This window comes from Streptococcus cristatus, from assembly GCF_003944225.1.
In the GTDB taxonomy this organism is placed as follows: domain Bacteria; phylum Bacillota; class Bacilli; order Lactobacillales; family Streptococcaceae; genus Streptococcus; species Streptococcus cristatus_K.
Genome location: NZ_RJPN01000007.1, coordinates 1 through 95,835, shown reverse-complemented (window position 1 = coordinate 95,835; position 95,835 = coordinate 1). Strand labels below are relative to the sequence as shown.

88 protein-coding genes and 5 pseudogenes are annotated in these 95,835 nt (G+C 43.3%); 68 read left to right on the top strand and 25 right to left on the bottom strand.

Features of this window, described 5'->3' with window-relative positions:
* From D8797_RS10175 to D8797_RS07735, 12 genes and pseudogenes are all read left to right on the top strand, one after another.
* On the top strand, positions 1-477 hold a 477-nt coding region (locus D8797_RS10175), incomplete at its 5' end, for a hypothetical protein (RefSeq protein WP_185780859.1).
* Between the two features lie 2 nt (positions 478-479).
* Positions 480-2,285: an ATP-binding protein gene (locus D8797_RS07785; protein ID WP_125380027.1), complete on the top strand. Its 1,806-nt coding sequence runs from the start codon at positions 480-482 to the stop codon at positions 2,283-2,285.
* 31 nt (positions 2,286-2,316) lie between these two features.
* The gene (locus D8797_RS07780) at positions 2,317-3,819 is read left to right on the top strand and encodes a hypothetical protein (protein WP_185780858.1); all 1,503 of its coding nucleotides are present in this window, start codon (positions 2,317-2,319) and stop codon (positions 3,817-3,819) included.
* 12 nt (positions 3,820-3,831) lie between these two features.
* A complete protein-coding gene (locus tag D8797_RS10170; RefSeq protein WP_185780857.1) occupies positions 3,832-5,028 on the top strand; it encodes a restriction endonuclease subunit S in 1,197 nt (398 codons plus the stop codon).
* 15 nt (positions 5,029-5,043) lie between these two features.
* Positions 5,044-5,955, top strand: a pseudogene (locus D8797_RS07770) (HAD family hydrolase); the annotation flags it as partial.
* A 77-nt stretch (positions 5,956-6,032) separates the two neighbouring features.
* Positions 6,033-6,788: a hypothetical protein gene (locus tag D8797_RS07765; protein ID WP_125380023.1), complete on the top strand. Its 756-nt coding sequence runs from the start codon at positions 6,033-6,035 to the stop codon at positions 6,786-6,788.
* A gap of 43 nt (positions 6,789-6,831) precedes the next feature.
* A complete protein-coding gene (locus D8797_RS07760) occupies positions 6,832-8,433 on the top strand; it encodes a type I restriction-modification system subunit M (protein WP_125380021.1) in 1,602 nt (533 codons plus the stop codon).
* Between the two features lie 130 nt (positions 8,434-8,563).
* Positions 8,564-8,902 carry a type II toxin-antitoxin system RelE/ParE family toxin gene (locus D8797_RS07755; protein ID WP_125380019.1) on the top strand — a complete coding sequence of 113 codons (339 nt, stop codon included), beginning with the start codon at positions 8,564-8,566 and terminating at the stop codon, positions 8,900-8,902.
* Positions 8,895-9,980, top strand: a complete 1,086-nt coding sequence (locus tag D8797_RS07750) for a HigA family addiction module antitoxin (protein WP_125380017.1) — start codon at positions 8,895-8,897, stop codon at positions 9,978-9,980. The genes D8797_RS07755 and D8797_RS07750 overlap by 8 nt, the downstream gene beginning before the upstream one ends.
* A gap of 377 nt (positions 9,981-10,357) precedes the next feature.
* On the top strand, positions 10,358-12,610 hold the full coding sequence (metE, locus tag D8797_RS07745) for a 5-methyltetrahydropteroyltriglutamate--homocysteine S-methyltransferase (RefSeq protein ID WP_125380015.1): 2,253 nt from the start codon (positions 10,358-10,360) through the stop codon (positions 12,608-12,610).
* A 103-nt stretch (positions 12,611-12,713) separates the two neighbouring features.
* Positions 12,714-13,592: a methylenetetrahydrofolate reductase [NAD(P)H] gene (gene metF, locus D8797_RS07740; protein WP_045497984.1), complete on the top strand. Its 879-nt coding sequence runs from the start codon at positions 12,714-12,716 to the stop codon at positions 13,590-13,592.
* 166 nt (positions 13,593-13,758) lie between these two features.
* Positions 13,759-16,788, top strand: a complete 3,030-nt coding sequence (locus D8797_RS07735) for an ATP-binding protein (RefSeq protein WP_125380013.1) — start codon at positions 13,759-13,761, stop codon at positions 16,786-16,788.
* A 78-nt stretch (positions 16,789-16,866) separates the two neighbouring features.
* On the opposite strand, the gene hutG is transcribed toward D8797_RS07735, so the two are convergent.
* The 8 genes from hutG to hutU form a co-directional block, all read right to left on the bottom strand.
* Complete coding sequence (gene hutG / locus D8797_RS07730) at positions 16,867-17,856, bottom strand: formimidoylglutamase (RefSeq protein ID WP_048764757.1); 990 nt, start codon at positions 17,854-17,856, stop codon at positions 16,867-16,869.
* A 141-nt stretch (positions 17,857-17,997) separates the two neighbouring features.
* Positions 17,998-19,539, bottom strand: coding sequence for a histidine ammonia-lyase (hutH, locus tag D8797_RS07725; RefSeq protein ID WP_185780855.1), 1,542 nt, complete (start codon positions 19,537-19,539; stop codon positions 17,998-18,000).
* A 5-nt stretch (positions 19,540-19,544) separates the two neighbouring features.
* Positions 19,545-20,897 (bottom strand): APC family permease, encoded by a 1,353-nt coding sequence (locus D8797_RS07720; protein ID WP_048764755.1) that lies wholly within the window; start codon positions 20,895-20,897, stop codon positions 19,545-19,547.
* A gap of 75 nt (positions 20,898-20,972) precedes the next feature.
* Entirely contained in the window at positions 20,973-21,572 is a 600-nt protein-coding gene (locus D8797_RS07715) for a HutD/Ves family protein (protein WP_125380008.1), read from the bottom strand.
* Positions 21,573-21,584: 12 nt separating this feature from the next.
* Positions 21,585-23,258 (bottom strand): formate--tetrahydrofolate ligase, encoded by a 1,674-nt coding sequence (locus D8797_RS07710; RefSeq protein WP_125380006.1) that lies wholly within the window; start codon positions 23,256-23,258, stop codon positions 21,585-21,587.
* Positions 23,259-23,324: 66 nt separating this feature from the next.
* Entirely contained in the window at positions 23,325-23,951 is a 627-nt protein-coding gene (locus D8797_RS07705) for a cyclodeaminase/cyclohydrolase family protein (RefSeq protein ID WP_125380004.1), read from the bottom strand.
* 14 nt (positions 23,952-23,965) lie between these two features.
* Positions 23,966-24,865, bottom strand: coding sequence for a glutamate formimidoyltransferase (gene ftcD / locus D8797_RS07700; RefSeq protein WP_002903832.1), 900 nt, complete (start codon positions 24,863-24,865; stop codon positions 23,966-23,968).
* 115 nt (positions 24,866-24,980) lie between these two features.
* Positions 24,981-27,011, bottom strand: coding sequence for a urocanate hydratase (gene hutU / locus D8797_RS07695; RefSeq protein WP_125380002.1), 2,031 nt, complete (start codon positions 27,009-27,011; stop codon positions 24,981-24,983).
* A gap of 196 nt (positions 27,012-27,207) precedes the next feature.
* On the opposite strand from hutU, the gene hutI reads away from it, so the two are divergent.
* A complete protein-coding gene (hutI, locus tag D8797_RS07690) occupies positions 27,208-28,473 on the top strand; it encodes an imidazolonepropionase (protein WP_125379999.1) in 1,266 nt (421 codons plus the stop codon).
* Between the two features lie 136 nt (positions 28,474-28,609).
* Here the strand turns inward: hutI and D8797_RS07685 are convergent, their stop codons facing one another.
* From D8797_RS07685 to sstT, 4 genes and pseudogenes are all read right to left on the bottom strand, one after another.
* On the bottom strand, positions 28,610-29,029 hold the full coding sequence (locus D8797_RS07685) for a hypothetical protein (protein ID WP_125379997.1): 420 nt from the start codon (positions 29,027-29,029) through the stop codon (positions 28,610-28,612).
* Entirely contained in the window at positions 29,010-29,918 is a 909-nt protein-coding gene (locus tag D8797_RS07680) for a phosphodiester glycosidase family protein (protein WP_125379995.1), read from the bottom strand. The genes D8797_RS07685 and D8797_RS07680 overlap by 20 nt, the downstream gene beginning before the upstream one ends.
* Positions 29,915-30,964 (bottom strand): bifunctional glycosyltransferase family 2/GtrA family protein, encoded by a 1,050-nt coding sequence (locus D8797_RS07675; RefSeq protein ID WP_125379993.1) that lies wholly within the window; start codon positions 30,962-30,964, stop codon positions 29,915-29,917. The genes D8797_RS07680 and D8797_RS07675 overlap by 4 nt, the downstream gene beginning before the upstream one ends.
* Positions 30,965-31,287: 323 nt before the next feature.
* Positions 31,288-32,505 (bottom strand): annotated as a pseudogene (gene sstT / locus D8797_RS07665) (serine/threonine transporter SstT).
* A 163-nt stretch (positions 32,506-32,668) separates the two neighbouring features.
* Between sstT and D8797_RS07660 the strand changes: the two are divergent.
* The 10 genes from D8797_RS07660 to D8797_RS07615 all read left to right on the top strand — a co-directional run bounded on the left by D8797_RS07660 (position 32,669) and on the right by D8797_RS07615 (position 42,388).
* Entirely contained in the window at positions 32,669-33,541 is an 873-nt protein-coding gene (locus D8797_RS07660) for a mechanosensitive ion channel family protein (protein ID WP_125379990.1), read from the top strand.
* A 181-nt stretch (positions 33,542-33,722) separates the two neighbouring features.
* Positions 33,723-34,622 carry a helix-turn-helix transcriptional regulator gene (locus D8797_RS07655; protein ID WP_125379987.1) on the top strand — a complete coding sequence of 300 codons (900 nt, stop codon included), beginning with the start codon at positions 33,723-33,725 and terminating at the stop codon, positions 34,620-34,622.
* 60 nt (positions 34,623-34,682) lie between these two features.
* Positions 34,683-35,297 (top strand): GyrI-like domain-containing protein, encoded by a 615-nt coding sequence (locus tag D8797_RS07650; protein WP_125379985.1) that lies wholly within the window; start codon positions 34,683-34,685, stop codon positions 35,295-35,297.
* A gap of 12 nt (positions 35,298-35,309) precedes the next feature.
* Positions 35,310-35,861, top strand: coding sequence for a ClbS/DfsB family four-helix bundle protein (locus D8797_RS07645; RefSeq protein WP_125379982.1), 552 nt, complete (start codon positions 35,310-35,312; stop codon positions 35,859-35,861).
* 193 nt (positions 35,862-36,054) lie between these two features.
* Positions 36,055-37,089, top strand: a complete 1,035-nt coding sequence (gene hrcA, locus D8797_RS07640; RefSeq protein ID WP_125379979.1) for a heat-inducible transcriptional repressor HrcA — start codon at positions 36,055-36,057, stop codon at positions 37,087-37,089.
* A gap of 38 nt (positions 37,090-37,127) precedes the next feature.
* On the top strand, positions 37,128-37,694 hold the full coding sequence (gene grpE / locus D8797_RS07635) for a nucleotide exchange factor GrpE (protein ID WP_125379977.1): 567 nt from the start codon (positions 37,128-37,130) through the stop codon (positions 37,692-37,694).
* A 367-nt stretch (positions 37,695-38,061) separates the two neighbouring features.
* The gene (dnaK, locus tag D8797_RS07630; RefSeq protein ID WP_125379974.1) at positions 38,062-39,885 is read left to right on the top strand and encodes a molecular chaperone DnaK; all 1,824 of its coding nucleotides are present in this window, start codon (positions 38,062-38,064) and stop codon (positions 39,883-39,885) included.
* Positions 39,885-40,523, top strand: coding sequence for a hypothetical protein (locus tag D8797_RS07625; protein ID WP_125379971.1), 639 nt, complete (start codon positions 39,885-39,887; stop codon positions 40,521-40,523). The genes dnaK and D8797_RS07625 overlap by 1 nt, the downstream gene beginning before the upstream one ends.
* Positions 40,524-40,800: 277 nt before the next feature.
* Positions 40,801-41,934 (top strand): molecular chaperone DnaJ, encoded by a 1,134-nt coding sequence (dnaJ, locus tag D8797_RS07620; protein ID WP_045497925.1) that lies wholly within the window; start codon positions 40,801-40,803, stop codon positions 41,932-41,934.
* Positions 41,935-41,983: 49 nt separating this feature from the next.
* On the top strand, positions 41,984-42,388 hold the full coding sequence (locus D8797_RS07615) for a GNAT family N-acetyltransferase (RefSeq protein WP_125379969.1): 405 nt from the start codon (positions 41,984-41,986) through the stop codon (positions 42,386-42,388).
* 87 nt (positions 42,389-42,475) lie between these two features.
* Here D8797_RS07615 and rnjA read toward each other — a convergent pair whose 3' ends face one another.
* Complete coding sequence (gene rnjA, locus D8797_RS07610; protein ID WP_048765385.1) at positions 42,476-44,158, bottom strand: ribonuclease J1; 1,683 nt, start codon at positions 44,156-44,158, stop codon at positions 42,476-42,478.
* Positions 44,159-44,161: 3 nt separating this feature from the next.
* Positions 44,162-44,392, bottom strand: a complete 231-nt coding sequence (gene rpoY / locus D8797_RS07605; protein WP_125379967.1) for a DNA-directed RNA polymerase subunit epsilon — start codon at positions 44,390-44,392, stop codon at positions 44,162-44,164.
* 287 nt (positions 44,393-44,679) lie between these two features.
* Here rpoY and tsaB point away from each other — a divergent pair, with 287 nt between their 5' ends.
* From tsaB to D8797_RS10550, 14 genes and pseudogenes are all read left to right on the top strand, one after another.
* Positions 44,680-45,366, top strand: a complete 687-nt coding sequence (tsaB, locus tag D8797_RS07600) for a tRNA (adenosine(37)-N6)-threonylcarbamoyltransferase complex dimerization subunit type 1 TsaB (protein WP_125380033.1) — start codon at positions 44,680-44,682, stop codon at positions 45,364-45,366.
* On the top strand, positions 45,363-45,815 hold the full coding sequence (rimI, locus tag D8797_RS07595) for a ribosomal protein S18-alanine N-acetyltransferase (protein WP_125380031.1): 453 nt from the start codon (positions 45,363-45,365) through the stop codon (positions 45,813-45,815). The genes tsaB and rimI overlap by 4 nt, the downstream gene beginning before the upstream one ends.
* The gene (gene tsaD / locus D8797_RS07590) at positions 45,805-46,815 is read left to right on the top strand and encodes a tRNA (adenosine(37)-N6)-threonylcarbamoyltransferase complex transferase subunit TsaD (RefSeq protein ID WP_125379965.1); all 1,011 of its coding nucleotides are present in this window, start codon (positions 45,805-45,807) and stop codon (positions 46,813-46,815) included. The genes rimI and tsaD overlap by 11 nt, the downstream gene beginning before the upstream one ends.
* A 9-nt stretch (positions 46,816-46,824) precedes the next feature.
* Entirely contained in the window at positions 46,825-47,520 is a 696-nt protein-coding gene (locus D8797_RS07585) for an AzlC family ABC transporter permease (RefSeq protein ID WP_125379963.1), read from the top strand.
* Positions 47,510-47,833 (top strand): branched-chain amino acid transport AzlD family protein, encoded by a 324-nt coding sequence (locus D8797_RS07580; protein WP_125379961.1) that lies wholly within the window; start codon positions 47,510-47,512, stop codon positions 47,831-47,833. Before D8797_RS07585 ends, D8797_RS07580 begins: the two co-directional genes overlap by 11 nt.
* 112 nt (positions 47,834-47,945) lie before the next feature.
* Entirely contained in the window at positions 47,946-48,662 is a 717-nt protein-coding gene (locus D8797_RS07575) for a hypothetical protein (RefSeq protein WP_260471221.1), read from the top strand.
* Between the two features lie 106 nt (positions 48,663-48,768).
* Complete coding sequence (locus D8797_RS07570) at positions 48,769-49,509, top strand: MerR family transcriptional regulator (RefSeq protein ID WP_125379959.1); 741 nt, start codon at positions 48,769-48,771, stop codon at positions 49,507-49,509.
* 193 nt (positions 49,510-49,702) lie between these two features.
* On the top strand, positions 49,703-50,146 hold the full coding sequence (locus D8797_RS07565) for a hypothetical protein (protein WP_125371589.1): 444 nt from the start codon (positions 49,703-49,705) through the stop codon (positions 50,144-50,146).
* 267 nt (positions 50,147-50,413) lie between these two features.
* Complete coding sequence (locus tag D8797_RS07555) at positions 50,414-50,857, top strand: hypothetical protein (protein ID WP_125379957.1); 444 nt, start codon at positions 50,414-50,416, stop codon at positions 50,855-50,857.
* A complete protein-coding gene (locus D8797_RS07550; protein WP_260471220.1) occupies positions 50,841-52,568 on the top strand; it encodes a hypothetical protein in 1,728 nt (575 codons plus the stop codon). The genes D8797_RS07555 and D8797_RS07550 overlap by 17 nt, the downstream gene beginning before the upstream one ends.
* Before the next feature lie 38 nt (positions 52,569-52,606).
* Complete coding sequence (locus tag D8797_RS07545) at positions 52,607-52,888, top strand: hypothetical protein (protein WP_125371588.1); 282 nt, start codon at positions 52,607-52,609, stop codon at positions 52,886-52,888.
* A gap of 15 nt (positions 52,889-52,903) precedes the next feature.
* Positions 52,904-53,233, top strand: coding sequence for a hypothetical protein (locus tag D8797_RS07540; protein WP_125371587.1), 330 nt, complete (start codon positions 52,904-52,906; stop codon positions 53,231-53,233).
* A gap of 20 nt (positions 53,234-53,253) precedes the next feature.
* Positions 53,254-53,513: pseudogene (locus tag D8797_RS10555) on the top strand (helix-turn-helix domain-containing protein); the annotation flags it as partial.
* Positions 53,508-53,819: pseudogene (locus D8797_RS10550) on the top strand (TipAS antibiotic-recognition domain-containing protein); the annotation flags it as partial. The pseudogenes D8797_RS10555 and D8797_RS10550, both read left to right, overlap by 6 nt.
* 182 nt (positions 53,820-54,001) lie before the next feature.
* Here the strand turns inward: D8797_RS10550 and D8797_RS07525 are convergent.
* The 4 genes from D8797_RS07525 to D8797_RS07510 form a co-directional block, all read right to left on the bottom strand.
* Positions 54,002-54,457, bottom strand: a complete 456-nt coding sequence (locus tag D8797_RS07525; protein ID WP_125379953.1) for an 8-oxo-dGTP diphosphatase — start codon at positions 54,455-54,457, stop codon at positions 54,002-54,004.
* A 9-nt stretch (positions 54,458-54,466) separates the two neighbouring features.
* Positions 54,467-54,988 carry a DUF1697 domain-containing protein gene (locus D8797_RS07520; protein WP_125379951.1) on the bottom strand — a complete coding sequence of 174 codons (522 nt, stop codon included), beginning with the start codon at positions 54,986-54,988 and terminating at the stop codon, positions 54,467-54,469.
* A 13-nt stretch (positions 54,989-55,001) separates the two neighbouring features.
* On the bottom strand, positions 55,002-56,183 hold the full coding sequence (gene aao / locus D8797_RS07515) for an aminoacetone oxidase (protein ID WP_125379949.1): 1,182 nt from the start codon (positions 56,181-56,183) through the stop codon (positions 55,002-55,004).
* Positions 56,184-56,345: 162 nt separating this feature from the next.
* Positions 56,346-57,272 carry an aldo/keto reductase gene (locus D8797_RS07510; protein WP_125379947.1) on the bottom strand — a complete coding sequence of 309 codons (927 nt, stop codon included), beginning with the start codon at positions 57,270-57,272 and terminating at the stop codon, positions 56,346-56,348.
* 274 nt (positions 57,273-57,546) lie between these two features.
* On the opposite strand from D8797_RS07510, the gene rpsO reads away from it, so the two are divergent.
* From rpsO to D8797_RS07450, 10 genes are all read left to right on the top strand, one after another.
* A complete protein-coding gene (rpsO, locus tag D8797_RS07500; protein ID WP_001018251.1) occupies positions 57,547-57,816 on the top strand; it encodes a 30S ribosomal protein S15 in 270 nt (89 codons plus the stop codon).
* 585 nt (positions 57,817-58,401) lie between these two features.
* Positions 58,402-58,815: a YjdF family protein gene (locus D8797_RS07495; RefSeq protein WP_125379945.1), complete on the top strand. Its 414-nt coding sequence runs from the start codon at positions 58,402-58,404 to the stop codon at positions 58,813-58,815.
* Positions 58,816-59,036: 221 nt separating this feature from the next.
* On the top strand, positions 59,037-60,848 hold the full coding sequence (gene glmS / locus D8797_RS07490) for a glutamine--fructose-6-phosphate transaminase (isomerizing) (RefSeq protein WP_125379943.1): 1,812 nt from the start codon (positions 59,037-59,039) through the stop codon (positions 60,846-60,848).
* A gap of 212 nt (positions 60,849-61,060) precedes the next feature.
* Positions 61,061-62,110, top strand: a complete 1,050-nt coding sequence (locus tag D8797_RS07485) for an LLM class flavin-dependent oxidoreductase (RefSeq protein ID WP_125379942.1) — start codon at positions 61,061-61,063, stop codon at positions 62,108-62,110.
* 251 nt (positions 62,111-62,361) lie between these two features.
* A complete protein-coding gene (locus D8797_RS07475; protein ID WP_125379940.1) occupies positions 62,362-63,360 on the top strand; it encodes a uroporphyrinogen decarboxylase family protein in 999 nt (332 codons plus the stop codon).
* Positions 63,361-63,375: 15 nt separating this feature from the next.
* On the top strand, positions 63,376-64,260 hold the full coding sequence (locus D8797_RS07470; RefSeq protein ID WP_125379939.1) for a transporter substrate-binding domain-containing protein: 885 nt from the start codon (positions 63,376-63,378) through the stop codon (positions 64,258-64,260).
* A gap of 21 nt (positions 64,261-64,281) precedes the next feature.
* Positions 64,282-64,974 (top strand): amino acid ABC transporter permease, encoded by a 693-nt coding sequence (locus D8797_RS07465; protein ID WP_125379938.1) that lies wholly within the window; start codon positions 64,282-64,284, stop codon positions 64,972-64,974.
* Between the two features lie 3 nt (positions 64,975-64,977).
* Positions 64,978-65,664: an amino acid ABC transporter permease gene (locus D8797_RS07460; protein ID WP_125379937.1), complete on the top strand. Its 687-nt coding sequence runs from the start codon at positions 64,978-64,980 to the stop codon at positions 65,662-65,664.
* A gap of 12 nt (positions 65,665-65,676) precedes the next feature.
* On the top strand, positions 65,677-66,441 hold the full coding sequence (locus D8797_RS07455) for an amino acid ABC transporter ATP-binding protein (protein WP_125379936.1): 765 nt from the start codon (positions 65,677-65,679) through the stop codon (positions 66,439-66,441).
* Positions 66,442-66,879: 438 nt separating this feature from the next.
* Positions 66,880-68,991, top strand: coding sequence for an ATP-dependent Clp protease ATP-binding subunit (locus D8797_RS07450; RefSeq protein ID WP_125379934.1), 2,112 nt, complete (start codon positions 66,880-66,882; stop codon positions 68,989-68,991).
* A gap of 109 nt (positions 68,992-69,100) precedes the next feature.
* Here D8797_RS07450 and D8797_RS07445 read toward each other — a convergent pair whose 3' ends face one another.
* Positions 69,101-69,973 carry an AraC family transcriptional regulator gene (locus D8797_RS07445; protein ID WP_125379931.1) on the bottom strand — a complete coding sequence of 291 codons (873 nt, stop codon included), beginning with the start codon at positions 69,971-69,973 and terminating at the stop codon, positions 69,101-69,103.
* 264 nt (positions 69,974-70,237) lie between these two features.
* Complete coding sequence (locus D8797_RS07440) at positions 70,238-70,588, bottom strand: hypothetical protein (protein ID WP_045497846.1); 351 nt, start codon at positions 70,586-70,588, stop codon at positions 70,238-70,240.
* A 288-nt stretch (positions 70,589-70,876) separates the two neighbouring features.
* Here D8797_RS07440 and D8797_RS07435 point away from each other — a divergent pair, with 288 nt between their 5' ends.
* From D8797_RS07435 to D8797_RS07395, 9 genes are all read left to right on the top strand, one after another.
* Complete coding sequence (locus D8797_RS07435) at positions 70,877-71,335, top strand: CtsR family transcriptional regulator (RefSeq protein WP_125379928.1); 459 nt, start codon at positions 70,877-70,879, stop codon at positions 71,333-71,335.
* Positions 71,336-71,339: 4 nt separating this feature from the next.
* Positions 71,340-73,769, top strand: coding sequence for an ATP-dependent Clp protease ATP-binding subunit (locus D8797_RS07430; protein ID WP_125379926.1), 2,430 nt, complete (start codon positions 71,340-71,342; stop codon positions 73,767-73,769).
* A 14-nt stretch (positions 73,770-73,783) separates the two neighbouring features.
* Positions 73,784-74,224: a GNAT family N-acetyltransferase gene (locus D8797_RS07425; protein ID WP_005591148.1), complete on the top strand. Its 441-nt coding sequence runs from the start codon at positions 73,784-73,786 to the stop codon at positions 74,222-74,224.
* 84 nt (positions 74,225-74,308) lie between these two features.
* Positions 74,309-74,791 carry an ECF transporter S component gene (locus D8797_RS07420; RefSeq protein ID WP_125379923.1) on the top strand — a complete coding sequence of 161 codons (483 nt, stop codon included), beginning with the start codon at positions 74,309-74,311 and terminating at the stop codon, positions 74,789-74,791.
* On the top strand, positions 74,775-75,176 hold the full coding sequence (locus tag D8797_RS07415) for a DUF4430 domain-containing protein (protein ID WP_125379921.1): 402 nt from the start codon (positions 74,775-74,777) through the stop codon (positions 75,174-75,176). The genes D8797_RS07420 and D8797_RS07415 overlap by 17 nt, the downstream gene beginning before the upstream one ends.
* Positions 75,177-75,361: 185 nt before the next feature.
* Positions 75,362-76,420, top strand: coding sequence for an AAA family ATPase (locus D8797_RS07410; protein WP_125379918.1), 1,059 nt, complete (start codon positions 75,362-75,364; stop codon positions 76,418-76,420).
* Between the two features lie 21 nt (positions 76,421-76,441).
* On the top strand, positions 76,442-77,257 hold the full coding sequence (pnuC, locus tag D8797_RS07405) for a nicotinamide riboside transporter PnuC (RefSeq protein WP_005591144.1): 816 nt from the start codon (positions 76,442-76,444) through the stop codon (positions 77,255-77,257).
* 54 nt (positions 77,258-77,311) lie between these two features.
* The gene (locus D8797_RS07400; RefSeq protein WP_125379915.1) at positions 77,312-78,100 is read left to right on the top strand and encodes an NUDIX domain-containing protein; all 789 of its coding nucleotides are present in this window, start codon (positions 77,312-77,314) and stop codon (positions 78,098-78,100) included.
* Positions 78,101-78,335: 235 nt separating this feature from the next.
* On the top strand, positions 78,336-79,097 hold the full coding sequence (locus D8797_RS07395; protein WP_125379912.1) for a hypothetical protein: 762 nt from the start codon (positions 78,336-78,338) through the stop codon (positions 79,095-79,097).
* Between the two features lie 54 nt (positions 79,098-79,151).
* Here the strand turns inward: D8797_RS07395 and dusB are convergent, their stop codons facing one another.
* Both dusB and hslO read right to left on the bottom strand, forming a co-directional pair.
* Positions 79,152-80,129 carry a tRNA dihydrouridine synthase DusB gene (dusB, locus tag D8797_RS07390; RefSeq protein WP_125379909.1) on the bottom strand — a complete coding sequence of 326 codons (978 nt, stop codon included), beginning with the start codon at positions 80,127-80,129 and terminating at the stop codon, positions 79,152-79,154.
* Positions 80,116-80,988 carry an Hsp33 family molecular chaperone HslO gene (hslO, locus tag D8797_RS07385; RefSeq protein ID WP_125379906.1) on the bottom strand — a complete coding sequence of 291 codons (873 nt, stop codon included), beginning with the start codon at positions 80,986-80,988 and terminating at the stop codon, positions 80,116-80,118. The genes dusB and hslO overlap by 14 nt, the downstream gene beginning before the upstream one ends.
* A 226-nt stretch (positions 80,989-81,214) precedes the next feature.
* Between hslO and D8797_RS07380 the strand changes: the two genes are divergently transcribed.
* Entirely contained in the window at positions 81,215-81,436 is a 222-nt protein-coding gene (locus tag D8797_RS07380) for a DUF4649 family protein (protein WP_125379903.1), read from the top strand.
* 14 nt (positions 81,437-81,450) lie between these two features.
* Positions 81,451-81,765: a thioredoxin gene (gene trxA / locus D8797_RS07375; protein ID WP_061452791.1), complete on the top strand. Its 315-nt coding sequence runs from the start codon at positions 81,451-81,453 to the stop codon at positions 81,763-81,765.
* Between the two features lie 93 nt (positions 81,766-81,858).
* Here the strand turns inward: trxA and D8797_RS07370 are convergent, their stop codons facing one another.
* On the bottom strand, positions 81,859-82,527 hold the full coding sequence (locus D8797_RS07370; RefSeq protein ID WP_125379901.1) for an MIP/aquaporin family protein: 669 nt from the start codon (positions 82,525-82,527) through the stop codon (positions 81,859-81,861).
* A 221-nt stretch (positions 82,528-82,748) separates the two neighbouring features.
* Here D8797_RS07370 and D8797_RS10430 point away from each other — a divergent pair, with 221 nt between their 5' ends.
* The gene (locus tag D8797_RS10430; protein ID WP_045497799.1) at positions 82,749-83,093 is read left to right on the top strand and encodes a hypothetical protein; all 345 of its coding nucleotides are present in this window, start codon (positions 82,749-82,751) and stop codon (positions 83,091-83,093) included.
* An 87-nt stretch (positions 83,094-83,180) separates the two neighbouring features.
* Here the strand turns inward: D8797_RS10430 and pepF are convergent, their stop codons facing one another.
* Entirely contained in the window at positions 83,181-84,977 is a 1,797-nt protein-coding gene (pepF, locus tag D8797_RS07360) for an oligoendopeptidase F (protein ID WP_125379899.1), read from the bottom strand.
* Between the two features lie 366 nt (positions 84,978-85,343).
* Between pepF and pnp the strand changes: the two genes are divergently transcribed.
* The 7 genes from pnp to kimA all read left to right on the top strand — a co-directional run bounded on the left by pnp (position 85,344) and on the right by kimA (position 93,551).
* Complete coding sequence (gene pnp, locus D8797_RS07355) at positions 85,344-87,542, top strand: polyribonucleotide nucleotidyltransferase (protein WP_125379897.1); 2,199 nt, start codon at positions 85,344-85,346, stop codon at positions 87,540-87,542.
* Positions 87,543-87,631: 89 nt separating this feature from the next.
* A complete protein-coding gene (gene cysE / locus D8797_RS07350) occupies positions 87,632-88,249 on the top strand; it encodes a serine O-acetyltransferase (protein ID WP_005591130.1) in 618 nt (205 codons plus the stop codon).
* Between the two features lie 185 nt (positions 88,250-88,434).
* The gene (locus tag D8797_RS07345) at positions 88,435-89,139 is read left to right on the top strand and encodes a nucleoside phosphorylase (RefSeq protein WP_260471219.1); all 705 of its coding nucleotides are present in this window, start codon (positions 88,435-88,437) and stop codon (positions 89,137-89,139) included.
* Between the two features lie 8 nt (positions 89,140-89,147).
* Positions 89,148-89,669 carry a dihydrofolate reductase family protein gene (locus tag D8797_RS07340; RefSeq protein WP_125379895.1) on the top strand — a complete coding sequence of 174 codons (522 nt, stop codon included), beginning with the start codon at positions 89,148-89,150 and terminating at the stop codon, positions 89,667-89,669.
* 17 nt (positions 89,670-89,686) lie between these two features.
* Entirely contained in the window at positions 89,687-91,030 is a 1,344-nt protein-coding gene (cysS, locus tag D8797_RS07335) for a cysteine--tRNA ligase (RefSeq protein WP_125379893.1), read from the top strand.
* Positions 91,023-91,415: a Mini-ribonuclease 3 gene (locus D8797_RS07330; protein WP_125379891.1), complete on the top strand. Its 393-nt coding sequence runs from the start codon at positions 91,023-91,025 to the stop codon at positions 91,413-91,415. Before cysS ends, D8797_RS07330 begins: the two co-directional genes overlap by 8 nt.
* Before the next feature lie 288 nt (positions 91,416-91,703).
* Positions 91,704-93,551 (top strand): potassium transporter KimA, encoded by a 1,848-nt coding sequence (gene kimA, locus D8797_RS07325; RefSeq protein ID WP_125379889.1) that lies wholly within the window; start codon positions 91,704-91,706, stop codon positions 93,549-93,551.
* 79 nt (positions 93,552-93,630) lie between these two features.
* Here kimA and D8797_RS07320 read toward each other — a convergent pair whose 3' ends face one another.
* Positions 93,631-94,596 (bottom strand): aromatic acid exporter family protein, encoded by a 966-nt coding sequence (locus D8797_RS07320; RefSeq protein WP_125379887.1) that lies wholly within the window; start codon positions 94,594-94,596, stop codon positions 93,631-93,633.
* 259 nt (positions 94,597-94,855) lie between these two features.
* Here D8797_RS07320 and rpoE point away from each other — a divergent pair, with 259 nt between their 5' ends.
* Positions 94,856-95,446 carry a DNA-directed RNA polymerase subunit delta gene (gene rpoE / locus D8797_RS07315; protein ID WP_015604416.1) on the top strand — a complete coding sequence of 197 codons (591 nt, stop codon included), beginning with the start codon at positions 94,856-94,858 and terminating at the stop codon, positions 95,444-95,446.
* Between the two features lie 188 nt (positions 95,447-95,634).
* Positions 95,635-95,835: pseudogene (locus D8797_RS07310) on the top strand (sigma-70 family RNA polymerase sigma factor); the annotation flags it as partial.

The window sequence follows — 95,835 nt, the reverse complement described above, 5'->3', positions numbered from 1 at the left end:
ATATTTGTTATGCCTAATGATCATAATACTGTTGATTTGATAATAGGTTTAGCTCAAAATTTTGTATATCAAGGTAGAAATGCTGATAATAGAACGCCTCTCTTTGTTGTTGAAAATATAGATGGTTTAAAACCAAAGTTGATTTCTGAAATTGAAAAAAGAAACCTTGAGATGTTTTATAATGATGGTTATGAGGACATCAAGTTTTTTATAAAAAAATTCAAGCAAAGTAATATAGAAGTACTAAGTGTAAGCCGAAAGAAAATTAACACTGTTTCAAATTTTAATTTTCGGTTGATTTCAAAAGATACATTTATAAAATATCAGGATGAAATAAGAACGATTTTAAGTAATCAAGTTATATTTTATTTGGATAATTTAGTTATCAGTAACAGTTTATCTATTCCAAATAGGGAATTTTTAATTCCTAATAATGTAAACAATACAGTTATTTTACAAATTTTTTCAGGAGATTGAATATGTCAGAGGATTATAATAACAAGGATAATCAATTAAGGGTTAAAAGTTTTGAACCTAATTTAGTTCAAATTGAGATTGTTGATTTTAAAAAATGGAAAGAGGAGAATAGTGAAGAATCAATAAAAATTGGTTCTGTTTTAAAAATTGAAGACGGTAATAATAATAATATTCTGTGTATTGTTAAAAGTTTTAAAATGATTGAAAAGTTTGATGATGATGTCTCTAAATTATCCGATAACGTATATGAAGGGAATTTTATAATAAATACACAACCTATTGGAAGATTACAAGATGGTACATTCAAAAAAGGTATAAATGATATTAGTATTCCACCTAATGGAGTTAGTGTTGCCTCCATGGAAGAATTAGAGAAAATATATTCCATGGAGAAAATGCAAGATTCCAAAGATAATATTCTAGAATTTGCAAAACATAATTTATATTCTAATATTGGTATAAAGTGTGATGGAGATAAGTTGTTTTCGAAACATCTGGCCATTGTTGGTTCTACTGGATCAGGAAAATCTTGTGCTGTTGCAACTGTTGTTCAAACATTGAACGTCGAAATTGAAAAAAAGAATAATACTCATGTTTTGATTTTTGATATTCATGGCGAGTATAAAAAAGCTTTTCCTAATTCAAATCATTTAGCTCTTCAGGATAATAGTCTGAAAATTCCTTATTGGTTGATGACATCTGATGAACTGGAGGATTTGTTTATTGAATCGTCAGATTTAAACGCATATAATCAAATTTCTCAGTTTAAATTTGCAGTTACTCAAAATAAGATTAAGTATAACTCTGACTTAGATAATATTGATTATAATTCACCTGTGTATTTTAGTATTAACGAAGTAAGAAATTATCTTTACAATAAAAACAAAGAAACACATTATGTTGAGGATGGTGAGGAGTATTTAGCTGTATTAAATGCAAAAGGTAAAGACGAAAAACTTGTATCGTCGGAAATAAATCACTTTTGGGAAGCCTTGAATTTTGAAATTTCAACAGGGAATTCAAAACACAAAGTGTTCAATCAAAAAGTGGCTAAAGCTGGAGGCTTTACAGGTGAGTTCGAACGTTTTATTTCTAGAATTGATACTAAGTTAAAGGATAAACGTCTTTCTTTTATTTTACAGGAATCAGAGTTTGAAGAAGACTCAAATAGTTTTAATATGTATATAGAAGAAATAAAAAGAATGATAGGATACTCTAAAAAAAACAATGTAACTGTAATTGACTTAAGTACAGTTCCCTTCGAGATTGTATCAATTATCGTTTCTGTTGTTTCTAGAATTTTATTTGATTTTGCATTTCTCAAAACTAAAATTAAAAATGAAAATGATACTCCCTATATGGTTGTGTTTGAAGAAGCCCACAAATATATTCCAAGAAATAATTCAGCTAGATATAGCAATTCTAGGCTGTCAGTTGAGCGGATAGCAAAAGAAGGACGAAAGTATGGCCTGTCAGCAATGATTGTTAGTCAAAGACCATCTGAACTATCTAGCACAGTGTTTTCTCAATGCAATAATTTTATAGTGATGCGACTGACCAATCCAGAAGATCAAGGTTTTGTAAAAAGTTTATTACCGGAAGCTTCGATTAGTTTTGGCGATGAAATTGCAAATCTGGAGCAGAGAGAAGCATTGTTAGTAGGGGATGCATTTACATTACCCATGATTGCAAGAATGCACGATGCGAATCCAACACCGAAGTCTGATGATGTAAATTTTTATAGTTGTTGGCAAGAAGACTGGAAAGATGTGAAATTTGATTTTATAAATACTGAATCAAGAAAATAATATTATAACAAAAAGAATAAAAGGAGAATTAATGAAAGTTGGTTTTTTATTTGGAGCAGGGGCAGAACTGTCATATGATATGCCAAATGGTGGAAAATTTGCGTTGGATATTTTTAGAAGAGATACTTCTTTAGCTAAAGAAGAGTTTAAGAAAAATAGATCTAGAATAGACCTGGGTTCTAATTATGCAACTTCTTGGCTTCCAGAGGATTTTGAGACGAAAAATATTGGTTCATTTGGTGAAAGTGTATTTAATCATATTATAAGTGATACTATTACTAATAATAGATCATATATTGTTGCTAGAATTAATGGATTAGACAGAGTTGCTGAATCTATTATAAATAATACTCATGTTACCTATAGACAAAAAGTTTCAGATGATTTAAACAAGAATTTTAGTGATATAAATATTAGACATCTTCTTTCTTATAATGAATGGTTTTCGGAGGGGAATTCTTTGTTTAACAGTCGTTATTTTGCATTACTTCTTGTTTACTATAATGAATACACTGGATTTAGTGATTCTGATAAAGAATCTTTAGGTGAAATAATAAAGTCTATTTTTCAATTGCATATTGGTGCATTAAGTGAAAAATTATCAAGGAATATTCAAGAGAATATTTTTTCAAAAGATGAAATGAATTTGGATATATTTGATGATTTAGGTAGCAGTCTGTCAATAAATTATCATTCGGCCGGTGTTAAGGGGTTAGAACTACTTTCAAAGGTTAAAATTAAGGATATGCATTGGATTGTAGAATTTGGATTTGAACTAATTGAAAAGATATACGCTGATGTACTTGATTACAAATCTGTTATTGATAGTTACTGGCATTATTTATATTTTCCGTCAACAGAATGGGCAAAATTTTGCAAGATTTCAGTTTTCTTACATTCAGTGCGAGAGTATATTGCTAATGAATGTCCATACGATAAAGATAAAACAGGATATTATGATGATTTAGCTTCACAAAATAGATTTACTGTGAGCACAATTGCTACTTCAAACTATGTAAATTCTTTAATTGGTGAAAAGTTAAAGGAATTTAACGATAAACTAATATATTTAAATGGAAGTATCAATGACTATTATGATCCTTATATGAATACCATAATATCATATGAAGATTTTGAATCTTATAAACATTTTGCTGTCCCTCTTATTTTTACTCAGAGCGGAACAAAGCCAATGACATCCATTGATATGTCGATTAAATATGTAGAATACTATAATGATTTGAAATCATCAGATGCTATTTGTTCTATAGGATTTGGTTTCAATCCAGATGATGAGCATATTAATGGGATAATAAGGTCCTTGGTAGATAGAGATAATAAAACACTAATAATTGTTGATGTAGTAAATGATAAGTCTGAAAGCGAAAGAATCGACGAGTTAGCACAAAAATTAAAAATCACTAACGACCAAAATATAAAATTAGTCATTGTTGATTATGAGAGAACATGTGAAAGTTTACCTTGGATAGATAAAGTATATGAGTTGATTTCTAATCCTGTTAATAATATATAGAGAGTTGATAGAATGGCAGTGTTATTCATACCATATATCAGATTTAATAAATTTGATAATAAGTGGTTTTCTAAAAAATTAGACCTTGTGTCAAAAGTAACAATGGGTCAATCACCTGACAGTAAAAACTATACTGATAATCCAAATGATTATATATTGGTACAAGGTAATGCAGATATGCAGAATGGTAGGGTTGTCCCAAGAGTCTGGACAACACAGATTACAAAGTTAGCCGAAAAAGGTGACCTAATTTTAAGTGTTCGAGCACCCGTTGGTGATATAGGTAAGACAGACTACAATGTTGTTTTAGGTCGTGGTGTGGCAGCAATAAAAGGAAATGAATTTTTGTTTCAACTATTAACAAAAATGAAACAATCTCACTATTGGGCAAAATTCTCTACGGGATCAACATTTGAGAGTATTAATTCAAATGATATAAAATCAGCTGAAATTTATTTGCCTAGTCCAGAAGAACAATCCGCCATCGGCTCCCTCTTCCGTACCCTCGATGACCTTCTGGTGAACTATAAAGATAATCTCGCGAACTACCAATCCCTCAAGGTGACAATGCTCTCCAAGGTGTTTCCCAAAGCTGGACACACTGTTCCTGAGATTCGTTTGGATGGATTTGAAGGCGAGTGGGAGATAAATAAACTTAATAAATATTTGACTGTTTCAAAGAAGAAAAATACTAAACAACAATTTGGTAAAGAGGATGTTTTATCTGTATCTGGGGAGGTTGGAATTGTAAATCAAATACAATTTCAAGGACGATCTTTTGCAGGTGTATCTGTAGAAATGTATTCAATTGTTGAAACAGGAAATATTGTATATACAAAAAGTCCTTTAAAAGCTAATCCGTACGGAATCATAAAAACTAATTATGGAATTCCAGGGATAGTTTCGACTTTGTATGCTGTTTATTTACCTAACGAAAATGTATTTCCAGGATTTGTGGAGAGATATTTTGAAAATGACTTGAGACTAAATTCATATTTAAAACCATTAGTTAATAAAGGTGCTAAGAATGATATGAAAGTTTCTGACGAAAATGCATTATTAGGAAATGTTATTTTCCCTAAACTAGAGGAACAAATAGCTATTTCAGATTATTTTACAAATCTTGATAAATTTATTCAATCACACAAGGATAAAATTTCACAGCTTGAGACTCTGAAAAAGAAACTCTTGCAGGATATGTTTATATAAAAGGAGTGCAGTAAAATGTCAAAAGTAAAATCAGAAACTCTAAAGAAAGAAGAAAAACCTGTAGTAGCTATTTGCTATGATTTTGATAAAACGCTGTCTCCTGATGATATGCAAGCCCAAGGATTTATACAGAAGCTCGGGTATGAAATCAGTGAATTTTGGAAGAAATCTAATGGTTTTGCCAAGGCTAACAATATGGACAAGAACCTTGCCTATATGTTTACGATGAAAACAGAATCTGCAGGAAAGGTTTTATTTACAAAGACAGAGTTAGCCAAGTTTGGTTCAGAGGTAGAACTATTCCCAGGAGTCGAAGACTGGTTCGAACGCATTCAAAAATATGGTGAAGAAAACGGAGTTATTGTTGAGCATTATATCATTTCATCTGGTTTGAAAGAAATGATAGAGGGGACTTCAATAGCTAAAAATGGTGCTTTTAAGAAAATTTATGCAACTTCTTTTTATTGTGATGAAAATGGTGTTGCAGTCTGGCCTGCTCAAGTTGTTAACTACACCAATAAGACTCAATTTCTTTTTAGAATTACCAAAGGTATTTTAGATGTCAATGACGATGCAGTGAACGATTTTTTTGCTGAAAGTGATTTACGAGTTCCTTTTAGAAATATGGTTTACTTAGGGGATAGTGATACAGATATTCCATGTATGAAGTTAGTCAAAACAAGAGGTGGCTACTCTATCGGTGTATTCAATCCAAAAACCAATGACAGAAAGAAAGTTCACAAAATGACTCAGGATAATCGTATTGATTATTTTGTTCCAGCTGACTACTCAGAAAATACAGAACTTGATAAACTAATCAAGACGATTATTAAAAAGACGGCTTATAATGAATTGTTAGAAAACAAGAAAAATGCTGATAAACTTGAATCAAGCTTAAGAAAGCGAAAAAGAAATCCAAAACGAAGGTAATTGTTTGCTAAATTAAAAGAATACCGATTAAGATTTATCGATGCTAGTATATTTATATACTTAAAGGAGTTACCATGGTATCTGTAACACAACGTATAAAAGAAATTAACCAACCTCGTGGTGGTTATCTGCCCATCAAGTTATTTTCAGTAGAGCAGTTCGAAGATCACAGAGTTCTGCATCCAGTAGAATCTGTATCTCCTAGTTTAGTGGGGATTTGTGTGGACTACTTGACACGCTTTATGAAAGGGGCAGAAGCCCGTGATGCTTTCAGAATTTCTCTCAAGGGAGCTCAGATGGTGGAAATGGGAGACCTAGCAGAAGCACTTCTTGATTTGGTTACAGGATTGGATGAGGTATCGATAGAAAGTGCTTGTCGTCTAGCATCCTTTGATGTCGTTTTTCGTGCAGGAATTAAGTATTATAAGCCTTTTGAGGAAATTATAGTAGATGCAGAAACGGTAGAGAATATTTGCATCATGGTGGAGCGAAGTCTTTGCTTCTTCGATCTCTATGGTCCTTTGGTAAAAGATAGCTTTCATTTTCTTGGAGGCTATACAGATACGATTGACAAGGGTGATGGAGATTTTCTTACCAAGGATACACTGTGGGATTTTAAGGTGACTAAAACAGCTCCTAATAAAGACCATACACTACAAGTCCTTGTATACTATATCATGGGGCTACATTCCTTTGACCCCGATTTCCTTTCTATCCAAAATCTTGGATTTTATAACCCGCGAAAAAACATCGTTTATCAACTTCCAGTCTCTTCTATTCCTTTAGATTTGATTCGAACGATTGAAAATGAAGTGATTTGTTATAAATGAAAGCTTGTTTAAAAATAAATTGCAAAACCTAGAAAGAAACATTATGGAAACAACACAAACTTCCCAGTCGCTCTACCAAGCTCTGTGGAACTCAGCGGATGTTCTCCGATCTAAGATGGATGCTAATGACTACAAGTCCTATCTTTTGGGCATGGTCTTTTATAAGTATCTGTCAGACAAGATGCTCTTTTTCGTGGCGGAGACCATGGAGGAGAGGACGGATAGTCTTGAGGCTGCCCTTGATGTCTATCGCAACTACTACGAGGATGCGGATACCCATGAGGATCTGGTCTCTGTCATGAATGATGAGCTTAACTATATCATCAAGCCAGACTTAACCTTTACGGCTCTGGTAGCACGTGTCAATGAGGGGACTTTCCAGCTGGAAGACTTGGCTCAAGGTTTTCGTGACATCGAGCAGAGTGACGATCTCTATGAAAATCTCTTTGAAGATATCGACCTCTACTCTAAAAAGCTAGGAGCAACTCCGCAAAAGCAAAACCAAACGGTGGCAGCAGTCATGAAAGAGTTGGCTGTGCTAGATGTAGCTGGTCATGCTGGAGATATGCTGGGGGATGCCTATGAATATCTGATCGGTCAGTTTGCGACTGATTCGGGTAAGAAGGCAGGTGAGTTTTATACGCCTCAGCCTGTTGCCAAGCTCATGACTCAGATTGCCTTTTTGGGTCGTGAGGACCAGCTAGGCTTTACCATCTATGACGCGACTATGGGCTCTGGCTCTCTCTTGCTCAATGCTAAGAAATATTCTCGCAAACCCCAGACAGTCGTCTACTTTGGTCAGGAGCTCAATACTTCGACCTATAATCTGGCTCGGATGAACATGATCCTACATGGTGTTCCAGTTGAGAATCAATTTCTACACAATGCCGATACACTAGACGAAGACTGGCCGACTCAAGAACCGACCAACTTTGACGGTGTTCTCATGAACCCTCCATACTCAGCCAAGTGGTCTGCTAGTTCTGGATTCATGAATGATCCCCGTTTCTCTCCATTTGGAAAACTTGCGCCTCAGTCCAAGGCTGACTTTGCCTTCCTCTTGCATGGATATTACCACCTCAAGCAGGATAATGGGGTTATGGCTATCGTCCTTCCCCACGGTGTTCTTTTCCGTGGCAATGCGGAGGGAACCATTCGCAAAGCCTTGTTAGAAGAAGGAGCCATTGACACTGTTATCGGTCTTCCTGCCAATATCTTTTTCAATACAAGCATTCCGACCACGGTTATCATTCTCAAAAAGAACCGCATCAATCGTGATGTCTACTTTATCGATGCCTCTAGGGAGTTTGATAAGGGGAAAAATCAAAATATCATGACGGATGTCCATATCGAGAAGATTCTGGAAGCCTACAAGTCTCGTGAGGAGATTGATAAGTTTGCCCACCTAGCAAGCTATGAAGAAATCGTCGAAAATGACTACAATCTCAATATCCCTCGCTATGTAGATACCTTTGAGGAAGAAGAAGTCGAGCCACTGACAGACATCGTCAGCAAGATTAACGAGACAAATAAAGCAATTGAAAGCCAAACAGCTTCTCTACTTAAAATGCTGAACCAACTCCACGGAACCACACCAGAAGCAGATGCTGAGCTCAAACAGTTTCTGAAGGAGTTCAAAGGGTGATGGGAAAGTAGTGAGATACGTCAACCCGACTTAAAATCCCAGCCAAATTAACTTTTGGCTGGTTTTTATTGTCTAAAGATGCTATAATTAAATTACCCAAAAGGTAATTTAATTTAACAGAAAGGGACTTATGAAGCTTATCTATACAAACAAAACTGTTAAAAAGCAGTGCACAGAGCTGAGGCAGGCGAAAAAGGATTTTTCGGATAAGCTTGCTGTAAAGTTGCATCAGTTGATCAACTTTTTGGAAGCGGCGGATTCTTTGGCTAGTGTGACAGCTTTTCCTAAATATCACTTTCACCAACTCAAGGGAAAGAGACAGGGACAGTTTGCTTTGGATATAGATGGTCGAAGGAGTTCCTATCGGTTGATTGTAGAATTTCGTGATGAGGATCTAGAAAAGGTATTTCCTAGTCCCGTTGAAATCGAAATTCTAAAAATAGAGGAGGTCAGCAATCACTATGAGTAATAAAATTGTTGAATACAAAGACCTGATTGCTTTTCATCCAGGTCAGTATGTTGAGGAGTTGATTGAAGATTATAATGTAACGCAAAAAGAATTTGCGGAGCGTTTGGGAGTTTCTGCAAAGACTGTCAGCAAACTCGTCAATGCTGAGGAATCCATTAGTAAGGAAACTGCTCATAAGTTAGCTAAGCTAAGCGGAGTTTCCATGCAAACCTGGCTCAATCTTCAGAATACTTACGATGTAAAGGTTGCAGAGATTGCAGAACAAAGAGAGCTAGAAGAAGGTAGCGAGAAAGAAATCTGTGAGATGATTGATTTCAAGTATTTTAAGGAAGAAGGCTACGTTCCAGACAAACGCTATACCTTGAAAGAAAAGATTGTCGAGCTTCGCAAGATTTTAGGTGTGGCGAATTTAAAAAACCTCACGACTTTCAACCATCTAGTTAGCTACCGTAATACACGTGAGTTTACGCCTAAAAGTATAGTAAACTCCAATATCATGCTGGAGTTGGCATCTAAAAAAGCGCGTGATAAAACGACTACCAAGCTCAATCGTAGAAAGTTAGAGAGAAGCCTACCTGCTTTGAGAAAGTTGACCAGACAAGATCCAGAGGTCTTTCCTCAACGCTTGTCTGACATCTTGCTAGACTGTGGTGTTGTTCTAGTCGGTCTACCTGCTTTGGCAAATGCTAATCTGAATGGCGCTACAAAAAAATTTAGCAATGGTAGTGCCTTGCTATTATTGACAGACCGAAACAAGGCATCCGATATTTTCTGGTTCTCACTTTTCCATGAGATTGGACACATTTTACAGAACGATTTTTCATCTGAAGACGGAAACAGTGACTCATACCGACGTTCTGAGGAACAGGCAGACCAGTTTGCAAAAGATTTCTTGATTAGACCTGAAGACTATCAAACTTTTGTAGAAAAAGGAAACTTTGATAAGTCAGACATCCTTCAATTTGCTGAGGAAATAGATACTCACCCGAGTATTGTTCTAGGAAGATTACAAAACGAGGGCATTCTCAGTTTTGATCGTTTCCGAGAACTAAAAACCAATTATTATTTTGTTTCTTGATTGTTTTGGAAGTCCTAGAAGATGAAAAGATGCTTAAAGTTTAGTATAGTTAGCAGTGGACTCCAATTGATTCGCTCATTTTATTAAAAAGCGATAAGAGAAATCAAAAATATCAAAATTTAGATAACCTATAGTCTTTTCTAATAACAAGTCATAGTTGTTTATAAGAATTAGCGATAGCCTGTTTTAATCTATAAACTAGTATGTAACTTAAAAACAAGCAAAAAAAGGGATTTGAGACATGTGTCTCAAATCTTTTTCTTTTGTATATAATAGTGATATAGTTTTAAACTATATCAAACTCTGGGAAATTCCAATTATACAGAGGGCGGATTTTCTGTTAAGATAGTTTCAACAACAATTTTTGGAGGACGTTTATGTCAACGACTATCATTGGTTTCCCTCGTTTGGGTGAATTCCGCGAATTAAAATTTACAACTGAAAAATACTTTAGAAATGAAATCTCAGCAGACGAACTCTTGGCAGCGGCGAAAGACTTGCGTGCCAAGCACTGGAACATTGTCAAAGAAAAGGGCATCACTGAAATTCCATCAAATGACTTTTCTCACTATGACAACTTCCTTGATGCAGCTTTCCTCTTCAACGTGGTACCTGCTTCAGTTCAAAGCTTGGACTTGACTGACCTTGAGCGCTACTTTGCTTTGGCGCGTGGTTACCAAGGAGAAAAAGGGGACGTTCGTGCCCTTCCAATGAAGAAATGGTTCAACACCAACTACCACTACATCGTGCCTAAGTTTGAAAAAGATACTCAAGTCAAACTTGCAGGTCACAAGATCTTTGACGAATTCCAAGAAGCAAAAGAACTTGGATTGAACACTCGTCCTGTTCTTGTAGGTCCATTTACTTTCCTTCAATTGTCAGACTTTGAAGAAGGCGTGAAAGCAGAAGACTTCGTAGACAGCTTTGTGGCTGCTTACCAAGAAGTTTTTGCAAAATTGGCTGAACTTGGTGCAACTCGTATCCAACTGGATGAAGCGGCTCTTGTCAAAGACTTGACTGCTGAAGAAAAAGCTCTCTTCTTGAATCTCTACAACAAACTCTTGGCTGACAAAAAAGGTCTTGAAGTTTTGCTTCAAACTTATTTTGGTGACGTTCGTGACGTTTATACTGACCTTGTGAACTTGCCAGTAGATGCCATCGGTTTGGACTTCGTTGAAGGTAAGAAAACTCTTGAATTGGTTAAAGGTGGATTCCCAGCTGACAAGACTCTTTATGCAGGTATTGTCAATGGTAAGAATATCTGGCGTAACAACTATGAAAAGAGCTTGGCTGTTCTTGAGCAAATCCCAGCTGAAAACATCGTTTTGACAAGCTCATGCTCACTTCTTCATGTGCCATTTACAACAGCTAACGAAGAATTTGAGCCAGCAATCTTGAACCACTTTGCCTTTGCGGTTGAAAAATTGGAAGAACTTCGTGACTTGGATGCCATCCGTAACGGTCAAGGTGCAGAAGCACTTGCAGCAAATAAAGAACTTTTTGCGACTGAACGTGTTGGTGAAAATGCGGAACTTCGTGCTCGCATCGCTGGATTGACAGACGCAGACTACACTCGTTTGCCAGCCTTTGCAGAACGTGAAGCGATCCAAGAAGATGCCTTCAAACTTCCAGCTCTTCCAACAACAACCATCGGTTCATTCCCTCAAACTAAGGAAGTTCGTGCCAAACGCTTGGCCTTCCGTAAGGGTGAATTGTCACAAGAAGAATACGATGCCTTTCTTGCTGAAACCATCGACGAATGGATTAAATGGCAAGAAGAAGTTGGATTTGACGTGCTTGTACACGGTGAGTTCGAGCGTAATGACATGGTTGAGTACTTCGGTCAAAACTTATCAGGTTACCTCTTCTCTAAGAATGGTTGGGTACAATCATACGGTATGCGTGGGGTGAAACCACCAATCATCTGGGGTGATGTCACTCGTCTTAACCCAATCACTGTCAAATGGTCTAGCTATGCTCAAAGCCGTACTGACAAACCTGTTAAAGGTATGTTGACTGGACCGGTTACCATCCTCAACTGGTCATTCCCACGTGAAGACATTTCTATCAAGGACTCAACTCTTCAAATCGCTCTTGCCATTAAGGATGAAGTTCTTGACCTTGAAGCTGCTGGTGTGAAAATCATCCAAATCGACGAGGCTGCTCTTCGTGAGAAATTGCCACTTCGTCGTAGCGACTGGTATGAAGACTACCTTGACTGGGCAATTCCTGCCTTCCGCTTGGTACACTCAACAGTAGCGCCAGATACTCAAATCCACACTCACATGTGTTACTCAGAATTTACAGATATCATCCCAGCTATCGACAACATGGATGCGGACGTTATTTCCTTTGAAGCAAGCCGTTCAAACCTTGAAATCTTGGATGAACTCAAAGCGAAAAACTTCCAAACAGAAGTGGGACCTGGGGTTTACGATATCCACTCACCTCGTGTGCCAAATGAAGGAGAAATCGACCACACCATCGAAGCTATCCTTGCCAAAGTACCAAGCAAGAAAGTTTGGATCAACCCTGACTGTGGTTTGAAAACACGTGGTATCCCAGAAACAAAAGAAAGCTTGATCCGCCTTGTAGAAGCGGCTAAAGCAGCTAGACAAAAACTGAATTAATATTATTTCTACATTTAAACTCAGCTCTGATAAACCTGCAACAAAGCTGTTTGCAGATTTGTTATAGGCTGCTAGTTAGTAGATTGAAAGGAATTTTATCTCTATGGTGAATCGCCAAACTCCTAGTCTCTCATTTGAAGTATTTCCTCCTAATCCGGCAGTAGGCAATGATAAGATTTTTCAGGCGTTGAGGGAGATGCAAGATCTGGCTCCTCACTTTATCAGTGTGACTGCCAGCAATAATAAATTTGATATTGAGGAGACAACGGTTCGTTTGGCTGAGTTCATCTCCAATGACCTTGAGATTCCAACGATTGCCCATTTGCCAGCTGTTTATCTAACCAAGGAAATGGTATCCAATATCTTGCAGGCTTTGGATCGGGTTGGGGTCAATCAGATTTTGGCTTTGCGGGGCGATATTTTTCCAGATGTGGCTCCCAAGGATGATTTTAGATATGCGACTGACTTGATTGAGTATATCAAGACAGAGGCACCACATTTTGACATCATCGGTGCTTGCTATCCAGAAGGTCACCCAGACTCACCAAACCAGATCTCAGATATTCAGAATCTCAAGAAGAAAGTGGATGCAGGCTGCTCTAGTCTTGTCACTCAGCTCTTCTTTGACAATGAACGTTTCTATGATTTCCAAGATAAGTGTACCTTGGCAGGAATTGATGTTCCGATTCATGCAGGTATCATGCCTATTCTTAACCGAAACCAAGCGCTTCGCCTTTTGAAAACGTGTGAGAACATTCATCTTCCGCGCAAATTCAAGGCTATTCTGGATAAGTATGAACATGATCCAGAATCCCTGCGGACAGCTGGTTTAGCCTATGCGGTGGATCAAATTGTCGATTTGGTGACCCATGATGTAGCAGGGATCCATCTCTATACGATGAATAACGCGGCAACAGCTTACCATATCTATAAGGCGACCCATGCGCTCTTTAACCATACCCCATCCGTTCAATCTTTTTAAGATGAATGAAGAAACCACTAATCAGATTCATTTGCTGTTTAGTGGTTTTTGTTTATAGATTTTGATCATTTAGAAGCTGATAAATGATAGAGTCGTTCTTTTCTTGCTTGCTAAAATGTCTTATTTTGTTTATATTAGTTTTATAAGCTTTCTTGGAGGCGTTTACATGACCGAAGATCGTTTGAAGTTGAAATTGCTGGGAAGTCCGAGTGTCTTTCTCAATCAAGAGGAGGTCTTTTTTCCTTTTGCCAAAATCAATGCTCTGCTCTATTATCTCCATATCAATGGAGCAGTCAATCGGGAGGAGATTGCAGGAATCCTCTGGGAAAACAAGGATAATCAGACTGCCAAAAAGAATCTGCGCAACACAATTTATCAAGCCAATAAGTTACTAGGTGGAGAATGGGTTGTTGCTCCCAACCGGACTGTGCTGTCGCTTAATCCCGAGTGTGCGATTGAAAGTGATGTAGAAATTTTCACGGACCATCCAGCGGAGCATCTGTCGCTCTATCAGGGTGATTTTCTGCAGGGCTTCTATCTCAAGGACAGTGAAGCCTTTGACTATTGGGTGTCCAAGATGCGGACGCGATATGAGCAGATCTATACCCAGGCTTGCTATCAAAAGTTGGAAAAAGATCCGTCAAATTTGGAGGAATCAGAGCGGAATCTGCGCCGTATGATCAGTATCGATGAGTTTGATGAAAAGAATTATCATTTGCTGATGAAGCTTTATCAGGAAAATGATCGACCTGGTAAGGTGATTGAGACTTATTATAAATTGGTCAATCTCTTGGACAAGGAATTGGGGATTAGTCCGAATGAAGCAATCCAACAGCTGTATCATGAAGTGATGGCCAAGGATCGCAGTGAACGTAAAATCAAGCAATTTTTACGTAATACAGACCACTTTTTTGGCCGAGTGGATGAAATCAAGCGTTTGGAATCTTATTTTTCTAAGATTATAGAGAGGCAAGAACCTCGTGCGCTGCTCTTAGTCGGTGGTACTGGCATCGGCAAACGGACAGTAACCCGACAGGTACTGGCTAATCAGACCAAGTATTTCCAGATTGTTATGGCAGAGTGCTTCAAGGAAGAAATGACGGTTGGATTGCAGCCTTGGCGCAGTCTGCTAGATGGATTGGGAGACTTAGTCATTCAGCATCAGATCCTTTCGACCAGCCAGTGGCAGGTTATTTTGGATAGTTATTTTCCGATGATGGCAGGTGAGGCTTCGGATCTTGAGCTGAATACGGATCATCTGGCTCGGTTTGTGCTGGATATTTTGCAAAAGATTTCTAAGAAAAAGGCTTTGGTGATCTTGGTTGAGGACTGTCACTGGATGGATGAGCCTAGTGTGGCTGTTTTAGAGCAGGTTATGAACCATTTGAGGGATTATCCAGTAGCCTTTGTGTTGACCAAGCATCTGAGTACGCCACCTTATCTTGGACGCTTTTTCAATCACTTATTGCTTCGTAGTCAGCTAGACTGCATTGAACTGCAGCCGCTGGATTTTAAGGCAAGTGTGGCTTATTTACAGGCCCAGACGGGACAGTTAGTCATATCTGAAGAACGGCTTGAGGCTATTTATCGGGTCAGTCAGGGCATTCCTTTCTTTCTGTCGGAGTATGCGGAGCAGCTTTTGCGAGGTGAAAAATTCCAGCCATTGACCTCAGCTATTAAAGCAAAACTATCTCTGAAATTAGGCTATTTGAGCAGCCAGGAGGAGGAATTGGTTGATTATCTGGCTTGCTTTAGTTCCCCTGCGTCGGTAGCGCTCTTAGCTCAGTTGTTAGGCCTATCTGTGGAAGAAGTGGTTGAAATTGCGGAAGGATTTGGGCAAAAACAGCTTTTAATAGAAGAGGAGCAGGAGGAATTGGTTTTACGATTCAGCCAAGAGCTTTTGCGGATTTATGCTTATGAGCGCTTGCCGCTTGCCAAGAAGCGAATGCTACATCATCAGATTGCCCAAGGCATGGAAGACCAGCTGGGAGCCTCTCTTTATCATGCTCAGCTGCTCAATGACATTGCCTATCATTATAAGCTGTCCAAGCAGCCGATTAAGTCTTTGGAGTATGAGCTGCATTATCTCGAGGCCACCTTGCAGTTTCATCATGAGCTCTTTCCGATTTATTCGCGGGAGTTTGGCTTTATTGAAAAGACGGATGATACTGATCAGTCAGCGGTTTTGGACCAGTTTGATCGTATCCGCCGGGAGGTAGAGGACTTAGAGAGAAAACACCAGAATCACAAAGATTTTCAGCTATTGGTTCTCCGCTTCCTCTATCTGGAAGGGCGCTATGCTATCCGGACGGGGAATTACCAGCAGGGAATGGACAACATCCAGCAGGTGATTGCTTCTGCTAAAGAGCTGCAGCAGATGGATTTTCTCCTAGAAGGCTATCGGCAGATGATCTACTATTGCATCCAGACGGAGAATATTCCTGAGATGCGCTATTATACGGAGTTGGCTCTGGATGCTTCAGTTCAGGCCAATAATCACGAAGCTATTGCAATGAATCTTCGACTTAAGGGGCTTTATCATCTCATGATTGGAGATGAGGAGCAGTCGCTTCGTCATCTCTACCAGTCTATCGATTGCTTTAGTTTGACGGCTTCGTTGCGCTCAAAGTATTCGATTCAGATTGCGGCAGCTCTAGATTATCTGGCAGAGATTGAGCAGATTCGTGGGAATTTCCAGACAGCGCTGGCTCATCAGAAAGAGGCGATTGAGCTGACGGAAAATAAAACAGCAGAGCCTTCGATTTTTGCTTTCTATATAGGCTTGGGGCTGACTTATTATCAGCTAAAAGATTATGAACAGGCAGAGCGGATCTTGCTGAAAGCGAAAGTAGCCCTAAAGTCGCTCAGCTTTCCTTGGAAGGAGACCCAGTTGGAAGTTTATTTGGCCTTGATTGGCTGCGAGAAGGGGGATTACCAGCCGGTGCTTGATCTGCTGCGGAAAAAGGATAGTCTCATTAGTCGCTATGGCAATCCGCGGGACAAGGGCTTGATCTACTATCTGATGGCTGTGATCAAGTATCGCCAGCTGGCTGGCAGTTTGCAAGAAGCTGGTTTTGAAAATTTACTAGATCAGGACTTTGAAACCTACTATGAAACAGCCAAAAGCCAGCTCAATCCCTACCGGGATCGTCATCAACTAAAGGAATTAGAAAACTTACGTCGAACCTTGTCTTAAGAATTGAACACAAATAAAAGAGGATGAAAGTTATATTCATCCTCTTTTGATGTTTCTAATGAGGTTTTTAAATCCCCATTAGTCATGTACTTGTGCCCAGATTTGGGTTAGGTAAAAGACAAAACTGGCGGCTAGGTTGGCCGTGTGGTTATCTATATCGTGAGGTGGAGAGACTTCGACGATGTCAAAGCCAATCAGTTTGCCTGACGCGGCGATGTGCTGGAAGACCAGCACAGCCAGATTGGGATCCACACCTAGCGACTGGATGGCACTGACACCAGGAGCGGCGCCAGCTGCAAAGCAGTCAATATCAATGGTTAAATAGACCTGCTCTTTATCGGCTAGAAAAGCATCAACTACCTTGCAGACTTCCTTGTGACCCATTTGGTAAATGTCCATTCCAGTCAGGAACTGGATAGCCTTAGATTTGGCTACAAAGTCAAAGAGAAAGAGATTGTTATTATGCTCCTGAATCCCTAGGATGAGATAGTTAAAGATCTGTTTCTGAGCTAAGGTGTCATCAAACATTTGACGAAAACCGGTACCGGAGTTGGGACCCGTCTGATCGTAGGGGCGTAGGTCAAAATGGGCATCCATATTGATCACAGCTAAGTTTTGGTCAGGATTTAGTGACGACTTGAGACCTAGATAGTTGCCGTAGGCTGTTTCGTGACCGCCGCCTAGAACGATGGGTCGGAGATTAAGCTCTCGCAGGCGTTTGACTGCTCGCGCCAAGCTTTGCTGCAGTTGTTCCAGAGAGCGGTTAGGACCGTCGATATCGCCAACGTCAAAGACGCGAACGTTTCTACCTAGATGCCAAGGAAGCTTGGCCAGCTGAGTTCGGATGGCTTGAGGGCCCTCAACTGCGCCCACTCGGCCGTTATTGATATAGACACCCTTGTCGCTCTTGAAGCCAATCAAGGCAAAGTTTACCCCTTCAAAAGGGGTTAGGCTAGGATCATTTAAGTCCAGAAACTCAATGACCATGCCCCACTTAGCAGTATATAGATTGTCCTCTGGACCTCGCTGATAGTAACGGTTGTCTAGCTGATAGTAATCTTCTAACATAATTTTGTCCTTTTCCATAACGATAGTTGCGACTTTATTATAAGAGTTTCCGCTAAGCCTGTCAATGGCTTTTGGCGGGAAAAGAAGCCCAGCTGCATGAGAGCGGGCTTCTTAGGTTAACTTTTTACAGAGTCATCAGCTTTAGAACTGAATGCTCAAGTCCACAGCCTTTTCAACGGCTGCTAGAAATTCATCGCTTTCAATCAGCTCAGAAGCCTTGTTGAGCTCTTCGTAGATTTCGATATCCTTATCAAACTCAATAAAGCGGACATGCTGACGGAAGAGGTCGTAGGCTGGCTTAGTTCCTTTGCCCAGTTCATGGTTTTCTGGTTTCAGATCCAGAGCTTGGCAGGCTGCCATGATTTCTGTTGCCACGATGCGGCGAGAATTCTTGAGAATTTCAGCTGCCTTGCGTGCTGCAGTAGTTCCCATGCTGACAAAGTCTTCTTGGTTTTCACAAGATGGGATAGAGTCTACGCTGGCAGGATGAGCTAGAACCTTGTTTTCAGAAGCAAGCGAAGCACAAGCATACTGAGTAATCATAAAGCCAGAGTTGAGGCCTGGGTGTTTGACCAAGAAGGATGGGAGCTTGCTCAGTTGGCTGTTGACCAGACGTTCTACACGACGCTCGGATACATTACCGATTTCAGAAATAGCGATGCCGAGGAAGTCAAATGGCTGAGCCATTGGTTCTCCGTGGAAGTTACCGCCTGAGATGACATGGCCTTCCTTGGTGATGATAGGGTTGTCTGTGACGGAGTTGATTTCAATCTCAACCTTGGTCTTGACATAAGCGATAGAGTCCTTGCTGGCACCATGAATCTGCGGGATACAACGCAGGGTATATGGGTCTTGGACCCGTTGTTGAGTGGCTACAGTCGTATTACCACTGCCTTCCAGAAGGTTGCGAATATTGCGGGCTGTAGCCAGCTGTCCGCTCTGAGGACGAATGGTATGTAAGTCTTCTTCGAAAGGACTGGTAATGCCATTGTGGACCTCCATGGAAAGCGCACCAGCGACATCTGACAGTTTAAGAAGCTGGATGGCATCGTAGGTAGCCAAAGCTCCGATACCTGTCAGGACAGTTGTACCGTTAATCAGTGCCAGCCCTTCCTTGGCTGCTAGAGCAATTTTCTCGATACCAGCCTTGTCCAAAGCTTCTTCTCCAGAGAGCAATTGGCCTTGATAGTAAGCACGGCCAAGTCCTAACATAGGCAGAACCATGTGAGCCAACGGTGCCAAGTCGCCAGAAGCTCCCAAAGAGCCCTTTTCTGGAATAAATGGCACGACGCCTTTATTGAGCAATTCCAGAAGTTTTTCGACAGTAGAGAGCCGGATACCAGAATAGCCCTTGACCAGAGAATTAATCCGAATTAACATGATAGCACGAACTGCATCTTCAGGAAGGGGATCGCCATAGCCTGAAGCATGGGTGCGAATCAAGTTTTCCTGCAGTTGAGTCGTATCTTCTGGCGAGATGCTGACATTGCAGAGGGAGCCAAATCCAGTCGTAACACCGTAGACTACCCGCTTTTCGCGGACGATGTCATCTACGATTTTACGGGAAGCTTCTACAGATTTCTTAGCTTCTTGGTTTATTTCGCAGATAGCTCCATGACGAGCTACTGCAATGACATCTTCTAAAGTAAGGTGTTCGCCATCCAAATTGATTACATGTGTCATAAGATTCATTCTCCTTTTTGTTCAAGAACTTTATTTTTACAAATCAGTACTATGTAGATATAGTAGACTGCGCTGGCGACAAGGACACCGATGAGACCATAGACATAGTTCATTGGATTTTCACCCCAAATCATGACGAGGCTGATTAGGACCGCTAAAATTGGGATGACAGGACCAAATGGAACGCGGAAGACCACTTTCTTATCTGGATATTTCTTTCTCAATACCAATACGGCTAGAGCAGTTGGGATGTATTGGAAGAAGCGGAAGACTACGCTGAGAGCCGCTAATACTTCAAATGTTCCTGTAAAGAGCAAGGCGATGGCCAAAAGTCCGGAGATAATAATGGCAATTACAGGGGCGTTTTTAGCATTGGTTTCAGCGATTTTTTTAGGTAACAAGCCTTCATCTGCAATGGCTGCACCATAACGTGGGACCATGATAGATTCCCCGATGTTAAGTCCAGCAATAGAGATCAGCGCTCCGATAGAAACAATCCATGCTCCAGCAGGGCCAATCATTTCGACAAAGGCGTCTTGCACAGAGGCATCTGTTTGCAGGATTCGGCTGCCTAACATGGCGATAGTTCCTGCGATAATCAGCATATAGAGAACAGAGACAATACTGATAGAGCCCAAAATAGCCCGAGGCACATTCTTTTCTGGATTGCGCATTTCACCAGCAACGATAGACATGGTTTCAAATCCGATGAAACCGTAGAAAATGTAGATAGCTGTACTAGAGATGGCTTTCATGATATCTACGCCAGGTTCTAGCTGAAGAAACGGAGTGAAGTTTCCTTTGTCAATTCCTCCTTTGATGAAGAAAATCGCACATAGACTGAAAGCGACAATTGGGATGAGCTTTGCTACGGTTGCGGTCAAGGTGAACATTTTGGAAGTCTTAAGACCTGATATATTCATCAGACTGAGTAGGATAATCAGGCTCACACTGAGCAGAAGTTCATAGGGGGCAAAGGATTTAAAAGTAATGACAAAAAGTCGCGCAAATCCTGCTGCCATAGCGGACCAAGCGATGATGGTAACCGCCCAGCCTAGGAAGCCAACATTAAATCCGACAAAGTCCCCAAAGGCTGCTTTGGAATATTGGAAGGCTCCGCCGTTTTTATTAAAATAACCAGCAGTTTCTGCCAAGCAGACGGCTAAGAGAATAACGAGGAGGGCAGTTCCCAGCATGACAGCTAGAGAAGCAGGACCCAGTCCTTTATAAATCTTTTGAGGCAGGAGGAAAATTCCTGAACCGATAACAGCATTGATACCATAGAGAGTAGCGCCAGAAAAGCTGAATTTCGCATTTTCTCGCTCTTGTTCTTGTGCAGTGAGTTTAGTCGCATTCATAATAATGTTTCTCCTTTAGAGATATGGGATCCTTTCCAAGTAAAGATAGAACGATGATAGGACATCCTTGTATCTTTACTTAGTAGGGATATGGGTCAAACCAGCCCATATAGCAAGGGGCGTTCCTTGTGGCTGGTTACTCGAAAACATTATTTGCAGCTCAGTTTCCTGAGCCTCTTTTTCCACTATCAGAAGTTGCCCTGTCTCTAGGTTAAGCGATGGCAGGTTTGTACCTGTCACTGTCAGATTCTCTAAGGCATAGATAAATTGAATGGCTTCATCTCGGCTAAGCTCTTGTCCATCCGAGATGGCAAGCATCTGTCCCTGATAATGGTCGCTGTAAATTAAATTAAAGTCGGTACAAGTCCCACGACTTGTGATAGAATCACTCCCTTCGAAAAAATAGGGGGTAAAGGGAGCTAGAACCGTTTCCGCCTGCCGGCTGGCATTGTGGAGATGAAGTGTATGGTCCAGGCTCATGAGAATGCGGTGAAAGCCGCTGAGGTCAGAAAACTGACTTTCAGCCAACTCCACAGTCGCTGTTGAGAGTCGATAGTCAAAGTCACGCTTGCCATAGTGGCCAGTTGGCGGGGAAAGATAAAGTTGTTTTGTCTTTCCCCCCGACCAATCGGAAACTTGAAAATCGTTTGATTTTAGAAGGGTTACATTTGTCATTTTTGGTATTTATTAGAACAAACCGCTGATATTGCCGTCTTTGTCAACATCAATCTTTTCGCTGGCTGGCATTTTAGGCAACCCTGGCATGGTCATGATCGCACCAGTCAGAGCGACGATAAAGCCTGCACCAGCAGAAACTTTGAGCTGGCTGATCGTCACGACAAAGTCTTTAGGTGCGCCCAGTTTCTTAGCATCGTCTGAGAAGGAGTACTGAGTCTTAGCCATACAGATAGGATAGTTGGAGAAGCCCAGCTCTTCCAGTTGTTTGAGCTCGCGTTTAGCAGCAGGAGTCAGGCGAACGCCCTTGCCTCCGTAGACCTTAGTAACAATTTTGTTCAGCTTGGTTTCAATAGAGTCCTCTTCATTATATACAAATTGGAAGTGATTGTCTCCTTCAGCCAGTTCAACGACTTTTTCAGCCAACTCTTTACCGCCGGCTCCGCCATTTGCCCAAACGTCGGAAATCACTACGTCAACGCCGCGTTTTTGGCAAGCGTCATAAACTGCTTGCAATTCTGCTTCGGTGTCTAGCGGGAATTTATTGATGGCAACGACTGCTGGCAATCCATAAACATCTTGAATATTTTCCAGATGTTTTTCTAAGTTTGGCAGACCATCTACAACGGCTTGGACATTTTCTTCAGCCAGGTCGCTCTTAGCCACACCACCATGCATCTTGAGAGCGCGGATGGTAGCAACCAGAACTACAGCCGCTGGACGAAGGCCAGATGTACGACACTTGATATCGATGAATTTTTCAGCACCGAGGTCAGCACCGAAACCAGCTTCTGTGACTGCATAGTCGGCATATTTGAGAGCCAGCTTGGTAGCTAGGACACTGTTACAGCCATGGGCAATGTTGGCAAAAGGTCCACCGTGAATCAAGGCTGGTGTGTGTTCCAGAGTTTGAACCAAGTTTGGATGGATAGCGTCTTTGAGCACAGCAGCCATAGCGCCACCAGCTTTCAGATCCTTGGCAGTTACTGGCTTACCTTCAAAGCTGTAACCAATGATGATTTTTTCCAAGCGGTTCTTGAGGTCAGTGATATTTTCTGACAGACAGAGAATAGCCATAACCTCAGAAGCAACTGTAATATCAAATCCATCTTCACGCGGAACACCGTTGACTTTACCTTGCAAGCCATCCACAATGTGGCGCAACTGCCGGTCATTCATATCTACTGCCCGCTTCCAAGTGATGCGGCGAGAATCAATGCCTAAGGCATTGCCATGGTGGATGTGGTTGTCAATGAGGGCCGCCAGCAGGTTGTTGGCAACACCGATAGCATGAAAGTCACCAGTGAAGTGGAGGTTGATGTCCTCCATAGGCATCACCTGAGCGTGCCCACCGCCAGCAGCACCGCCCTTGATACCAAAGACAGGTCCGAGTGAAGGTTCCCGCAGAGCGATAACGGCTTTTTTACCGATAGCAGCTAGAGCATCGACTAATCCGACAGAAGTCGTAGTCTTACCTTCTCCAGCTGGTGTCGGGGAAATAGCGGTCACGAGAATCAGTTTGCCGTCTGGCCTGTCTTTTAAAGCTTCCAGTTGGCCGGCACTGATTTTTGCCTTGTAATTTCCATAAAGAGACAAGGCGTCTTCAGCAATTCCTAGCTTTTCTGCCACTTCTTTGATGGGCTTCATTTGAACCGAATTCGCAATTTCAATATCTGATAAAACCATATTGTTACCTCTTGAGAAGAGGAAGTCCATTCACAGGAAAGAGTGAACTTCTCTTCCGTTTATCTATTAGACAACTTTCAAAATTTCTTGATAAATTTCATCTGCAAGAGCGCAGCCTTTTTGTAGGAGCTCTTCCCCCTTGCTGTGGTAGTCTGCAACAAAAGCTTCATCCTTGACACCTGACAGGTTGATGAGGACATTGAGCCAAGCCCCTTGCAGGCCAGCCTTAAGATTGAGAGCTGCTACCCCCAGGTCGCTGGCAGCATTGGTATTGGACTTGCCGACAGCCTTTTGAGTTGTTTGCAAGGCAGCCAAGATGTCTTCCATCATGCCATAAGGTGACTTGGTCGCTTCCTTGAGAGCTTGTTGCATAGCTTCTCGACGGGCAGCCTTGTCTTCCTCTGTCTCCTTAGGCATATCAAAGACAGCGGAGACTAGATTGAAGGCTTCGGTGTCCTTGTCGATAGCTGCGAGCAAGCTTTCTTGCAAGCGTGCACTTTCTGCGTGCACTTGAGCAATCTCTGCTTCAAATTCTGCGTATTTTTTCTTGCCTAGGGTTAATTCGCAGACCATCTTAGTCAGGGAAATACCGTTGGCTGCGGAAAGAGCAGCGGCAGAGCCGCCTCCCGGTGCAGGAGCATCTGAGCCTAGGACTTGGGCAAATTCTGTCAAACTTAAATCTACTAATTTCATAGGTTTCTGTCCTCCTAGCCCAGCAAATGGTTTTCCAGAACTTGCTTGCCGTAGTCAAAGTCTTCGATTTGCAGATAGTATTCTGCTGCGTCAATCAAAGCCTTGGCTGGAGCCAGACCGATGACTTCTGAGCCGAGGATTCCAACTCCGTAACGTTTGGCTTCAAAGCGAACAGTTTCAAAGACACGATAGAGTGGGAATTTTTCCAGATTGACCATGTTGATGGAAACCTGAGCAATGTTGCGGTCTTCCAGCATAACACCGATAGCTTTACAATACTTGTAGCCACCGCTTGATCCACGGATGATTTTGGCAATGTTGTTGGCAATTTCCAGATTGTCTGTATCCAAGTTGATATTGTAGGCGATGAGCGGCATTCTAGCTCCGACAGCAGTGACACCAGCAGTTGGGTGAATCTTTCTTTCACCGTAGTCAGGCGCCCAGTCAGGTTCCAAGAGTTTTTCAGGCATGCCTTCAAATTGTCCTTTACGAACTTTAGCCAAATTTTTACGCTCAGGACGAGTCGCTGCATCTTCATAGAGGAAGATAGGAATACCGAGCTCACGGTTGATTCGCTCAGATACTGTCTTCGCAATTTCGACGCATTCCTCACTTGTGATGTCCTTGATCGGTACAAAAGGCAGGACATCAGTTGCGCCCATACGAGGGTGTTCACCTTGGTGCTTGGTCAAGTCAATATTTTCAGAAGCGTATTTGACCAAACGGAAAGCAACTTCCTGAATATTTTGATCATCACCAACCAAGGTAAAGACGCTGCGGTTGTGGCTGGCATCAGAAGAGTGGTCCAAAAGTGTTACGCCTGGCACACTCTTAGCTACTTCCACTAGACCGTCAATGACCGCTTGGTTGCGGCCTTCAGAAAAGTTAGGAATACATTCAACAATTTTTGCCATAAGATATTACCTCGTGATATATGTTGTTAAAATTTACAAAGTAGATAAAGTGGAACTTCCAGCTGAGCTAGGTGTGAGGCCTAGCTCAGTTCAGAAGTTGGGGGACAAGTTTTTCCTATTCGAACAATTTCTTAACAGATTCTTTGACCAAATCTTCGTCAGTTAAGTACGGAATAGTGATGTGGTCTGTTCCTTGGTGGAGACGGTTGTACTCGATAGCTGTCTCAATAGCATGCTCATTACGTGCCCAGTTACGACGAGCAACTCCGCCGATTGTATCCCAAGCGATAGCAGATTTGATGATTTCATCAATGCGTTCGCTTCCGTCCAGTACCAAGCCAAAGCCACCGTTGATTGCTTTACCGATACCAGTTCCGCCACCGTTGTGGAGAGCTACCAGACTCATACCACGAGCGGCATTACCAGCGTAACATTGCACAGCCATGTCGCAGGTAACATTAGAACCATCCTTAATATTAGAAGTTTCACGGAATGGAGAATCAGTACCAGATACGTCGTGGTGGTCACGGCCGATCATGACAGGACCAATCTTGCCTTCGCGTACTAATTCATTGAACTTGAGGGCGATATTAACACGACCCATACAGTCTTGGTAGAGAATCCGCGCCTGGGTTCCAACAACCAACTGGTTCTTTTCTGCGTCGCGGATCCAGTTGTAGTTATCGCGGTCTTGGTAGCGGCGGTTAGGATCGATCACTTCCATAGCAGCGTGGTCAGTAGCGACCAGGTCTTCGTGCTTACCGCTCAGACATACCCAACGGAAAGGACCATAACCATAGTCAAAGAGCATTGGGCCCATGATATCTTCTACATAGGATGGCCAGATGAAGCCGTCTTTGTCGTCAAAGCCATTCTTAGAAATTTCCTTGATGCCAGAGTCATAGACTGCCTTCATAAAGGCATTACCATAGTCAAAGAAGTAGGTGCCATTGCTAGTCAAGGTCTTAATTGCCTTGAAGTGACGTTCTAAGGTTTGGTCAACCAGCTTGACAAAGGTTTCCTTATCTTCAGCCAGGAGGCGAGTCCGTTCTTCAAAGCTGATACCAGCCGGACAGTAGCCGCCGTCGTAAACATTGTGGCAAGAAGTTTGGTCAGATAGTAGGTCTACATGGATATTGTTCTCGTTGACGTATTCCAAGAGGTCTACAATGTTACCATGATAGGCAATAGAAGTGGATTCGCCAGCTTCCAGAGCTTTTTGAGCCAAGTCAATTGCTTCTTTTGGACTTTCAGCCAATTGGCTAATCCAGCCTTGGGAGTGGCGGGTTTCAATTCGAGATTGGTCTACTTCAGCTATGATTGCTACAGCTTTAGCAATTTCTGCTGCTTTCCCTTGAGCTCCACTCATGCCGCCCAGACCAGAAGAGATGAAGAGTTTGCCAGTCAGGTCTCCGTCGTCAGCTACACCCAGTTTCAAGCGCCCAGCATTGAGGAGGGTGTTGAAAGTGCCATGGACGATACCTTGAGGGCCGATGTACATCCAGCCGCCGGCTGTCATTTGACCATAGTTGGTCACGCCCATTTCTTCTGCAATTTCCCAGTCCTTCATATTGTCGTATTCACCGACCAAGAGGCCGTTGGTGATGATAACACGAGGTGCTTCTGGTTTGGACTTGAAGAGTCCGAGCGGGTGGCCAGATTCCACGACCAAGGTTTGATGGTCAGTCATGACTTCCAAGTATTTCTTGATCAGGTTGTACTGCATCCAGTTAGCGCAGACAGATCCAGTTTCTCCGTAGGTAACCAATTCATAAGGATAAAGGGCGATTTCAAAGCTCAGGTTGTTGTCAATCATGACCTGCATAGCTTTGGCTGCAGTACAGTTCCCTTTATACTCGTCAATTGGTTTGCCGTAGATGCGTTCTTTTGGACGCCAGCGGTAGCCATAAATTCGTCCGCGAGTTTTCAGTTCTTCCAAGAATTCTGGAATTACTTCCTCATGGAATCTCTTTGGAATATAGCGAAGGGCATTTTTAAGAGCAATTTCGGTTTGAGCTTGGGTCAAACGGAAGCCCCGGTCAGGTGCGCGACGGATGCCTTCTTGGAAAACCGTTTTTTCAGGTAATACATCGTCTAATTTGACGGTCATTGCTGCTGCAATATCTTGTTCGCTGTAGAATGACATGTTTATTTCCTCCTTGTAAAATAACTTAAGATTTGACCTTATTTTATAACAACGCCGTCAGTACAAAGTCAAGAAAATATTTCTAAAGATAAAAAATATCAATATATCCAATATATATTGGTTTTTGACTATAATTTGACGATAGTGTATTATGATGAAAAGCGAATAAGTTGGAAAATGAAATGGAGGAACAAGCATGACTGCTGATTTACTATTAACTCACTTTAATCAAGTCTTCTGTCCCGAGGATCTCGGTCATCCACTTTTTGGCGAGGAAATGAAGGAAGCTCAGGTTTTGGAAGACGGCTACATTGCAGTCAAAGACGGCAAAATCCTAGCAGTTGGCAGTGGAGAGCCAGATGCCAGTCTGGTTGGAACAGATACTAAGATTCAGTCTTATGAGGGCAAGATTGCGACGCCCGGCTTAATCGACTGTCACACTCACTTGGTCTACGGTGGTAGCCGAGAGCATGAATTTGCTAAGAAATTAGCCGGTGTCCCTTATCTGGAAATTCTTGCTCAAGGTGGCGGTATTCTTAGCACGGTCCGGGCGACGCGAGAAGCTTCTTTTGATACTCTCTACGATAAGTCCAAGAGACTGCTGGACTATATGCTGCTTCATGGGGTGACGACTGTTGAGGCCAAGAGTGGCTACGGTCTGGACTGGGAAACAGAGAAGCGCCAGCTGGATGTTGTTGGGGCTCTGGACCGTGACCATGATATTGATTTAGTTTCGACCTTTATGGCTGCCCACGCCGTTCCACCAGAATACAAAGGACGCTCTCAGGAATATCTGGAGCTCATCGTTGAGGAAATGCTGCCTCGGGTAAAAGCAGAAAATCTAGCTGAGTTCTGTGATATTTTCTGTGAAAAAGGCGTCTTTACAGCTGACGAGTCACGCTACTTGCTTTCTAAGGCTAAGGAAATGGGCTTCAAGCTTCGTATCCATGCTGATGAAATCGAGTCTATCGGCGGAGTAGATGTAGCAGCTGAACTTGGAGCAACGAGTGCAGAGCACTTGATGGTAGCGACCGATGAAGGTATTCGCAAGATGGCGGAAGCTAAAGTTATCGGTAATCTCCTACCAGCAACTACCTTCAGTCTGATGGAAGATACCTATGCACCAGCCCGCAAGATGTTAGAAGCTGGTATGGCTATCACTCTGACCACCGACAGCAATCCAGGCTCCTGCCCAACTGCTAACCTGCAGTTCGTTATGCAGCTGGGCTGCTTTATGATGCGTCTGACGCCAGTAGAAGTTCTCAACGCTGTAACCATCAATGCGGCCTACTCAGTTAACCGTCAAGATAAGATTGGCAGCTTTGACACTGGCAAGCAGGCGGACATTACCATCCTAGACGCTAAGAACATTGACTATCCACTTTATTTCTTTGCGACCAACCTGACCCATCAGGTTTATAAGGCAGGCAAGTTGGTTGTTGATCAGGGTAGAATCGTCTAATCTTACAAGTCAGTTCCATTTCCATGTGATAGCAAAGATTTTCTTAGAAGTTCTATTGTTGATTATAAAAAAGCAGATTTGTGTTCAAGAAAAGGTCGTGGCTTAAACACCACGACCTTTCTGTTTTTTTATGAGATTAGGATATTGAGCTGGTCTCTTTATCTACCCACACACTGCGCGTAAAGACCATGGAGAATAGTGCCAGAGCTACAAAGCCTGCTCCTACATACCAGTAGGGCATGTCCAGTGTCGTGGAGCGCCCAGATAGGTTGACAATGCCACGAAAGAGCATGCCGGCTGTCATGGTGGCTACAGCTGAGTTCCAGAGGTTGAGGCTGAGCCGAGAGAGATTGGGAATTATTTTCATGAAGAGCAGGAGGAGGCTGCCCCCAACGAGAGGAAGGGCAAAGAGATAGTGCATGTGGACAGATGTTTCCCCGAAGCTGAAGGATTCATAGATTCTGCTGAAAGCAAAGAAGAAAATCGTTAGCAGGATGTAGGAAACAGCTGTTTTTTTGAAACGTTTTTTGCTGGGATTAGTAACCGATGTAGACAATGTCGCTCACCGCCCTTTCTGAGATATTTCCGTTGGTGGTAGGTTTGTTGATGACCTGACCGTTGAAGTACATAGTGGACGAGCCACCGCCGTCAAGGTTGTAGGCAGTCTTGACGCCATAAGATTTCATGACTTCCGCCAGTTCATAGAGGGAAAGCCCCTGACTTTCTGAAGTGCGTCCGTCTGAAACGATGATGATATAGTGGTTTTCGTCAATGATACCGACAGCTGTCCGTGGATTGGAAGCCATGGACTGGCCAACTTCGGACTTGGTATTCACGACAATCTCACCATTTTCTACAAGGGCTGGGCCGAAGGCTAAGAGATTGACCACGCCGTCTTCAACCAGCTGATCGGCAGAGATTTCATTTTCGTAAATGATTTTAAAAGATCCGTCTTTGTAAATGGCCAAATCTCCATTGCTGGCGTCCTCTCGGACGGTATCACGGTAGACGACACCGTTGCGGATGACATAGCCGGTAGAATTGGCACCGTAGTAGTCGCCGTTAACCGCTAGGATGGCCTTATTATTAGCCGCTGTTTCTGAAGTCTTGGCCGTGACATTGGTTCCGTAGGTGTTATTGGCGAGGGCTGTTTTCAAGTATTCAGCGGAGCTGACGGTCACATCGGCAACGTAGACTTGAGTATTGTTGACGGTCTTTTCAGTTAGTGTGACCGAGATGTTGTCGTCTGAGTAGCTGGTATCTGTCACTGTTGCTGTTTCCGCAGCCTTGCTGGCAGCCTCGGCATTGGACGTCGAAGCGGTATTGGAGACTGTGGAAATAGTTTCAGCAATGACGAAGGTTTTCAGCATGGAGTAGCTGAAGGAAGCTGTCAGAAGCAGGCCGAAAATGGAGGCGTAGGCATAGCCTTTCTTTAAAAATTTCATAACGCAGTGTGTGTCCTTTCCTTAAAAATAAATTTCTTTTGGACCATCCAGGAGACGGTGAAGAGTAAGATGCCGACGATGATCTTAACAATCAGAAGATTGAGACCAAAGACAGCATAGAAGAGGCGAATCAGCAGTGTGTCTAAGATGAAGAGTCCCAGAGCTAGGCTGAAATAGCCAGTTCCTGTCTTGAGTATACTGTCGTCGTTCTTAAAGACCAGCTTTTTATTGGTCGAATAGTTAAAGATTGAGCTGGTCACGCGGGCAATCCCATTTGCGAGAAGAATTCTCAGGCTGGTCGGCACAGCGGCTAAAAACAAGAGAGCTAGTGCGTAGACCATGTAGTCCACGATGAAGCTGCTGAGAGAGGTCAGGGCAAATTTAAAGATATTTTTATAAATCATGAGCCCATCTCTAACAGGTCGGAAGTGGGATCCTTGATTGTCATTGATATAGACCGTCTCAATAGGCACTTCCAAAATGGGATATTCCTTGCTGGCTTCTAGGAGCATGTTCATTTCGTACTCATAGCGCTGACCTTCTACCTTTAGCATAAAGGGAATCATGTTGGTCGTAAAGGCTCGTAAACCAGTCTGCGTATCGGAGACACTCACCCCAGTCTGGAGCTTGAAGAGAGTCCGAGTCAGGCTGTTGCCAAAGCGGCTACGCAGAGGCACCTTGCCAGTAAAGGCGCGTGCTCCCAGAATCAGCTGATTGGGATTTTTAGCAGCTTTGGTTGCCACTCGGAAAATATCCCAGACCTTGTGCTGGCCATCCGCATCTGCTGTGATAACCGTTCCGTATTGACCCAGAGACTGGATGTAGGTGAAGGCAGTTTTCAATGCTTGTCCTTTGCCTTGATTGTTCTCGTGATGGAGGACAGTCGCATATTGTTCAGCCTTGTCAAAGACTGTCTGGCGCTTGGCTGAGCTACCGTCATCGATGACAATGATATGAAAATCGCTCTTGCTCTGAATTTTTTGAATCAGTTTAATCAAATTATAATCGGGCTCGTAAGCCGGAATCACTAGATAGTCCATATCCATACCTCTTTCTTAGATGATTTGTAGAAAGTATACAGACTGCGGCTTAAAGCTAGCTGATATCAGTTATCTTTAAGAAAAAGTTAAATCTTCTTTAAGGAAAGAGTGGGGAAAATGCCTCTGAGAACAAAATAAAAGACTGAGAGTGGGACAGAAATCGGTAATTCGTTAGAATTCGATTTCGTCGTCCCACCTCCGCACAGTTGAGTAGGGCTGTAAAAGCTGATGGAATCAGCGTAGTAGAGCCCACTCAACCACTGCGTCTTGCTCGACAATCCAAAGACAATTGAGAGGCTGGGACTTTTGTCCCAGCCTCAGTGCTTTGTTTAATAACGTTTTTCCTTGGGCCAGGTGCTCATTTCAGCAACAGCTGTAAAAAGCACGTCTGTGGATGAGTTGAGGGCGGTTTCGCAAGAGTCTTGGATGACACCGATGACAAAACCAACGCTGACGACTTGCATAGCCAGATCATTTGGGATACCAAAGAGGCTACAAGCTACAGGAATCAGGAGAAGTGAGCCTCCAGCCACTCCAGAAGCCCCGCAGGCAGAAATGGCTGCAACGATGCTAAGCACCAGTGCTGTTCCAAAGTCCACCTGAATGCCCAGTGTGTTGGCTGCTGCGAGGGTAAGCGTATTAATTGTCACTGCAGCCCCTGCCATATTGATAGTGGAACCGAGTGGGATAGAGACCGAGTAGGTTTCAGGATTGAGGCCTAAATCTCGACACAGTTTCATATTAACAGGGATATTGGCAGCAGAACTGCGGGTGAAAAAGGCAGTGACGCCACTGACTTTTAAGCAGCGCCAGACCAGTGGATAAGGATTTTTCCGAAGCATAATGAAGACAATCAAGGGGTTAACGACCAGCGCAACAAGAGCCATGGAACCCAGTAATAGGAGAAGGAGCATGCCGTAGCTTTTGAGTGCTTCAAATCCTTTGCCAGAAATGGTCGTGTACACCAGTCCTAAAATACCAAAGGGGGCTAGATTGATGATCCATTCGACAATCTTCGAAGTAATATCTGCCAGTGTTTTCAAGAGTTCTTTACTTTGCTGACTTGCTTCTCGCATAGCCACTCCAAAGACGACTGCCCAAGACAGAATGCCAATATAATTGGCCTTGCTCAAGGCGTTGATCGGATTATCGACAAGGTTGAGGAGGAGATTGCTCAGAACTTGGCCGATGCCTTCTGGTGGACTGACTTCCGAGCTAGCTGCGGTCAGCTCGATGGTCACAGGGAAGACATAATTAGCAAGAACAGCGACAAGAGCAGCCGCAAAAGTCCCGATTAGATAAAGGATAATGACGGTTTTCATATTGCTTTTCTGCCCCTTTTGGTGCTGAGAGAGGGCGTTGGCAACGAGAGTGAAAACGAGCAGTGGTGCGATAGCTTTTAGACCGCCGACAAAGATTTGGTCGAGGAGGCTAATGGCGCTGGCTTATGGGAAAATGAGAGCCAGCAGGGCGCCTGTGACAATCCCAATAGAAATCCGTTTGATAAGGTTGGCGCGATTCCAAGCAGAAAGAATTCGATGAAACATAGTAGATCCCTTTCTAAAATAAACTGCTTTCCATTATACGCTAGAGGTCGTATAAAATCAATGTTTTTTGGTATACTCTATACAGAATAGGGCCGCTTTGATGATTATTCGTCGCCCTTTGTGGTATAATGAGTAAGATTTTTGTATCTCATAGGAGGAAAGAATGACAGCTAATGGAAATGTTTTCACACGCTATTTCCAGCAATTCGACTGGTCAGCTATTTTGGATGACGTGTTTTCAAAATTCGTCTCCTTGGTCTTTTTGTGCTTACTATTTTGGATGGCTAAGAAAATTCTCCATCTGTTTGTAACTAGACTGATTGCGCCATCTTTGAAATTATCTCGGCAGGATGCAGCTCGGCAAAAGACCATTATGCGCTTAATTGAGAATTTACTCAATTATGTACTTTATTTTCTTTTGTTCTATTGGGTTTTATCCATTTTGGGCTTGCCAGTCTCAAGTCTTTTAGCTGGGGCAGGGATTGCTGGTGTGGCCATTGGGATGGGAGCGCAGGGCTTTCTGTCCGACCTAGTCAACGGTTTCTTTATTCTCTTAGAACGTCAGTTGGATGTAGGGGATAATGTTCGCTTGACCAATGGTGCTATCAAGATTGCAGGAACGGTTGTCAGTGTTGGAATTCGGACTACGCAGGTACGCGATGCGGACGGCACTCTTCACTTTGTGCCCAATCGAAATATCACCGTAGTCAGCAATCTTTCTCGTGGCGATATGCGGGTTTTGATTGATATTCCTATCTATGCCGAGACGGATTTGGATGAGATTTATCGGATTATCGCTGCTGTCAATCAGGAAGCTGTGCCTGAACATCCAGAAGTTTTGAAGGAACCTGATATTCTGGGACCGCAAATGACTGCGAGCGGGCAGTTTTACTTTCGGATTAGTTTAATCGTTGCAAGCGGTATGCAAGCGAGCCTGTATCATATTTTCTATAAGCTCTATCATGAAGCCCTGCTAAAAGAAGGAGTGGCTTTGCCAACATTTGCCCCTGTCACAGGAAATAGTGGCAAATCTTAGCCAGATGTGGTCAGGGGAACAAAGGCAAATAACATCTATCGGAAATAACGTTTATAATCACTAAAGAGGATGAATGCTCAGCATTTATCCTTTTCCCTTTTAGCCTATCCTAAGTCTAATCCGCCTAAATATGACATACTATGGCAAGTATTGTATAATAGGAAGAGGAGAAGGAGTAGGTATGCAGAATAATCGGCTATTTCAGATATTGTACTACATTTTGGAGAGAGGGAAAGTGACTGCAACGGAGCTAGCCGAGAAATTCGAAGTTTCGGTTCGGACCATTTATCGAGATGTGGACTCTCTTAGCAGCGCTGGGATTCCGATTTATACCACGCAAGGAAAGGGTGGCGGTATAGAAATCGCAGAGGATTTTGTCTTGCGGAAGTCCCTGCTGACAGCGGAGGAGAAAGGGCAGATCATGGCGGCCCTGCAAGGTCTGGGCAGCACCAGCCAGCTTTACCAGAGTGACCTACTTACAAAGCTTTCGGCGCTATTTCAAATCAAAAATCCCAACTGGATCGAAATTGATTTTAATCACTGGCAAAACGATAAAGCATATGAAGAAAGCTTTCGCCAATTAAAAACTGCGATTCTAGGCAAGCACCTTGTTTCTTTTTCTTACTTTGCTAGTGACGAGCGGGAGACAAGCCGTCGTGTTAAGCCTATACGTTTGTTCTTTAAAAATCAGAGTTGGTATCTTTATGCTTTTTGCCTCTTGCGACAGGAATTCAGGTATTTTAAGCTATCTCGGATGAAAAATTTGGAGCGGCTGGAGGAGAGATTTGAGGACAGCTTTGAAGATGTCGTCTTGGAAAAGGAACTGACCTATGAAAATACCATTAAACTGGCAGTCAAGTTTGATCGCAAAGTGGCCTTCAGGGTTTATGACGAATTAAGCGGAGATATTCGGACAGATGCCGAAGGAAATCTGTATACAGAAATCGACATTCCCAACGACCATCGTCTATATAGTTATATTCTGTCCTTTGGAGACGCTGTGGAGGTCTTAGATCCGCCCGAAATCCGAGTGAAAATGAAAGAAATGATTCATCAGCTGGCAGAAAAATATAAAACTTGACATAGGGTGTCAGGTATCTTCTTGTATACTAATGGTAAGAAGATAAAAGGAGGCAGCAAGATGAAATATGAATGGAGAAAAAGCGAGAAAGGGCTTTATGGAGCCAAGAAAAAGCCAGAGCTGGTAGAGGTGCCAAGTCAACAGTTCATTGTGATTGAAGGAGCGGGCGATCCCAATGAAGCGGATTTCTCTGAGCGGGTATCTGCCCTTTATTCGTTAGCTTATTCCATAAAAATGCTCTTTAAATCCATGATGAAAGATGAGGCGGAAGACAAGGTGAAGGATTTCACGGTCTATCCTTTGGAAGGAATCTGGGAAAAAGCTGCTGGGGAAGGCTTCGATAAAAGTCAGCTTCGCTATCAGCTCATGATTCAGCAGCCCAATGTCATCAATCAGGATATTTTTGCGTCAGCACTTGAGAAGGTCCGCAAGAAAAAGCCTAATTCTTTCTACGACGACATCCGTTGGCAAAGCTTGCCAGAGGAGCGGGCCATTCAGGTCTTACACATAGGAAGTTATGACAGTGAGCCGGCCTCTTTTGAGAAAATGGACGAGCTAGCAATCAGCTTGGGACTGGAAAGATGCGACCAAGTTCACAGAGAGATTTACTTGAGCAACAAAAATAGGACACCAGAAGAAAAGTTGAAAACCATCTTAAGGTATTCCGTCAGATAGGAGGAATTTGTCATGCCAAGACCTACAACAAAAAACGATTTACTGGCTGCTGCTACAGAAAATTTTGAAAAACTCAATCTGCTCATTTCGAACATGACAGCAGAAGAGTTGGAGAGGCCCTTTGATTTTTCAAAGGATGAGAAAAAGAAAGAAGCCCACTGGCAGCGCGATCGGAATCTGAGGGACGTCTTAATCCATCTTTATGAGTGGCACCAACTGCTGCTTAACTGGGTGCAGGCCAATCAAAGGGGAGAAGAGAAGCCTTTCCTACCAGCTCCCTACAATTGGAGAACGTATGGCAATATGAATGCTGCATTTTGGGAAAAGCACCAGCAGACCTCTCTTGAGGAGGCAAGTTCTTTGCTGGCTAGTTCGCATAGATCTGTCCTGGACCTAGCCGCAACCCTGACCAATGAAGAATTGTTTTCCAAGGGAGTTTATAAATGGACGGGCGGAACGACTTTGGGTTCTTATTTTGTCAGCTCTACATCCAGCCACTATGATTGGGCTATGAAAAAGCTTAAGGCTCATCAAAAGAATTGTAAAAGGAATCTTGTCCAATAAAGTTTTCTAGGACTTGAGACTGATTTTTAGCACTCTTGCAAAAAGAGTGCTATTTTTTTGAGTTTTTGTCTTGACATTCATTTTTGAGAGTGTATAATAGAATCATGACTTAGCACTCGATGCATTAGAGTGCTAAATATAAAAAATAAAATCTTGCCAGTGGCTGGAAATTTTCTAAAGAGAGGTGAGGTCCTTGGTAACAGAACGCCAAAATGAGATTTTAAATCTAATTATTGATATCTTTACCAAGACGCATGAGCCTGTCGGTTCTAAAGCCTTGCAAGAGACTATCCAGTCCTCGAGTGCCACTATTCGAAATGATATGGCAGCCTTGGAAAAGGAAGGGCTGCTAGAAAAGGCCCACACATCAAGTGGCCGCAAGCCCAGTGTAGCAGGCTTCCAGTATTTTGTCCGCCATTCCTTGACTTTTGATCAGCTGGCGGAAAATGAGCTCTACGAGGTTGTCAAAGCTTTCGACCAAGAGTTCTTCAAGCTGGAGGATATTCTGCAGCGGGCAGCGGACGTCTTGGCAGAGTTGAGTGCTTGCACGGTTGTAGCTCTTGACGTCGAGCCTAGTCGGCAACGGCTGACGGCTTTTGATATCGTTGTTATTAGCCAGCACGCAGCCTTAGCTGTCTTTACTCTGGATGAGTCCAATACCTTGACCAGTCAGTTCATGATTCCTAGGAATTTTCTCCAGGATGACCTACTGCGCTTGAGGGATATGATTCAGGAGCGCTTTTTGGGACAGACGGTCTTAGATATTCACTACAAGATTCGGACGGAGATTCCGCAGATTATCCAGCGTTACTTTACGACGACGGACAATGTTCTCGATCTCTTTGAGCATATTTTTGCTCAGATGTTTTCGGAGAAAGTAGCTGTAGCTGGCAAAGTCCAGTTGCTACGTTTTGCGGATCTTGAGGCTTATCAGTTCTTTGATGATCGTCAGAAGGTGGCTTTTGAAATCCGTGACAGTCTAGCTGAGGATCAGATGCAAAATGTCCGAGTCGCAGCAAGTCAAGAGGACTGTCTAGCCAATCTAACCTTGATTTCCAGCAAGTTTTTAATTCCCTATCGAGGATTTGGTATGCTGGCGGTGGTCGGTCCAGTCAATCTGGATTACCAAAAAGTGGTTAGTCAACTCAATGTTGTCAATCGGGTCTTGACGATGAAACTCACAGATTTCTACCGATATCTGAGTAGCAATCATTATGAGGTGAGTTGAACATGAAATTACATAAATTCCTAAAAAGGAGGCGAAAAATGTCTGAGGAAATAAAAAACGAAGAAGTAAAAGAAGAGGAAGTGGTAGAAGCTACTGAAGAAGCTGTAGAGACTGCAGAAGAAAAGGTAGAAACCGCTAAAGAAACGGATGAAACTACTCCTGAAAAATCAGAACTAGAACTAGCCAATGAGCGTGCAGAAGACTTTGAAAATAAATACCTTCGAGCTCATGCAGAAATGCAAAACATCCAACGTCGTGCGAATGAAGAACGTCAACTCTTGCAACGCTATCGTAGCCAAGATTTGGCAAAAGCGATTCTTCCTTCTTTGGACAACCTCGAGCGTGCGCTTGTCGTTGAAGGATTGACAGACGATGTCAAAAAAGGCTTGGAGATGGTACAAGAAAGCTTAATTCATGCCCTTAAAGAAGAAGGAATTGAAGAAATCGCAGCTGACGGCGAATTTGACCATAACTATCATATGGCCATCCAAACTCTCCCAGCAGACGATGAACATCCAGCAGATACCATCGCCCAAGTCTTCCAAAAAGGCTATAAACTCCATGACCGCATCCTACGCCCAGCTATGGTGGTGGTGTATAACTAGGCAATTCTGACGGTTGCTGAAGCAACTCGTCAGAAAACGGCAATCGCTATGGCGTTTGCCTAGCCTCCTTACTAACTCGTCGTCGAAATAATATCGATTTCGACTCCTCGTGTCGTAATATTCATAATAGATAACTTGTCCGAAACGACACTAAACTATGAATGAAGATAAGAGGCAAGCCAGAGGCTTGCAAAAACGATATTTTCCGCCGTGGTGAAAATTTCAGTAGCTTGTGCTACTGAAACAGGGGATTTTTGAGACTTTGGGCTCAAAAATAAGTGATGAAATCCCGTAGGGAGTTGCTCACGTCCCCACCACTTAAGGAAAATATCAAAAAAAAGAAGAAAAAACTTAAGGAGAAAAACACATGTCTAAAATTATCGGTATTGACTTAGGTACAACAAACTCAGCAGTTGCAGTTCTTGAAGGAACTGAAAGCAAAATCATCGCAAACCCAGAAGGAAACCGTACAACGCCATCTGTAGTGTCATTCAAAAACGGCGAAATCATCGTTGGTGACGCTGCAAAACGCCAAGCAGTCACAAACCCAGATACAGTTATCTCTATCAAATCTAAAATGGGAACTTCTGAAAAAGTTTCTGCAAACGGTAAAGAATACACTCCGCAAGAAATTTCAGCCATGATCCTTCAATACTTGAAAGGTTATGCTGAAGATTATCTTGGTGAAAAAGTAACTAAGGCTGTTATCACAGTTCCAGCTTACTTCAACGACGCTCAACGTCAAGCAACAAAAGATGCTGGTAAAATCGCTGGCCTTGAAGTAGAACGTATCGTCAATGAACCAACTGCAGCAGCCCTTGCTTACGGCTTGGACAAGACTGATAAAGAAGAAAAAATCTTGGTATTCGACCTTGGTGGTGGTACATTCGACGTATCTATCCTTGAATTGGGTGACGGTGTCTTCGATGTATTGGCAACTGCAGGGGACAACAAACTCGGTGGTGACGACTTTGACCAAAAAATCATCGACCACTTGGTAGCAGAATTCAAGAAAGAAAACGGTATTGACTTGTCTACTGACAAGATGGCAATGCAACGTTTGAAGGATGCAGCTGAAAAGGCTAAGAAAGACCTTTCAGGTGTAACTTCAACTCAAATCAGCTTGCCGTTCATCACTGCAGGTGAAGCTGGACCTCTTCACTTGGAAATGACTTTGACTCGTGCCAAATTTGACGATTTGACTCGTGACCTTGTTGAACGTACAAAAGTTCCAGTTCGTCAAGCTCTTTCAGACGCAGGTTTGAGCTTGTCAGATATCGACGAAGTGATCCTTGTTGGTGGTTCAACTCGTATCCCAGCCGTTGTAGAAGCTGTTAAGGCTGAAACTGGTAAAGAACCAAACAAATCAGTTAACCCTGATGAAGTAGTTGCTATGGGTGCGGCGATCCAAGGTGGTGTCATCACTGGTGATGTCAAAGACGTTGTCCTTCTTGACGTAACACCATTGTCACTTGGTATCGAAACAATGGGTGGCGTCTTCACAAAACTCATCGACCGCAATACAACGATTCCAACATCTAAATCACAAGTCTTCTCAACAGCAGCAGACAACCAACCAGCCGTTGATATCCACGTTCTTCAAGGGGAACGCCCAATGGCAGCGGACAACAAGACTCTTGGACGTTTCCAATTGACAGATATCCCAGCTGCACCTCGTGGAATTCCACAAATCGAAGTAACTTTCGACATCGACAAGAACGGTATCGTGTCTGTTAAGGCGAAAGACCTTGGAACTCAAAAAGAACAAACAATTGTCATCCAATCTAACTCAGGTTTGACTGATGAAGAAATTGACCGTATGATGAAAGATGCTGAAGCGAACGCTGAAGCAGATAAGAAACGTAAAGAAGAAGTTGACCTTCGTAACGAAGTAGACCAAGCAATCTTTGCGACTGAAAAGACAATCAAGGAAACTGAAGGCAAAGGCTTCGATGCAGAACGTGATGCTGCTCAAACTGCCCTTGATGACCTTAAGAAAGCCCAAGAAGACAACAACTTGGACGACATGAAAGCAAAACTTGAAGCGCTGAACGAAAAAGCGCAAGCTTTGGCAGTGAAACTCTACGAACAAGCCGCAGCCGCTCAACAAGCTCAAGCAGGAGCAGAAAGCGCCCAAGCAACAGGAAACGCAGGCGATGACGTCGTAGACGGAGAGTTTACTGAGAAGTAATGTCTAATTTTATTAATCTAGTTAAGAAGAAATTTATTGATGGTTTAGCCAGCTTAATAGGCTGGGGTGTGTTAGCATTTCTTGGAAGCTCTTTCATTATGTGGGGTTATGATGCTATTTTTCAACCTACCTTGTCGATAGAGAGTATAAGGATTGATATTTTGGGAGATAAGCAAAAATTATCTCCAGAAAATCGAGAAAACTATGGAAAAACAGTCACTATTCCATCTGATTCGTCAAAAGATATTATCAGTATTCCAGAATACACAGCACCTAGAGCTAAATTTATAGTTGAAAAGAATATCTTTAGCAATATGAAGTCATTGTATGCTGTTTATCGTAATATTGATGGTGTATTGTATTATCAAATTATAGATGCTACAACACTGGAAACTGTGTTAAATTATCCTAAGGATAAGAATAAGTTTATTTATTTAGTTGTTGTAGATGGAAGAGATAATTCCCAGAAAATTTGGACAATCGCAAATAGTGATTTAGCTAATAATTCAAAAATGTTTAGTGAAAAGGAAATTTTTGATAAACCTCCTTATGACTCCGAAGATGTATATTCTTTAAGTAGGGATGATTTACAAAAAGATTTTATAGAAATCCGAGGACTAAAGTTAAACGAACAATAGCCAATTTCTTATGACAGAGGTTGCAACCCAGCCTCTGTTTTTCGGTAAGAAAAGAGTTGGAACGTAAATTTTTGGTTCTTCTTTAAACTAAGTTAGAAAGGAACTGAAACTGACCTAAATTGAGGTTTCGTTCCGCAATATTAATAGAAAGGAATAAGGGTGTTCGTAATTGAACCCGAGCGGAAAGCTTGGAAATTAGATAAACCTCCTAAGAAATCAATATTTCTTGTCGGTTTCCTAAATTTCAGTCGCTTTCTGTTCGCTCTTGGTATCTTAAATGAACAATACTGAATTTTATGATCGTTTAGGTGTCTCAAAGAATGCTTCTCAGGATGAGATCAAGAGAGCCTATCGGAAATTATCTAAAAAATATCACCCAGATATCAATAAAGAGCCTGGGGCGGAAGATAAATATAAGGAAGTCCAGGAGGCTTATGAAACGCTGAGTGATGAGCAAAAGCGGGCGGCCTATGACCAATATGGCGCGGCGGGTGCCAATGGTGGCTTTGGTGGCGGTGCAGGCGGCTTCGGAGGCTTTGATGGCTCTGGTTTTGGTGGCTTCGAAGACATATTTTCTAGCTTCTTTGGCGGTGGCGCGACTCGTAATCCAAACGCTCCGCGTCAAGGAGACGATCTCCAGTATCGGGTAAATCTCCGCTTTGAAGAGGCTATTTTCGGTACAGAAAAAGAAGTTAAATACAATCGTGAAGCTAGCTGTCGGACTTGTCATGGTTCCGGTGCCAAGCCAGGAACTAGCCCAGTAACTTGTGGCCGCTGTCACGGCTCTGGTGTTATTAACGTCGATACTCAGACACCACTAGGTATGATGCGTCGTCAAGTAACCTGTGATGTCTGTCATGGTCGCGGACAAGAAATCAAAAGTCCATGTGAAACCTGCCATGGAACAGGACACGAAAAGCAAGCGCATAGCGTTCATGTAAAAATCCCCGCTGGTGTGGAAACAGGTCAACGAGTTCGCTTGGCGGGTCAAGGTGAGGCAGGCTTTAATGGCGGTCCTTACGGCGACTTGTATGTAGTGGTGAACGTTGAGCCAAGCGATAAATTTGAGCGTGACGGTTCTACCATTTACTACAAGCTCAACCTCAACTTTGTGCAAGCAGCTCTGGGCGACAGTGTGGAAATCCCAACTGTGCATGGAAATGTTGAATTGACAATCCCAGAAGGAACTCAGACTGGCAAACGTTTCCGTCTGCGTGGTAAGGGAGCACCAAATCTGCGCGATGGAAGTGTAGGTGACCAATATGTCACTGTCAATGTCGTAACGCCGACAGGCCTCAATGACCGTCAAAAGGCGGCTCTTAAGGATTTTGCGGCAGCTGGAGACATCACAGTGAGCCCTAAAAAGAAAGGCTTCTTTGATAAGATGAAAGATGTCTTTGAAGGGGAATAAAGAAGGAAAAAGCAGAGTTATTATTCTGCTTTTTCGTTAGGAGCAAGAAATGACAGAATTTCAAGACTTTATCAAGCAAGTTTTCAAGGAGCAATATGAGGCTTCTTTTGGGGCAGCTAGTCTTGAAGAACTTGAGCCAAAGGATTATTATCTGACACGGGAAGAGGAAGGGCGCTTAATCGCCTTGCTCCATGCCCATCAAGTGTTGGAAAATATCCATATCAAGGCTTTAGTGGTAGATAAGGGATACCAGAAAAAGGGCTTGGGAGCTAGCCTGCTGGCAGAATTAGAAGAAAAGGCTGAGAAAGCGGGAGTCAGCAGCACCACCTTGTCTACCAAATCTTATCAGGCCAGGGATTTTTACATCAAGCAAGGCTATGAAATCTATGCCAGTCTGGAAGATGTGCCCCAAAAAGGTGTAACCAAATATCATTTCATCAAGCGACTGAGCTGAGCCATTCTCAATAGATGGAAGTCAATTGCCAATTACCATTAAAGTTTACAAAAAAATAAGCTTTGCTAGTCTAGCAAAGCTTGTTTTTTAGTTGTCCTCATCTGGTGTAAGCACCATCGGAATGATAATTGGTTCGCGCTCGGTGCTTTCGTAAAGGAAAGGACGCAAGGCATTGACGATAGCGCCGCTGACAGATTGGACGCTGGCATCTTTATTCTTGAGTGCAATGCGAATAGCATTGAAGAGGATACGCTGGCTTTGGCGGATGAGATCACCTGATTCGCGCATGTAGATAAAGCCACGGCTGAGAATATCTGGACCGGCTAAAATCATCTTGGACTCAAAATCAACTGTTGCGACAGCAAGAACCACACCGTCCTCTGACAGGTCTTTACGGTCGCGCAGGACTGCAGCTCCGATTTCACCAATGCGGTTCCCATCAACATAAATATCTTGAGCGTTGAAGCTACCAGCAATACGAGCTGAGTCAGCTGTCAGAGCCAGCACGTCACCATTGCTCATGATGAAGATATTGTCTTTTGGTACTCCGGTATCAACGGCTAGACCTGCATGGACTTTCTGCATGCGGTATTCACCATGGACTGGCATAAAATATTTAGGCTTGATCAAGCGGAGCATGAGTTTCTGCTCTTGCTGGCCACCGTGTCCAGAGGTGTGGATGTTGTTAATCTTACCGTGAATCACTTCGACGCCAGCCTCGGAAATGATGTTAATCAGCTTGTTCACGCTGGTCGTATTTCCAGGGATTGGGCTGGATGAGAAGATGACCGTATCTCCCGGCTGCAACTGAACTTGGCGGTGGGTACCATTAGCAATCCGTGACAGGGCTGCCATGGGTTCACCCTGACTTCCTGTACACATAATCAGCACTTCGCCAGCAGGATAGTCCTTGAGTTCATTTGGCTCGATAAAGGTATCTTTGGGAACCTTGATGTAGCCCAGCTCAATCCCGTTGACAATAGCCTTTTCCATAGAGCGGCCAAAGACCGCAATTTTGCGCCCTGTCTTGACAGCAGCTTCTGCTGCCTGCTGGAGTCGGAAGATGTTTGAAGCAAAAGAGGCGAAAATAATCCGTCCATGAATTCCTTCGATAATCTTCATGATAGATTGCCCGACCACTTTTTCGGAATTGGTGAAGGTCGGAACTTCAGCATTGGTTGAGTCGGACAGGAGGCAGAGCACGCCTTCCTCGCCCAGAGCGGCCATGCGGTGCAAGTCTGCTGGTTCGCCGACTGGTGTAAAGTCAAACTTGAAGTCACCGGTACAGACAATCTTACCTTGCGGCGTATGGATGACAATCCCCAAAGGTTCTGGAATCGAGTGGGTTGTGCGGAAGAAGGTCGCCTTCAGATTTTTAAAGGTCAACTCTGTATTTTGATTGATTTCATAGAGTTTGGCATCCCGCAAAAGTCCATGCTCTTCTAGCTTGCCCCGAATGAGAGCCAGAGCCAAAGGGCCAGCATAGATGGGAACATTGGCTTGCTTGAGCAGGAAAGGAATGCCGCCGATATGGTCCTCGTGCCCGTGGGTGATGAGGACAGCTTTCACGCGATCAATATTTTCTACGATATAAGAGTAGTCGGGGATAACATAGTCGATACCCAAGAGGTCGTCTTCTGGAAATTTAATCCCAGCATCAACAATGATAATCTCATCTTGATACTCAATTCCGTAGGTGTTTTTACCGATTTCGCCCAGACCGCCGATGGCGAAAACACCAACTTCTTCTTTCTTTAAGTTATATGCCATAGGTTACAACTCCGTCAATTCGAAGGCGCCTGACTCTTTTTCGTATTCCAAATGTTTGTCAGACAAGAGCTCGATAAATTCGATATTGTAAGGAGTCTTTTCTTCAACCAATTTGCGGGCTTTGATGCGACCTTCTAATTCATCGATTGCTTCTATATCTAAGTAGAGGGCACGTGTTTGTTCACGGCGTGGGCTGCGTTCTTTTGTTTCTTGATAAAAAACTTTGTAAATCATTTTATTTCCTTCCATTTTTCACGATCAAGCTACAGAAAACGACAGCTAATCAGCTGTTTTCTTTTATTCAGTTTTATGAGTAGTAGATTGACCTTGATTCGATATAATTCTAACCAATTATATCATAAAACCAGCTTTTAGTAAAAGACATAGCCGAGAAAATCTTGTGGAGATTTTCAGAAAAACTTTTGAGGACAATCTGGGCCATTAAATGACTGCCTCTCTCTACCCTTGTCGCTGCTTTTATAGTATAATAAGAAGCAAACACTCGAGTAAGGAAGAACATGATGAAAATTTTAGCGATGGATACGTCAAATAAGGCTCTGTCTCTAGCAATTTTAGAGAATGAGGATACCTTGGGGCAGATGACGCTCAATATCAAGAAAAATCATAGCATTACCCTGATGCCGGCTATCGATTTTCTGATGAATAGTCTGGATATGAAGCCGGCTGATTTGGATCGGATCGCAGTGGCGCAGGGCCCGGGCAGCTACACAGGACTGAGAATTGCGGTGGCGACAGCCAAGACTCTAGCGCATACCCTCAAGATTGAGCTGGTCGGTGTGTCTAGTCTGCAGGCTCTGATTCCAGAGCAGGTGGAAGGCTTGGTCATTCCTGTCATGGATGCCCGCCGCAATAATGTCTATGCTGGCTTTTACCAATCTGGTCAAGCTGTGCGACCGGAGGCTCATCTGCCTTTGGTAGAGGTTTTGGAAATGGCTGGCGCTGCTAATCAACCAGTCACCTTTGTCGGAGAGACAACAGCTTTTGCGGAGCAGATTGAAGAGGCTCTTCCTCTGGCTGCCATTCAGCCGACCTTGCCAGACGCAGCAGCTATTGGTCGTCTCGGTCTAGGCTTGCCAGCCCAGTCCATTCATGATTTTGTTCCTAACTATCTCAAGCGGGTAGAAGCCGAGGAAAATTGGCTCAAGACCCATCAGGAATCCAGCGATTCTTACATTCAGCGCTTATGATTGAAATGAGAAAATGGAGCGACAGCTCGGATGTGGACGCAGCAACTCTCGCAAAAGAGCTGGAACAGCTCTTACTTGCAGTCTATGAAGTCAGCCCTTGGACCGCAGGCCAAGTGGCAGAGGTTCTGCGCTCGGATGTGAACAGTTGTATGCTAGCAGAAGATGGGGAACAGCTTGTCGGCTTTTTAGTCTGGCAGGAGACAGACTTTGAAGCAGAAGTACTGCAGATTGCTGTATTGCCTAGCTATCAGGGACAGAAAATCGCGACAGCCTTGTTTGACTTTTTGCCAGGAGGCAAAGAAATTTTCCTCGAAGTGAGGGAGTCGAACAGGTCAGCTCTGCTATTTTACAAAAAGGAAAAATTTGAAGAAATCGCGCGGCGGAAGGCTTACTACCATGCTCCGGTGGAAGACGCGATTGTTATGAAAAGAGAGATTCATGAAAGATAGATATATTTTAGCTTTTGAGACGTCTTGTGACGAGACCAGTGTGGCGGTTCTGAAGAATGAAACCGAGCTTTTGAGCAATGTCATTGCCAGCCAGATTGAGAGCCACAAGCGTTTTGGCGGAGTGGTACCGGAAGTGGCCAGCCGTCACCATGTGGAGGTCATTACGGTGTGCATTGAGGAGGCCTTGGCAGAAGCAGGGATTAGTGAGGAGCAAGTCACAGCGGTGGCCGTTACCTATGGTCCTGGTCTGGTTGGGGCGCTTCTGGTCGGCTTGGCAGCGGCCAAGTCCTTTGCTTGGGCTCATGGGATTCCCTTGATTCCGGTCAATCATATGGCCGGGCACCTGATGGCAGCCCAGAGCGTGGAGCCCTTGGAGTTTCCTTTGCTGGCTCTCTTGGTCAGCGGCGGTCATACTGAGCTAGTCTATGTCAGTCAAGCTGGTGACTATAAGATTGTGGGGGAAACTCGCGATGATGCGGTCGGTGAAGCCTATGATAAGGTCGGTCGCGTTATGGGGCTGACCTATCCAGCAGGTAGGGAGATTGATCAGCTGGCTCATGAGGGACAGGATATTTATGATTTTCCGCGGGCTATGATCAAGGAAGATAATCTGGAATTTTCTTTTTCCGGTCTCAAGTCGGCCTTTATCAACCTGCACCACAATGCCCAGCAAAAAGGAGAAGTCTTGTCTAATCAAGACCTGTCAGCAAGCTTCCAGGCGGCGGTCATGGATATTCTCATGGCCAAGACTAAGAAAGCGCTGGAAAAATATCCGGTCAAGACTCTGGTTGTGGCGGGAGGCGTTGCGGCCAATCAAGGCCTGAGAGAGCGCTTGGCAGCTGAGATTCAGGATGTTAAGGTGATCATTCCGCCTCTGCGCCTTTGCGGTGACAATGCTGGTATGATTGCCTATGCCAGTGTCAGTGAGTGGAATAAGGAGAATTTTGCCAGTTTGGATCTGAATGCTAAGCCGAGTCTGGCTTTTGAAACCATGGAGTAAAGGAGAAGAATGCGCGGACAGACATTTAAACAAGGGGCACAAGCAGCAGTGCCAACGGCTCTGGGCTATATTGGGATTGGCCTAGCCTGCGGCATCATGGCGGCGCCTCATATGAATCCCTTGGAGATGGGGCTGATGAGTATTCTGGTTTATGCGGGCAGTGCTCAGTTTGCCATGATAGGTTTGATTGCGCAAGGTGCTCCAATTTTGGCCATTGCCTTGACTGTCTTTTTGATCAATCTGCGTTTTTTCTTGCTAGGGCTACATGCCTCTAGCATTTTTAGAGACTTCAGCATGGGGCAAAATATTGCGATGGGGAGTCTCCTTACCGATGAGTCCTACGGTGTTTTGATGGGAGAGCAGATTCACTCGAAAGTGATTTTGCCACAGTGGATGCATGGAAATAATCTGCTGAGCTATGGTGCTTGGTTCCTTGGAACGGTGCTGGGAACGATTTTAGGTGGCCTCTTGCCCAATCCTGAAAGCTTTGGTCTAGATTTTGCTTTGGTTGCAATGTTTATTGGAATTTTTTCTTCTCAGTTTCTGATTATGCTCCAGCGGATTGACATGAAGAAGCTGCTGTCTGTTTTGCTGGTCGTTGGGATTTCCTATTTGGCCTTGACAATCTTGCTTCAAAATTCGCTAGCGGTGCTTTTCGCAACCTTGCTAGGCTGTACAGTGGGGGTGATTTTGGATGATAAGTAAGTATATTTTACTGGCCATTCTTTTGTCGGCTCTGGTCACTTGGATTCCGCGGATTTTGCCCTTTATCCTAGTTAAATACAAGGGACTTCCGCCTATGGTAGAGCGTTTCCTCAAATATCTGCCAGTTTCCATCATCTTTGCCCTCATCCTATCCAGCGTCACCAATGCTAAAACAGGCCAGTTGCCAAGCTTTAAATGGCTGGATTTGCTAGCCGTTTTTCCGACGACTTATGTGGCTTTTAAGTATCGAAATCTGATTGCGACCGTTATTTTCGGTGTCGTTTTGGTTGCCCTCTTGCGGCTTGTTTTTTAGAAACTACTTTATTAGAGGGAAAGTTTTAAGAGAGTGCTTTGTTAAAATGTTTCAAAAAGGTTACAAAATATTACAAAAATTCTTGATTTTTGTAATATAAAAGACTATAATAATGGCAGAAAATAGAAAAGGGGTCATTGTGATGGCTAAATCGTCCTTATCCAAGTGGATTTATTCTTCTTTACTTCTATCTTTATCTCTGTCTTTAGCTGCTTGTGGTTCACCAAAAACTGAAACAGCAAAGACTTCCTCGACTGCCAAGGTTAGTCAAACGACGAGCACTAGTAGCTCAACCAAGGCTTCTTCAAGTCAAGCCTCCTCCAGTCAAGTTGTAGCAAGTCAAGATTCATCTTCTGCTAAGGAGGAAGTGCCAAGCTCCAGTCAAGCAAGTACAGCTGATTCAAGTCAGGTAAGCGCACCAAAGCCTAGTGGCGCTGACTCTCAAACAGAGGACACCCTTATTCCAGCAGCCTTAGTCGGCGTCTGGCAAGGAAGCAGTCCTCAATCCGACTCCGTAACCTTGACCGTAAGTTCAGACGGTAGCCTGCGTGCGCAAGCCAATTTTGGCAGCTTCGAAGATATGAATGATGTCAAAGCTGTAGCAAGAGCTGTTAAAGTTAGCCAAAATCTTTATCGCTGGGAGCTGATTTCCGGTGATTATCGGGCCTTGCTACCAGGGATAACAGGGCTTGGCGGCGTTGGAAGGGCAGAAGCAGGCTTTATCCTAGAAAATGGCCAATACACATCTGTTTTATTTACCGGGCCTGTTGATCAGCCGATGGATTACTCTAACTATCATGCTTTTGGCTTTTCTTTGACCAAAAAATAATCAGGATAACTCCCTCATGATTTATCAGGGAGTTCATTTTTTTTATAAAAAAGCTTGACTCTGCCCTAAGGTCAGGGCTTATACTATAGTGGTAAGGAGGTTTTTTATGTATCATATCAAAGAAGCTGCGCAGCTTTCGGGAGTCTCTGTCAAAACCCTGCATCATTACGACAAAATCGGACTTTTAGTTCCTGCCAAATCAGAAAATGGCTATCGGACATACAGTCAAGCTGATCTAGAGAGGTTGCAGGTCATCCTTTACTATAAGTATTTGGGCTTTTCCTTGGAGAAAATAGCAGAGCTGCTGAGTCAGGACGATCAAGCCTTATTGCCGCATCTGGTGAGGCAGTTAGAGTATTTGCAGCAGGAAAGAGACCGCTTGGATACCTTGATTTCCACCTTACAAAAAACCATCCAAGAAGAAAAAGGAGAAAGAAAGATGACAATGAAAGAAAAATTCGCAGGCTTTACCTACGAAGATAATCAAAAATATCAGCAAAAAGCTGTAGAAGAATATGGTCAAGAAGTCATGGCGGAAGCACTAGCTCGTCAAAATGGACGTGAAGAAGAGTCTGCCGCCGCCTTCAATCAAGTTTTTCAAAGTCTAGCAGAGAATATGCAGCAAGGCTTGCCAGTTGACGCAGCAGAAAATCAAGAGCAGGCAGCGCGTCTCTTACAAGCCATCCGTACTTATGGATTTGACTGCTCTATTGAAGTCTTCGGCCATATCGGTAAAGGCTATGTCTATAACCCAGAGTTTAAGGAAAATATTGACAAATTTGGGGCAGGGACAGCTCAGTACACAGCAGATGTGATTGTTCAGTATGTTAAAAGTCAGAGCAAATAAAATAATCGGCAGAGTTCTTTCTGCCGATTTTTACTAGTTCTAAGTATTAGGCTTGTTCGGCAAGTGAAAAATGTTATACTTAATTCATAGAAACAGCATACGAAAAAGCTTTAAAATTAAACTCAGAAAATTTCAAATTGTTGATTTGTGGCATTAGAAAGCAAGTAGGGGATCAAAAAATCAAGGAGGAGCTATGGGTAAACGAAAGAAAATCATAATTGTAACTTTTGCATCAATCCTAGCGCTAGTAAGCCTAGGAGGATGCGCTGTAACTCAAAAAGAAAACAATAAAGAAGATAAGAAAGTCACTTCTTCAAAAAAGGATATTGCAGATGACAAGGAAGCTATCAAGCAAAAACAGCTTGCTTATCTCAAACAGCATGAACAAGAAATTATAGATTTGGTAAAAGCCCAAAATTCAAAAGTTGAATCCGTTCAGATTGATTGGGATCAGACACAATGGAGCGATGGCGGACTTACCAATCCTGAATATTATATAAATGTTTTTGGACGTATAAATAATATTAAAGACTCTGGTTGGGGAGTAGATATACCGATTAATGATGATAATACAGTAAATATAGATGATATGTATATAGGATCCGATATTAGAATTGGAGGTAGATTATTTGCCTAATTGGAATTTGAAAAGTTTTGATAATCTATATGCTTCATTAGCAGAATCAGCCTATAGAAATAGACCAAATCGGTTTCCATATGAATAACTGAGTAAAGCAAAGAAAAATCGGTTGGATTCCGGTAAATTAATGTCATGAATACAGATCTGTTGGCCATCCAATAAGGCGACAGCCAAAAGTTTAAAAAGAAAAATTTTAACTTTCTTGGTGTTGCTAGACAAAAAAATTAGCAGTATAATATTAATAAAACAATACAAGGAGTAGCTATGACTAAACGAACGAAAATCATACTTGCAACCGTCGCATCAATCGTAGCGCTAGCAGGCATAGGAGGGTGTAGCATGACTCAAAAAGAAAACAATAAACAAGATAAGAAAGTTGCTTCTTCAAAAAAGGATATCAAAGATGAAAATGAAGCCATTAAGCAAAAACAGCTTGCCTATCTCAAAGAACATGAGCAGGAAATTATAGATTATGTGAAAGCTCAAAATCCAAAGGTTGAATCAGTTCAGATTGATTGGGAAGAGACGCAATGGAGTGATGGCGGTCTTACAAATCCCGAGTATTATATTAATGTTTTTGGGCGTATAAATAATATTGAAGACTCTGGTTGGGGAGTAGATATACCAATTAATGATGATAAGTCGATTGATATGGGGGGGATGTTTATGCTCCATGGACCTACGATAGGAGGTGATCCTATTGCCTAATTGGAATTTAAAAAGTTTTGATAATCTATATGCTTCATTAGCAGAATCGGCCTACAGAGATAGGCCTACAAACTTTGCTTTTGGCCAATTGAATAGAGACCAGCAAAATAAGTTAAAAAAAAATAAATCTGTATTATTTGACTTCTCTATAGATGGAAAAGATAACAAAGGTCAAGTTACCCAAGGTGGTGGCACTGATCTCCCCAACCAAGGGAAGGTTTATCTTCAACCTGACAATGAAGGACTGCTTGAAGACAAAAAGACAGGCTACAATGCTTACTATGTCACGGATACAGATACAATCAACCCAAATACGAAACAGACCTATTTTGCTGTTCGTGGGAGTGATGGTTTTGGAATTGATATAAATAAGGTACAAAAGGATGGGTTTAAGTACTTGAAGACTTATAACCCAAGTGATTTCAATTTTCAAGACTGGGTTTACAATGATGCAGCTTTTGCTCTGACAGACGCAATTATTCCTCAAGCCAAACACGCTACTGGAGGCATGAAGGCCAAAATTGCGGAACTAAATCAATATGCAGCACCAGATGCCAAGATGGATATAACAGCTCATTCATTGGGGACGATGACTTCGATACAAGGGGCCGCAGGTCTTAATGAGAAAGAGTTGAATAAGGTTGGTCAGATTGTTCTTTTTGATGGTCCAGATCCTACAAATAGTTTTAAAAAAGCAGGCTATAGTGATGATAAAATCAAGCAATTGAGCGATAAAACGATTTATTATGTTAATCCCTTTGATCCTGTTAGTATGCTTAACCGTGAGAAACCTTGGGAACAGCAACTTGGTGATGTCAGAGTGGTAGTTCCGATTGAATATACAAATATGATGGATAAACATTCCTCCCATGACTTTGGCGCTTATCAGATAGATAGTAAGGGAAATCTCTTGGTTGTTTCTGAGGACTACCATCCTGAGTTATGGAAAGCAGGTCATAAACTTGCGGAATTAGACAAAAAGAGCATTGAAAATTTAAAAAAATATGTTCCAGAAAAAGCGATTGAAAAACTAGTAACCATGAGTCCTGAGGAGTTTAGTAAATTAGCCAAATTGTTACTTGATGGAAAGGATCAGTCTACAATTATCAAAGCGTTCCTTACTGTAAAAGATAGATTAGGACTAAGTTATAAAGATCTTGTTGATCTTTATAACAATAAAGATGAACTCTCAAAAGTATTTCAGGATTATCAAAAAGAGTATGCGAAAATCATTAAGGATGCAAAGAAGGAGTCCTTGGCTTGGGATCGAAAGAATCTCGATCTTAATAATCCGAATAATTTACACGAGAGAATCAAGCGTGCAGGCAGTTACAACGAGCGCATTTTGCTAAGGACTCAGTTGCTGTATACAGCTGTAGAATTGGCGAGCTCAGATATTGAACAAAAGATATCTGAAGTGAAAACTGCCTTGGCTGATGCCGAATCGAATCTTAAGGAATTTATCGAATCTAAGAGAAGTGCTATTGAGACTCTAGGAAGTTTGCTGTCTGCTTCTGAGATAGAGGGACTAATGTCAGAACTGGCCTTTGAAAACTTGTGGGATTCAGGGATTAACGAATTAAATATCAGTCATTTAAAAGAATTTGAAACCAAGATAACTAATTTCTCCCAAACTATGATTCAGTGTGCACAAAATCTTGAGCAAGTAGATGCTCAAAGTGCTAGAGATATTTTGGCAGCCTTGTCTTGATTGTACTCAAGTTTAAATGATATAAGTAAAGGGTAATTATGGCAGAAAAAATAAGTGAAAATATTGTAATAGAAATATTGAAAAATCAACAAAGAGCAGCTATAAGAGCAGCTGTTACAGCCTCTGTAGTGGCTGCTAAGGCCAAAAGAGAGGCACTTCAAAAAACGTTAAATACCAAAGCACAAGAACTGCAAGATTATGCTAAAAAAACTTATAACACGAATATCACGGATGGGCTAGAAGGTCAAGCTGCAAATGCAGCTAAAGACTATCTATCGCAAATGCCAAAACCAGAATTAACAAGTCCAATCAAAGGTTAGTTATAGGTGATACAGATGAATGCAGAAATTTATAGACTGGATGAACAGTTTGATAAAAAGATGAGGGAATTAAAGAAAAAAGAGGAATATTTAGAATATAATTTGTCTTATGTCCTTCATACGACAGAGCAATTAAAAGATGAAATATACCGAATAGCGGACGGAGATCTGCCTGTAGAGGTGTATACCGATATTTTTCAAATGGATACTAATGCAGAGTTGTTTCGAAAAGAGGTTCTTGAGCAAATCAATGATATCAGTGAGGAGCGCTCAAAACTTCGTTGGGATTATGAGGAGCAACTAGACGTTCTTTACAAGAAAAATGCTAGAAAGGAAAATAACTAAGTAAGTAGACTTGTTCGGTAATTAAAAAATCACCTTTTCAACGGATGCTTGATCGCCTCCACACCGCTTACCAAGAGCAACATCGAAAAGGTGGACGTCCGCGCCGTTTAAGTATGGAAGGCCAGCTTATAATGAACTTGTGCTACTTACCCTATTATCCCACTTAACGCTTGTTGGCATTTAATTTTGGTATAAGTCTGGCAACTGTTACTGAAACCATACATGGGTAGAGGATACCCTTCGTTCTTCTGGTCTCTTTGATTTAGATCACTTGGAAGCACTAGCTCGTCAAAATGGACGTGAAGAAGAGTCTGCCGCCGCCTTCAATCAAGTTTTTCAAAGTCTAGCAGAGAATATGCAGCAAGGCTTGCCAGTTGACGCAGCAGAAAATCAAGAGCAGGCCGCCCAGCTCTTGCAAGCCATCCGTACTTATGGTTTTGACTGCTCTATTGAAGTATTCGGCCATATCGGTAAAGGCTATGTCTATAACCCAGAGTTTAAGGAAAATATCGACAAATTTGGTTCAGGCACAGCCCAGTATACATCAGATGTCATTGCAGCTTATGTTCGGATAAATGCAGAATAAATGAGAGTGGGACAGAAATCGGTAATTCGTTAGAATTCGATTTCGTCGTCCCACCTCCGCACAGTTGAGTAGGGCTGTAAAAGCTGATGAAATCAGCGTAGTAGAGCCCACTCAACCACTGCGTCTTACTCGACAATCCAAAGACAATTGAGAGGCTAGGACTTTTGTCCCAGCCTCATTTTTTACTTCAAATCATAAAGCCAATCGTCCCCGTCTTTATAGTAAAAGAATTCGCTTAAATCGTCTTCTAGAAAAACGCGAAGCATGTCAGACATATCCTCAGTTGCAAGTTTCAGATGAGACAGATTTTGCAAATCTTCCCACCAGACCTTTCCTTCATCTGAGGATTGCAGCACGCCGGAATAGTGCTTTGTCTTGTAGAGCAGGACGACATAGCGAAAATCCTTATCATCATACCAATCCTTGATGCCGCAAAGTTGGGGTTTGGATATGGTCAGTCCAGTTTCTTCTTTGACTTCTCTGATAACGGCATCGGTGAAAGATTCCCCGCGTTCTACATGCCCGCCAGGAAAAGTGATGCCAGGCCAGTCAGACTTCACTCGGTCTTGGACAAGAACTTTTTCTTCGTCATAAATCATACACATGTTAACGAATTCGACTGTTTCGCGTCTGTTCATCTTGTTCTCCTATTTTGTTAGTAATTTTTCTACGACGTTTAACTTTCGCATGGTCAGATCCACGCCAAACAGCTTTTCAAGATAGTTGGTATTGAGCTTTTTTTGTTTTGCAGTTCTAGGGAGATAGAGGTAGAGACAGTGATCGCCTACACAAATTTCTTCCTCACCGTAGTCAGCTTTCAATTTTTCTAGTGGCAGACTTTGGATAACCCCTTGATAAAGAATTACATGCACACGATCATGAAGATAGCCTTCTTTAAATGGATTCTCATGAACAATCTTTTCAAAATCGTTCTTATTCTTGATAACCATTTTTAAGTCGGCCCCAATTTTTTCCTTTATCAAAGTATGAACGCGTTCTCGTATTTCTTCTAAATCCAAGTCACTTTCAAGAATGATATTCCCACTTTGAATATAGGTTCGGACGTGTTGAAACCCAGCTTCTGTCAAAATATCTACCAAATAAGACATTTTCGGGATAGCATTTTTTCCATTAGGAGTAACACCTCTTAGTAAAATAATATGTTCCAAAGGACTTCCTTTCTTACTTGGTATTTATTGGATTTGAGCCTGCCACCCAGCCAGTACAGAGGGCGGAAGTGATGTTAAAACCACCTGTGTGGGCATTGATGTCTAGAACCTCTCCAGCAAAGTGGAGCCCAGGTACTAGCTTACTTTCCAGAGTTTTGGGATTGATTTCCTTGAGGCTGACGCCTCCTTTGGTAACAAAGGACTTGGCCAGAGACATTTTGCCAGTGACAGGTATGGGCAGTTCTTTGATTTGTTTGATGAGAGCCTCTTTTTCACTGAGATTGATTTGTTTGACTTTTTCAGGATATCCTTGAACAAAAAATTCTGCCAAGCGTTCTGGTAGCAAGGTTTTTAAAGCATTTTTCAAGGATTTTTCCCGATTTTCTTCTAGAAATGCCACCAAGTCGCTCTCAGAAAGTTGTGGCAAGACATCCAAAGAAAGGACTTCCCCGCCCTTGACAAAACTAGACATACGCAGGGCAGCAGGACCTGACAAACCAAAGTGGGTAAAGAGCAGATCATGAGTGATAACATGCTTGCCATAGCTGAGGGTTACATCGTCCAGCGAAATCCCCTGAAGCGCTTTGTGAGGAAAATCAGTCAGAAGCGGACTTTCGGCTGCTTCCAAGTCAGTCACAGTGTGCTTAAAGTGCCGAGCAATATCGTGACCGAATCCTGTCGAGCCAGTTGAAGGGTAGGACTTGCCGCCAGTTGTCACAATCAATTTCTGGCAGGTCCAAGTCTGGTCGCTGGATCTGATAGTGAAAAGCTCATCAGTTTTTTTGACGGAGACGATTTCAGTATTGGTGATGATAGTGCCACCCAGCTCTGCAATTTTCTTTTCCAATGCTTCGATAATGGTGCGGGACTTGTCTGTCGCTGGGAAAACACGGCCGTGATCTTCGACCTTGAGTTTGACGCCATTCTCGGTAAAAAAGTTGATGATATCATGGTTGTCAAACTGGGAAAAGACGCTGTAAAGAAAGCGCCCATTTCCTGGAATGCCGGCCATGAGGTCATCCAAATTTCCGTTATTGGTGACATTGCAGCGCCCGCCGCCCGTTCCGGCTAGTTTCTTGCCCAGCCGTTTATTTTTCTCAAGAAGCAGGGTCTTCTGCCCGTAGAAAGAACTGGAAATGGCAGCCATCATGCCGGCCGGTCCTCCGCCGATGATGATTGTATCGAAATGGTTCATGTATCTTTTCCTTTCGTGAAATAGGAATTTTATGTGCTAGCTAATCTTGTGCAAGGTGATTTTGCCTTCTCGGCTATACAGTGGACATGCTCTGGACAGCTTTTCTGCCAGTCCTTCAGCTAGCATCTTGGTAGAAAATTGATCGGATTCTAGGCTCATTTTTTAAGGAAGATCCTTTCCAGAGGCCAAGTAGATTTCGTACCATTCTTTTCTAGTCAGTTCAATATCTGCAGCCCTGGCTGATTCGATGATGCGGCTAGTCTTGGTCGTGCCGATGACTGCCTGCATGTGGGCTGGATAGCGTAGTACCCAAGCAATAGCCACTGCCGATGGTGAAATTCGGTATTTGTCGGCCAGTCGGTTTAAGACAGCATTGAGCTTGGGATATTTATCCGAACCGACAAAAACGCCTTCGAAATAGCCATGCTGGAGGACAGACCAAGCCTGAATCACGACGTCGTTGAGGCGACAGTATTCAAAGATACTACCGTCGCGCATATTTGCGGCTGTTCCCTCCATGTTGACGTGGAAGCCGGACTCAAAGGCAGGTGAAAAAGCTGCGCTCAATTGGAGCTGATTTGCCACCAAAGGCTGCTTGACCTCTTTTTTGAGTAGCTCCATCATCATAGGGTTCTGGTTGGACACTCCAAAATCAAGAACCTTTCCTTGAGATTTGAGCAGATCGAAAGCTTCAGCGATTTCACTAGGCTCCATCAGGGCATCAGGTCGGTGCAAGAGCAGAGAGTCCAGATGGTCCACGCCCAAGCGCTGTAAAATACCGTTTGTTGCCTCTAGGATATAGTCTTTGGAAAAGTCAAAGTAGGTAAATTCTTCTACGCGGATTCCCACTTTGGACTGGATCCACATTTTATCTCGTAGGTCAGGTCGATTTTTGAGCACTTGTCCCAAAATTTCTTCGCACTTGCCTCCACCGTAGATATCGGCTAAGTCAAAAGCATTGATTCCGACTGACAAGGCTGTTTCGACCAGTTCTTCCACCTCTTTGGGTGTCATTTGGGTAATTCGCATCAGCCCTATGATAATCTGGGAAATTTCTCTCTTGCTTTCTCCGAATTCAAGATATTTCATAAGCTCTTCTCCTCGTGTCATATTAATCCCAGTATAAGCTAAACCTGCTCCAAAGTCAAAAAGCGACTAGCTAGATCGAGCCTTGGAGCAAATGTGTAGAAAATCCTCATTTTGGCTAATGAAATTTGGCTGACTTTGTCGGAGAATTAGAAGATTTGACAAAAACTTGGCTTCCTGATAGAATAAGAATGTCTTAAAGACAAATAACTTCTTCTTGGTTGCAGGAATTGCCAAGCCTGTCACTCGGATGAAGCGTAAAGAAAAGGAGCTTATCATGGCAATCTCAAAAGAGAAAAAAAATGAAATCATTGCACAATATGCACGTCACGAAGGTGATACAGGTTCAGTAGAGGTTCAAGTTGCTGTCCTTACTTGGGAAATCAACCACCTTAACGAACACATCAAACAACACAAAAAAGACCACGCTACTTACCGTGGTTTGATGAAGAAAATCGGTCGCCGTCGTAACTTGCTTGCATACTTGCGTAAAAACGACGTTAACCGTTACCGTGAGTTGATCAACTCTCTAGGACTTCGTCGTTAATCTGCTTTATTTTCCACTTACATTGCGTTGTCACCTTACCTCGATATACTCAAGTATAATCTTTGGTTACGGTTCCTAGCACTGTAAGGTAAAATAAACCAGATTATCTCCCTTCGGGGAGATTTTTTGTTTCACTAAAATTTTCGTACAATCTTCGCCTCGTCGCCTTGTCTAGAAACATTTTATCCAGCAAGAATCATGATGCTAAGGGCGTCAAAAATCCGTATGAAAATAGGGAAACGACACCGTGTTCGATGAACACAAGGAGTTTCATCTTTTTCACTAGGATTTTAGCCCGAGCTCAAATCAGCTCTCTGATCTCAGAGGGCTTTTTTGTTTTTACTAAGATTTTAGAACAATCTCAAAATTACTTTTGAATTCAGATGTTTTTCGTTAGCCTTACTTTGTCTTCGATCAGTACAATTTTTAGATCTCCTTGAATTTTTTAGAAAATCTTGCTAAACTGTAGCTACTAAGATAAAAACACAGTTCTGGTTGGTAGTCCAGACGCAAAAAATCCATTTTTTGTAAGTAACCTTCCTCCTTGGTTGTCCATTCTTAGGGATTTTTAAAGGAGGTGCTGTCATGGATACGATTTCAATGACGCTGACAGTTTATTTTGAAGAGGGATTTTGGCACGGTCTTTTCGAGCAGGAACATGCTCAATCTTATAGAGTTTGCCGAGTCACCTTTGGTGCAGAGCCTAGTACGCAGGAATTGTTGGATTTTCTAAACCGTTATTATCACCGATTGCAGTTTAGCCCCAGCATCAGGGTGAAGGAGAAGACTAAGTCGGTCAGCCCTAAACGCCTACAGAGACAGGCTAAAAAGGAGCAGATGGCTTCACGGTCTTCAAAGTCTCAGGAAGCGCTGCAACTGCAATTAGAAGAGCAAAAACAAATCTCTCAAGCCAAGCGTAAGCAGCAAAAAGAACTGGCTAAGCAAAGGAAATTCGAACTCAAACAGCAAAAACGATTGGAAAAGCACAAGGGGCATTGAGCCCGGTTTTTCTTATTTCTATGGAAAGGTCTTCCGATGGGAGGCTTTTTTGTTTTTAAACAAATTTTTCTTGTCTCGAAACTATACCAATTTTATGTTGACAAATGTCAAATCGTTGTGTATAATGTTTTCGTCTCTCGATAAAAAGATAAATAAGACTATACCAATTTTCAATAAAGGAGGAACTAGCTTTTTGCCAGCAAAAGGCTAGAAATAAATCTATGTGTGGAATCGTCGGAGTTGTGGGAAACCGCAATGCAACAGATATTTTGATGCAAGGACTTGAAAAGTTAGAATACCGAGGCTATGATTCGGCTGGAATTTTTGTGACAACAGGAGAAAAATCCAGCTTGATCAAGTCTGTTGGCCGAATTGCAGATCTTCGTGCCAAGATTGGCATGGATGTAGCAGGCTCAACAGGTATTGGACATACCCGCTGGGCAACCCACGGGAAACCAAGTGAGAATAACGCCCATCCTCACACTTCTCAGACAGGTCGTTTTGTTTTGGTTCACAACGGTGTGATTGAAAATTACCTGGACATCAAAAATAACTACCTTGCTGGCCATGATTTTAAAGGCCAGACAGATACAGAAATTACAGTTCATTTGATTGGGAAATTCGCGGAAGAAGATGGCCTCTCTGTTCTTGACGCTTTCCGCAAGGCCCTTCACATTATCGAAGGTTCCTACGCTTTTGCCTTGGTAGATGCCCAAGATCCTTCTACGATCTACGTTGCCAAAAACAAATCGCCGCTTTTGATTGGCTTGGGTGACGGCTACAATATGGTCTGCTCCGATGCCATGGCTATGATTCGTGAGACCAGCGAATACATGGAAATCCATGATAAAGAGCTGGTCATCGTGACGGCTAATAGCGTAGAAGTGCAAGACTACGAAGGCAATGTTCTTGAACGTGGTAGCTATACTGCTGAGCTGGACCTGTCTGATATCGGCAAAGGCACTTATCCGTACTATATGCTGAAGGAAATTGACGAGCAGCCAACCGTGATGCGGAAGCTGATCAGCACTTATGCGGATGACAGTAATAAGATGTTGATTGATCCTGCCATCATCAAGACAGTCCAAGAAGCGGATCGCATTTATATCATTGCTGCTGGAACTTCTTATCATGCTGGTTACGCTTCTAAACGGATGTTGGAAGAACTGACAGATACGCCAGTTGAACTGGGTATTTCTTCAGAATGGGGCTATGCTATGCCGCTTCTGAGCAAGAAGCCACTTTTCATCTTTATCAGCCAATCTGGTGAGACAGCTGATAGCCGCCAAGTCTTGGTCAAGGCTAATGAGCTGGGTATTCCTAGTCTGACAGTGACCAATGTGCCAGGCTCAACCTTGTCTCGTGAAGCCAAGCATACCCTGCTTCTCCATGCTGGACCAGAAATCGCCGTGGCTTCAACCAAAGCCTATACTGCACAAATCGCTGCCCTAGCTTTCTTGGCAAAGGCGGTTGGTGATGCCAATGGCAACGAAAAAGCCAAGAAGTTTGATTTGGTTCATGAGCTGTCTATCGTAGCTCAGTCTATCGAGTCTACCCTTTCTGAGAAAGAATTGATCGAAAGTAAGGTTCGTGACTTGTTGGCGGAAACTCGCAGTGCCTTTTATATCGGTCGTGGTCAGGACTATTATGTGGCGATGGAAGCTAGTCTTAAGCTTAAGGAAATTTCCTACATTCAGTGTGAAGGCTTTGCGGCAGGAGAGCTCAAGCATGGTACTATTTCTCTGATTGAAGAGGGAACACCTGTTCTAGCCCTACTTTCAGACGAGGTCTTGGCTAGCCATACTCGCGGAAATGTTTCTGAAGTTGTGGCGCGTGGAGCCAAAGTTTTGACTATTGCGGAGGAAAATGTGGCTAAGGATGGAGACGATATTGTCTTGAGCCAAGTTCACCCTTACCTGTCACCAATCTCTATGGTGGTGCCAACTCAATTGATTGCATATTTTGCGACCTTGCACCGCGGATTGGATGTGGATAAACCACGCAATCTCGCTAAATCTGTAACGGTAGAATAACCGTCTTAATGAATCTCGATAAGAATACCAAGCCTCAGATTTTTCTGGGGCTTTTGGTATGGTATTTGGTGATGGTGCTCTTTGGAAGTCTCTTTCTATCATGACAAAACCATGTTATTCTATGCAGATGGACAATAGGTTGAGCATCATTTTTGCATATATCACTAATTAGTTATAAAATATTTTCATCTTAAATATCAGGAGGACAAAACATGGTGGAATTAGGTATTTCTACTTTTGGAGAGACAACGCCACTGGAGGGTACAGGGCAGACCTATACTCATGACGAACGGATTCGGCAACTGGTAGCAGAGATTGAGCTGGCAGACAAGGTGGGACTGGACGTGTATGGCATTGGAGAGCATCACCGAGAGGACTTTGCGGTCTCTGCGCCGGAGATTGTGCTGGCGGCTGGTGCAATCAAGACGGAGAAGATTCGCCTGACCAGTGCTGTCAGTGTCTTGTCGAGCTTGGATCCTATCCGAGTCTACCAGCAGTATGCGACGATTGATGCATTGTCAAATGGCAGAGCAGAGGTCATGGCTGGCCGTGGATCTTTTATCGAGTCCTTTCCGCTCTTTGGCTATGACTTGAAGGATTATGAAGAGCTTTTTGATGAAAAGTTGGATCTGCTCCTCTATGCCAGTGCCGAGACGCGGTTGAATTGGAAGGGAAAGCTGACGCAAACTATTGAAAATCGGGAAGTCTACCCACGGGCTGTGCAAGAAACATTGCCAGTTTGGGTAGCGACGGGGGGCAATGTCGAGTCCACCATTAAGGTCGCCCAGAAGGGCCTGCCTATTGCGTATGCCATTATCGGTGGACAGCCTAAGCGCTTCAAGCCCCTGCTGGATGCGTATCGCCGGATTGGGCAGGAAAGTGGCCACTCAGATGAAAAGTTGAAGATCGCTGCCCACTCTTGGGGCTGGGTCATGGAGGATAATGAGGAGGCGGTCCGGACTTACTTCCATCCGACCAAGCAGGTAGTGGACGCTATCTCTAAGGACCGCCCTCACTGGCGGGAGATGACCTATGAGCAATACCTAGATCAGGTAGGACCAGAGGGGGCCATGTTTGTCGGTAGCCCTGAAAAGGTCGCTCAGAAATTAATCAAGATGATAGAGGAGCTGGGACTAGACCGCTTCATGCTGCATCTGCCGTTGGGATCGCTTCCGCATGAGCAGGTTCTCCAGTCTATCGAACTCTTTGGCACCAAGGTTGCACCGCTCGTGCGGGAGTATTTTGCAGCTAAGGGTAAGTAAGATCGAAGTAGAGGTCTTTTGATAAAGATTGCCTATCTCTCCCATAGAAAATATATATCTTGCCTTTCTAAAAATAGTAAGAAAAACAGGTTTTTCATAGAAAGCTGAAAAACCTTGCTAAAGCTAGCTTGAGCTAGCTTTTTTAATTTACTCTTATAAATATTTTTAATCGAGCTGATAGGAAATATATATTTGGAAAGCTTACTTTTCAGTGATATGATAATAGCAATCAAATTGAAAAGGAGCAAGATATGTCTAAAAGGGAGTTGGTTTTAAAAGCCTTTAAGGGGGAAAAAGTTGACCGAGTGCCAGTTGGTTTCTGGCATCATTTTACCAGCGAGGATGAGTGGCTGGCTGGTTTTGGCAATCAGACTATTATTGAGAAAAATCTGGCAGGCCATCAAGCATTTCTATCAGAAGTTAAGCCAGACTTTGTCAAACTGATGAGCGATGGTTATTTTGCCTATCCGAATGAGCGCTTGAAAAAAGTTCAATCTATCAAGGACTTGGCAGATATCGAGCCGTTAGGCGCCGACCATCCTTGGATCAGTGAGCAGGTGGAGCTGGTTCAAAAGATTAGGGCCGGCTTCACAGAGGATTTGGTTGCTATTTACAATATTTTTGCACCGGTGACCTACTTCAAATGGCTGGTTGGCAAGGTTGCTGGAGGAGATGACATCATTGCAGATTTTCTAGCAGAGGATGCGGAAGTGACAAAGCGGGTGCTGGATGTGATTGCTCAAGATATTGCGGCTCTGACAGAGCGCATTATCAAGGAAGCTGGTGCAGATGGAATTTACCTCAGCGTTCAGAGCATTCAGGATGCGCGGGTGTCGGCTGAAGACTACAAGGCTTTCATCGCTCCTAGTGAATTGGCAGTGCTGGAAGCAGCCAATGCGGCTGGCGGAGTGAATATCCTGCATATTTGTGGCTACGAAGGCGCGCGAAACGACGTTCATCTTTTCACAGATTATCCAGCTCAGGTTATTAACTGGGCAGTGGGGCCAGAAGGTATCAGTTTGGCAGAAGGTCGTAAATTATTCGGCGGTCGGACCGTTCTAGGTGGCTTTGAAAATGGCAAAAATGGTCTGCTCTACACAGGTAGCCAAGAAGCTATTCAAAATGAGACTAAGCGCTTGATAGCAGAGGCTGGCAAGGAAGCTTTGATTATCGGGGCTGACTGTACTATTCCAAGCGATATTGAGGCAGAGCGGATTGACTGGGTTCGCCAAGCAGCAAGTTTAGCATAAAAAGGAGACGAAAGAATGAGTAAGAAAAAATGGATTATCGGTGGAGCAGCTGTGATTGCTATTGTTGCCGCAACTTATTTGGGACGGACCTTGACGGGGGCTTCATCCAGCAAGGCGAGTAGTGCGGCATCAGGCAATGACAAGGTCACGACTTTAAAAGTAGCTCATACGCAAAACTACGTTCCTTACGACTTTTTGGACGAAAAAGGCCAGTCAGATGGCTATGAGGTGGCTGTACTCAAGGCCATTGATGAAAAATTGCCAGATTATCAGTTCGAATATACTGGCACTAGTGATGAAGATCTTTTGATTGGTTTGGAATCTGGGAAATATGATATCGGAACCAAGGGAGCTTGGTATACTGAAGAGCGGGCGAAGAAGTTCATCATTCCAGAAAGTCCTATCGGAGCTAGTATTATCGGCTTCACCATTCGAAAAGCAGATGCAAATAAATTTAAAAATATTGATGATTTTGCCAAAGAAAAAGGGAAATTAGTGCCGATTTCGCCACAGAATGCTCAATGGACAGTGATTGAGGAGTACAACAAAAAGCACAATGCTAGTCCAATTGAGTTGACCGCAGCAGAGTCTTTTCAGATAGCGGATGCCTATGCTTGGGTCTTGGAAGGACGCTATGATGCATTCTTTGATATCAAATTGTCCTTTGAAAAAGCTGTCACAGACAAGGCAGGTTCCTACCATCAGTATGCGGACCAGTTGAGCTGGTTCCCTTATAAGGGTATCCCTACTTATCCACTCATTCATAAAGATAAAAAGAATGAAGAGTTTGCCAAAGCCTATGAAAAGGCTATTAAAGAGCTGGAGAAAGATGGGACACTCTCTAAATTATCGGAAAAATACTTTGGTGAAGATGTCTTTTCTTATGTAGATAAAGACTAAAAGCTGGAGAAAGGAGACCGTATGGTCGCTTATGATTTGTCCCGTGTTTTTGGCCTACTGCCTGGTTTGTTACAGGCCTTGCCGACTACTTTATGGATTATGTTCGTGACGGTTTTAATTGGATCCTTGCTAGGTGGTCTGTTGGCCTGGGCTCAGGTTGTGGAGGAGCAGACTTTTGCTGGTCTAGCTAGAGGATATATATTTATCCTTCGGTGTACACCGCCTATAGTCTTGCTCTTCTTGGTCTTCTATGGCATTCCAGAGTTTTTAAAATGGTGGCTGGGACTGGATATCAACAATTGGTCACGGACCGTATTTGTTATCATCACCATGATTCTACTCTTTGCGGCCATGATTGCAGAAGTCTTCAAGGCAGCCTATCTAGCTGTTCCCAAGGGACAGAGCGAGGCAGGTCTCAGTATTGGTTTGACACCCGTGCAGACTTTTCTACGCATCGTCCTGCCACAGGCTTTTCGCATCGCCCTGCCCAATCTCACGACCGCCCTGCTTAATCTCATGAGGGATGCTGCGCTGGCTTATACGATTGGAGCAGTGGATGTCATGGGAGCGGGGCAAAATCTCATCAGCCGGAATCTGGGCAATTATTCCCTCGAAACCTATACAGCGGTGGCCTTAATTTACTGGGGGATTGCCCTAGTGGTTTCGCTGGCTTCCCAGCTTCTGGAAAAAAGTCTGACAGTCAAGGAGAGGTAAAGCATGGATTTGAATTATATTGTAAATACCTTTCTGGTTACTTTGAAGGGCATACCGGTCACACTGATCATTATGGTGGTGGCTATTCTGCTCAGCTTTATTCCAGCCCTTCTCTTAGCTCTGGGGCAGATTTACAAAGTCCGTGGCGTTCGAACTTTTTCGGTGGTTTATCTAGCCTTTATTCGAGCGACGCCTCCTATTTTACTTATCCTCTTTTTCTACAGTCTATTTCCTAGCTTGCTGAATCAATTTTTCAAAAGTCTAGGCAGTCAGGTAGATGTCTTTAAGTTCAATCCGCTTTACTATGCTTTCATCATTTATAGTCTGATGACGACAGGTAGTTTATCGGAAATTCTGCGCTCTGCTATTTTGACAGTGGATAAAGGACAGTTAGAAGCAGCTCAGGCGATTGGGTTAACGAATTTTCAAGCTTATCGGAGGATTGTTTTTCCCCAGGCTCTGCGCTCTGCCTTGCCCAATCTGGCCAATCTGGTTATCAATTTGGTTAAGGGGACCTCACTGGTGTTTGTTATGACAGTGAAAGATATCACAGCTTTGGCTAAGGTCGAAGCCTCTCATTCTTACCAGTATTCAGAGTCTTACTTAGTGATTTTTGTTATTTATCTCATTATCTGTGGCTTGATTCAGTGGATTTTTAGGGGCTTGGAAAAGCGCTACGCTCTTGCTTAGGAAGGAAAGATTATGTTAGAAGTAAAACATATCTCCAAACGATTTGGAGAGCACCAGGTGCTGGCAGATGTCAGTCTCAGGGTCAATCAAGGCGACGTTGTGGTTATTCTGGGACCCTCAGGCTCTGGGAAAACAACATTTCTGCGCTGTCTGAATCATTTAGAAAAAGCGGATAGTGGTCAGTTGACTTTGGCTGGCAAGGACTATGATTTGGCTAAACTTAGCAAAAAGGAGATTTTGGAAATTCGTAGAAAGACAGCCTTTGTCTTCCAGCATTATAACCTCTTTGCTAATAAAACAGCCCTTGAAAATATCTTAGAGGGCTTAGTGATCGCTCGTAAGATACCAAGAGAAGAAGCGCTTGAGATTGCGGAAGATGCCTTGAAGCGCGTGGGCCTCTTGGCCTACAAGGACTATTATCCTTCGCAGCTATCAGGCGGCCAGCAGCAGCGGATTGGGATTGCCCGTGCCATTGCTGTCAAGCCAGATGTCATCCTGCTGGATGAACCAACTTCGGCTCTAGATCCGGAACTGGTCGGTGAAGTTCTCAGTGTCATGAAACAGCTGGCTCAGGAGGGAGTGACCATGGTCGTTGTGACCCACGAGATGAGCTTTGCCCGCGATGTGGCCAACCATGTCATCTTTATGGACGGAGGTCACATCATCGAAGAAAATCCTCCGCAGGAATTCTTCACTAGTCCCAAAGAAGAGCGAACTAAGCAGTTTCTATCTCGCATTCTGTCGGATGCCAGCTATAGTGTAGAGTATATGATTTAACTTGTATCAAAATAGAGAAGCTTTCTCCATATTTCTATGTGGAGAAAGTTTTTTGGTTTTAATAAAAAATTATGTAAATTTTTTATTAAAACCTATTGACAAGGGAGTAAAAAGGATATATAATTACAACTGTAAACAAAAAGTTTACACAGAATTTATTCAGAAGATGAGGATATAGCCAGTAGGCGATTATTTTTGGGAGGATTAAAAATTATGTAACATTATATTCTTCTGAAATAGATCCAACTCATCCATAAAGTAAGAGACTGAAGGAGTCTTAATTTTTAGAAATAGAATAAGTTATGTAAAATAATAGATAGGAGAAGATCTCCGATATGAACATAAATGTATAGTAAGTAAGAAGGAGATTTCTTATCTGAAACTCTGGTAAAATCAAAAATTATGTAAAGCAAAATATGAAAAAAGCGAGGTAATGCTATGAACAACAATTACAACAATTTTAACAGTATGGACGACCTTTTCAACCAACTCATGGGGCGCATGGGTGGCTACAACAGCGAACATCGACGCTACTTGATCAATGGTAGAGAGGTCACACCGGAAGAGTTTGCTCAGTACCGAGCTACTGGCAAGCTCCCTGGTCAGGTGGTGGGCGAACAGGATGTGCAAGTTGGAGCGCATGGGCCTAAGCAAGATGGCATTCTGGCTAAGCTAGGTCGCAATTTGACCCAAGAAGCGCGTGATGGTAAGTTAGATCCGGTCATTGGACGCAATAAGGAAATCCAAGAAACAGCTGAAATTCTTTCTCGCCGGACTAAGAATAATCCAGTTCTGGTCGGTGATGCCGGAGTCGGAAAGACAGCTGTCGTAGAAGGATTGGCTCAGGCTATCGTTAATGGCGATGTGCCAGCGGCTATCAAGAACAAGGAAATTATTTCTGTTGATATTTCTGGCTTGGAAGCTGGTACTCAATATCGTGGTAGCTTTGAAGAAAATATCCAAAACTTGGTCAATGAAGTCAAGGAAGCCGGCAATGTTATCCTCTTCTTTGATGAAATCCATCAAATCTTAGGAGCAGGAAGCACAGGAGGAGATAGCGGTTCTAAGGGCTTGGCGGATATTCTTAAGCCAGCGCTTTCTCGTGGTGAGCTGACCGTTATCGGGGCTACCACTCAGGACGAGTATCGCAATACTATCCTTAAAAATGCAGCTTTGGCTCGTCGTTTCAATGAAGTCAAGGTCAATGCACCGTCTGCTGAAGATACCTATCAGATCCTTCGAGGCATTCGGGATTTGTATGAAAAGCACCACAATGTCATCCTGCCGGATGAAGTATTGAAAGCGGCTGTGGACTACTCAGTTCAGTATATTCCACAACGGAGCCTGCCAGACAAGGCGATTGACCTGGTCGATGTGACTGCTGCCCACTTGGCAGCCCAACATCCAGTGACTGATGTTCATGCAGTTGAGCATGAGATTGCTGAGCAGAAGGCTAAGCAGGAAACAGCTGTTGAAAAAGAAGATTATGAAGCAGCTTTAAATGCTAAGACCCGCATTGAAGAGCTGGAAAAGAAAATTCAAAATCACACTGAGGATATGAAGGTAACGGCGACAGTCAATGATGTGGCAGAATCTGTTGAACGAATGACGGGTGTGCCGGTATCTCAAATGGGTGCTAGCGACATTGAGCGCCTCAAGGGCATGAATGACCGTCTCAAAGCCAAAGTCATCGGCCAAGACAAGGCTGTAGAGGCTGTGGCTAGAGCTATCCGCCGTAACCGTGCAGGATTTGATGAGGGCAATCGTCCGATCGGAAGCTTCCTCTTTGTTGGTCCAACTGGTGTCGGTAAGACTGAGCTGGCTAAACAACTGGCTTTGGATATGTTCGGTACCAAGGATGCTATCATCCGTCTGGATATGTCTGAATACAGTGACCGCACAGCGGTTTCCAAGCTGATTGGTACGACTGCGGGCTATGTCGGCTATGATGATAACAACAACACCCTGACCGAGCGTGTCCGCCGTAATCCATACTCCATCATTCTCTTGGATGAGATTGAAAAGGCTGATCCACAAGTAATTACCCTTCTCCTTCAAGTTCTGGATGACGGTCGTTTGACGGATGGTCAAGGCAATACAGTCAACTTCAAGAATACGGTTATCATTGCGACTTCCAATGCAGGATTTGGCTATGAAGCAGGTCTGGAAGAGGATGCTGAAAAGCCTAATTTGATGGATCGACTCAAAGCTTATTTCCGTCCAGAGTTCCTTAATCGTTTCAATGCAGTGATCGAGTTCTCTCATCTCAAGAAAGAAGACCTGATGGAGATTGTGAATCTCATGCTGATCGAAGTAAATCAAACCTTGAGCAAGAAAGAAATTGATCTGGCCGTATCTGATGCAGCTAAGGAGTTCCTGCGCGACGCTGGTTATGACCAAGTCATGGGTGTTCGTCCGCTCCGCCGTGTCATCGAGCAGCAAATTCGTGACAAGGTGACTGACTTCCACTTGGATAATCTAGATGCTAAGCACCTGACCGCAGATATGGAAGATGGTACTTTGGTGATCCGTGAAAAATCAGCAGAATAACTACCTATAACTTTCAAAATCCCGTAAAACGAACAGATATTTAGTCTGTTCGTTTTTTTATTAATCATATTCAGATAAAAAATCTCCAATCAATTGATTGGAGATTTTCTTACTTTCTTCGGTATTGACTTGGTGTCATTTGATAGTATTTTTTAAATTGCCGATTGAAATTAGAAAGGTTATTAAAACCAGACTGGCTGGAGATTTCTAGAATCGACAGAGTGGAATGCTGGAGGAGCTCGGCAGCCTTGCGCAGACGGAATTGAATCAGATATTCAATGCAAGAAACGCCCAGATGTTTTTTGAAGAAATTCATGAAGTGCGTCGGACTGTAGCCGCAGATGCCAGACAGCTGATCAATAGAGAGTTCTTCCTGATAATGCTCATTGATATAGTCGATGATAGACCGAATTTTCTCTTCCTTGCGGTAGCCCTCGGCAGATAGCTCCTTAGAAACGATATAGTCGTTCTCAAAGAGTAAGTAGAAGAGCTGATTGAGCTGGGCTTTGAGTTGGAATTCATAGTAGTTCTTTTGACAATAACCCGTTTCCATAGTAGCCAGCAGGCATTGACGAATTTCCTTATAGGCTTGATCAGTCGGCTTGATGACATGGACAAAGTCCAGTTGGCCATTGTAGAGAGGCTGTAAGTAGTGGATACTAGCATGATCCATGGCCGAATAGCCCATTAAGTCCAAATGAAAATTAATGGCATCCATGTAGTGGCGCTGCTGCTCAATCGGATGAATGGAGTGAAGGGCATTGGGACGAATCAGGACAATATCGCCCTTGTTGCTGTTAAAATAATGATCGTCAATATGAAATTGGGCGCTTCCTTCGTGGACGTAAATGATTTCAACATCGGTGTGCCAGTGGAAGAGGATGTCAGGCTGGCCGTTTTCCGTAATGGTCCGCGTCAGAGAATAGGGGGTCCCTTGATTCTTATATTCAGTAGTTTTGTGCAATTGGCCCAAATCCATCATAACGCCCTCCTTCGTAGAATACTATCATTTTTTAAAGTAATTAGATTAGAAAATGTGTTTGCCAACTATTATAATATAATTAAAAAGAAAATGAAAGTAGGAAAATAAAGAGAAGGAAATTTTCTGAAAGTCTAGTTTAGGCTGGCAGCGTGGGCGAATCATTTAAGAATTTTTAGCTACCATCCAGCTCCTTATAGAATAAGAAAAGTGTGGAATCCATGGCTCTTTCGAGCTCATGTTGCTTCCACACTTTTTTGTGCTGTTTTATCTAGCGGCCTTTTGTTCTTTATGTTTGTGAAGGATAAAGGAGTTTGAAAAACTCAGGCTTGCTAGTACAAAAAGAAGAAGGGTTGTTGCTGGATAGCTAAGGGAGATATGATTGGTTTTGATGATAAAGAGAAGGGCAAAGGCAAGAATGGCAAAGAAGATGCTAAGGCTCCAAGTCATTCGGCGACTGAGTAAGTGCTGCTCAAAGAGCAGAGGAATGAGGAGACAGCCTAGAAGAAGGCTCGTTGGGAAAACGACATACTCGGCAGAAAAAATTGTCAAGATACTCAGAGTGACAAACAGGCAGCTAAGTACATGATGGGTATAGTTGAGCCAATTTATTTTCATTGGAAAACCTCCTTTTGATGATGATTGTTTGGATACGGTTGATGGTGTAAACACCACACTTTCACACCTTTATTATAAGTCTTTAAAAGTAAAAAGCAAGCGTTTACAATCATATTTACTCAGCCTGTCAATCTTTTTCATTACTCTGAATTATCAGATATTTTCAAGCTTTCTGGTACTTCTTTTTCTTTCAAAAAATAGATTTTTTCGGTATAATAGTCAAAGATAGTCAATGTTAGAGAAGACTTGAATGCTTATTTTTAGATATAACAGATAGAAAGGTATATCATGGGCATCAAAAATACCTCGGATAGTATAGAAGAATATATCAAAACAATTTTGGCGCAGGCGGGCATGGTCGAGTTGAAGCGCAGTGAGTTAGCCGATGTTTTTCAGGTGGTTCCGAGTCAGATCAATTATGTGATTAAGACACGCTTTACGGAGAGCCGGGGCTATATCGTTGAAAGCAAGCGCGGCGGCGGTGGCTATATCAGGATTGGTAAGATTGAATTTTCCGATCAGCACCAAATGCTGTCTGATTTGTTGACCAATGTCGGTGAGTCGCTCAGCCAGCCAGTTTTTTCAGATGTTTTGCAGCTGCTCTTTGATGAAAAAATTATTGGCCAGCGTGAGGGAGATCTGCTCCTAGCGAGTGCCAGCGATGCTGTCTTGGGGGCAGAGGCTCCGAGGATTCGAGCCAGAATGTTACGGAAAATTTTGCAGCAATTAGATAGAAAAGGAAATTAAGAATATGAATTATTCAAAAGCTTTAGTAGAAAGCTTAGAGGCGGCTCAACTTTTAGCCGGTCATTTTGCTACTGATTATTTAGAATCGTGGCAGGTGCTGATGGCTTTGGCTAATAATCCCTACAGCGTGGCAGGCTCGGCTCTAAATGAATTCCCTATTGAAGTGGATAAACTGGAAGAAGCAGCCTTTGACATTACTGGAAAAGAGTACCAAAAAAAGGGTGGTTTTGACTTATTGCCTTTCTCTCACCGTTTGGAGGAGCTCTTTGCTCAAGCAGGGCAGATTGCAGAAGCCGTCCATGCTAAAAGCCTAGGCACAGAGCACCTGCTCCTAGCCATGCTATTTGATCGTGGGACCTTGGCAGCTCGTGTGCTAGAAGCTGCAGGTTTCGACTATGATGATAAGAGTTCAGCCCCTCGATTTAGTGATTTGCGAAAGGTTTTAGAGCAGCGTGCTGGCTGGGGCAGAGAGGAAATCAAGTCTATTCGCTCACTAAATAAAAACACGGCCTCTGCCAAGCAAACCATGGCGAATATGATGGGCATGCCTCCTTCAACCAGCGGTGGTCTGGAAGACTATACTCGGGATTTGACAGAACTGGCTCGGGCTGGTCGTCTGGAACCAGTTATCGGGCGGGATGAAGAAATTTCTCGGATGCTTCAGATCCTCAGCCGCAAGACAAAGAATAATCCAGTGTTAGTCGGTGATGCGGGGGTCGGTAAAACGGCTCTGGCACTAGGCTTGGCTCAACGCGTAGCAGCTGGTCAGGTTCCAGCTGAACTTGCCAAGATGCGCGTTTTGGAACTAGACTTGATGAATGTCGTTGCTGGGACTCGTTTCCGCGGAGACTTTGAAGAGCGGATGAACAATATCATCAATGACATCGAAGAAGACGGCCATGTCATCCTCTTTATCGATGAGCTGCATACCATCATGGGCTCTGGCAGCGGGATTGATTCGACCTTGGATGCGGCCAATATCCTGAAACCTGCTCTGGCTCGGGGAACCTTGCGGACAGTTGGTGCTACGACGCAGGAAGAGTATCAGAAACATATCGAAAAAGATGCAGCCCTTTCTAGGCGTTTTGCCAAGGTCACTATTGAAGAGCCTACTGTGGCCGATAGTATTGCTATTCTGCAGGGCTTGAGAAAGAGCTATGAGGATCACCATAAGGTGCAGATTAGTGATCAGGCCATTGAAACAGCGGTCAAGTATGCTCATCGCTATCTGACCAGCAAGCATTTGCCAGACTCTGCCATTGACCTTTTGGATGAAGCTAGTGCAACGGTGCAGAATAAAGGACCGCAGAATTATAAACAGTCGGATTTGACGCCTGTGGATCAGGCTTTGATGGCTGGAAAGTTGAAAAAAGTCGGCCAGCTACTAGCAAAAGAGCAGGAACCAACTGTTTACAAGCTGAAAGTGGAAGCAGAGGATATCTTAGAGACTCTCAGTCGCTTGTCTGGTATTCCTGTGCAGAAATTAACTCAGACAGATGCCAAAAAATATCTCAACTTGGAAAAAGAACTACACAAGCGGGTTATCGGACAGGATGCAGCAGTTTCGGCTGTCAGCCGAGCTATTCGTCGCAATCAATCGGGCATTCGCACTGGTAAACGCCCCATTGGTTCCTTTATGTTCTTAGGACCGACGGGTGTCGGGAAGACAGAGTTGGCTAAGGCCTTGGCAGAAGTTCTCTTTGATGATGAATCAGCCCTGATTCGCTTCGACATGAGTGAATATATGGAGAAATTCGCAGCCAGTCGTCTCAACGGGGCGCCTCCGGGCTATGTAGGTTATGAGGAAGGCGGCGAATTGACGGAGAAGGTTCGCAACCGTCCATATTCTGTTCTTCTCTTTGACGAGGTAGAAAAGGCTCATCCAGATATTTTCAATGTCCTCTTGCAGGTCTTGGATGATGGTCAGCTGACCGATAGCAAGGGCCGCAAGGTGGACTTCTCCAATACCATCATTATCATGACCAGCAATCTGGGGGCAACGGCCCTGCGGGATGATAAGACGGTTGGTTTTGGGGCGCGGGATATCCGCTTTGATCAGGCTAATATGGAAAAACGGATTCTGGAAGAATTGAAAAAGACCTACCGGCCTGAATTTATCAACCGGATTGACGAAAAGGTGGTCTTCCACAGTCTGTCTGCTGAGGATATGCAGGAAGTGGTCAAGATTATGGTGCAACCGTTGATCAGGAGTCTGGCAGAGCAAGGCATCGTGCTTAAATTTCAAGCTAGTGCCCTGAAATTGCTGGCTCAGGAAGGCTACGATCCAGAAATGGGAGCGCGGCCGCTGCGCCGTACCCTGCAGACGCAGGTAGAGGACAAGCTGTCTGAGTTGCTCCTGACTGGAGATTTAGCAGCTGGTCAAATGCTTAAAGTTGGCGTCAAAGGCGGTCAACTCAAATTTGAAATGGCTTAGGGAGGATGTGTGCAATGGAAATTCGTGTGATGACAGAAAAGGATTATGCCTCTGTTTACCAGCTGTGGCTCTCTTGCGCTGGTATGGGGCTCAATAACTTAGATGACTCTGAAGAAGGGATTGCCCGCTTTTTGAAGCGCAATCCTGAGACCTGTCTGGTTGCCTTGGAAGGGGAGAGCTTTATAGGTGCTATTCTAGTTGGCACAGATGGACGTAGAGCGTACATTTATCATACAGCTGTCCATCCATATTTTCGTAGAAAAGGAGTAGGCAGAGCTCTGGTCGAACAGGCCTTGTCAGCAGTGAAAAGACTTGGTATCCATAAAGTATCGCTGGTCGTTTTTGAAAGAAATGAACTGGGCAACCGTTTTTGGCAGGAGCTGGGATTTTCAGTTAGAAATGATCTGCTTTACCGAGATCAAGGACTAACGGAGATGATTCGACAGGATACGTAAAAAGCTGATTTACTTAGCATTCTTGCTAGGCTAGTCAGAACCGTGTTATCCTACTGAAGAATATCGTTTAGAAAGGCAGAAACTGTGTCTCTTCGTTATCTTGCTCGAATCGCTCTTCTAGCAGCCGTCTGCGTCGTGCTTCGCTATTCCTTTGCTGGCCTGCCCAATATCAAGCCGATTACAGCGCTTTATTTTCTCTTGGTGGATTTTGAGGACTTAAAGGGCTCGCTTCTGGTCATGTCTATCAGTATCTTTGTATCTTCATTTCTCTTTGGAATGGGACCATGGGTACTTTTCCAGATTTTATCCTTTGCGGTGGTCATTTGTCTATGGTATCTGCTGTATCGGCGACTAGGCTTGTTTGGCCAGAGTATGTTGGCCTTGCTTTTAGCCTTTAGCTATGGTCTTGTGATTGATGGTATCACAGCCTTGCTTTATCAAATGCCTTGGTGGACCTATGTGGCAGCGGGAGTGGGCTTCAATCTAGCCCACGCCTGGTCCACGATGCTCTTCTATCCTATTTTGTATTTTATTTTAAGGAGACTTTATCATGAAAAAAATCTTTAGCTTACTTACGCTTGCCTTTGCTCTCTTCTTAGTGGGTTGTAGCAATAGCCAAACAAAAACGGATACTAGCTCTAGTTCGGCTGCTTCTTCCGTCAAAAAGGAACTGAAAATTAGCATCAGTATTGCACCAGAAGGTCAGGAGAAGAGCGAAAAAACGGTGGCTGTTGCAGAAGGAAAGACAGCGATGGATGCTTTGAAGAAAGCCTATAAGGTCGAAGAAAAAGATGGTTTTATCACTTCGATTGACGGTCATGCTCAGGATGAAACGAAAGGACTCTACTGGATGTTTAAGGTCAACGGAGAAATGGCACCTAAGGGCGCCAATCAAATCACGCTCAAGGATGGAGACAAGATAGAATTCTACCAAGAAGTCTATCAGCAATAATCTTGTAGAATAAGAATCTGATGTTTAAGGCATTAGGTTCTTTTTTTGTGCCCTTGATACAGTTTTAAAGTATTTGAAAAATATTTTTATATATTTTTATAAAAAACTATTGACAAAAGAAAAATATAGTTTATAATAAAATCATAGAAAGAATAAATTATAAAAAACAATAAAAAGGTGAAATTATGAAAAAACAAATTGCAATCGTCTTTGGAACCTTTGCTCCCTTGCATCAGGGGCATATCGATTTGATACAGAAGGCTAAGCGTTCTTACGACAAGGTGCGCGTGGTGGTTTCTGGTTATCAGGGAGACCGTGGAGAGGAAGTAGGCCTATCTTTGCAGAAGCGCTTCCGCTATACGCGGGAGACTTTCGCAGATGATGAACTGACTCAGGTTTATAAACTAGACGAAACTTCTTTCCCTCGCTATCCTCTGGGTTGGGATCAGTGGTTGCCCGCTTTATTGGACTTGGTGGACTATGATGCAGAAGGCGAGGAACTGATTTTCTTTGTCGGAGAGGCAGATTATCAGACCGAGTTAGAAAAGCGTGGCTTCAAAACTTCTTTGCAGGAGCGGCAGTTTGGGATTTCAGCTACGATGATTCGGGAAAATCCTAGCCTTTATTGGAAATATATCGCCCAACCTTTCCGCCGTCACTTTACCAAGAAAGTGCTGATTATGGGTAGCGCCAGCAATGGTAAAACGACCTTGGCCAAGGATTTGGCTCGCTTTTATGATGCTCCGGTTAGTCTGGAATATGCTCGAGAATATCAGATTCAAAATAACGTGCGAGACGATGAGCTGACACCTAAGGACTACTATTATTTGCTCTTGGGACAATATGCTCAGACTTCCCGCTTGATTGACAGCAACGCAAACCGTGGTCTGGTCGTGGCCGATACAAATTCGCTAGTAACCAAGGCCTACTATGACTACTATCTGAAAGAAAGTCCCGTTCAAGACGAGGAGACAGATACCTTTGACAATCTCTTTGCCAGCATTTTAGCCAAGGAAAAATGGGATTTGATTCTCTTTGCTGAGCCGATCGGAGCCTATGTCAACGATGGCTTTCGCGATATGAGTATGGCAGACGAGGCTATCCGTAGTGATTTTTCTAGTTATTTGAAAAGGCTAAAAGAGGAGTGTTTAGCTCATATTCCGACGGTCTATCTGGCTAACAGTTATTTGGACAATTATCAGGCGGCTAAAGAAGCGATCGACATGATTTATCAAGCAGATTAAAAAAGAAAGTGGTAAAATAGAATGGTAGTAAAAAATCAAAAACTCTCACCTGCAGCTCTCTCCGCAGGACTAAAACAAAAATCTCAAACCTTTGCTCGGAATTTTCAGAATGTCTGTGCAGCAGCTAAAGAACAGGGCTTTAGCGGTATTGCCAAATTGCTCTGGCAGGATTTATTTGGCGGGCGCAGCTTGTCGCAGTGGCTCTACTTGATTGCTCTTTCCAGTCTGCCCTTCATTCTGGAGTTCACCAGTGGGCAGGAGCAGCATGACTGGTTGGGACTCTTTGCTTCCTGGACAGGCATCGTTTGCGTTATTCTAGTGGCCGAGGGGCGGGCCAGCAATTACCTCTTTGGAGCTGTTAATTCGGCGATTTATCTCATTTTGTCCTTCCAGGCTAGCTTTTATGGAGAAGTGCTGACTACGGTTTACTTCTTTATCATGCAGCCGATTGGCCTTTATACTTGGCTGTCCAACCGAGTCAATGAACAAGATAAGACAGAGCCGTCTCATTTTGAAGCTAAGAAGTTAGACTGGCGTGGCTGGCTTAAATATTTGGCCTTGACGGCTTTGATTTGGATTGGTATGGGCTTTGCTTATAAGAGCATTCACAGTCACCGGCCTTTCCGCGATAGTGTGACAGATGCGACCAATGGCATCGGCCAGCTTCTCATGACGGGTCTCTACCGCGAGCAGTGGATTTTCTGGATTGCGACCAATCTCTTCAGTATCTATCTCTGGTGGGGTAGCAACCTTCACATACAGGCCATGTACTGGGTCTATACCCTCAATAGTATCGTTGGATGGTATCAGTGGACCAAGGCGGTGAAGAAAGCTTAGACTAAGATTTGAGATTTTTTGATAGAAAAAATAGCTTAGGAAAGGAAGAAACTCATGACCAAACAGGATATCCCAGCGGGAATGTCGGAAAAAGAGTACTATGAAACCATGGCGGATGAGTCCGCCTTTTTGGCATGGTACAAGACACAGGATTTGCCCAAGTATGAGACACCTAGCGTAACAGCAGATATGGTAGCCTACTGTTTCGTGGAAGGTCAGATAAAACTCTTGGTCATCAAGCGCAAGGCTCACCCTTATCAAAATAAATATGCTTTAGTCGGAGGTTTTGTAGACAAGCATGAGGATGCCTATCAGGCCTGCATTCGGGAAGTAAAGGAAGAGGTAGGGCTGGAGATACCGCTGGAAAAGGTGGAACAGCTGATGACGGTTTCCACTCCAGGACGTGATCCGCGAGGTTGGGTCATCACCATTGCCCATCTGGTTTATCTGCCGGCCATAGCAGTAGACCAAGTGCAAGCTGGGGATGATGCCAAGGAAGTCACCTTTCTTGATGTTGACTTTAAGACCAGGAGTTTTAGAGACGGTGAGCGAATCCTGACAGCAGAGGACTTTGCCTTTGACCACTACCAAATTCTGCTGGAATCTATCAAGCGGATTCAGGGGCGACTGGACTGGAATCCAACTTTTCTCCATCTGCTGGAATCACCGTTTACCGTCTATGAAGGAACCGAGCTGGTCAATCTTATCTCGCCTAGACGACCTATCGTCAGCAATAATTTTCTAGTTAAATTTGGAGAATACTTGGAGGAGGCTGGCGTTAAGCGCGTGCCAAAGAAGAAACCAAGAAAAGTTTATAAACTGAAGACAGAAAAATCGGATTAAAAGAAAATTGATGATATAGTTTACTTGCAGGACAAAAATGTTCTGCTTTTTTTATTTTTATTACGAATATAAAAGTAGCTACATATCTGCTGAGGAAGAGAGGAGGCCTAAGTTCTGGATGTTATTTGCTTCAAAATTTTTTGAAAAATTCCATTTATCTAGTTGACATACTTTATTACGAGTGTTACAATAATATTACAAAAAGATTTCCGAATGTTACAAAGGAGAAGAAAAGATGAAAACTAAGACTTATACAAAATTGATGGCTGCTACTGTTCTAGCTTCTAGCTTGCTTTTAGGGGCTTGTGGTCACAAAGAAGAAACAAAGCCTAGTGCAAGTTCTAGCAAGACGGTTCAAGCTTCTTCTAGCTCTAAAGTTGCCTCATCTAGTAAGGCTAGCAGCGCTCCAAAAGCCAGCAGCAATGCTTCTTCAAATAAAACAGTAGGGCAAGCAGAACAAGTACAGAAAGCTGTGGAATCTGTTCAACCTTCACAAAACCAAACACAACAAGGGGTGGATCAGCAAGTTCAAGCTCAACAAAATACACAGGCTCAACCAAGCCAATCTCAACAAGCTCCTAGTCAACAAACTACGCCGACTCAACCAACTAAACCAAATCAAGCGACTCAGCCAGCCCAACCGAGTCAACCAGCTCAAAATCCAGCCACTGATCGTCAGCTTCAAAACAAGCAGGCAGAAACAAATGCTCGCTATAAAGGCGTTTTGAATATGGTGGATGGAGATTTCTCTGCAGCTGCTGGCAGTTGGACAGATGCAGGAGGTAGTACAGTGACTGTTTCAGCAGGCGGACAATTTAGCGTCAAGTCAGCGAATGGAACTGTCAATACTTACCATGTTGCTTCATATGCCTATACTTTGGATGATGGTTGCTATACAGCTCAGCTGGGTTCTGCTGAGCCATCTGCTCCTAGATTGGGCATCCAAATCACTACTGGCGCTGACGGTAAAGTAGCTAGTGTTCAATTAATCAAATAAGAAAAAAGAAATAAAAAAGGAGGCACCTTTGTAAATGCTTCCTTTTTTATTTCTTTAATGTTGGAGTTGCAAGAGTTCCTCGATCTCTGCCAATGTGTTGGCCTGTGAAATGGCACCGCGAAGTTTAGCTGCACCAGATGTTCCACGAAGGTAGTGAGGAGCGAGTCCGCGGAATTCACGAACGGCTATGTTTTCTCCTTTGAGGTTAATCAAGCGTTTGAGGTGTTCGTAGGCGATTTTCATCTTGTCCTCAAAAGTCAAATCAGGGAGGATTTCTCCTGTTTCAAAGTAGTGGTTGATTTGGTTAAAGAGATAAGGATTTCCCATAGCTGCACGACCAATCATGACAGCATCAGCACCGACCTCTTCAATACGTTGTTTAGCTTCTTGCACGCTGCGGATATCACCGTTGGCAATGAAAGGAATCTTTGTCAGGGCTTGGGCTACGTCGTGCAAGGTCTCAAGGTCTGCATGACCAGTATACATTTGCTCACGGGTGCGGCCGTGCATAGCCAGGGCGGAGACTCCGGCGGCTTCGGCTGCCAGAGCATTTTCTACAGCCAGTGAGCTGTCGGACCAACCTGTCCGCATCTTGACTGTCAGAGGAATATCTAGAACGGACTGAACCTTGTTGATAATTTTATAGATTTTCTCAGGATCCTTGAGCCACATAGCGCCAGCTTCGTTTTTGACGATTTTGTTGACTGGGCAGCCCATGTTGATATCGACGATATCTGTCTTGGTATTTTCTTGAATAAATTCCGCTGCGCGGGCTAAGCTGTCTTCATCACTACCGAAAAGCTGGATAGAAACGGGATTTTCGCCTTCATCGATGTGAAGCATATGAAGAGTTTTCTCGTTGTTATACTGGATGCCCTTGTCAGAGACCATTTCCATCACGACCAGGCCTGCTCCCAGCTCTTTGGCAATGGTTCGGAAAGCAGAGTTGGTTACGCCAGCCATAGGCGCCAGAACCGTACGGTTGGGAATTTCAACATTTCCAATCATAAAAGGTGTATTAAGATTTGTCACGAATCAGTTCCTCCAAGTCATTTTGGTCAAAGTGATAGGCTGTCTGGCAGAATTGGCAGATGATTTCAGCTCCGTGGTCTTGATCATGCATCTCCTCTAAGTCAGCCTTTGGCAGGGTAGCCAGGGCATTCATGAAGCGCTCTTTGCTGCAATCACACTGGAAACGAATTTCCTCTTCAGACAGGCGTTTGTAGGGTTCGTCTCCATAGATGGCAGCCAGCAGTGCTTCGATATGGTCATCGGATTCTAGCAGTTTTGAGATAGCAGGCATTTCTTGGATCCGCTTCTCAAAGCGAGCAATATCAGCTTCCTTGGCACCAGGCAGGACTTGAACCAAGAAACCACCAGCAACCTTGACTTTATCATGCTCATCCAAGAGAACATTGAGGCCAACGGCAGAAGGAGTCTGCTGGCTCTCAGTCAGATAGAAGGCTAGGTCTTCGCCGATTTCACCAGAGATGAGTGGTGTCATAGAATTGTAGGGATTGCCAGTGCCGTAGTCTGTGATAACCAAAAATTGACCAGAGCCGACAAAGGGGCCGACCAGAACTTCGCCAGTGGCTGTCTTTTTAATATCGACACCGGGATTTTGCACATAGCCTTTGACATTACCCTCGGTATCTGCCACTGTGATGATGGCGCCTAGCGAGTTGCTACCAAGAACTTTGACGGTGATCTTAGTCTGGCCCTTTTCATTAGCCGCCAAAATCTGGCTGGCAATCAGTGTGCGGCCGAGTGCCACAGTAGAGCTTGCTTGAGTTTGATGTTTTTCTTGAGCGGTCCGAACCGTCTCTGTGCTATCCAGCACATAAGCTCGGAAAGAACCATTTTCTGAGATAGTTTTAATAATTTTGTCCATACCTTTTATTTTAACATAAAAATAAAAACAAACGTAGCCTTTGTGCTTGTTTTGTCAAAGATTTCTTCTTTACATTGTGCTAGAATCAAGTCAAACAAAAAGGAGAAGATGATTAATCAGAATTTAGAGGCGATCTAGCAGTGGCGGATGCGTTTGATTTGACAAATGTAACATATTTAGTTACAATTAAATCATAAATTACGAATGGAATCAAAAAGGAGAGCTTATGATTGAAATTACTTATCTAGATGCAGCTAAGTCAGAACGGAAGATAACTTTCGAGTCTTATGAGGAGTTTGAACTATCCCAGCAAGCCTGCCTGATCGGGGTGGCGGATTATCATCCAGTTAAAAAGTTAGTTTATAATGGTCATGATTTGGACTACCATGGGACTTATGGAGATGTGTACTTTTTCCTGATGAAACAGGATTTGAGCCAATATAACTAAAAAGGAGAACTACAATGGCAAAAGCAATTACAGATGCAACATTTGAGCAAGAAACAAAAGACGGTTTGGTCTTGGTAGACTTCTGGGCAACTTGGTGTGGTCCATGTCGTATGCAAGGACCGATCTTGGATAAATTGTCTGAAGAGCTTTCAGAAGATGTCTTGAAAATCGTCAAAATGGATGTTGATGAAAATCCAAACACAGCCCGTACTTTTGGGATCATGTCTATCCCAACCCTTCTCTTCAAGAAAGACGGACAAGTGGTCAAGCAAGTCGCTGGTGTTCACACAGCAGAACAAATCAAGGCCATTGTTGCGGAATTGAGTTAAAAGCAAAGTACTCCCATTCAAAAGGGAGTGCTTTTTTGTTTGCATAGAAAAAGCCCTGTTCCTCAAACTGAGGACAGGACTCTTTTTCGTTTCTTATTCTTCTGTTCCAAGGAAGTTTTTAGCAACAAGAGCTGCAAGAACACCACCTACGATTGGTGCAAGAATGAAAATCCATACTTGTTGAAGAGCAGCACCACCTACCAAGACAGCAGGCGCTAAGCTACGAGCTGGGTTCACTGAAAGTCCAGTGATGTTCAATCCCACAAGGATCATAGCTGTCAATGACAAACCAATCACCAAACCAGCAATCGCACCATTTCCCTTGCTTTCTGAAGTCACGGTCATGATCACTAAAACAAACAAGAAAGTTGCGATGATTTCAAACAGGAAACCACCAAAGACAGTTACACCGTTTGCCAAGGCATTTTCACCAAGACTAGCAGTTGACATGCCTGAGTTTGCCAAGAGGAAGAAGATCGCGCCTGACGCAAGGAAAGCTCCAACCACTTGTCCAAGGATGTAGTTGACAAGGTCTTTTGATGATAAGCGTTTGTTTACAAACATAGCGATTGAAACAGCTGGGTTCAGGTGAGCGCCTGAAACAGTTCCGATTGAGAAAGCTGCTACCACGATTGCCAAGCCAAATGCCAAAGCAATTCCTAGGTGTCCAAGACCTTCAACACCATTTCCAAAAACAACAGCTCCTGTTCCGATGAACACAAGCATGAATGTACCGATTAATTCAGCAACAAATTTTTTCATTTTCTATCTCCTTTTTAAAAAAATCTATGTATTAGTCTATCAAAACAAACAGGTGGATTCAAGAAAAGTGCTCTGAACATATATTTTGGCTGGAATATCCTTTGTTTATTACAGGAAAAATAGAGTAAATGGTCTATCTCCCAGTTTTTTTGTTGGAAAATATAGTTTTTAGGTTATAATAGGAAGAAGGTAAATTACAAGGTATAGAAAGGTCGCTGTTTATGCTTGAGTCATTATCGCAGTTTGGCTTTATTTTGATGGTTTTTACTCCGTTTATTGCGGTGCCAATTTTCTGTTTCTTTGTGGGCTGGATGATTCCTAGGTCGCAAATAACGGAAAAAAGCATCATGGCTGTATTAAGCTTTGTCCTTTTTTGCTTGGTTTTGATTTCATATTATGCTCCTCAACTGTTGGGAATGTTTTTTTGGGGTCTTATCTGGTTCTTTATTGGCCTCCTACGTGCTAAAAATTATAGTAAGTCACAGTTCTGGATAAGGTGGCTTATATTTAGCGTCTGTTTTACAATCTATATTTTGGTTTATCTATATTTCTTTAAACTTTTTTAAAAATTTAGCTTCAAATTTCATTTTAGGAACAGATTTATTGAATCATGTAAAAACAGACTGAGACAAAAATGTCTCAGTCTTGTTTTTTTACTCCCCCAACTCCTCACTGTAAGCAATAATCTGATCAACTGTATCGGACAAGAACTGGATGGTGTCGCGCAGTGGTTTGTCTGTCGAAATATCTGCTCCAATAATCATTGCTGACTCAAGAGGAGTCTTGCTGCCGCCAGATTTGAGCAGTTCAAGCCAGTCACGGGCACCATTTTCGTCATTTTTCAGATGTAGGTAGCCGGCGGTAGAGATGACCAGACCAGCTGAGTAAGTATAGCTGTAAAGTCCCATGTAGTAGTGGGCTTGACGCATCCAAGTCAGGGCAGCATCGTCATCAATCTCAACGGCATCGCCCCAGAAGTCCGTCAAGACTTCTTTCATGATAGCGTTGAGTTTGCTTGCGCCGAAGGTTCCGCCTTCTTCAATCAAAGTATAGACCTTGCGTTGGAAGGCAGCTTCCAGCAAGTGAGTAATGAAGTTGTGGAAGTAGGTATCCGTCAGACGGTGAGCCAGAGCAAAGCGTTTCTGGCGAGGGTTGTCAAACTGGCGCTCCAGATAATCACTGAGCAGGAGCTCATTAAAGGTAGACGGTGCTTCCACATAGTAGGTAGACATGTGGGCGTTGAAATAGCTTTGGTGATTGTCAGAGAAGATAAACTGACCAGAGTGGCCAATTTCGTGAATCAGAGTATAGACATCACTCATACGTCCAGTCCAGCTCATGAGGACATAAGGGTGAATCCGATAAGGATCAGCAGCATAGCCTCCAGAGTCCTTTCCGGCATTGGCCGCAAAGTCGACCCAGCGTTCTTCCTTATAGCGGGCAACTTCTTGACAATACTCTTGTCCGAGTGGCTCGACTGACTTCATGACGAGGTCGTAGGCATCGTCAATGGTGACTTCGGGATTGAGCTCGCTGTCCAAGTCCAGCTTCCAGTCGGCAAAGGTCATTTTTTCAAGTCCGTTTACCTTGGCGACATGCTTGAGGTATTTCTGAGCTACTGGTGCAAATTCGCTCATAATCAAGTCAATCTGCCGGTCAAACATAGAGCGATCAACTTCTTGCTCAGCTAGCAAGTAGTCAAAGACAGAGTCATAGCCCTTCATGTCAGCCAGTAATTTTTCAGACTTAACCTGAGCCAGATAGGCAGCAGCGGCAGTATTTTGATGTTGACGAAGTCCTTCTGAGAAAGAGCGGAAAGCTTTTTCGCGGATTTCTGCATTTTCATGGTTTTGATAGAAATTCTCATAAGTGACAAAGCTGTTTTTGTAAACTTTACCGTCTACTTCAAAGTCAGCCATAGCAAAGTCGCCAGCCCGCATCTTGGTGTAAATATCCTGTGGACTGTAAAAGACTTCACCTAGGTTGGTCAAGGCTTTTTCGACATCCGCTCCCAGATAGTGGGCTTTTTTGATTTTAGCTTGGCGAATAGCTGAGGTCAAATGGGGCTCTTGACCTAGTTTTTCTAAGACAGCTTCATCTGCACCGACCAGGGCGTCGTCAAAGAAGCTGAGTGCGACATTGGCCTCGGTCTCAAACTCCATAGCTGCTTGGGCAATCTGCGCAAAGTTCTCGTCGCCAAAGTCAGTGGTCTGTGGCATAAAACCGTAGTTACCGATGTGGCTGATTTGGATATAAATCTGCTCTAGTTCAGCAAAAGCCCGCTCAAAATCTTCGAAAGTGCTGAGCTTGCCTTGGTAATCACGGACGAATTTCTGGATGTCCTCTTTAGCCTTTTCGATGGCCCGGAGGAAGTCCTCTTGGTCTTGGTAAAGGGCCGTTAGGTCCCAGAGTTCATTTTCCGGGAATTCAGAACGATGTTTTTGTTCCATAGTCTACTCCTTTTGATTAAATAACTATATTCAGTATAGCAAAAATTCCTTCAGAATGCCTTGCTTATAGGAAAAAATTAGGGAAATATGATTTCAGCAGCCTGCTTAGAAAAAAGAAAAATGGATTTTCAGTACTTTTATAGAAAAAAGCTATTTCCATCCTTTTTCTTTTGGCTGAAATTGTGGTAAAATAGGGTCTGTACGTGCTTGATACAAAGATGAGGATATAAGAAGCTACTAAGACTATGAAATTAAAGTCAAAGTGCTAACAGAACACGTCCTATGGGTTGCTTAAGGGCGTAGTATCTTGATCTTTGTAGCCAACACGTATGAAAAAATTGAGCATGTGCTCGGCAAGGAGTCTTTATGACAAAACAAGTTTTTAAAACCGTTTTTGCAGGTCGTGAGCTGGTAGTTGAAACCGGTCAGGTTGCAAAGCAGGCAAATGGCAGCGCCGTTGTTCGATATGGAGAAAGTACCGTTTTAACTGCGGCAACCATGTCCAAAAAGATGGCTACTGGTGACTTTTTCCCGTTGCAGGTCAACTATGAGGAAAAAATGTATGCGGCTGGGAAATATCCTGGTGGCTTTAACAAACGTGAAGGCCGTCCATCAACAGATGCGACTTTGACTGCCCGCTTGATTGACCGTCCGATTCGTCCTATGTTTGCAGAAGGTTTCCGCAATGAAGTTCAGGTTATCAATACTGTTCTTTCTTATGATGAAGATGCTTCGCCTCAAATGGCTGCTATGTTTGGTAGCTCTCTGGCTCTTTCTATCTCAGATATTCCTTTTAATGGCCCTATCGCAGGAGTTCAGGTCGGCTATGTAGATGGTGAATTTATCATCAACCCTAGCAAGGAACAAAAAGAAGTTTCACTTTTGGAACTGACAGTGGCTGGTACCAAAGATGCTATCAACATGGTAGAATCCGGAGCCAAGGAACTTTCTGAAGACATCATGCTGGAAGCTCTTCTCAAAGGGCACGAAGCGGTCAAAGAATTGATTGCCTTCCAGGAAGAAATTGTCGCAGCAGTCGGCAAGGAAAAAGCAGAAGTAGAATTACTGCATGTTGATGAGGAGCTGCAGGCAGAGATTGTCGCAGCCTATAACAGCGACTTGCAAAAGGCTGTTCAGGTAGAAGAAAAGTTGGCGCGTGAAGCAGCAACTCAGGCTGTCAAAGACCAAGTCACAGCAGTCTACGAAGAAAAATATGCGGACCACGAAGAATTTGACCGTATCATGCGTGATGTGGCTGAAATCTTGGAGCAAATGGAGCATGCGGAAGTGCGTCGTTTGATTACCGAAGATAAGGTCCGTCCTGACGGTCGTAAGGTTGATGAAATCCGTCCGCTGGATGCGGAAGTGGATTACCTGCCGCGCGTGCATGGTTCTGGTCTCTTTACTCGTGGGCAAACCCAAGCCTTGTCTGTTCTGACTCTGGCACCAATGGGCGAAACGCAAATCGTGGACGGCTTGGATCCGGAATACAAGAAACGCTTCATGCACCACTATAATTTCCCGCAATATTCTGTCGGGGAAACAGGTCGTTACGGTGCGCCAGGTCGTCGTGAAATCGGACACGGTGCTCTTGGGGAACGTGCCTTGGAGCAAGTCTTGCCTAGCTTGGAAGAATTTCCTTACGCTATCCGTTTGGTAGCAGAAGTCTTGGAATCAAACGGTTCTTCCTCACAGGCCTCTATCTGTGCGGGTACGTTGGCTCTGATGGCCGGTGGTGTGCCGATTAAGGCACCGGTTGCCGGAATTGCCATGGGCTTGATTTCAGATGGCAGCAACTATACGGTTCTGACGGACATTCAAGGTTTGGAAGACCATTTTGGTGATATGGACTTTAAGGTGGCTGGTACACGTGACGGGATTACCGCTCTCCAAATGGATATCAAGATTGAAGGAATTACAGCGGAAATCCTGACAGAAGCTCTTGCTCAGGCTAAGAAAGCCCGCTTTGAAATCCTGGACTTGATTGAAGCGACTATTCCAGCTCCACGTCCTGAGTTGGCTCCAACTGCTCCGAAAATCGATACCATCAAGATTGATGTGGACAAGATCAAGATTGTCATCGGTAAGGGTGGCGAAACTATCGACAAGATCATCGCTGAGACCGGCGTTAAGATTGACATTGATGAAGAGGGGAATGTATCGATCTACTCTAGCGATCAATCGGCTATTAACCGTGCCAAAGAAATCATTGCTGGTTTGGTTCGTGAAGCTAAAGTGGATGAAGTTTACCATGCCAAGGTTGTTCGGATTGAGAAATTCGGTGCCTTTGTCAACCTCTTTGACAAGACCGATGCCCTCGTTCACATCTCTGAAATGGCTTGGACTCGAACCAACAATGTCGAAGACTTGGTACAAATTGGTGATTTTGTCGATGTTAAGGTCATTAAAATTGACGAAAAAGGCCGTGTAGATGCCTCTATGAAAGCTCTCTTGCCACGTCCGCCTAAGCCTGACAAGCCAAAGAGAGACCACGATAAACATCAGGAAAAAGGGCATTTTCATAAGAAACATGAAGAAGCCCCTAAAGCTAAATCAGAAGAATAATGAAAAGGGAGTGATCAGGCTCAATTACCTTACAAAGTTTCTTTGTGTAGGGCCTGCTCCCTTATTTTACCTAATGAAAGGAGAAGAAGATGGGCTGGTGGAAAGAAGCCATTGAGATTGTAAAAGAAAATGATCCGGCTGCTCGTACTTCGCTGGAAGTCATCCTGACTTATCCAGGTGTCAAGGCCTTGGCAGCCCACCGTCTTTCTCATTTCCTCTGGAAGAGAGGTTTTAAGCTACTGGCACGCATGCACAGCCAATTTTGGCGCTTCTGGACTCAGATTGAGATTCATCCAGGTGCTCAGATTGAGTCAGGTGTTTTCATTGACCATGGTGGTGGATTGGTTATCGGTGAAACGGCCATCGTGGAAAAGGGTGCGCTTCTGTATCACGGCGTGACCTTAGGCGGTACTGGTAAGGATACAGGGAAACGACATCCGACTGTGCGTCGGGGTGCCTTGGTCTCTGCTCATGCTCAAGTCATTGGCCCAGTTGAAATTGGTGAAAATGCCAAAGTTGGAGCTGGAGCAGTTGTTGTGGCCGATGTGCCTAGTGATGTAACCGTAGTTGGTATCCCGGCTAAGATCGTGCGTGTTCATGGTCAGAAAGATGAGCCAACCATCCACGAGGTGGAAGAACAGCGAGAATATTATCTGGACAAGCTGGAGCATGCCCGCGAAGCCAGCCACCATTCGTCGGAGCTCTAAGAAAGACTTGTTTTGAACAGTAACAAGACATCTTACGGAGGTCTTGTCAAGGAATGCTTTAGCAAACTGTAACCCAATAGAAAAGATGAAAGAGGCTTTGCTGAAGTCCTAAAGAAAGAGAAGTTATGTTATTATAGGAATTCGAAGATGTAGCTGGGGTTATTGAGCCAACAGATAGGCAGATTATGGACAAGGGTGAGGTTTGTGAAACTATCATCCTGTCCTTTAATGGCGAAATTCTGAAACGTTTGATTGAGTCAGAAAAAGTCTATCAAGGAGGCTATTTAAAAAATCTTAACGGTCAATTCCCTTGGTATGTATATAATTATGATGGAAATCAAGTTGCGGTCATGACTGCGCTTATTGGAGCTCCATCAGTGATTGGCCAACTGGAGGAGTTGGCGGCCAGAGGCTTCAAGAATTTCATCATTCTAGGTTCCTGTGGCGTTTTGGACCGCTCAATTGAGGCGGATAAGATTATCCTGCCGGCTGCGGCATTGCGAGATGAAGGCACTAGCCATCACTATGCCCCACCGGGTGACGAAATCTCCTATGATGAATCCCTGTTGATAAAGCTGGAATCCATCTTTGACAAGCACGATATTGAGCATATCCGCACCAAGTCGTGGACGACTGATGCCTTTTATCGGGAAACGCCTGATAAGGTCAAGCGTCGCTTGGCTGCCGGTGCCCAAGTGGTGGACATGGAAGCTTCAGCTATCATGGCTTGGAGCCAATTTCGCAAGACCAAGGTCTATCAATTCTTCTACACAGCTGACTATGTGGATCATCATAACCGAATCTGGGATGCCCGCCATGAAGAGCGGACAGCTGATGCCATGACTTTTTTCACTATCGCTTTGACAATAGCAAAGGAACTAGAAAGGTAACTACAAGAATGGCAGTATATTTTTACGGCTGTATCACCATGGATGGCTACTTGGCAGACAGCCAGCACAGGATAGACTGGCTGCATCAGCTTGGTTCTGTAGAGGATACAGGCTATGATGACTTTTACAGGCAAATGGATATCACCATCATGGGCAAGCGGACCTTTGAGGAAATCCAAGATTTGCAAGATGTAGAAAGTTTTTATCAAGCTACGAAAAACTATGTCTTTACGCATGATAGGCACCTGCCTGTCAGCAATTACCAGCCAGTAGCTGGGGATGTGGTGGACTTTGTTCACCAGATTGACAAAGGCAAAAATGTCTTTGTGATTGGTGGTAATTCCTTGGTAGGACCGCTCTTGGATGCGGATCTTTTCGACCACCTCATTATTCAGATAGCGCCCCTTATCCTAGGAAAGGGGGTACCCCTCTTTACCCAAGAGGAAGGGCAGCGCTTTTACCAACTGGATAGCCTCAGACAATTTGGCCCTTTTGCAGAGCTGGTTTTCAGCCGAAAAAGTCAGAAATAGAGAAGGGAGTGGACCGCATGATTAAAATTTACGACACCATGACCCGCAGCCTACGTGAATTTGTGCCCATTGAAGAGGGCAAGGTTCGCATGTATGTCTGCGGTCCGACGGTTTATAACTATATCCATGTCGGCAATGCCCGCTCAACAGTAGCTTTTGACACAGTTCGTCGCTATTTTGAGTATCGGGGGTTTGAGGTCAACTATATTTCCAATTTTACAGATGTAGATGATAAGATTATCCATCGCGCCAAGGAAGAAGGCATCACACCAAAAGAAGTGGCTGATAAGTATATCGCAGCTTTTCGTGAGGATGTCTCAGCTCTGGGTGTAAAACCTGCGACTCGTCATCCGCGGGTGGTGGAGTTTATGGCTGACATCATCCGCTTTGTGCAGGACTTGGTGGACAAAGGCTACGCCTATGAGTCAGAGGGCGATGTCTACTTCCGCGTCGAAAAGTCTCGTGATTATGCCAAATTAGCCAACAAAACTTTGGCAGACTTGGAGTTGGGTGCTTCTGGTCGGACAGATGAGGAGACTGCTCGTAAGGAAAATCCGGTGGATTTTGCTCTCTGGAAGGCGGCCAAGCCAGGCGAGATTTTCTGGGACAGTCCTTGGGGAGCAGGCCGTCCGGGCTGGCACATCGAGTGCTCGGTCATGTCAACGGAGATTTTGGGTGATACCATTGATATCCACGGTGGAGGAGCAGACCTAGAGTTTCCTCACCATACCAATGAAATCGCCCAGTCGGAGGCCAAGACTGGCCAGACTTTTGCCAACTACTGGATGCACAATGGCTTTGTTAACATCGACGACGTCAAGATGTCCAAATCTCTAGGTAATTTTATCACTGTTCATGATGCCCTCAAGACCATTGATGGTCAGGTGCTGCGTTTTTTCTTTGCGACCCAGCATTACCGCAAGCCGATTAATTTCACAGAAAAAGCTGTTCATGATGCAGCAACCAATCTCAAGTATTTGAAAAATACCTATGGGCAGCCTTTCACTGGTCAGGCAGACTCTGCTCAGCTTCAGAGTTTTCTGGACAAGTTCACCGCTGCTATGGACGAAGATTTCAATGCTGCTAACGGTATCACGGTTGTCTTCGAGTTAGCCAAGTGGATCAACTCTGGCAATTACACCGCTGAAGTTAAGGCAGCCTTTGCCAAGCTCTTAGAAGTTTTTGGTATCGTCTTTGTAGAAGAAGTCCTGGATGCGGACATTGAGCGCTTGATTGAGGAACGCCAAATGGCGCGTACTAATCGGGACTTTGCGACTGCGGATCGTATTCGGGATGAATTGGCCGCTCAGGGCATCAAGCTTTTGGATACTAAGGACGGAGTGAGGTGGACATGTGACTGATGTCAACCTGATTAACGGCATTGCCCTCGCCTTTGAGGGAGATGCTGTCTACTCCATGTATATCCGGCGGCACCTGATTTTTCAGGGTCTGACCAAGCCCAATCAGCTGCACAGGGAAGCGACTAAGTACGTTTCTGCCAAGGCTCAGGCTAATCTCATCTCTCTCATGATAGAAGAAGGGATTCTGACGGAGAAGGAAGAGGATATCTACAAGCGCGGCCGCAATGCCAACAGCCACACCAAGGCTAAGAATACAGATATCGTCACCTATCGGATGTCTACCGGCTTTGAGGCAGTCATGGGTTACCTGCATATGACCGAAGCTATTGAGCGACTGGAAGAGCTGATTGACTGGTGTATTCGGAAGATAGAGGCTTCGTTTTGATTCACTACTATCTTATTTATTATGAGATAGAATTCTTTTACTAACAACCACTAGGATTTAAGAAATTTATATATCAAAGACGAGTTTTACATAAAGCTCGTTTTTTGATGCTCCTATATAAACAAGCATGTTGTCTACAGAAAAACTGGAAAATTTTATAGAAGATTGAGTTTGAAACTTTAAATGTATTATTGGATAAAAAGTAGGAGATCGAAATTTATTTTCAGAAAAGTATTGACATGTTTTCTGAAAAGGAGTAGAATGGCTCATGTTTTAAAGGAGGAACTTATGTTTGCCAAGTTAAAAGGCTTTTTTATTGGACGTCCATTAAAATCTGGAAAAGAGGGCGAAGATGGCCATTTACTAACCAAGATGCAAGCCTTGGCCATGCTCTCCAGTGACGCTTTATCTTCGATTGCTTATGGACCAGAGCAGGTTGTTTTGGTCTTGACTTCTGTTTCTGTTGGTGCCATTTGGTGGTCGCTTCCCATAGGAATTGTTGTATTGATTCTATTAGCGAGTTTAACGATTTCCTATCGTCAGGTTATTCATGCTTATCCTCAAGGAGGAGGAGCTTATATGGTGACGACAGAAAACCTCTCTCCTACGGCAGGTTTAATCGCTGGTGGAAGCTTGCTGGTAGATTACATGTTGACAGTAGCCGTTTCGGTCGCTTCTGGAGCGGACGCAATTACCTCTGCGATTCCCGTCTTACATCCTTACAATCTACATATTTCCATTTTCTTAGTTCTTTTGTTGATGCTAATGAATCTCCGAGGATTAAAAGAATCGGCCACTTCCTTGATGATTCCTGTCTATCTTTTTATTGTAAGCACCTTGCTATTGATTGGTTTCGGTTTTTTGCAAATCCTGACAGGAAATCTAGACTATCACGCAACTGCGCGGATTGGTAGTCCGATTGCTGGAGTCAGTTTAATCTTGCTGCTTCGTGCCTTCACCAGTGGCTCTGCTTCCTTGACAGGAGTGGAAGCTATTTCCAATTCGGTTCCCTTTTTCAAGAAACCAAAAGCTCATAATGCCGCAGCTACCCTATCGATTATGGCTTTAATTCTAGGTATCATGTTTGCGGGTATTACCTTCTTGAATTATTGGATCGGCATCGTGCCTGTCAAAGGTGTAACGACTCTGGCTCAGATGGCGCAAGCGATTTTAGGAACTTCTCCCCTTGGTCGTATCTTGTTCTATGTTTTCCAATTGTCAACTGCTTTGATTTTAGCAGTGGCAGCCAATACAGGCTTTTCAGCCTTTCCCATGCTTTCCTACAATATGGCTAAGAACAAATACATGCCACATATGTACATGGAAAAAGGAGATCGGCTCAGCTATTCTAATGGCATTTTCACTTTGGCTTTTGGTGCCATTGCTCTTTTGTTTATCTTTAAGGGAAATACAGAACGCTTGATTCCCCTGTACACGATTGGTGTATTCGTACCCTTTGCTCTCTCCCAGACTGGTATGGTTGTCCATTGGAAGAAAAAATATGGAAATAATTTCTTGAAGCATTCGATTGCGAATATCCTTGGTGCGATCATTTGTTACGGGATTGTCCTTATCTTACTCTTGTTCCGTCTTCAAGATATTTGGCCTTTCTTTCCTATTATCATCGTCTTGACTTGGCTGTTCTTGTCTATCAAGCAGCACTATAATAGAGTCGCTAAACAGTTGAGATTGCATGACCACATTGAGCGTCAGAACTACACTGGTAATACAGTAATTGTCCTAGTCGGGAATGTTACCCGAGTCAGTGTAGGAGCGATGAGCTATGCTCGCAGTATCGGAGATGAAGTCGTAGCAATGCACGTTTCAACAGCAGAAACTGCTGAAAAAGATGCTGAAGTCGCCGAGGAATTTGCTGACTACTTCCCAGATATTCGCTTTGAGACAGTTACGACTAGCTATCGCAATATCATCAGTCCGACAGTTCAGTATGTGATTAAAGTAGCCAAGCGAGCCAAAAAAGAAGGAAGAACAGTGACAGTCCTAGTACCTCAGTTCATACCTAAAAAGAGATGGCAAAATGTCTTGCATAACCAGATGAGTTTAAAATTAAAATACTATTTGAAATGGTATGAGGATGTCGTGGTCGCAAGTTATTCATATCACTTAAAAGAATGAGCGAATGCCTTTACTGAATGAGAAAAAGGAGTTGAAGATTTTTCAACTCCTTTTATTATTTATTGGAAATAGCATAAAGTTAATTTGTCTGTACTTTTTGGTAATTTTGATAAAATTCTACCTTGATCTTAATAAAAGTCTCCAAGTCTCGTAAAAGTTGCAGAAGTGTAGCGCGGGTTTCAAATTCTTGCCGAGTCTTAGGAAGCGGGCGTTCGCGAAAGACAGCCAAGCAGGTTTCGATTTCTTCAACTAGTTCGTGAGCAGGATTTTCTTGACTAAGTTGCTGGGCTGTCTTGGAGAAAAGACGTGCTAAAATCAAGCTCTCGCTGGCTGCCAATTGGCAATTGTTGATATTTCCTGCCATATCTTCTAAAATGCGATTCTGCGCCTGCCGCATTTCAAAATAGTGAATGTGGTAGTTGGTCTGATGAAAGAGATGGTTGGAATGGTCCAGATAGACCAGTGCTAAGGCTTCTTGAAGGATAGTATCCAGTTCCTTGATTAGAGTTGCATCGTTTCGACCGTCTCCAGCTTTTAAGAAATATTCAAAACGTAGTAGAATTTTTTTCAGTTGCTCTTCAACTTGAATATGATAGTTTTCAATATCTTGTTGGTTCGAAGCCATATATAGATTAGCTAGGAGAGCGAATCCCGTTCCAATGAGGAAGACCGCCATTTCATTGGCTAAAAGAGACCAAGAAACAGAATGGGCTAGCAGCAGATGGGTAACCAAAACTGTACTAGGGGTGATACCTATTTCCCAGCCAAAGAGATAAGCTAAGGGGACGTATAGCAGGATATAAATCCCTAAGCTCCAAAGGTTAAATCCTAGAAGGATGAAAGATAAGCTCCCGATGGCTAGTGCTAAAATAGTAGACAAGAGGCGGTTGCGGGCTAGTTTGATAGTGCTTCTGCGGGTGTCAGAAACACTGAGGATAGCAATAATACCGGCTGATATAGCATTGCTTAAACCTAAAAAAGCAGCTAGAGCCGCAGCAAGACATGTTGCAAGAGCTAGTTTGATGGTACGTTGGAGGAGAGGCATAAGCTTCTTTCTATTTCATAAAGTTTTATCTATTATATCACATGATTAGTCGTAGACATGTGAGAACAAATATGTCAATGTATAAATTGAAGGAAGACGCTGTTTTATAGATGCTCAAAAAGATAGTAGGAAGGCTAGGGGGTGAAAAGTCGGATGGCCTAGGTGAAATTTTTTTGACTAGACGGCAAATTTATCGTACAATAGAAAGTAGCGAAAAAATGCCTGGCTAAATGCCTGTGTAATCTTAAGGAGAATAACTTTGGAATTAGAAGTATTTGCAGGACAAGAAAAAAGTGAGCTTTCGATGATTGAGGTAGCACGTGCCATCTTAGAATTGCGCGGGCGTGACCATGAAATGTATTTCGATGAGCTTGTCAATGAAATTCAAAATTATCTGGAAAAATCAAATAGCGAGATCCGAGAAGCGCTGCCTCTATTTTATACAGAGCTGAATGTAGATGGCAGCTTCATTCCACTTGGTGACAATAAATGGGGTCTTCGTTCTTGGTATGCGATTGACGAAGTCGATGAAGAAATCATCGCTTTGGAAGAAACGGACGAGGAAGACGAGCCTAAGAAACGCAAGAAAAAACGTGTTAATGCCTTTATGGACGGCGACGAAGATGCAATTGATTACAGCGATGATGATCCTGAAGATGAGGACTCTTATGAAGAGGATCCAGCTCTTTCATACGATGAAGACAATCCAGATGATGAAAAGAGTGAGGTTGAAGCCTACGATGCTGAAATCAATGAAATAGCTCCAGATGACCTCGGCGAAGAAGTTGAGTTAAATGAAGAAGACGATGAATATTCCGACGATGATCAGGATGTTGAAGACGAAGAATAATATCCAGAAAACAACTGCTTTTTGAAGCAGTTGTTTTTGCGTTCTAACATGTCTTAAAAAGTCTCTGAGATGTCATAAATATTTTCGTTGATTACCAGTTGGGGGATAAAATAGACAGGATAGGGACAGGAGGCCTGAGGGAAGAGTTTTTCTTGTAGAATCATATTATCAAAGAAAAAGGAGATAACATGAACTTCAAGGAACGCTATGAGAAAGTGCAGTGGATCGTCTGGCGCTGTGCACGAGATTATTATGTACATTTATGGGAGAGTAGTGACTGGGAACAAGAGGGTATGCTGGTTTATCACCAGCTGGAAGAAAGTCATCCAGATATCAGTCAAGATGAAGGCCGCCTCTATCGTTACTTCAAGACAAAATTTCGGAATCAT

Coding starts and splice junctions, on each gene's coding strand:
- rnjA (WP_048765385.1), bottom strand. CDS start 44,158: ATGGCATATAACTTAAAGAAAGAAGAAGTTGGTGTTTTCGCCATCGGC.
- D8797_RS07570 (WP_125379959.1), top strand. CDS start 48,769: ATGTATCATATCAAAGAAGCTGCGCAGCTTTCGGGAGTCTCTGTCAAA.
- rimI (WP_125380031.1), top strand. CDS start 45,363: ATGATTGAAATGAGAAAATGGAGCGACAGCTCGGATGTGGACGCAGCA.
- rpoY (WP_125379967.1), bottom strand. CDS start 44,392: ATGATTTACAAAGTTTTTTATCAAGAAACAAAAGAACGCAGCCCACGC.
- metF (WP_045497984.1), top strand. CDS start 12,714: ATGGTGAATCGCCAAACTCCTAGTCTCTCATTTGAAGTATTTCCTCCT.
- D8797_RS07705 (WP_125380004.1), bottom strand. CDS start 23,951: ATGAAATTAGTAGATTTAAGTTTGACAGAATTTGCCCAAGTCCTAGGC.
- D8797_RS07395 (WP_125379912.1), top strand. CDS start 78,336: ATGAAAACTAAGACTTATACAAAATTGATGGCTGCTACTGTTCTAGCT.
- D8797_RS07445 (WP_125379931.1), bottom strand. CDS start 69,973: ATGATGGATTTGGGCCAATTGCACAAAACTACTGAATATAAGAATCAA.
- D8797_RS07415 (WP_125379921.1), top strand. CDS start 74,775: ATGAAAAAAATCTTTAGCTTACTTACGCTTGCCTTTGCTCTCTTCTTA.
- D8797_RS07710 (WP_125380006.1), bottom strand. CDS start 23,258: ATGGTTTTATCAGATATTGAAATTGCGAATTCGGTTCAAATGAAGCCC.
- pnuC (WP_005591144.1), top strand. CDS start 76,442: ATGGTAGTAAAAAATCAAAAACTCTCACCTGCAGCTCTCTCCGCAGGA.
- D8797_RS07540 (WP_125371587.1), top strand. CDS start 52,904: ATGAATGCAGAAATTTATAGACTGGATGAACAGTTTGATAAAAAGATG.
- D8797_RS07470 (WP_125379939.1), top strand. CDS start 63,376: ATGAGTAAGAAAAAATGGATTATCGGTGGAGCAGCTGTGATTGCTATT.
- hslO (WP_125379906.1), bottom strand. CDS start 80,988: ATGGACAAAATTATTAAAACTATCTCAGAAAATGGTTCTTTCCGAGCT.
- D8797_RS07440 (WP_045497846.1), bottom strand. CDS start 70,588: ATGAAAATAAATTGGCTCAACTATACCCATCATGTACTTAGCTGCCTG.
- tsaD (WP_125379965.1), top strand. CDS start 45,805: ATGAAAGATAGATATATTTTAGCTTTTGAGACGTCTTGTGACGAGACC.
- D8797_RS07430 (WP_125379926.1), top strand. CDS start 71,340: ATGAATTATTCAAAAGCTTTAGTAGAAAGCTTAGAGGCGGCTCAACTT.
- grpE (WP_125379977.1), top strand. CDS start 37,128: ATGTCTGAGGAAATAAAAAACGAAGAAGTAAAAGAAGAGGAAGTGGTA.
- D8797_RS07345 (WP_260471219.1), top strand. CDS start 88,435: ATGGACAAGGGTGAGGTTTGTGAAACTATCATCCTGTCCTTTAATGGC.
- D8797_RS07715 (WP_125380008.1), bottom strand. CDS start 21,572: ATGACAAATGTAACCCTTCTAAAATCAAACGATTTTCAAGTTTCCGAT.
- D8797_RS10170 (WP_185780857.1), top strand. CDS start 3,832: ATGGCAGTGTTATTCATACCATATATCAGATTTAATAAATTTGATAAT.
- D8797_RS07660 (WP_125379990.1), top strand. CDS start 32,669: ATGACAGCTAATGGAAATGTTTTCACACGCTATTTCCAGCAATTCGAC.
- hutH (WP_185780855.1), bottom strand. CDS start 19,539: ATGACACATGTAATCAATTTGGATGGCGAACACCTTACTTTAGAAGAT.
- cysS (WP_125379893.1), top strand. CDS start 89,687: ATGATTAAAATTTACGACACCATGACCCGCAGCCTACGTGAATTTGTG.
- D8797_RS07720 (WP_048764755.1), bottom strand. CDS start 20,897: ATGAATGCGACTAAACTCACTGCACAAGAACAAGAGCGAGAAAATGCG.
- D8797_RS07575 (WP_260471221.1), top strand. CDS start 47,946: ATGGCAGAAAATAGAAAAGGGGTCATTGTGATGGCTAAATCGTCCTTA.
- D8797_RS07495 (WP_125379945.1), top strand. CDS start 58,402: ATGGATACGATTTCAATGACGCTGACAGTTTATTTTGAAGAGGGATTT.
- D8797_RS07580 (WP_125379961.1), top strand. CDS start 47,510: ATGATAAGTAAGTATATTTTACTGGCCATTCTTTTGTCGGCTCTGGTC.
- pnp (WP_125379897.1), top strand. CDS start 85,344: ATGACAAAACAAGTTTTTAAAACCGTTTTTGCAGGTCGTGAGCTGGTA.
- D8797_RS07545 (WP_125371588.1), top strand. CDS start 52,607: ATGGCAGAAAAAATAAGTGAAAATATTGTAATAGAAATATTGAAAAAT.
- D8797_RS07625 (WP_125379971.1), top strand. CDS start 39,885: ATGTCTAATTTTATTAATCTAGTTAAGAAGAAATTTATTGATGGTTTA.
- D8797_RS07780 (WP_185780858.1), top strand. CDS start 2,317: ATGAAAGTTGGTTTTTTATTTGGAGCAGGGGCAGAACTGTCATATGAT.
- D8797_RS07340 (WP_125379895.1), top strand. CDS start 89,148: ATGGCAGTATATTTTTACGGCTGTATCACCATGGATGGCTACTTGGCA.
- D8797_RS07510 (WP_125379947.1), bottom strand. CDS start 57,272: ATGAAATATCTTGAATTCGGAGAAAGCAAGAGAGAAATTTCCCAGATT.
- D8797_RS07585 (WP_125379963.1), top strand. CDS start 46,825: ATGCGCGGACAGACATTTAAACAAGGGGCACAAGCAGCAGTGCCAACG.
- D8797_RS07485 (WP_125379942.1), top strand. CDS start 61,061: ATGGTGGAATTAGGTATTTCTACTTTTGGAGAGACAACGCCACTGGAG.
- kimA (WP_125379889.1), top strand. CDS start 91,704: ATGTTTGCCAAGTTAAAAGGCTTTTTTATTGGACGTCCATTAAAATCT.
- D8797_RS07655 (WP_125379987.1), top strand. CDS start 33,723: ATGCAGAATAATCGGCTATTTCAGATATTGTACTACATTTTGGAGAGA.
- D8797_RS07475 (WP_125379940.1), top strand. CDS start 62,362: ATGTCTAAAAGGGAGTTGGTTTTAAAAGCCTTTAAGGGGGAAAAAGTT.
- D8797_RS07465 (WP_125379938.1), top strand. CDS start 64,282: ATGGTCGCTTATGATTTGTCCCGTGTTTTTGGCCTACTGCCTGGTTTG.
- rpsO (WP_001018251.1), top strand. CDS start 57,547: ATGGCAATCTCAAAAGAGAAAAAAAATGAAATCATTGCACAATATGCA.
- D8797_RS07760 (WP_125380021.1), top strand. CDS start 6,832: ATGGAAACAACACAAACTTCCCAGTCGCTCTACCAAGCTCTGTGGAAC.
- D8797_RS07555 (WP_125379957.1), top strand. CDS start 50,414: ATGACTAAACGAACGAAAATCATACTTGCAACCGTCGCATCAATCGTA.
- hutI (WP_125379999.1), top strand. CDS start 27,208: ATGACTGCTGATTTACTATTAACTCACTTTAATCAAGTCTTCTGTCCC.
- D8797_RS07320 (WP_125379887.1), bottom strand. CDS start 94,596: ATGCCTCTCCTCCAACGTACCATCAAACTAGCTCTTGCAACATGTCTT.
- D8797_RS07615 (WP_125379969.1), top strand. CDS start 41,984: ATGACAGAATTTCAAGACTTTATCAAGCAAGTTTTCAAGGAGCAATAT.
- D8797_RS07785 (WP_125380027.1), top strand. CDS start 480: ATGTCAGAGGATTATAATAACAAGGATAATCAATTAAGGGTTAAAAGT.
- trxA (WP_061452791.1), top strand. CDS start 81,451: ATGGCAAAAGCAATTACAGATGCAACATTTGAGCAAGAAACAAAAGAC.
- D8797_RS07750 (WP_125380017.1), top strand. CDS start 8,895: ATGAGTAATAAAATTGTTGAATACAAAGACCTGATTGCTTTTCATCCA.
- D8797_RS07410 (WP_125379918.1), top strand. CDS start 75,362: ATGAAAAAACAAATTGCAATCGTCTTTGGAACCTTTGCTCCCTTGCAT.
- glmS (WP_125379943.1), top strand. CDS start 59,037: ATGTGTGGAATCGTCGGAGTTGTGGGAAACCGCAATGCAACAGATATT.
- tsaB (WP_125380033.1), top strand. CDS start 44,680: ATGAAAATTTTAGCGATGGATACGTCAAATAAGGCTCTGTCTCTAGCA.
- dnaJ (WP_045497925.1), top strand. CDS start 40,801: ATGAACAATACTGAATTTTATGATCGTTTAGGTGTCTCAAAGAATGCT.
- aao (WP_125379949.1), bottom strand. CDS start 56,183: ATGAACCATTTCGATACAATCATCATCGGCGGAGGACCGGCCGGCATG.
- ftcD (WP_002903832.1), bottom strand. CDS start 24,865: ATGGCAAAAATTGTTGAATGTATTCCTAACTTTTCTGAAGGCCGCAAC.
- metE (WP_125380015.1), top strand. CDS start 10,358: ATGTCAACGACTATCATTGGTTTCCCTCGTTTGGGTGAATTCCGCGAA.
- D8797_RS07680 (WP_125379995.1), bottom strand. CDS start 29,918: ATGAAATTTTTAAAGAAAGGCTATGCCTACGCCTCCATTTTCGGCCTG.
- hutU (WP_125380002.1), bottom strand. CDS start 27,011: ATGTCATTCTACAGCGAACAAGATATTGCAGCAGCAATGACCGTCAAA.
- pepF (WP_125379899.1), bottom strand. CDS start 84,977: ATGGAACAAAAACATCGTTCTGAATTCCCGGAAAATGAACTCTGGGAC.
- cysE (WP_005591130.1), top strand. CDS start 87,632: ATGGGCTGGTGGAAAGAAGCCATTGAGATTGTAAAAGAAAATGATCCG.
- D8797_RS07565 (WP_125371589.1), top strand. CDS start 49,703: ATGGGTAAACGAAAGAAAATCATAATTGTAACTTTTGCATCAATCCTA.
- D8797_RS07380 (WP_125379903.1), top strand. CDS start 81,215: ATGATTGAAATTACTTATCTAGATGCAGCTAAGTCAGAACGGAAGATA.
- D8797_RS07460 (WP_125379937.1), top strand. CDS start 64,978: ATGGATTTGAATTATATTGTAAATACCTTTCTGGTTACTTTGAAGGGC.
- D8797_RS07435 (WP_125379928.1), top strand. CDS start 70,877: ATGGGCATCAAAAATACCTCGGATAGTATAGAAGAATATATCAAAACA.
- D8797_RS07450 (WP_125379934.1), top strand. CDS start 66,880: ATGAACAACAATTACAACAATTTTAACAGTATGGACGACCTTTTCAAC.
- D8797_RS07425 (WP_005591148.1), top strand. CDS start 73,784: ATGGAAATTCGTGTGATGACAGAAAAGGATTATGCCTCTGTTTACCAG.
- hutG (WP_048764757.1), bottom strand. CDS start 17,856: ATGTTAGAAGATTACTATCAGCTAGACAACCGTTACTATCAGCGAGGT.
- D8797_RS10430 (WP_045497799.1), top strand. CDS start 82,749: ATGCTTGAGTCATTATCGCAGTTTGGCTTTATTTTGATGGTTTTTACT.
- D8797_RS07525 (WP_125379953.1), bottom strand. CDS start 54,457: ATGAACAGACGCGAAACAGTCGAATTCGTTAACATGTGTATGATTTAT.
- D8797_RS07455 (WP_125379936.1), top strand. CDS start 65,677: ATGTTAGAAGTAAAACATATCTCCAAACGATTTGGAGAGCACCAGGTG.
- dnaK (WP_125379974.1), top strand. CDS start 38,062: ATGTCTAAAATTATCGGTATTGACTTAGGTACAACAAACTCAGCAGTT.
- D8797_RS07765 (WP_125380023.1), top strand. CDS start 6,033: ATGGTATCTGTAACACAACGTATAAAAGAAATTAACCAACCTCGTGGT.
- D8797_RS07370 (WP_125379901.1), bottom strand. CDS start 82,527: ATGAAAAAATTTGTTGCTGAATTAATCGGTACATTCATGCTTGTGTTC.
- D8797_RS07675 (WP_125379993.1), bottom strand. CDS start 30,964: ATGGATATGGACTATCTAGTGATTCCGGCTTACGAGCCCGATTATAAT.
- D8797_RS07755 (WP_125380019.1), top strand. CDS start 8,564: ATGAAGCTTATCTATACAAACAAAACTGTTAAAAAGCAGTGCACAGAG.
- D8797_RS07645 (WP_125379982.1), top strand. CDS start 35,310: ATGCCAAGACCTACAACAAAAAACGATTTACTGGCTGCTGCTACAGAA.
- D8797_RS07400 (WP_125379915.1), top strand. CDS start 77,312: ATGACCAAACAGGATATCCCAGCGGGAATGTCGGAAAAAGAGTACTAT.
- D8797_RS07735 (WP_125380013.1), top strand. CDS start 13,759: ATGACCGAAGATCGTTTGAAGTTGAAATTGCTGGGAAGTCCGAGTGTC.
- D8797_RS07650 (WP_125379985.1), top strand. CDS start 34,683: ATGAAATATGAATGGAGAAAAAGCGAGAAAGGGCTTTATGGAGCCAAG.